At 66.0% G+C, this 111553-nt stretch carries 113 protein-coding genes, 2 tRNA genes and 1 other RNA gene (2 of these 116 running past the window's edge); 73 read left to right on the top strand and 43 right to left on the bottom strand.

Features of this window, described 5'->3' with window-relative positions; genetic code table 11:
• On the bottom strand, nucleotides 1-2437 hold the 5' portion of the coding sequence (locus V6X73_RS02640) for an AMP-binding protein (protein ID WP_367957869.1). Its footprint begins 158 nt before the window's first position; only the first 2437 of its 2595 coding nucleotides appear in the window; the start codon lies at nucleotides 2435-2437; its stop codon lies beyond the left edge, outside the window.
• Nucleotides 2438-2439: 2 nt separating this feature from the next.
• On the bottom strand, nucleotides 2440-3039 hold the full coding sequence (locus V6X73_RS02635; protein ID WP_367957870.1) for an HAD family hydrolase: 600 nt from the start codon (nucleotides 3037-3039) through the stop codon (nucleotides 2440-2442).
• A gap of 156 nt (nucleotides 3040-3195) precedes the next feature.
• Here V6X73_RS02635 and deoD point away from each other — a divergent pair, with 156 nt between their 5' ends.
• From deoD to V6X73_RS02535, 20 genes are all read left to right on the top strand, one after another.
• Entirely contained in the window at nucleotides 3196-3909 is a 714-nt protein-coding gene (gene deoD / locus V6X73_RS02630; RefSeq protein ID WP_367957871.1) for a purine-nucleoside phosphorylase, read from the top strand.
• A 20-nt stretch (nucleotides 3910-3929) separates the two neighbouring features.
• Nucleotides 3930-5282: a UDP-glucose dehydrogenase family protein gene (locus V6X73_RS02625; RefSeq protein ID WP_367957872.1), complete on the top strand. Its 1353-nt coding sequence runs from the start codon at nucleotides 3930-3932 to the stop codon at nucleotides 5280-5282.
• Complete coding sequence (locus V6X73_RS02620; protein WP_367957873.1) at nucleotides 5279-6718, top strand: mannose-1-phosphate guanylyltransferase/mannose-6-phosphate isomerase; 1440 nt, start codon at nucleotides 5279-5281, stop codon at nucleotides 6716-6718. The genes V6X73_RS02625 and V6X73_RS02620 overlap by 4 nt, the downstream gene beginning before the upstream one ends.
• A 44-nt stretch (nucleotides 6719-6762) precedes the next feature.
• The gene (gene miaB / locus V6X73_RS02615; RefSeq protein ID WP_367957874.1) at nucleotides 6763-8154 is read left to right on the top strand and encodes a tRNA (N6-isopentenyl adenosine(37)-C2)-methylthiotransferase MiaB; all 1392 of its coding nucleotides are present in this window, start codon (nucleotides 6763-6765) and stop codon (nucleotides 8152-8154) included.
• Nucleotides 8129-9157 carry a PhoH family protein gene (locus V6X73_RS02610; protein WP_367957875.1) on the top strand — a complete coding sequence of 343 codons (1029 nt, stop codon included), beginning with the start codon at nucleotides 8129-8131 and terminating at the stop codon, nucleotides 9155-9157. The genes miaB and V6X73_RS02610 overlap by 26 nt, the downstream gene beginning before the upstream one ends.
• Nucleotides 9144-9638: an rRNA maturation RNase YbeY gene (gene ybeY / locus V6X73_RS02605; RefSeq protein WP_367991046.1), complete on the top strand. Its 495-nt coding sequence runs from the start codon at nucleotides 9144-9146 to the stop codon at nucleotides 9636-9638. Before V6X73_RS02610 ends, ybeY begins: the two co-directional genes overlap by 14 nt.
• A 63-nt stretch (nucleotides 9639-9701) precedes the next feature.
• The gene (locus V6X73_RS02600) at nucleotides 9702-10580 is read left to right on the top strand and encodes an HlyC/CorC family transporter (RefSeq protein ID WP_367958376.1); all 879 of its coding nucleotides are present in this window, start codon (nucleotides 9702-9704) and stop codon (nucleotides 10578-10580) included.
• 6 nt (nucleotides 10581-10586) lie between these two features.
• Entirely contained in the window at nucleotides 10587-12077 is a 1491-nt protein-coding gene (gene lnt / locus V6X73_RS02595; RefSeq protein WP_367957877.1) for an apolipoprotein N-acyltransferase, read from the top strand.
• Between the two features lie 40 nt (nucleotides 12078-12117).
• The gene (locus V6X73_RS02590) at nucleotides 12118-12645 is read left to right on the top strand and encodes a zinc ribbon-containing protein (RefSeq protein ID WP_367957878.1); all 528 of its coding nucleotides are present in this window, start codon (nucleotides 12118-12120) and stop codon (nucleotides 12643-12645) included.
• Between the two features lie 44 nt (nucleotides 12646-12689).
• Complete coding sequence (gene leuS / locus V6X73_RS02585; protein ID WP_367958377.1) at nucleotides 12690-15284, top strand: leucine--tRNA ligase; 2595 nt, start codon at nucleotides 12690-12692, stop codon at nucleotides 15282-15284.
• Entirely contained in the window at nucleotides 15284-15796 is a 513-nt protein-coding gene (locus tag V6X73_RS02580; protein ID WP_367957879.1) for an LPS-assembly lipoprotein LptE, read from the top strand. The genes leuS and V6X73_RS02580 overlap by 1 nt, the downstream gene beginning before the upstream one ends.
• Nucleotides 15797-15801: 5 nt before the next feature.
• Entirely contained in the window at nucleotides 15802-16842 is a 1041-nt protein-coding gene (holA, locus tag V6X73_RS02575; protein ID WP_367957880.1) for a DNA polymerase III subunit delta, read from the top strand.
• Nucleotides 16839-18122 carry a glutamate-5-semialdehyde dehydrogenase gene (locus tag V6X73_RS02570; RefSeq protein ID WP_367957881.1) on the top strand — a complete coding sequence of 428 codons (1284 nt, stop codon included), beginning with the start codon at nucleotides 16839-16841 and terminating at the stop codon, nucleotides 18120-18122. The genes holA and V6X73_RS02570 overlap by 4 nt, the downstream gene beginning before the upstream one ends.
• Nucleotides 18123-18133: 11 nt before the next feature.
• Complete coding sequence (nadD, locus tag V6X73_RS02565) at nucleotides 18134-18793, top strand: nicotinate-nucleotide adenylyltransferase (RefSeq protein ID WP_367957882.1); 660 nt, start codon at nucleotides 18134-18136, stop codon at nucleotides 18791-18793.
• Between the two features lie 32 nt (nucleotides 18794-18825).
• The gene (gene rsfS, locus V6X73_RS02560) at nucleotides 18826-19176 is read left to right on the top strand and encodes a ribosome silencing factor (RefSeq protein ID WP_367957883.1); all 351 of its coding nucleotides are present in this window, start codon (nucleotides 18826-18828) and stop codon (nucleotides 19174-19176) included.
• Nucleotides 19177-19181: 5 nt separating this feature from the next.
• Nucleotides 19182-19649 (top strand): 23S rRNA (pseudouridine(1915)-N(3))-methyltransferase RlmH, encoded by a 468-nt coding sequence (gene rlmH / locus V6X73_RS02555; protein WP_367957884.1) that lies wholly within the window; start codon nucleotides 19182-19184, stop codon nucleotides 19647-19649.
• A 26-nt stretch (nucleotides 19650-19675) separates the two neighbouring features.
• Complete coding sequence (locus tag V6X73_RS02550) at nucleotides 19676-20302, top strand: Maf family protein (protein WP_367957885.1); 627 nt, start codon at nucleotides 19676-19678, stop codon at nucleotides 20300-20302.
• A complete protein-coding gene (gene rng / locus V6X73_RS02545; protein ID WP_367957886.1) occupies nucleotides 20299-21765 on the top strand; it encodes a ribonuclease G in 1467 nt (488 codons plus the stop codon). Before V6X73_RS02550 ends, rng begins: the two co-directional genes overlap by 4 nt.
• Before the next feature lie 2 nt (nucleotides 21766-21767).
• On the top strand, nucleotides 21768-25574 hold the full coding sequence (locus V6X73_RS02540) for a YhdP family protein (protein WP_367957887.1): 3807 nt from the start codon (nucleotides 21768-21770) through the stop codon (nucleotides 25572-25574).
• Nucleotides 25561-26403, top strand: a complete 843-nt coding sequence (locus V6X73_RS02535) for a carbon-nitrogen hydrolase family protein (RefSeq protein WP_367957888.1) — start codon at nucleotides 25561-25563, stop codon at nucleotides 26401-26403. The genes V6X73_RS02540 and V6X73_RS02535 overlap by 14 nt, the downstream gene beginning before the upstream one ends.
• On the opposite strand, the gene V6X73_RS02530 is transcribed toward V6X73_RS02535, so the two are convergent.
• From V6X73_RS02530 to V6X73_RS02510, 5 genes are read right to left on the bottom strand one after another with little or no spacing between them, the layout of a single operon-like run.
• Nucleotides 26366-27199: a symmetrical bis(5'-nucleosyl)-tetraphosphatase gene (locus V6X73_RS02530; RefSeq protein ID WP_367957889.1), complete on the bottom strand. Its 834-nt coding sequence runs from the start codon at nucleotides 27197-27199 to the stop codon at nucleotides 26366-26368. The two genes, V6X73_RS02535 and V6X73_RS02530, sit on opposite strands and share 38 nt — an antisense overlap.
• A 3-nt stretch (nucleotides 27200-27202) precedes the next feature.
• Nucleotides 27203-28003 (bottom strand): 16S rRNA (adenine(1518)-N(6)/adenine(1519)-N(6))-dimethyltransferase RsmA, encoded by an 801-nt coding sequence (gene rsmA / locus V6X73_RS02525; protein WP_367957890.1) that lies wholly within the window; start codon nucleotides 28001-28003, stop codon nucleotides 27203-27205.
• A 4-nt stretch (nucleotides 28004-28007) separates the two neighbouring features.
• Nucleotides 28008-28970 (bottom strand): 4-hydroxythreonine-4-phosphate dehydrogenase PdxA, encoded by a 963-nt coding sequence (gene pdxA / locus V6X73_RS02520; protein ID WP_367957891.1) that lies wholly within the window; start codon nucleotides 28968-28970, stop codon nucleotides 28008-28010.
• On the bottom strand, nucleotides 28967-30253 hold the full coding sequence (locus V6X73_RS02515) for a peptidylprolyl isomerase (protein WP_367957892.1): 1287 nt from the start codon (nucleotides 30251-30253) through the stop codon (nucleotides 28967-28969). Before V6X73_RS02515 ends, pdxA begins: the two co-directional genes overlap by 4 nt.
• Nucleotides 30254-30256: 3 nt before the next feature.
• Entirely contained in the window at nucleotides 30257-32398 is a 2142-nt protein-coding gene (locus tag V6X73_RS02510; RefSeq protein WP_367981211.1) for an LPS-assembly protein LptD, read from the bottom strand.
• 140 nt (nucleotides 32399-32538) lie between these two features.
• Between V6X73_RS02510 and V6X73_RS02505 the strand changes: the two genes are divergently transcribed.
• Both V6X73_RS02505 and murU read left to right on the top strand, forming a co-directional pair.
• Nucleotides 32539-33525, top strand: a complete 987-nt coding sequence (locus V6X73_RS02505; protein WP_367957894.1) for an aminoglycoside phosphotransferase family protein — start codon at nucleotides 32539-32541, stop codon at nucleotides 33523-33525.
• Nucleotides 33522-34190 (top strand): N-acetylmuramate alpha-1-phosphate uridylyltransferase MurU, encoded by a 669-nt coding sequence (murU, locus tag V6X73_RS02500; protein ID WP_367957895.1) that lies wholly within the window; start codon nucleotides 33522-33524, stop codon nucleotides 34188-34190. The genes V6X73_RS02505 and murU overlap by 4 nt, the downstream gene beginning before the upstream one ends.
• On the opposite strand, the gene lipB is transcribed toward murU, so the two are convergent.
• The 10 genes from lipB to V6X73_RS02450 form a co-directional block, all read right to left on the bottom strand.
• Nucleotides 34177-34794, bottom strand: coding sequence for a lipoyl(octanoyl) transferase LipB (gene lipB, locus V6X73_RS02495; RefSeq protein ID WP_367957896.1), 618 nt, complete (start codon nucleotides 34792-34794; stop codon nucleotides 34177-34179). The genes murU and lipB overlap by 14 nt on opposite strands.
• On the bottom strand, nucleotides 34794-35060 hold the full coding sequence (locus V6X73_RS02490) for a YbeD family protein (RefSeq protein WP_367957897.1): 267 nt from the start codon (nucleotides 35058-35060) through the stop codon (nucleotides 34794-34796). Before V6X73_RS02490 ends, lipB begins: the two co-directional genes overlap by 1 nt.
• Nucleotides 35057-36202 carry a D-alanyl-D-alanine carboxypeptidase family protein gene (locus V6X73_RS02485; RefSeq protein WP_367957898.1) on the bottom strand — a complete coding sequence of 382 codons (1146 nt, stop codon included), beginning with the start codon at nucleotides 36200-36202 and terminating at the stop codon, nucleotides 35057-35059. Before V6X73_RS02485 ends, V6X73_RS02490 begins: the two co-directional genes overlap by 4 nt.
• 11 nt (nucleotides 36203-36213) lie before the next feature.
• Entirely contained in the window at nucleotides 36214-37023 is an 810-nt protein-coding gene (locus V6X73_RS02480) for a septal ring lytic transglycosylase RlpA family protein (protein ID WP_367957899.1), read from the bottom strand.
• Nucleotides 37020-38024 (bottom strand): lytic murein transglycosylase B, encoded by a 1005-nt coding sequence (mltB, locus tag V6X73_RS02475; protein WP_367957900.1) that lies wholly within the window; start codon nucleotides 38022-38024, stop codon nucleotides 37020-37022. The genes V6X73_RS02480 and mltB overlap by 4 nt, the downstream gene beginning before the upstream one ends.
• Nucleotides 38021-39163, bottom strand: coding sequence for a rod shape-determining protein RodA (rodA, locus tag V6X73_RS02470; RefSeq protein WP_367981210.1), 1143 nt, complete (start codon nucleotides 39161-39163; stop codon nucleotides 38021-38023). The genes mltB and rodA overlap by 4 nt, the downstream gene beginning before the upstream one ends.
• Complete coding sequence (gene mrdA, locus V6X73_RS02465) at nucleotides 39132-40979, bottom strand: penicillin-binding protein 2 (RefSeq protein WP_367957902.1); 1848 nt, start codon at nucleotides 40977-40979, stop codon at nucleotides 39132-39134. The genes rodA and mrdA overlap by 32 nt, the downstream gene beginning before the upstream one ends.
• Before the next feature lies 1 nt (nucleotide 40980).
• Complete coding sequence (gene mreD / locus V6X73_RS02460; RefSeq protein WP_367957903.1) at nucleotides 40981-41469, bottom strand: rod shape-determining protein MreD; 489 nt, start codon at nucleotides 41467-41469, stop codon at nucleotides 40981-40983.
• Complete coding sequence (mreC, locus tag V6X73_RS02455) at nucleotides 41462-42334, bottom strand: rod shape-determining protein MreC (RefSeq protein ID WP_367958378.1); 873 nt, start codon at nucleotides 42332-42334, stop codon at nucleotides 41462-41464. Before mreC ends, mreD begins: the two co-directional genes overlap by 8 nt.
• Nucleotides 42335-42416: 82 nt before the next feature.
• Entirely contained in the window at nucleotides 42417-43460 is a 1044-nt protein-coding gene (locus V6X73_RS02450) for a rod shape-determining protein (protein ID WP_367957904.1), read from the bottom strand.
• Nucleotides 43461-43577: 117 nt separating this feature from the next.
• On the opposite strand from V6X73_RS02450, the gene gatC reads away from it, so the two are divergent.
• The 4 genes from gatC to hslO are packed head-to-tail and all read left to right on the top strand — an operon-like array spanning nucleotide 43578 to nucleotide 47683.
• Nucleotides 43578-43865 carry an Asp-tRNA(Asn)/Glu-tRNA(Gln) amidotransferase subunit GatC gene (gatC, locus tag V6X73_RS02445; protein ID WP_367957905.1) on the top strand — a complete coding sequence of 96 codons (288 nt, stop codon included), beginning with the start codon at nucleotides 43578-43580 and terminating at the stop codon, nucleotides 43863-43865.
• A 29-nt stretch (nucleotides 43866-43894) separates the two neighbouring features.
• Nucleotides 43895-45352, top strand: coding sequence for an Asp-tRNA(Asn)/Glu-tRNA(Gln) amidotransferase subunit GatA (gene gatA / locus V6X73_RS02440; protein WP_367957906.1), 1458 nt, complete (start codon nucleotides 43895-43897; stop codon nucleotides 45350-45352).
• Between the two features lie 5 nt (nucleotides 45353-45357).
• The gene (gene gatB, locus V6X73_RS02435) at nucleotides 45358-46791 is read left to right on the top strand and encodes an Asp-tRNA(Asn)/Glu-tRNA(Gln) amidotransferase subunit GatB (protein ID WP_367957907.1); all 1434 of its coding nucleotides are present in this window, start codon (nucleotides 45358-45360) and stop codon (nucleotides 46789-46791) included.
• Between the two features lie 7 nt (nucleotides 46792-46798).
• The gene (hslO, locus tag V6X73_RS02430) at nucleotides 46799-47683 is read left to right on the top strand and encodes an Hsp33 family molecular chaperone HslO (RefSeq protein WP_367972691.1); all 885 of its coding nucleotides are present in this window, start codon (nucleotides 46799-46801) and stop codon (nucleotides 47681-47683) included.
• Between the two features lie 9 nt (nucleotides 47684-47692).
• Here hslO and V6X73_RS02425 read toward each other — a convergent pair whose 3' ends face one another.
• The 3 genes from V6X73_RS02425 to V6X73_RS02415 are packed head-to-tail and all read right to left on the bottom strand — an operon-like array spanning nucleotide 47693 to nucleotide 49544.
• Nucleotides 47693-48436: a HesA/MoeB/ThiF family protein gene (locus V6X73_RS02425; RefSeq protein WP_367957909.1), complete on the bottom strand. Its 744-nt coding sequence runs from the start codon at nucleotides 48434-48436 to the stop codon at nucleotides 47693-47695.
• Entirely contained in the window at nucleotides 48433-49281 is an 849-nt protein-coding gene (gene prmC, locus V6X73_RS02420) for a peptide chain release factor N(5)-glutamine methyltransferase (protein WP_367957910.1), read from the bottom strand. The genes V6X73_RS02425 and prmC overlap by 4 nt, the downstream gene beginning before the upstream one ends.
• A complete protein-coding gene (locus V6X73_RS02415; RefSeq protein WP_367957911.1) occupies nucleotides 49278-49544 on the bottom strand; it encodes a Trm112 family protein in 267 nt (88 codons plus the stop codon). The genes prmC and V6X73_RS02415 overlap by 4 nt, the downstream gene beginning before the upstream one ends.
• Before the next feature lie 137 nt (nucleotides 49545-49681).
• Here V6X73_RS02415 and V6X73_RS02410 point away from each other — a divergent pair, with 137 nt between their 5' ends.
• On the top strand, nucleotides 49682-50755 hold the full coding sequence (locus V6X73_RS02410) for a 3-deoxy-7-phosphoheptulonate synthase (RefSeq protein WP_367957912.1): 1074 nt from the start codon (nucleotides 49682-49684) through the stop codon (nucleotides 50753-50755).
• 78 nt (nucleotides 50756-50833) lie between these two features.
• The gene (gene dksA / locus V6X73_RS02405) at nucleotides 50834-51265 is read left to right on the top strand and encodes an RNA polymerase-binding protein DksA (protein ID WP_367957913.1); all 432 of its coding nucleotides are present in this window, start codon (nucleotides 50834-50836) and stop codon (nucleotides 51263-51265) included.
• A gap of 13 nt (nucleotides 51266-51278) precedes the next feature.
• Here the strand turns inward: dksA and prfA are convergent, their stop codons facing one another.
• Entirely contained in the window at nucleotides 51279-52364 is a 1086-nt protein-coding gene (gene prfA / locus V6X73_RS02400; RefSeq protein WP_367957914.1) for a peptide chain release factor 1, read from the bottom strand.
• Nucleotides 52361-53638, bottom strand: coding sequence for a glutamyl-tRNA reductase (hemA, locus tag V6X73_RS02395; protein WP_367957915.1), 1278 nt, complete (start codon nucleotides 53636-53638; stop codon nucleotides 52361-52363). The genes prfA and hemA overlap by 4 nt, the downstream gene beginning before the upstream one ends.
• Before the next feature lie 71 nt (nucleotides 53639-53709).
• Between hemA and V6X73_RS02390 the strand changes: the two genes are divergently transcribed.
• The 10 genes from V6X73_RS02390 to V6X73_RS02345 all read left to right on the top strand — a co-directional run bounded on the left by V6X73_RS02390 (nucleotide 53710) and on the right by V6X73_RS02345 (nucleotide 60919).
• Nucleotides 53710-55167 carry a tetratricopeptide repeat protein gene (locus tag V6X73_RS02390; protein ID WP_367957916.1) on the top strand — a complete coding sequence of 486 codons (1458 nt, stop codon included), beginning with the start codon at nucleotides 53710-53712 and terminating at the stop codon, nucleotides 55165-55167.
• A gap of 5 nt (nucleotides 55168-55172) precedes the next feature.
• Complete coding sequence (gene lolB, locus V6X73_RS02385; RefSeq protein ID WP_367957917.1) at nucleotides 55173-55766, top strand: lipoprotein insertase outer membrane protein LolB; 594 nt, start codon at nucleotides 55173-55175, stop codon at nucleotides 55764-55766.
• Complete coding sequence (ispE, locus tag V6X73_RS02380) at nucleotides 55763-56620, top strand: 4-(cytidine 5'-diphospho)-2-C-methyl-D-erythritol kinase (RefSeq protein WP_367957918.1); 858 nt, start codon at nucleotides 55763-55765, stop codon at nucleotides 56618-56620. Before lolB ends, ispE begins: the two co-directional genes overlap by 4 nt.
• Before the next feature lie 4 nt (nucleotides 56621-56624).
• Nucleotides 56625-56699: transfer RNA gene (locus V6X73_RS02375), tRNA-Gln, on the top strand.
• A 30-nt stretch (nucleotides 56700-56729) separates the two neighbouring features.
• On the top strand, nucleotides 56730-57683 hold the full coding sequence (locus V6X73_RS02370; protein WP_367957919.1) for a ribose-phosphate diphosphokinase: 954 nt from the start codon (nucleotides 56730-56732) through the stop codon (nucleotides 57681-57683).
• 50 nt (nucleotides 57684-57733) lie between these two features.
• Complete coding sequence (locus tag V6X73_RS02365) at nucleotides 57734-58411, top strand: 50S ribosomal protein L25/general stress protein Ctc (RefSeq protein ID WP_367957920.1); 678 nt, start codon at nucleotides 57734-57736, stop codon at nucleotides 58409-58411.
• Between the two features lie 24 nt (nucleotides 58412-58435).
• On the top strand, nucleotides 58436-59026 hold the full coding sequence (gene pth / locus V6X73_RS02360) for an aminoacyl-tRNA hydrolase (RefSeq protein WP_367957921.1): 591 nt from the start codon (nucleotides 58436-58438) through the stop codon (nucleotides 59024-59026).
• Complete coding sequence (gene ychF, locus V6X73_RS02355) at nucleotides 59026-60117, top strand: redox-regulated ATPase YchF (protein ID WP_367957922.1); 1092 nt, start codon at nucleotides 59026-59028, stop codon at nucleotides 60115-60117. Before pth ends, ychF begins: the two co-directional genes overlap by 1 nt.
• Nucleotides 60118-60181: 64 nt before the next feature.
• Nucleotides 60182-60258, top strand: a tRNA-Met gene (locus V6X73_RS02350).
• 121 nt (nucleotides 60259-60379) lie between these two features.
• The gene (locus tag V6X73_RS02345) at nucleotides 60380-60919 is read left to right on the top strand and encodes a porin family protein (protein WP_367957923.1); all 540 of its coding nucleotides are present in this window, start codon (nucleotides 60380-60382) and stop codon (nucleotides 60917-60919) included.
• A gap of 32 nt (nucleotides 60920-60951) precedes the next feature.
• Here the strand turns inward: V6X73_RS02345 and V6X73_RS02340 are convergent, their stop codons facing one another.
• The 16 genes from V6X73_RS02340 to V6X73_RS02265 all read right to left on the bottom strand — a co-directional run bounded on the left by V6X73_RS02340 (nucleotide 60952) and on the right by V6X73_RS02265 (nucleotide 73386).
• On the bottom strand, nucleotides 60952-61362 hold the full coding sequence (locus V6X73_RS02340; protein WP_367981228.1) for a hypothetical protein: 411 nt from the start codon (nucleotides 61360-61362) through the stop codon (nucleotides 60952-60954).
• A gap of 58 nt (nucleotides 61363-61420) precedes the next feature.
• The gene (locus V6X73_RS02335) at nucleotides 61421-61879 is read right to left on the bottom strand and encodes a hypothetical protein (RefSeq protein ID WP_367957925.1); all 459 of its coding nucleotides are present in this window, start codon (nucleotides 61877-61879) and stop codon (nucleotides 61421-61423) included.
• 67 nt (nucleotides 61880-61946) lie between these two features.
• A complete protein-coding gene (locus V6X73_RS02330) occupies nucleotides 61947-62699 on the bottom strand; it encodes a hypothetical protein (RefSeq protein WP_367957926.1) in 753 nt (250 codons plus the stop codon).
• A 124-nt stretch (nucleotides 62700-62823) separates the two neighbouring features.
• Entirely contained in the window at nucleotides 62824-63660 is an 837-nt protein-coding gene (locus V6X73_RS02325) for a CsgG/HfaB family protein (RefSeq protein ID WP_367957927.1), read from the bottom strand.
• Between the two features lie 5 nt (nucleotides 63661-63665).
• A complete protein-coding gene (locus V6X73_RS02320; RefSeq protein WP_367957928.1) occupies nucleotides 63666-64088 on the bottom strand; it encodes a curli assembly protein CsgF in 423 nt (140 codons plus the stop codon).
• A 22-nt stretch (nucleotides 64089-64110) separates the two neighbouring features.
• Nucleotides 64111-64569: a CsgE family curli-type amyloid fiber assembly protein gene (locus V6X73_RS02315; RefSeq protein WP_367957929.1), complete on the bottom strand. Its 459-nt coding sequence runs from the start codon at nucleotides 64567-64569 to the stop codon at nucleotides 64111-64113.
• Nucleotides 64569-65276 carry a helix-turn-helix transcriptional regulator gene (locus V6X73_RS02310; RefSeq protein WP_367957930.1) on the bottom strand — a complete coding sequence of 236 codons (708 nt, stop codon included), beginning with the start codon at nucleotides 65274-65276 and terminating at the stop codon, nucleotides 64569-64571. Before V6X73_RS02310 ends, V6X73_RS02315 begins: the two co-directional genes overlap by 1 nt.
• Nucleotides 65277-65446: 170 nt before the next feature.
• Complete coding sequence (gene mgtE, locus V6X73_RS02305) at nucleotides 65447-66802, bottom strand: magnesium transporter (RefSeq protein WP_367957931.1); 1356 nt, start codon at nucleotides 66800-66802, stop codon at nucleotides 65447-65449.
• A gap of 49 nt (nucleotides 66803-66851) precedes the next feature.
• Entirely contained in the window at nucleotides 66852-67724 is an 873-nt protein-coding gene (gene rapZ, locus V6X73_RS02300; protein ID WP_367957932.1) for an RNase adapter RapZ, read from the bottom strand.
• A 28-nt stretch (nucleotides 67725-67752) separates the two neighbouring features.
• On the bottom strand, nucleotides 67753-68079 hold the full coding sequence (gene hpf / locus V6X73_RS02295; protein WP_367957933.1) for a ribosome hibernation-promoting factor, HPF/YfiA family: 327 nt from the start codon (nucleotides 68077-68079) through the stop codon (nucleotides 67753-67755).
• Complete coding sequence (locus V6X73_RS02290; RefSeq protein ID WP_367957934.1) at nucleotides 68076-69557, bottom strand: RNA polymerase factor sigma-54; 1482 nt, start codon at nucleotides 69555-69557, stop codon at nucleotides 68076-68078. Before V6X73_RS02290 ends, hpf begins: the two co-directional genes overlap by 4 nt.
• 60 nt (nucleotides 69558-69617) lie before the next feature.
• Nucleotides 69618-70349: an LPS export ABC transporter ATP-binding protein gene (lptB, locus tag V6X73_RS02285; protein ID WP_367957935.1), complete on the bottom strand. Its 732-nt coding sequence runs from the start codon at nucleotides 70347-70349 to the stop codon at nucleotides 69618-69620.
• Entirely contained in the window at nucleotides 70346-70804 is a 459-nt protein-coding gene (lptA, locus tag V6X73_RS02280) for a lipopolysaccharide transport periplasmic protein LptA (RefSeq protein ID WP_367957936.1), read from the bottom strand. The genes lptB and lptA overlap by 4 nt, the downstream gene beginning before the upstream one ends.
• Nucleotides 70805-70847: 43 nt before the next feature.
• Entirely contained in the window at nucleotides 70848-71429 is a 582-nt protein-coding gene (gene lptC / locus V6X73_RS02275) for an LPS export ABC transporter periplasmic protein LptC (RefSeq protein WP_367957937.1), read from the bottom strand.
• Nucleotides 71426-72400: a KpsF/GutQ family sugar-phosphate isomerase gene (locus tag V6X73_RS02270; protein WP_367957938.1), complete on the bottom strand. Its 975-nt coding sequence runs from the start codon at nucleotides 72398-72400 to the stop codon at nucleotides 71426-71428. The genes lptC and V6X73_RS02270 overlap by 4 nt, the downstream gene beginning before the upstream one ends.
• Before the next feature lie 11 nt (nucleotides 72401-72411).
• Entirely contained in the window at nucleotides 72412-73386 is a 975-nt protein-coding gene (locus V6X73_RS02265) for a calcium/sodium antiporter (protein ID WP_367957939.1), read from the bottom strand.
• Between the two features lie 112 nt (nucleotides 73387-73498).
• On the opposite strand from V6X73_RS02265, the gene V6X73_RS02260 reads away from it, so the two are divergent.
• The 8 genes from V6X73_RS02260 to hisD are packed head-to-tail and all read left to right on the top strand — an operon-like array spanning nucleotide 73499 to nucleotide 79414.
• Nucleotides 73499-74326, top strand: coding sequence for an ABC transporter ATP-binding protein (locus V6X73_RS02260; protein ID WP_367957940.1), 828 nt, complete (start codon nucleotides 73499-73501; stop codon nucleotides 74324-74326).
• Nucleotides 74323-75099, top strand: coding sequence for a lipid asymmetry maintenance ABC transporter permease subunit MlaE (gene mlaE, locus V6X73_RS02255; RefSeq protein WP_367957941.1), 777 nt, complete (start codon nucleotides 74323-74325; stop codon nucleotides 75097-75099). Before V6X73_RS02260 ends, mlaE begins: the two co-directional genes overlap by 4 nt.
• A 32-nt stretch (nucleotides 75100-75131) precedes the next feature.
• A complete protein-coding gene (gene mlaD, locus V6X73_RS02250; RefSeq protein ID WP_367957942.1) occupies nucleotides 75132-75581 on the top strand; it encodes an outer membrane lipid asymmetry maintenance protein MlaD in 450 nt (149 codons plus the stop codon).
• A 2-nt stretch (nucleotides 75582-75583) separates the two neighbouring features.
• Nucleotides 75584-75916, top strand: coding sequence for an STAS domain-containing protein (locus V6X73_RS02245; protein WP_367957943.1), 333 nt, complete (start codon nucleotides 75584-75586; stop codon nucleotides 75914-75916).
• The gene (locus tag V6X73_RS02240; protein ID WP_367957944.1) at nucleotides 75913-76158 is read left to right on the top strand and encodes a BolA family protein; all 246 of its coding nucleotides are present in this window, start codon (nucleotides 75913-75915) and stop codon (nucleotides 76156-76158) included. Before V6X73_RS02245 ends, V6X73_RS02240 begins: the two co-directional genes overlap by 4 nt.
• A gap of 4 nt (nucleotides 76159-76162) precedes the next feature.
• Nucleotides 76163-77443 carry a UDP-N-acetylglucosamine 1-carboxyvinyltransferase gene (murA, locus tag V6X73_RS02235; RefSeq protein ID WP_367957945.1) on the top strand — a complete coding sequence of 427 codons (1281 nt, stop codon included), beginning with the start codon at nucleotides 76163-76165 and terminating at the stop codon, nucleotides 77441-77443.
• The gene (gene hisG, locus V6X73_RS02230; RefSeq protein ID WP_367957946.1) at nucleotides 77430-78080 is read left to right on the top strand and encodes an ATP phosphoribosyltransferase; all 651 of its coding nucleotides are present in this window, start codon (nucleotides 77430-77432) and stop codon (nucleotides 78078-78080) included. The genes murA and hisG overlap by 14 nt, the downstream gene beginning before the upstream one ends.
• A 5-nt stretch (nucleotides 78081-78085) precedes the next feature.
• A complete protein-coding gene (gene hisD / locus V6X73_RS02225; RefSeq protein WP_367957947.1) occupies nucleotides 78086-79414 on the top strand; it encodes a histidinol dehydrogenase in 1329 nt (442 codons plus the stop codon).
• Here the strand turns inward: hisD and V6X73_RS02220 are convergent.
• Nucleotides 79411-80562: a S1C family serine protease gene (locus V6X73_RS02220; protein ID WP_367957948.1), complete on the bottom strand. Its 1152-nt coding sequence runs from the start codon at nucleotides 80560-80562 to the stop codon at nucleotides 79411-79413. The genes hisD and V6X73_RS02220 overlap by 4 nt on opposite strands.
• 37 nt (nucleotides 80563-80599) lie before the next feature.
• On the opposite strand from V6X73_RS02220, the gene V6X73_RS02215 reads away from it, so the two are divergent.
• The 6 genes from V6X73_RS02215 (at nucleotide 80600) to V6X73_RS02190 (ending at nucleotide 85172) form a co-directional block, all read left to right on the top strand.
• Entirely contained in the window at nucleotides 80600-81358 is a 759-nt protein-coding gene (locus tag V6X73_RS02215; RefSeq protein WP_367957949.1) for a Nif3-like dinuclear metal center hexameric protein, read from the top strand.
• Nucleotides 81359-81552: 194 nt separating this feature from the next.
• Complete coding sequence (gene petA / locus V6X73_RS02210; protein WP_367957950.1) at nucleotides 81553-82143, top strand: ubiquinol-cytochrome c reductase iron-sulfur subunit; 591 nt, start codon at nucleotides 81553-81555, stop codon at nucleotides 82141-82143.
• On the top strand, nucleotides 82143-83396 hold the full coding sequence (locus V6X73_RS02205; protein ID WP_367957951.1) for a cytochrome b: 1254 nt from the start codon (nucleotides 82143-82145) through the stop codon (nucleotides 83394-83396). Before petA ends, V6X73_RS02205 begins: the two co-directional genes overlap by 1 nt.
• On the top strand, nucleotides 83396-84127 hold the full coding sequence (locus V6X73_RS02200; protein WP_367957952.1) for a cytochrome c1: 732 nt from the start codon (nucleotides 83396-83398) through the stop codon (nucleotides 84125-84127). The genes V6X73_RS02205 and V6X73_RS02200 overlap by 1 nt, the downstream gene beginning before the upstream one ends.
• A 32-nt stretch (nucleotides 84128-84159) precedes the next feature.
• On the top strand, nucleotides 84160-84792 hold the full coding sequence (locus V6X73_RS02195) for a glutathione S-transferase N-terminal domain-containing protein (protein ID WP_367957953.1): 633 nt from the start codon (nucleotides 84160-84162) through the stop codon (nucleotides 84790-84792).
• Complete coding sequence (locus V6X73_RS02190) at nucleotides 84789-85172, top strand: ClpXP protease specificity-enhancing factor (RefSeq protein WP_367957954.1); 384 nt, start codon at nucleotides 84789-84791, stop codon at nucleotides 85170-85172. The genes V6X73_RS02195 and V6X73_RS02190 overlap by 4 nt, the downstream gene beginning before the upstream one ends.
• Here V6X73_RS02190 and V6X73_RS02185 read toward each other — a convergent pair.
• The 3 genes from V6X73_RS02185 to V6X73_RS02175 are packed head-to-tail and all read right to left on the bottom strand — an operon-like array spanning nucleotide 85165 to nucleotide 87982.
• Nucleotides 85165-85764, bottom strand: a complete 600-nt coding sequence (locus V6X73_RS02185; RefSeq protein WP_367957955.1) for a phosphoheptose isomerase — start codon at nucleotides 85762-85764, stop codon at nucleotides 85165-85167. The genes V6X73_RS02190 and V6X73_RS02185 overlap by 8 nt on opposite strands.
• A gap of 15 nt (nucleotides 85765-85779) precedes the next feature.
• Complete coding sequence (locus V6X73_RS02180; RefSeq protein WP_367957956.1) at nucleotides 85780-86169, bottom strand: YraN family protein; 390 nt, start codon at nucleotides 86167-86169, stop codon at nucleotides 85780-85782.
• Complete coding sequence (locus tag V6X73_RS02175) at nucleotides 86138-87982, bottom strand: penicillin-binding protein activator (protein WP_367981208.1); 1845 nt, start codon at nucleotides 87980-87982, stop codon at nucleotides 86138-86140. The genes V6X73_RS02180 and V6X73_RS02175 overlap by 32 nt, the downstream gene beginning before the upstream one ends.
• Nucleotides 87983-88120: 138 nt before the next feature.
• On the opposite strand from V6X73_RS02175, the gene rsmI reads away from it, so the two are divergent.
• The 19 genes from rsmI (at nucleotide 88121) to lpxC (ending at nucleotide 107916) form a co-directional block, all read left to right on the top strand.
• Complete coding sequence (gene rsmI / locus V6X73_RS02170; RefSeq protein ID WP_367957958.1) at nucleotides 88121-88978, top strand: 16S rRNA (cytidine(1402)-2'-O)-methyltransferase; 858 nt, start codon at nucleotides 88121-88123, stop codon at nucleotides 88976-88978.
• 22 nt (nucleotides 88979-89000) lie between these two features.
• Nucleotides 89001-89358, top strand: an RNA gene (gene rnpB, locus V6X73_RS02165) — RNase P RNA component class A.
• Nucleotides 89359-89593: 235 nt separating this feature from the next.
• Nucleotides 89594-90046 carry a division/cell wall cluster transcriptional repressor MraZ gene (gene mraZ, locus V6X73_RS02160; RefSeq protein WP_367957959.1) on the top strand — a complete coding sequence of 151 codons (453 nt, stop codon included), beginning with the start codon at nucleotides 89594-89596 and terminating at the stop codon, nucleotides 90044-90046.
• An 11-nt stretch (nucleotides 90047-90057) separates the two neighbouring features.
• Nucleotides 90058-90996 carry a 16S rRNA (cytosine(1402)-N(4))-methyltransferase RsmH gene (rsmH, locus tag V6X73_RS02155; protein WP_367957960.1) on the top strand — a complete coding sequence of 313 codons (939 nt, stop codon included), beginning with the start codon at nucleotides 90058-90060 and terminating at the stop codon, nucleotides 90994-90996.
• Entirely contained in the window at nucleotides 90993-91286 is a 294-nt protein-coding gene (ftsL, locus tag V6X73_RS02150; protein WP_367957961.1) for a cell division protein FtsL, read from the top strand. The genes rsmH and ftsL overlap by 4 nt, the downstream gene beginning before the upstream one ends.
• Nucleotides 91283-93004, top strand: a complete 1722-nt coding sequence (locus tag V6X73_RS02145) for a peptidoglycan D,D-transpeptidase FtsI family protein (RefSeq protein ID WP_367957962.1) — start codon at nucleotides 91283-91285, stop codon at nucleotides 93002-93004. Before ftsL ends, V6X73_RS02145 begins: the two co-directional genes overlap by 4 nt.
• The gene (locus V6X73_RS02140; RefSeq protein WP_367957963.1) at nucleotides 93004-94494 is read left to right on the top strand and encodes a UDP-N-acetylmuramoyl-L-alanyl-D-glutamate--2,6-diaminopimelate ligase; all 1491 of its coding nucleotides are present in this window, start codon (nucleotides 93004-93006) and stop codon (nucleotides 94492-94494) included. Before V6X73_RS02145 ends, V6X73_RS02140 begins: the two co-directional genes overlap by 1 nt.
• Entirely contained in the window at nucleotides 94491-95852 is a 1362-nt protein-coding gene (locus V6X73_RS02135) for a UDP-N-acetylmuramoyl-tripeptide--D-alanyl-D-alanine ligase (RefSeq protein WP_367957964.1), read from the top strand. Before V6X73_RS02140 ends, V6X73_RS02135 begins: the two co-directional genes overlap by 4 nt.
• Nucleotides 95843-96925: a phospho-N-acetylmuramoyl-pentapeptide-transferase gene (mraY, locus tag V6X73_RS02130; protein ID WP_367957965.1), complete on the top strand. Its 1083-nt coding sequence runs from the start codon at nucleotides 95843-95845 to the stop codon at nucleotides 96923-96925. Before V6X73_RS02135 ends, mraY begins: the two co-directional genes overlap by 10 nt.
• 14 nt (nucleotides 96926-96939) lie before the next feature.
• Complete coding sequence (murD, locus tag V6X73_RS02125) at nucleotides 96940-98289, top strand: UDP-N-acetylmuramoyl-L-alanine--D-glutamate ligase (protein ID WP_367957966.1); 1350 nt, start codon at nucleotides 96940-96942, stop codon at nucleotides 98287-98289.
• Nucleotides 98282-99481 carry a putative lipid II flippase FtsW gene (gene ftsW / locus V6X73_RS02120; RefSeq protein ID WP_367957967.1) on the top strand — a complete coding sequence of 400 codons (1200 nt, stop codon included), beginning with the start codon at nucleotides 98282-98284 and terminating at the stop codon, nucleotides 99479-99481. Before murD ends, ftsW begins: the two co-directional genes overlap by 8 nt.
• On the top strand, nucleotides 99478-100554 hold the full coding sequence (gene murG / locus V6X73_RS02115; protein WP_367957968.1) for an undecaprenyldiphospho-muramoylpentapeptide beta-N-acetylglucosaminyltransferase: 1077 nt from the start codon (nucleotides 99478-99480) through the stop codon (nucleotides 100552-100554). The genes ftsW and murG overlap by 4 nt, the downstream gene beginning before the upstream one ends.
• On the top strand, nucleotides 100551-101981 hold the full coding sequence (gene murC / locus V6X73_RS02110) for a UDP-N-acetylmuramate--L-alanine ligase (protein WP_367957969.1): 1431 nt from the start codon (nucleotides 100551-100553) through the stop codon (nucleotides 101979-101981). Before murG ends, murC begins: the two co-directional genes overlap by 4 nt.
• On the top strand, nucleotides 101978-102874 hold the full coding sequence (murB, locus tag V6X73_RS02105; RefSeq protein ID WP_367957970.1) for a UDP-N-acetylmuramate dehydrogenase: 897 nt from the start codon (nucleotides 101978-101980) through the stop codon (nucleotides 102872-102874). The genes murC and murB overlap by 4 nt, the downstream gene beginning before the upstream one ends.
• The gene (locus tag V6X73_RS02100; protein WP_367957971.1) at nucleotides 102864-103805 is read left to right on the top strand and encodes a D-alanine--D-alanine ligase; all 942 of its coding nucleotides are present in this window, start codon (nucleotides 102864-102866) and stop codon (nucleotides 103803-103805) included. Before murB ends, V6X73_RS02100 begins: the two co-directional genes overlap by 11 nt.
• The gene (locus V6X73_RS02095; RefSeq protein WP_367957972.1) at nucleotides 103802-104527 is read left to right on the top strand and encodes a cell division protein FtsQ/DivIB; all 726 of its coding nucleotides are present in this window, start codon (nucleotides 103802-103804) and stop codon (nucleotides 104525-104527) included. The genes V6X73_RS02100 and V6X73_RS02095 overlap by 4 nt, the downstream gene beginning before the upstream one ends.
• Nucleotides 104517-105755, top strand: coding sequence for a cell division protein FtsA (gene ftsA / locus V6X73_RS02090; RefSeq protein ID WP_367957973.1), 1239 nt, complete (start codon nucleotides 104517-104519; stop codon nucleotides 105753-105755). Before V6X73_RS02095 ends, ftsA begins: the two co-directional genes overlap by 11 nt.
• Nucleotides 105756-105776: 21 nt before the next feature.
• Nucleotides 105777-106919 carry a cell division protein FtsZ gene (gene ftsZ / locus V6X73_RS02085; RefSeq protein WP_367957974.1) on the top strand — a complete coding sequence of 381 codons (1143 nt, stop codon included), beginning with the start codon at nucleotides 105777-105779 and terminating at the stop codon, nucleotides 106917-106919.
• A gap of 82 nt (nucleotides 106920-107001) precedes the next feature.
• Nucleotides 107002-107916 (top strand): UDP-3-O-acyl-N-acetylglucosamine deacetylase, encoded by a 915-nt coding sequence (gene lpxC, locus V6X73_RS02080; RefSeq protein ID WP_367957975.1) that lies wholly within the window; start codon nucleotides 107002-107004, stop codon nucleotides 107914-107916.
• A 9-nt stretch (nucleotides 107917-107925) separates the two neighbouring features.
• On the opposite strand, the gene V6X73_RS02075 is transcribed toward lpxC, so the two are convergent.
• Nucleotides 107926-108378: a DciA family protein gene (locus V6X73_RS02075; protein ID WP_367957976.1), complete on the bottom strand. Its 453-nt coding sequence runs from the start codon at nucleotides 108376-108378 to the stop codon at nucleotides 107926-107928.
• A gap of 70 nt (nucleotides 108379-108448) precedes the next feature.
• On the opposite strand from V6X73_RS02075, the gene secA reads away from it, so the two are divergent.
• Nucleotides 108449-111169 carry a preprotein translocase subunit SecA gene (gene secA / locus V6X73_RS02070; protein WP_367957977.1) on the top strand — a complete coding sequence of 907 codons (2721 nt, stop codon included), beginning with the start codon at nucleotides 108449-108451 and terminating at the stop codon, nucleotides 111167-111169.
• A 12-nt stretch (nucleotides 111170-111181) separates the two neighbouring features.
• A protein-coding gene (gene argJ, locus V6X73_RS02065) for a bifunctional glutamate N-acetyltransferase/amino-acid acetyltransferase ArgJ (RefSeq protein ID WP_367957978.1) crosses the window boundary here: on the top strand, nucleotides 111182-111553 show its beginning. 840 nt of this gene lie beyond the right edge of the window; the window shows 372 of its 1212 coding nt (coding positions 1-372); the start codon lies at nucleotides 111182-111184; its stop codon lies off the right edge, out of view.

Genomic DNA, 111553 nt, shown 5'->3' with positions numbered 1-111553 from the left:
CCTGATCCGTCCCCTCGATCCAGACCGGCACCACCGGCCGCGGCTGGGCCTTGAGCAGCATCCCGATGCCCGGGCGAAGGTCACCAAGGCCCTCGCCGGTATGGCGCTCGCCTTCCGGAAACCAGACCAGCGGATGGCGGCGCTCGAGACAGGCCGCCGCCAGTGCCAGGCTGCGGCGCGGCGCCGAGCCCGGGTCGATGGGCAGGATGCGGGCAATGTCACTAAAGCGACGACGCAGCGCGGTGCTGAACAACAGCCCCGTCCACCCGGCCCAGAATAGCCCCGGCAGATGCCGGCGGGGCAGAATGGCGGTGAGCACGATCGGATCAAAGGCGCTGAGGTGCCGGGGTGTGATCAGACAGCCCGAGAGCTCCGGCCATTCTCCCTCGACCTCGATGCGGGCATAGCGACGACTGATCAAAAGGCAACCGGCGAGGACCACCCGGGCGGCCAGATGACGCAGCACCCCACGAGGGGCCAGGGCCCGTTGGTCGCGATCATCGAGCAACGACGCCGGCTGCTGGAGGGATGCCACCAGATGGGAGCCGTCGGCATCGGGCTCGACCTCCCGGGCCTGGATGACCGCCTGCAGCAGGTCACGGACCGTGGTGACTTCGGCAATGGCCTCGTCGGCCAACTCGACGCCGCTTTGCTCGCGAAGCGCAAGCGCCAGGTCAATCCAGCCCAGCGAATCGATATCCAGATCGCGATGAAGGTGGCTATCGGGTGTAAGACGCCGGTCGGCAAAGCGTGACGCGAGGTAATCCCAGGTTTTACCGGCCACCGGATCACTCAGCAGGGCCTGATCCTCGGGCATCATCGCCTCGATGGCGATGGGTTCGGCGCGCGGGGGCTGCGTGCCGGCGGCCAGCGCCTCATAGCGGCGCTTGAGATGGGGGCGTCGCAGTTTACCCAGACGGGTGCGGGGCAGGGGGTCAACGCTGACCTGTATCCGGGCGATGGCATGGTGGCCGGGTAACTGACGGGCCGCCGCGGTCACCGCCGCCTCGGCGTCGGCCGGGTCGTGGTCGGGTTCGGGCACGACAACGGCAGCGAGCCGATCGTCATCCGCCAGTACCCCGGTCTCCCGCAGGGCCGGTTGCGCATTGAGCACCCGCTCGATGCGCTCGGGATCGATGTTCTCGCCCCCGGGCAGCACGATGGTGGCGGACAACCGGCCTTGCAGATGCAAAAAGCCATCGTCGTCGATCCACCCCGCATCGCCGGTATGCAGCCAGCCATCGGCGTCGATGGGGCCATCGCCGGTCGGGCTGCCGCGGTAGCCCTCAAAGACATTGTCCCCCCGGGCGCAGACCTCGCCGTCGATGATGCGCAGCGACACACCGGGCAGGGGGCGGCCGGCGGTCTCCAGCCGGGCTTCTCCGGGCGGATTGAGGGTGAGGATGGGCGAGGTTTCGGTCAGCCCGTAGCCGGTTGCAACCTGCCAGCCCAGCGTCTGCAGCCGTCGCCCCAGCCCCGGGTCGAGCGCCGCCCCCCCGCTCACCGCCAGTCGCAGCGTGGGCGCCAGGCGCTTGATCACTGGACGGAATAGCCAGCGTCCCGGATGAAGGCCGGTCCTGCGCCGGCACCACTGGGCGCCGGTCATCAGCCATTCGAGCACACGCCCACGCCAGCGACGGCCGTCGGTGAGTCTGGCCTCGAGCCTTTGCCAGAGCGCCTCGTAGAGTCGCGGCACCCCCAGCAGGATGGTGGCCCGGCTCTGGTAGAGGGCCCCGGCAATCCGGGGGCCGACCAGCGAACGCGGCATGATGAGTGTCGCCCCCAGGCCGATGACGGTCAGCAGCCCGATGCTGAACGGATAGACATGGTGCAGGGGCAGTGGCAGCAGGATCCGATCATCCGGCCGGGCGATGCCCTCGGCGATGAGGCCCTGGACATTGCTGAGAAGGTTGGTGTGGCTCAACGGCACCCCTTTCGGGGGGCCGGTGGTGCCAGAGGTGTAGAAAATCACCGCCGTATCCGCGCCGTCGGGAAGCTGTACCGGGAGGGCAGACGACTCGACCGTGTCTGCTCCGGGGGGCGGCGCGGGCAGGGGTTGGGGCGATGGGCCCGGCCACTGGATGTCGCTGTCGATGACGGCCGGGTCGGCATAGATGCGCGCCGGTGCGGCGTCGTCGAGGACATGCTGTAGATCGGCCCCGCGCATTTGCGCGTCCACCGGGACCAGGGTGCAACCGGCCTTGAGCACCCCCAGCGCGGTGATCACCCAGGCCGGGCTGTTGGCGGCGATGATCATGATCTGATCACCCGGGCCCAGTTTTGCCGCGGTCAGTTCGCTGGCCACACGCCGAGCGGCCTCGAAGAGCTGGCGACGGGTATAGTGCTGCTCGCCGGCCTCGGTATAGGCCACCAGTGCCGGGGCCTCGGCGGGGGCCTCGGCGTTCTCGAGGAATGTGGTCAGGCTCTGGGTATCCATCGTCAGCGTAACCCCCGATAAACCGGATAATCGGCCAGGGCCAGCATGGCCGTATCGCCGTCGGTGTCCCCGTAAGCATAAACGGGGGTGTAGGCCTGCGGGTCAAGCCGCTCGGTCAGCCGCCGGACCTTTTCCTCGCCCCGGCAGTTGGGGCCGGCCAGCTGCCCGGTCAACCGTCCCTGCTGGCGCTCGGCCCGGCTTGCAATGACCTCGATGCCCAGACCCTGCGCCCAGGGCTCGATCCAGTCCTGGAGCGATGCCGATATCACGATCACCCGATGGCCCTGCTCGATGTGCCAGTGCAGGCGCGCCTCGGCCATGGGCCTGAGCAGTCGGGGCAGCCCATCGGTGGCATATTCGCGGGCCAGACCGGCAAACTCGCCCTCCGCCATGCCGCCAAAGAAGGCACGCAAAACGGCCGTTTTGGCGATATCGCGATGGACCCGACCCAGTGGCACCCCCAGCAGCGTTGGCACCAGCGGCAGGGCGCGCCGGGCCACCTGCCAGGGCCCGAAGGCGTGATAGAGCAGATCGCTTAGCGTATCGCGCCGGGTCAGCGTGCCGTCCAGATCAAAAAGCGCCAGGGGCCGTTCGTGGGTCATCCTGTCCTTCCATCGTCTCTTGATCCGCCATTCTGCCGTTGCGGGCGGCGGCTTGCACCTGCGCTGGGCCGTCGGACGCTGGTCAGGACCGGGTCGGCGCAGTAGAGTTCGCGGCTGGATTGCGACATACACAGCCGATCGATGGAGGCCAGGGCCATGGCAACGCCGCATATCAGCGCCGAACGGGGGGATTTTGCCGAGACCGTGCTCATGCCGGGGGATCCGCTGCGGGCCCGGGTGATCGCCGAGAACTACCTGGACAACGCCCGCGAGGTGACGAGCACGCGCAACATGCTCGGCTACACCGGGACCTATCGGGGCGCGCCGGTCTCGGTGATGGGCTCGGGGATGGGGATCCCCTCGATGTCCATTTACGCCTTTGAGCTCTACACCCAGTACGACGTCGAGAAGATCATCCGTGTCGGCACCTGCGGGGGGGTCAGCGATTCGGTGGCGGTCCGCGACATTATCGTTGCCATGGGGGCGTCGACGGACTCGAGCGTCAATCGCACCCGCTTTGGGGGGCACGATTTTGCCGCCATTGCCGATTTCGGCCTGCTCGAGGCGACGGTCGGTGCGGCCCGGGCGGCGGGGATCGAGGCCCGCGTGGGCAATGTCTTTTCCTCCGAGCTTTTCTACAACCCCACGCCGGATTTCTTCGCCATGATGCAGTCCCATGGCATTCTTGCCGTCGAGATGGAAGCCGCCGGCCTCTACGGCGTTGCCGCCGAGACCGGCAAGCGCGCGGTGAGCATCCTCACGGTCAGCGACCATGTCATGACCGGTGCCTCCACCAGTGCCGATGAGCGGCAGAACAGCTTCCAGGACATGATGAAGGTGGCCCTGGAGGCGGCCGCCGGCGCCAACTGAATCCACCAGGGAGGGGATCGATGCGCATTACCATTTTCGGGACCGGCTATGTGGGGCTGGTCACCGGTGCCTGCTTTGCCGAGGTCGGTAACGACGTCATCTGCGTGGACGTCGACGCTGGCAAGATCGATCGGCTCAATGCCGGTGAGATCCCCATCTACGAGCCCGGCCTCGAGGCCATGGTGGTGCGCAACCATGCCAGCGGGCGTCTGCGCTTTACCACCGATGCCGCCGAGGCGGTTGCCCATGGCGAGTTTCAGTTCATCGCCGTGGGGACGCCGCCGGATGAGGATGGGTCGGCGGATCTACGGCATGTGCTGGCGGTGGCCGACAGCATCGCGACGTCCATGCAGGATTACAAGATCATCGTCGATAAATCCACGGTGCCGGTGGGCACCGCCGACCGGGTGCGCGAGACCGTCCGCCGGCGGCTGGCCGACGAGGGCCGGGCGGTGGACTTTTCGGTGGTCTCCAACCCCGAATTCCTCAAAGAAGGCGCGGCGGTGGAGGATTTCATGAAGCCCGAGCGGGTGATTGTCGGCTGTGATGACGCCCGGGCCCGGGATGCGCTGCATGACCTTTATGCGCCGTTCAACCGCAACCACGATCGACTGATCAGCATGGATGTTCGCTCGGCCGAGCTGACCAAGTATGCCGCCAACGCCATGCTTGCGACCAAGATCAGCTTCATGAACGAGCTCGCCAACATTGCCGACCGCGTTGGCGCGGATATCGAGCGTGTCCGGGTGGGGATGGGATCGGATCCACGCATTGGCTATCACTTCATCTATCCCGGGGCCGGCTATGGTGGCTCCTGCTTTCCCAAGGATGTCCAGGCGCTTGCCCGGACCGCCAACGATGTGGGGTATATCCCGCAGTTGCTCGAGGCGGTGGAAGAGGTCAACGCCCGGCAGAAGCATTATGTGTTCAAGCGCATTCGCGAGCATTACGCGGACGGCTTGCAGGGGCGCTGTTTTGCCCTGTGGGGGCTGGCGTTCAAGCCCAACACCGATGACATGCGCGAGGCGGCCAGCCGGCGGTTGATGGAATCGCTCTGGGAGGCGGGTGCTGAGGTTCGGGCTTTTGACCCCAAGGCCATGGAAGAGACCCGCCGGATCTACCCCGGCCAGCCGGGGTTGACCCTTTGCGACCGCCCCGAAGCGACCCTCGAGGGGGCCGATGCGCTGGTGATCATGACCGAGTGGAATGTCTTTCGCAGCCCGGACTTCGACCTGATTCGCGATCGCCTGGCGGCGCCGGTGATTTTTGACGGGCGCAATCTGTTCGACCCCCACGCACTCCAGCAGCTCGGCTTTCATTACTACCCCATCGGCCGGCCGGTGGTGGCGCCCGAAGCGGGGGATGGGCCATGACGGCGGCGGATCCGGGGCCGGTGGTGCATCCGGTCATCCTCTGCGGCGGGGTGGGGTCGCGGCTGTGGCCGCTGTCGCGCGAGCACTATCCCAAGCAGTTTCTGGATGTCGGCAATAGCGGCCGGACCCTGGTGCAACAGACCCTCGAGCGCTTGCAGGGGCTGCCCTCGCTGGCGGCTCCCGTGGTGGTCGCCAACGAGGCCCATCGATTTCTGGTCGCCGAGCAGCTGCGGGGCAACCCCCTGGGACAGGCCCGGATCCTGCTCGAGCCGGTGGGCCGGAACACCGCGCCGGCACTTGCGGTTGCCGCCCTGGCGGCGCTGCAGCAAAGCGACGAGGCGGTGCTGGCGGCCTTCCCCGCGGATCACCTGGTGGCCGAGCCGGCCGCCCTGCGCGAGGCGCTGGGGGATGCGGTGGAGGCTGCTGCAAAGGGCTGGCTGGCTACTTTCGGCATCGTGCCCACCCGGGTGGAGACCGGCTATGGGTATCTGCAGGCCGGGCCATCGCTGCCCGGTCAGGATCGGGTCTATCGTGTCGAGCGTTTCGTCGAAAAACCCGATGCCGCCACCGCCGAGGCCTATGTGGCCGCCGGCGACCATTACTGGAACTCGGGGATGTTTGTCCTGCGCGCCTCGGATTATCTGGCGGCACTGCAGGCCCATGCCCCGGAGATGCTGCGTTGCTGCGAGGCGGCGATGGCAGCGGCGGTGGCCGATCTGGATTTCATCCGGCTGGATGAGACGGCGTTTGCCGACTGTCCGGCGGATTCCATCGACTATGCGGTCATGGAGAAAACCGATGCCGCGGTGACCGTGCCGCTGGAGGCCGGATGGAGCGATCTGGGATCGTGGGCGGCGCTGCTGGAGGCCGGCACGGCGGATGCCGAGGGCAATGTCCTGATGGGGGATGTCATCGCCGAGCAGAGCTCGGGCAACTACATCCGCGCCGAGAGCCGGCTGGTGGCCACGGTGGGCCTCGACAATCATGTGGTGGTGGAGACCGGCGACTCGGTGCTGGTGGCATCCCGCGAGGCGGTTCAGTCGGTCAAGGCCGTCGTCCAGCGCCTGCAGGCGGCACGACGACACGAGGCCATGGAGCACCGTCAGGTCCATCGCCCCTGGGGCAGCTATGAGGGGCTGGTTCGGGGCGATCGGTTCCAGGTCAAGCGCATCGTGGTCAACCCCGGGTGTCAGCTGTCACTGCAAAAACACCACCACCGCGCCGAACACTGGGTGGTGGTCAAGGGGACGGCGCGGGTCGTGCGGGGCGAGGAGACTTTTCTGCTCAGCGAGGATCAGTCCACCTACATCCCCCTGGGCGAGGTCCACCGCCTGGATAATCCCGGCAAGATCCCGCTGGAGCTGGTCGAGGTCCAGTCCGGGAGCTATCTGGGCGAGGACGACATCACCCGCCTGGAAGACGTCTACGGCCGCTGAACCTCGGATTGTCCGGGCCGGGTCGCGCTAGTATTCTCTGCGCCATGACGCAGAAAGTTTATGTTCGCACTCACGGCTGCCAGATGAACGAGTACGACTCGGCCCGCATGGTCGATGTGCTGGCGGCGGAGGGGGACTACGAGCGGGTTCAGAGCCCCGAAGCGGCGGATATCATCCTGCTCAATACCTGTTCGATCCGGGAGAAAGCCCAAGAGAAGGTCTTCTCGGAGCTGGGTCGGTGGCGGGCGCTGAAAGCGGACAAGCCTGATATGCTCATCGGTGTCGGTGGGTGTGTCGCCAGCCAGGAGGGCGCGGCGATCGCCGAGCGGGCCCCGTTCGTAGACATGGTATTTGGCCCCCAGACCCTTCACCGCCTGCCGGACATGGTTAATCGGGCGCGGGAGAGTCGCCGTGCGGTGGTGGATGTCAGCTTTCCCGAAATCGAGAAGTTCGACCGGCTGCCCGAGCCGCGGGCCGAAGGGCCCACGGCGTTCGTCTCGATCATGGAGGGCTGCAGCAAGTACTGCAGCTTCTGTGTGGTGCCCTACACCCGGGGTGAGGAAATCAGCCGTCCCTTCGAGGATGTGCTCGCCGAATGCGCCGAACTGGCCGAACAGGGGGTGCGCGAAGTCACCCTGCTGGGGCAGAACGTCAATGGCTATGCCGCCCACGGCCCCGAGGGCGAGGCGGCGGATCTGGCGTTGCTGATCCACTATATTGCCGCCATCGACGGCATTGACCGGATCCGGTTCACCACCTCGCATCCGCTGGATTTCACGCCCAGTCTGGTGGACGCCTACGCCCAGGTGCCGGAGCTCGTGGATCATCTGCATCTGCCGGTGCAGAGTGGCTCGGACAATGTCCTTGCGCTGATGAAGCGAAACCATGGCCGGGAGCATTTTCTTGACCTGATCGCCCGGCTGCGGGCCGCTCGCCCGGGGATCGTCATATCCTCGGATTTCATCATCGGCTTTCCCGGTGAGATGGATCGGGACTTCGAACAGACCATCGATCTGGTCGAGCAGGTGGGCTTTGATCAGTCGTTTAGCTTTATCTTCTCGCGCCGGCCCGGGACCCCCGCCGCGCAGCTGCCGGATGCCACGCCGCTCGAGAGTAAAAAGGCCCGCTTGCAGCGGCTTCAGGCGGTGCTTGATGACAACGCCCGGGGCATCAGCGAGGCCATGGTCGGCGGGGTCGAGACGGTGCTGGTTGACGGGGTCTCACGCAAGGACGAAGGCGAGCTCAAGGGCCGCACCAGCAACAACCGGGTGGTGAACTTTCCTGGCAACCCCCGGCTGATCGGCCGCTTCGTGCGGGTGCGCATCACCCTGGCGATGGCCCATTCGCTGCGCGGTGAGATGCTCGACATCGACCCGGTCCTCGAGCCGGATCTGCATGCCAGCGCGCCGGATGCCGAATCCGTGGCGGTGTCATGACACGGAAGGCGTTTTGAGCACCGGGCATCCCGAGGCAGTGGATTTTACCCTGGCACCGGCCGACAACGAGCGCCTGGCCAATCTCTGTGGCCAGTTCGACGAAAACCTGCGACAGGTGGAAAAACGACTGGGCGTGGAAATCGAAAACCGCGGCCACCGTTTTCGCATCATCGGTGAGGATGCAGCGGCATCGGTGGCGGGCGATGTGATCCGGGCACTCTATGATCACACCGCCCGTGAGGTGATCGGCGCCGAGAATGTCCATCTGCAGCTGCGCAGTGCCGAAGCCGACGCGGCCGACGCCCGTCTGGAGGCCGACACCGAGGACGAGGGCCCGGCGGTCAGCATCCGCACCCGCAAGGGCATGATTCGCGGCCGGGGGCCCAGCCAGCGTTACTATCTGGACGCCATCCAGCGCCATGATCTGAACTTCGGGATCGGGCCGGCGGGCACCGGTAAGACCTACCTGGCCGTCGCCTGCGCGGTCGAGGCGCTGCAGCAGGAGGCCGTCCAGCGGCTGGTGCTGGTCCGGCCGGCGGTGGAGGCCGGCGAGCGGCTCGGTTTTCTGCCCGGGGACCTGGCCCAGAAGGTCGATCCCTATCTGCGCCCGCTCTACGATGCGCTTTTCGAGATGCTCGGCTTCGAGCGGGTCAATAAACTCATCGAGCGCAACGTCATCGAGGTCGCCCCGCTCGCCTACATGCGGGGCCGGACGCTGAACGATGCGTTTATCATCCTCGATGAGGCGCAGAACACCACCGTCGAGCAGATGAAGATGTTCCTCACCCGCCTGGGGTTTGGCTCGACGGCGGTGGTCACCGGCGATGTCACCCAGATTGATCTGCCCGCCGGCCGGGCCTCCGGGCTGCGGGATGCCATTGATGTCCTGCGGGATGTCGACGGTGTGAGTTTTAGCTTTTTCAATGCCCGGGATGTGGTCCGTCACGACCTGGTGCAGCGCATCGTCCGCGCCTATGACGTGCGCGGCGATGACGCCGACTAGCCGCGCCATGCCCGAGTTGATACTGCACTCGGCGGTGGACGCCGTGATCCCGTCCGAAGCGGACTTCCGCAGGTGGGTGACAGCCGCGCTTGCCGATCGCCGCGGCGACTGGGAGCTGGGCATTCGGGTGGTCGACGCCGAAGAGATGCGGCGGCTCAATCGTGACTATCGCGGCAAGGATCGGCCGACCAATGTCCTTGCCTTTCCGGTCGATCTGCCGGACGGTGTCGATCTGCCCTTGCTTGGCGATCTTCTCATCTGCGCCCCGGTGGTGGCCCGGGAAGCCGCCGACCAGGGCAAGGCCGAACATCAGCACTGGGCGCATCTGACCGTCCACGGGGTGTTGCACTTGCTTGGCTTCGATCATCTGGATAGCGTGGAGGCCGAGGCAATGGAGGCCGAAGAGCGGCGGGTGCTTGCAGAGATGGATATTGCCGACCCCTATCGCAGTGATTCGGCGGCGGGTGAACCGATCGGTTAGTGCGCTGTATCCAGCGCGCTAACCCATCGACCATCCGGTCGCCAGATGAGGCCTTACGAAGGCATGAATGATGAGCAATCCGGGAGTACGGCTTCCGGTCACCCGGGGTGGCTGAAGCGACTCGGCCAGACCCTCACTCGCCACGAAATCGAAGATCGCGAGGGGGTCGTGCAGACGCTGCGCGCGGCGCATCGGCGCGGCATTCTGGATGCCGATGCGCTTTCCATGTGCGAAGGCGTGCTGCATGTGGCCGACCTGCAGGTTCGTGACGTGATGATCCCTCGCTCCCAGGTCTCGGCGCTGCGGCGCTCGGAATCGGTCTGGGATCTGCTGCCGGCAATCATCGAAAGCGGCCACTCGCGGTTTCCGGTCACCGGCGACAGCCGGGACGATGTCATCGGCATTCTCATCGCCAAAGACCTTCTGCCGTATCTCGACCCTCAGCACCAGCGCGAATTCCAGCTCCGCGAACTGCTCCGGCCGGCGCTTTTTATCCCCGAGAGCAAGCGCCTGGATGCGCTGCTCAAGCTCTTTCAGGAAAGCCGCAACCACCTGGCGGTGGTGGTGGACGAGTACGGCGGCATGGCCGGCATTGCCACCATCGAGGATGTCATCGAGCAGATCGTCGGCGAGATCGACGACGAGCATGATCAGGATGAGGCCTCGTGGATCTTGAGCCGTAACGACGACGGCCGCACCGTGGTCAAGGCCCTGACGCCCATCGATCTTTTCAACGAGCATTTCGGCAGCGACTTCAGCGATGACGAGTTCGACACCATCGGCGGGCTGGTGGCCAACGGCTTCGGCCATGTGCCGCGGCGCGGCGAGCATTTGATGCTCGATGACTTTCGCTTTGATGTGGTGCGCGCGGATAGCCGCCGGATGCATCTGCTCCTGGTGACCCCACCGGACGCGGCAACGCCCTCCGGCCAGGAGGCATAAGCGTTGATGGCCATTGGCGCCCGGCTGCTGCTGGCCCTGCTCAGCGGTCTGTTGCTGGCGGTCGGTTTTGCGCCATTCAATAGCTTCTGGATCCCGGTGCTGGCGCTCGGTGTGGTCTTCTCGCTGCTGGGCGCCAACCGTCGCGGGGGCGAGGTCTTCGCCCTTGGCTACGTCTTCGGGCTCGGTTACGCCGGTCTGGGGGTGTACTGGATTTTCCACAGCATTGCCGATTACGGCGGCGGGCCGGTGGCGGCGAGCGTGGCCACTGCGGTTCTGGTGGCCTTGTTTGCCCTGATTCCCGCCCTGGCCCTGACCCTGGGCTGGTGGGTCGGCCGGCACTGGCGTCGGGGGTTGTATCTACTGGCCCTGCCCCTTGCCTGGATCTGGGTGGAGTGGGTGCGGAGCTGGTTTTTAACCGGGGCGACGTGGTTGAGCCTGGGGTATACCCAGGTGGACACGCCGCTCGGGGCCTATGCCCCGTGGCTGGGCGTCTACGGCCCGGGGCTCGCCGTGGCGCTCATGGCCGGGGCCCTCGCCTGGTGGCTGCGACGCCCCCTGTCGAGGCGCTTGGCCGAGTCGCTGGTGGTGGTTGTGATCGTCACGACAGGCGGGCTTTTGCTGCCCTCGCAATGGGGCCAGCCGGCGGGCGAGCCACTGACCGTGGCGCTTTTGCAGGGCAATATCGAGCAGTCCCGCAAATGGGACCCGGACGAGCGCTCGGCCATTGTGGGTGAATATGCCGCGCTGACTCGCCAGCAGTTGGGCGCCGATCTGATTGTCTGGCCGGAGACGGCGCTGCCGGTGTTCTACAAAGGGGCCGAGGACTGGCTACAGTCGTTGGCCGGCGAGGCCCGGGCGGCCGGCAGCACGCTGGTGCTCGGTGCGCCGGTGGCCCGGGGCGAGCAGCGCTTCAACGCGGTGGCCGTCCCGGGCGAGACGCCGCAGTTTTACTTCAAACGACACCTGGTGCCTTTTGGCGAGTACGTGCCATTTCGCAAGGTGGCCGGCGGTATCCTCGATTTTGTCGGCACCCCCCTTGGGGATTTCAAGCCCGGCACATCGGCAGCGCCCCTGATGGCCGCCGGCCAGCCGCTTGGCGTGAGTATCTGCTATGAGGTGACGTTTGGTGCCGAGCTCGCCGATGCGCTGCCGGCGGCGCGGATCCTGCTCAATGTCAGCAATGATGCCTGGTTCGGACGCTCCAGCGCCCCCTGGCAGCATCTGCAGATGGCCCGCATGCGGTCGCTCGAGACCGGCCGGCCGATGATCCGGGCCACCAATACCGGCGTCTCGGCGATCATCGCAGCGGATGGTGAGCTCAAGGCCAATACGCCGCTTTTCCAGCGGGCGGTGCTGCGCGGTGAGGTCACACCACGCGAGGGCGCCACCCCCTATGTGCGTTGGCGGGACTGGCCGCTGGCGGGTGTTTCGACGGCGCTGCTGGTTGGGCTGCTGGTGACCGGGCGGCGGCGGTTTGCGCTCTTTCGTCAGCTTTAGTGTCGGTTACACTGGTGGCGCCACGGACAGGAGGGCAACCATGAGTGAAGATCCGGACCGCCAGTCGTCCCAGGTCCACGCCTACGAGCGCATGCTCGAGCGCCTGCGCGAGCGCCTCGAAGAGACCGGCGAGGCGGTGGAACATGGCTTTCGCGACGCCCTTGAGACCGTCCGCGAGCGCAGTATCGAGCTCGGTGAGCTCACCCGGGACGAGGCCGACCGGGTGGCGGGCTATCTTCGACGGGACCTGGAAGACGCTGCGGAGTACGTGGAAAAGGCCCGCGGGACCTATGGCGATTGGCTGTACATGGATCTACAGCTTGTCGAGCGCTGGATGTGGGATCGGTTTGCCTCGGTGGCGGATCAGACGCGGCTGCAGTGGCAGGCGTTCAATCGCGAATTGCAGGCGGCGGCGAGTTATCATACCGGCGAGATCACCGGGCCGGGGACGCTGGTCTGCGACGGCTGTGGCGAGCGCCTGCACTTCGCCCGGGCCGGTCATATCCCGCCATGCCCGAGCTGTCGCGGTACGACCTTCCAGCGGGCGGCGCGGCGGACGTCGCACTGAGCATAGATGCATTGGCCATGGCCGACGGGGTATCCTCTCGCGCCATGGAAAAGCACTACGACCCCGCAAGCATCGAGGCCGACGCCCAGGCCTACTGGACCCGTGAAGGCAGTTTCCAGGTCGAGGAACGTCCGGATCAGGAAAAATACTACTGCCTGTCCATGCTGCCCTACCCCAGTGGGCGGCTGCACATGGGCCATGTCCGCAACTACACCATCGGTGATGTCATCAGCCGTTTCCAGCGGATGCAGGGGCGGAATGTGCTCCAGCCCATGGGCTGGGATGCCTTCGGGCTGCCGGCGGAAAATGCGGCGATCAAACGGGGCGTACCGCCGGCCGAGTGGACCTATCAGAATATCGACCACATGCGCCGGCAACTCCAGCGCATGGGCTACGGCTACGACTGGCGGCGCGAGGTCACCACCTGCGATCCCGACTACTATCGCTGGGAGCAATTCATGTTCACCCGGCTGTTCGAAAAGGGCTTGGTCTATCGCGCCAGGGCGGTGGTCAACTGGGATCCGGTGGATCAAACCGTGCTTGCCAACGAACAGGTAGTGGACGGCCGCGGCTGGCGCTCGGGTGCGCTGGTCGAGCGTCGCGAGATCCCGCAGTGGTTTTTGCGCATCACCGATTATGCCGACGAATTGCTCGAGGGGCTGGATCGGCTGCCCGGCTGGCCGGACGCGGTCAAGACCATGCAACGCAACTGGATTGGCCGCTCCGAAGGGGTGGAGCTGGACTTTGCCCTGGCCGACGGGGGTGAGCCGCTGCGGGTCTACACCACCCGGCCGGATACCCTTTTCGGGGCGACGTACATGGCGGTGGCGGCCGACCATCCGCTGGCGGTCGCCGCGGCGGAACGGGATCCGCGGATTGGTGATTTTCTCGCCGAAATCCGTCGCGGTGCAGTCACCGAAGAGGCCCTGGAGAAGCTCGAGAAAAAGGGCATGCCGCTGGGTGTCGAAGCGATCAACCCGCTCTCGGGCGAGCGTATTCCGGTCTGGGTGGCCAATTTCGTGCTCATGGGCTACGGCACCGGCGCCATCATGGCGGTGCCCGCCCACGATCAACGCGATCATGAATTCGCCCGCCGCTACGGGTTGCCGATCCGTCAGGCGGTGGGGCCGGCGGATGGCAGCCCGATTGATGTGCAGGCCGAGCCCTGGGCCGCCAAGGAAGGGCTTGTCACTGTGAACGCCGGCGAGTTTACCGGGCTGGATTTTGACAAGGCCTTCGAGGCCATTGCCGATCACCTCCAGGCCCGGGGCATCGGCGAGCGGCGGGTCAACTACCGGCTCCGCGACTGGGGTGTGTCGAGACAGCGATACTGGGGCTGTCCCATCCCGATCATCCATTGCGATGATTGCGGCCCGGTCGCCGTGCCCGACGCGGATCTGCCGGTGACTCTGCCCGAGCAGGTGAGCTTCAGCGGTGTGCAATCGCCGCTCAAGACCGATGCCGACTGGCGGGCGGTGGATTGTCCGTGTTGCGGCAAGCCGGCCGAGCGCGAGACCGATACCTTCGATACCTTTGTCGAGTCATCCTGGTACTACGCCCGCTACTGCAGCGCCGATGCCGATGCCATGCTCGATGAGCGAGCCAATCACTGGTTGCCGGTGGATCAGTACATCGGCGGCATCGAACATGCGGTCATGCACCTGCTCTACTTCCGGTTCTGGCACAAGCTCATGCGCGATCTGGGCTGGGTGGACAGCGATGAGCCGGCGACCAACCTGCTCTGCCAGGGCATGGTGCTGGCGGAGGCCTATTACCGCGACAGCGACGAGCATGGCCGGGAGTGGATCGCGCCGGCCGAGGTCGCGGTCGAGCGCGACGGCAAGGGCCGTATCGTCGGGGCCACCCGGCGCAGCGACGGCGCGGCGGTAGAGGCCACCGGCTGGACAACCATGTCCAAATCCAAGAACAACGGCGAAGACCCCGAGACGCTGGTGGCGCGTTTCGGCGCCGATACGGTGCGGCTTTTCACCATGTTCGCGGCGCCGCCCGATCAGGCGCTGGAGTGGCAGGACAGCGGTGTCGAGGGGGCTTCGCGCTTTCTCAAGCGACTCTATTCACTGGTCGTCGAGCATGTTCAGGCCGGCCCTGTGCCCGCCGATGCCGACGCGGCGGCGCTGGACGACGAGGGCCTGGCGTTGCGGCGCAAACTCCACCAGAGCATTGCCAAGGTGACCGACGACGTCGGCCGGCGTTATACGTTCAATACCGCCATCGCCGCGGTCATGGAGCTTTGCAACGCGCTGGGCCGTTTTGATGCCACCACCGGGCCGGCCCGTGGGTTGCGTCAGGAGGTGCTCGAGGCGGTGGTGCTCATGCTCCAGCCCATCACGCCGCATCTCAGCCACCGCCTCTGGCAGGATCTTGGCCGGACCGGTGCCGCCGTCGACCAACCCTGGCCGCAGGTTGACGAGGCCGCGCTGGCGCAGGACGAGATCGAGCTGGTCGTCCAGGTCAACGGCAAACTGCGCAGTCGCATCCGGGTGGCCGCCGAGGCGGCGGAGGAGGCCATTCGCGAGCAGGCCCTCGCCGATGGCAACGTGCAGCGCTTCATCGCGGATCTGCAGGTGCGCAAAGTCATTGTCGTGCCGGGACGGTTGGTCAACGTGGTGGCCAACTGATGCGCCTGGCAAACCTGGCCTTGGTGCTGTTGCTGTCGATCACCATGGCCGGCTGCGGCTGGCAGCTGCGTGGGGCGGCCGGTGGCGGATTCGGTGACCTCGCCATCGCCATCGAAGGCGGGGTCAGCCAGCCGATACTCGATCAGGTCGGCCGGCAGCTGCGCGATCTCGACGCCCGGGTTGTGGCCGACCGCCAGGCAGCCGAGCGGGTGCTGGTGATCCGGGATGTCCGGGTCGATCGCCGGACCGTTGCCACCGATGCCGACGGGTTCGCCGAGGCCTATGAGTTGCGCTACCGGATCGATTTTCGTCTCGAGCCGGGCGGACGCAGCGGGGGCGATGTCGATATCGGTCAAGCGCAAACGGTTCGAGCCACCGCTGCCTATGCAGCCGCCGCCGACGACAACCGGCAGGGCATGCAGGCCGAAGACGCCGAGGCTGAGGCACTCGAGCGGGATCTGCGTGCGCAGGCCATCGACCTTTTGCTCGCCCGGGTCAGCCGGCAGTTGTAGGGGTCATGGGCGAAGTTCGCATCGAGGCATTCGCTCAGCATCTCGCCCAGGGGCTCAGCCCGGTGTACCTCATCGCCGGTGAAGAGCCACTGCTCGTCGAAGAGGCGCTGGATGCCGTGCGGCGAACGGCGCGGGCGGCCGGCCATGACGAGCGCGAAGTCCTGCATGCCGACAAACAGTTTGACTGGGCTCGGCTGACCGCAGCCAGCGATAACCTCTCGCTTTTCGGTGGACGGCGGCTGATCGAGCTGCGGCTGCCGGGGGGGCGCCCCGGCAAAGAGGGCAGTGCGGCATTGAAGGCCTTTGCCGGCGCCCCGCCACCGGATACCACGCTGGTGGTCGTCACCGATCGGCTCGAGGCCGCCCAGCGCAAAAGCGCCTGGGTCTCGGCCATTGCCGGGGCGGGCACCTATACCTATGCCTGGCCGCTGCAACGGCAGGCGGTGCCCAAATGGCTCGAGCAGCGTGCCCGATCCCGGGGCGTTCACCTGGATGCCGAGGCCGTGACGCTGCTGGCCGATCGCAACGAGGGCAACCTGCTGGCCATGGCCCAGGAGATCGATAAGCTGGCGCTGCTCGCCGGCGAGGGGTCGCTGGACGCGGCGGCGGTGGCCGAGGCGGTGACCGACAGCGCCCGCTATGCGATCTTTGATCTGCCCGAGGCGGTGCTTGCCGGGGCCGTCGGCCGCAGCCGGCGCATCGTCGAGCGCCTGCGGGCCGAGGGCGAGGAACCGGTGTTGGTGCTCTGGGCGCTGGCTCGCGACCTTCGCGCCCTGGTCGATATTCAGGCGGCGCTGGCGCGTGGTGAGCGAAGCGCGGCGGTGATGGCGCGCCACCGCATCCTCAAGCGCCGCCAGACACGGTTTGATGAGCTGGCGCGCGCCCTTCCGCAGCGTCGACTGATGGGGTTGCTCTCGCGGGCGGCCGCGGTGGATCGGGTGATCAAAGGGGCGGTCCCCGGCCGGCCCTGGGATGAATTGATAGTATTGTCCAGCCGGGCGGCACGGGTGGCCGCCCGCGGTGCAACAACGGAGGCTGGCGCATGAGCGAGGATTCCACCCAACCAATCGACGATATCCCGGCCTACATGCGAGCGCTTGGCGAGGCTGCCCGGGCCGCCGGGCGCCATCTGGCGGCCACCGACAGTGGCCCGCGCAACCAGGCGCTGCGATTGATTGCCGAATCCATCCGCGACGCCGCGCCGGCGCTGGCCGAGGCCAATCAACGCGATCTGGATGCCGGCAAGGCCGCCGGTCTGGATGCCGCACTGCTTGACCGCCTGGCGCTGACCGAAGCCCGTATCGAGGCGATGGCCGAGGGGCTTGAACAGATCGCGGCACTGCCCGATCCGGTCGGTGCAGTGACCGATCTCGATCCCATGCCTTCGGGCATTCGCGTTGGCCGGATGCGGGTCCCGCTGGGGGTGGTGGGGATTATCTACGAGTCCCGTCCCAACGTGACCGCTGATGCCGCCGGGCTTTGCCTGAAATCGGGCAACGCCTGTCTTCTTCGGGGTGGATCCGAGGCGCTGCACTCCAATCAGGCCATCGCCGAATGTATCCGCGGCGGGCTCGAGGCGGCGGGTCTGCCGTCTACCGCGGTTCAGGTGGTGGGGACCACTGACCGCGCGGCGGTGGGAGAGTTAATCACCTTGGATGATTATGTCGATGTGCTGGTGCCACGGGGCGGCAAGGGGCTGATCGAGCGGATCATGCGGGATGCCACGGTGCCGATGATCAAGCACCTCGACGGCATCTGCCATTGCTATATCGATGCCAACGCCGATGCGGACATGGCCGAGCAGGTGGTGGTCAATGCCAAGACCCAGCGATATGGCACCTGCAACACCCTCGAGACGCTGCTGATATCGGCCGCCATGGCGCCGGAGATGCTGCCGCGACTGAAGGCGCGTTTTGATGCCCATGGTGTCGAGCTTCGCGGCTGCGAACGTAGCCGCTCGCTGGTGGATGGGCTGACCGCGGCCACCGAGGCCGATTGGGATACCGAGTATCTCGCCGCCATCCTCTCGATACGGGTGGTGGATGATCTGGATGAGGCCATCCGGCATATCGCGCGCCACAGCTCGGGGCATACCGACGCCATCGTGACCAACGACTACGCCCACGCCCAGCGCTTTTTGCGCGAGGTGGACTCCAGCTCGGTCATGGTGAACGCCTCGACCCGCTTTGCCGATGGGTTTGAATACGGTCTGGGGGCCGAGATCGGGATCAGCACCGACAAGCTGCATGCCCGGGGTCCGGTGGGACTCGAAGGACTGACCACGCAGAAATACATCGTCCTTGGCGAGGGCCACGTCCGCGAATGAGCAATGCCGGCATGGCCCCGCTGGCACTGCTGGGCGGTACCTTTGACCCGGTTCACTACGGGCATCTGCGCCCGGCCATCGAGGTTCGCGAATCACTGGGGGCCGATGAGCTGCGGTTGATTCCGGGGCATGTCCCGCCCCATCGGCCGCAGCCCCGCCTGGCGGCCGCTCGGCGGGCCGATCTGCTCGACCGGGCCGTTGCGCCCATTCCGGGGCTGGTCGTGGACCGTCGCGAGTTGGTGCGGGCCGGGCCGTCCTACACGCTGGATACCCTGCGCGAGCTGCGCCGGATGATTGGCGACCGGCGGCCGCTTTGTTTTGTCATGGGCGGCGATGCCTTTGGGGGGCTCTGCAGCTGGTATCAATGGCACAAACTCACCGACTATGCCCATCTGGTGGTGACCACCCGGGCCGGCTACACCGCGACGCCGGCGACGGGGCCGCGGGGTGCGCCACCGCAATGGTTGCCGGACCGCCAGGCGGCTACGGTGCAGGCCTTGCGGGCCCGGCCCGCGGGGCTGGTGTATTTTCAACCGGTTTCAAGGCTGGAGATTTCGGCCACGGCCATTCGGCGATTGCTGGCCCAGGGCCGCTCGGCCCAGGGGTTGATGCCTGACTGTGTCTGGCAGCCCGTCGCCAGCCAGGGGCTTTACGGTTACCCACAAGTTTGACGGGCCCCGGCCCGGGAGGATGGAAGCCATTCATGACTGACGCCCAGACCGCTGCCGAGACCCTCTGCGACCAGGTGGCCGAGGCCCTCGACGATATCAAGGCCGTTGATCCGCGCATCATCGATGTCCGTGGCCAGACGGCGATCACCGACTTCATGGCATTCGCCACCGGTAATTCGCGCCGCCATGCGCGGGCCATTGCCGAGACGGTGATCGAAGCCGGCCGGGCCACCGGCCAGCCGCCGCTGGGCGTCGAAGGGATGGACGACAGCGAGTGGATCCTGGTGGATCTGGGTGATCTGGTGCTGCATGTCATGCTCGAGGATGTCCGCGACTTCTACCGATTGGAGCGGATCTGGGGCGTGGAGCAGGTAGCGGACTGAGCCCCATGCGGCTGCAGATCGTGGCAGTGGGCCGGCGTGCGCCGGACTGGATCGAGACCGGTTTTAAGACCTTTGCCCAGCGCATGCCCGCCCATCTGCCATTGTCGCTTCGGGCGGTGGACGCCGGCGCGGCCCGGCGGGGTGGCGACTGGCAGCGGGCCCGGGCCCAGGAGGGTGAGGCGCTGCTGGCCGCCACCGGCGCGGCCCGGCGCATTGCCCTCGACGAAGGCGGCCGGGCCTGGTCGACCCGGGATCTGGCAGACTATCTCGACGATGCCATGCAGCAGGGACAGGATCTGGCATTTATGATTGGGGGTGCTGACGGACTGCACAGGGACTGCCTGGCAGCGGCGGAACGTCGTTGGTCATTGTCGCCGCTCACGCTCCCCCACATGCTGGTTCGGGTGGTGGTTGCCGAACAGCTATACCGGGCCTGGACGCTGCTCTCCGGGCATCCCTACCATCGAGGTTGAGCGCGCCGTGTGCGCAGGAGATTGCAATGAGCGACTCGCCCCTTTCTTCGGAATCCCCCGATCTTTGCCTCGCCTCCGGGTCGCCGCGGCGGCAGGCGTTGTTGACCCGCATGGGGGTGCGGTTTGTCACCGTCGCCCAGGATGTCGACGAGCAGGTGCTGGCGGATGAATCACCCGAGGTGTTTGTCATCCGACTAGCGCTGGAAAAGGCCCGCGCCGGGCTCTCGGGCCGCCCCACCCCGGACACCCCGGTACTCGGCGCCGATACCGCGGTGGTGATTGATGATGAGATCCTCGGCAAGCCGCAGGATGCCGACGCCGCGCGGGCCATGCTCGAGCGCCTGGCGGGCCGGACCCATCGGGTGCTCACCGGCGTGGCGCTGGTGGATGGCGAGCAAGAGGCGACCCGGTTGTCGCTGAGCAGTGTCAGCCTGCGGATGATCGACCCGGCCGAGATCGAGGCCTATTGGGCCAGTGGCGAGCCGGCGGACAAGGCCGGCGCCTATGCCATCCAGGGACTGGGCGGGGTTTTCGTCGAGCAGCTCGAGGGCAGCTATTCCGGGGTCATGGGGTTACCGCTTTTCGAGACCCATGATCTGTTGGGCGAATTCGGCATCGCCTATCAACGCCACTGGGCGACGGAGGCCCGGTGAGCCAGGAGCTGCTGGTCAATGTCACGCCGCAGGAAACGCGGGTGGCGGTGCTGGACAATGGCAGCCTCCAGGAAGTCCATATCGAGCGCACCCGCAGTCGTGGTCTGGTCGGGAATATCTACCAGGGTCAGGTCTCGCGGGTGCTTCCGGGCATGCAGGCGGCGTTCATCGACGCCGGTCTGCAGCGCACGGCGTTTTTGCACGCCTCGGACCTGCGCGCCCGGTATGCGGCGGCCACCGGCGAGGGGGGTGATCCGCCGCCCATCCAGCAGCTGTTGCGCGAGCAGCAAAAGCTCATGGTGCAGGTGGTCAAGGATCCGATCGGCAGCAAGGGGGCTCGGCTGACCACTCAGATCGCGATCCCGGCGCGGACCATGGTCCTTTTAGCGGGCAATCCGGGGATCGGTGTCTCGGCCCGCATCGAGGCCGAGACCGAACGCGAACGGCTGCGCTCGCTGGCGCAGACGATCACCGCGGCCACCCCAGAGGATGGCTGTATCCTGCGTACCGCGGCGGAGGGCGCGGACCAGGCGGCATTGCAACGCGACTGGGACTTCCTCCAACGGCTCTGGGCCGATATCCGACGGCGCGCCGAACACGCCCAGCCCGCCACGCTTTTGCACGAGGACCTGCCCCTGGTGCTGCGCATCCTGAGGGATCTGGTGGGCGAAGAGGTCGAGCGGGTGCGGGTGGATTCGCGGGAGTGGCACGAGCGCATGATCGACTTCAGCGAGGCATTCCTGCCGGATGCCGGCTCGCGGCTCGAGCATTACCCCGGCGAGCGGCCCATCTTCGATCTCTATGGGGTCGAGGACGAGATCCAGCGCGCGCTGCAGCGCCGGGTTCAGCTCAAATCCGGGGGGTATCTGATCATCGACCAGACCGAGGCGCTCACCACCATCGATGTGAATACCGGCGGGTATGTCGGCCACCGCACCCTCGAAGAGACGATCTTCAAGACCAATCTCGAGGCCGCCCAGACGATTGTCCGGCAGCTGCGGCTGCGCAACCTGGGGGGGATCATCATTGTTGATTTCATCGACATGGAGGAGGCCGAGCATCAACGGCAGGTCCTGCGGGCGCTGAGCAAGGGACTCGAGCGGGATCACGCCCGCACCCAGGTCTCGGCCATCTCCAGTCTCGGGCTGGTGGAGATTACCCGCAAGCGCATTCGCGAGTCGCTGCAGCATCAGCTCTGCGAAGTCTGCCCGACCTGCGCCGGCCGGGGCTATCTGAAAAGCGCCGAGACGGTCTGCCACGAGGTCACCCGTGAGATTCTGCGTGAGGCCCGCCAGTTCGAGTTCTCGCGTTTGCTGGTGCTGGCCGCCCAGGACGTCGTGGACCGGGCCCTGGAAGAAGAGGGGGATGGGTTTGCCGAGCTGGAGGCTTTCATCGGCAAACCCATCGAATTCCAGGCCGAGCCGCTATACAACCCCGAGCAATTCGATGTGGTGTTGATGTAGGCATGTCGCTGCGTCGAACACTCCATCGCTGGATCTGGCCGCAGCGAGGCGAGCGGCTCAAAGCCACGATCGTCTACGGGTTGGTGGCGATCGTCATTGCCGCGGCGGTGGCACTCACCGGGGTGCGGCTGGTCTTTGCGATCGCACCATCGCTTACCCAGGTGGTCGAGACAGCGCTTGCCAAGCGCCTGGGGCGGCCGATCACCATTACCCGACTGGACGCCGAGCTCCAGGGCTGGCGCCCCGGCCTGACCCTGGAAGGCGTGGCCCTGGGCCTGCCCGCCGGCGTCGATTCGCCCCTGGAATCGCCGCTGCGGCTCGAACGCTTGACGCTGGGCATCGAGCCCTGGGAGAGCCTGCTGGCCGGCGAACTCAGGCTGCATTCGCTGGAGGCGGGTGATCTGGCCATCACGCTGCGCCGTGGCGCATCCGGTAAGTGGCGGCTCTCGGGGCTGGCCAGGGAGCCGGCAGCGGTTGGCGTCAATGCCCCGCTGGGCTTGCTGCAGCGCTTGCCGGTGGACCGGTTGTTGATCCGTGACGCCAGCGTGACCATTGCCGATGGGCGCAACGACACCCGGGTGACCTTTGCGCCCGCGGCGCTGCGCTGGCAGCGCGAGGCCGCCGGCCAGTGGCGGGTGGCGCTGGATGGCCGGGCGGGTGATCAACGCATCACCGCGAGGGCGGATGTCAACGCCGGTGACAACCTGGGTGCCCGCATCTATGTGGATTTCAGCGACCTCTCCCCGGACGGCATGGCACCGATTGCCGGCAATCTCATCCCGTCCGGGTTGCAGGGGCGTTTCTCGGGCGAGGCCTGGCTCGCGTGGGACGAGCAGGGCCTGGGCCGGGGGACGGTTGCATTGCGCGGCGATTCGCTGGGGTGGCTGGCCGGCGGGGTCGAGCGCTTTGCCGGTCGCATTGGGCTGAGTCGTCAAGCCGGCGGCTGGCAGGGCGTGGTTGTCGCTGACGAGGTCGCCGGCGATCATGGCGTGTGGTCATCGCTGCCGCCGATCGGTGTCGCCCGCAGCGATGACCAGTCCCCCTGGCGTCTTGCTGCCCCGGCCCTTGATCCCGGCGCGCCGGGTTATGCCGCGTTGCAGGCGATGACCGGTGTGGCGGTCAAACGGGGCGGCCTTCGAGATCTGTCCCTGGTCTGGGATGGGCCCCAGGACTGGCGCTTTGAAAGCCGGTTCACCCGGGTCCGTGTGAATGGCGGGCCCCCGGATGTGACGATCGAGGATGGGCAGGGTGCGCTTGCGATGGGCCCGGTCGGCGGACGCGTGGACTTTGCGGCGGCGGGGTTGAGGGTGGCCGCGCCGGCGCTGCTTCGTCAGCCGGTGGGCTTGCAGCAGATCAGCGGGGCGCTGGCCTGGGCCCATGGCGAAAGCGGCCCTCGGGTGATGGCGGTCGAAGGGCTCGAAGCCCGTTACGACGAGGCCGATCTGCAGCTCGACGCCCGGGTCTGGCCCGCGCAATCCGAGCGCTCGGCGTGGGTCGATCTGACAGCCTCGGTGGGGTCGATGCCCGTCTCGGCGGCGATGCGCCATCTGCCGGTGGGGGTGATGGATGATCGGTTGGTGGCCTGGCTCGATGGCGCCATTGGACCGGGCCGGCTGAGCGGCGGTCGGCTGCGGTTTTTGGGTCCGCTGCAGTCGTTTCCGTTCGATCGGGGTCGGGGCGTGTTCGACCTGCGGCTTGACCTTGCCGATCTGGTTTTTCGCTTCTCCCGACAGTGGCCAGCCATTGAGGCGCTCTCCGGGGTGGTGCGGTTCAACAATCGGGCGCTTGGCATTCGTGCCGATGGCGGGCGGATCGGTTCGCTCCCCGTGGTGGGCGGCAGCGCCCGGATCGAGGACCTGTGGCGCCCCCGGCTTTTGGTGAATGCCGGTTTTAACGGGCCGCTATCCGCCATGCAGTCGGTGCTGGCGCAATCACCGCTTGTGCCCTCGGCGGCGTTTCTGGACGGCCTGACCCTGGAGGGCGCGGGCGGACTCGATCTGAGGCTTGGCTTTCCCTTTGAGGGGCGTCCGGTGTCGGTGGACGGGGTCCTCGATGTGGATGGTGCCGGGCTGGCCCTCGAGCGGCCGGCTATCCGCATCGATGATTTAAGCGGTGCCATCCGCTTCGACGAGCGGGGCCCGGCCTGGGACAGCCTGCAAGGCCGTCTAGGCGATCATATCCTGGTCTCGGAGGCATCAACCACCGGGCCGCCGGATGACGGTGAGTTGCGGATCCAGGTCAATGCCCGTCTACCCATATCGGCGATCCCCGGGGGTGGGTCCTTCGCCGAGGGTGCCGAGGGCGTGGCGCCCTGGCGAATGGTCTTGCAGCGGCCGGCTTTTGGCGGCGACCCACTGCGTCTTGCGGACACCCGATTGACCCTCGAGACGGCCCTGGATGGGATCGCACTCGATTGGCCGCTGGGGCTCGACAAGCCGGCGGATGCCCGGACCCCGCTGGCGGCGGAATTCGTCTGGCAAGGGGCACAGGCGCTGCGGTTTGATATCGATTATGACGACCGGCTGCGGCTGCAGGGGCGGCATGCGGATGGTCGCCTCCAGGCCCTGGGCGGGCGTCTGGGCGCCGGCGAGGCGGTGGCGGCACCGGCCAATGGGACACGGCTGGTGGGGGCATTGCCGGTACTGGCCGCGGATGATTTGCTGGGCAGTGGCGACGGTCGGGCGGGCGGCGGTCTCAGGGATTTGCCAGAGCCACTGGATGTGGCGGTGGCGCTGGATGGATTCAGGCTGGGGCGTTGGCAGGTGGGCGAAACCCGGATCGAGGCGTTGGGCGAGGCCGATCGCTGGCGGATCGGATTGACCGGCGCGGCGCAGGGTGAAATCCGTTGGCCCGGGGAGGATGGGCGCCTGACGATACGCCTTGAACGCCTCGAGGCGACCATCCCTTCGACGCGCTCGCTGCCGCCGTCGTCGGCCGCCTCGACCGCCCCCGAGGCGGTCCGCGAGCCGGTGGGTCCGGATCTGGATATCCGCATCGGGTCGTTGATGGTGGCCGGACGGGCGGTTGGCCAGCTGGACTTCCAACGCCGGGATGCGGGCAAGGCCTCGGCGAGCGCGCAACTGAGCGTGGCCGGTGGGCCGGCCGACCTTGATGTCGAGATCCGTCGGCAGCCGGATGAAAACGCCGGTAACCGGCTCGAGTTCGATCTCTTTACCCGCGATGGTGGTGCCGTCGTGCGTGCCCTTGGGCTGCAGCGCATCCTAGATGGGGCGACCGGGTCGGTGACCGGGGATCTACGCTGGGTCGGGCCGCTGTTCCGGCCCATTGTCCCGACCCTGAGCGGCAAATTGTCGCTGGATCTGCGCAATGGGTCGTTGCCGGCGGTGGAACCCGGCGCCAGCCGTGCGCTCGGGCTTTTCAGTCTGTCCGTCCTGCCCCGGCGGCTGGATCTGGATTTCTCGGATGTGGTGGGCGAGGGGCTGCAGTTCGATTCGCTCAAAGGCGACTGGCAGGCCCGGGCCGGTACGCTCTACACCGACAATCTCTCGCTTGAGGGGCCGTCGCTCAACCTGGCCGTGACCGGCAGTACCGATCTGGTACGGCGCCGCTACAACCAGCGGGTGACCGTCACCCCACGTATTTCCTCGGCGCTGTCCTTTCTGGGCGGGTTGGCTGGCGGACCGCCGGCGGCGGTCTTTTTGTTCCTCACCCGCGGCATGCTCGAGTCCGGGGTGGAGCGGCTGGCAGAATTCCAGTACCGCATTGTCGGGCCCTGGGCGGATCCGCGTTTTGAATTGCTCACACCCATCGGACCGGATGGGGAGGAGGATAGCGATGAGCAGTCCTGAGCGGGTGGTGGCTGCGGTGCAGATGGTCTCCAATGACGATCGGCCGCAAAACCTGGCCGCCGCCGAGCGGCTGATCGCCCGCGCCTGCGACCAGGGCGCCCGGCTGGTGGTTCTGCCCGAGAATTTTGCTTTTATGGGACGCCGGGATGGCGATGTCGTCGGCCAGGGCGAGCCGGACGGCGACGGCCCCATTCAGGCCTTTCTGGCCGATCAGGCGGCCCGTCATCGCGTCACCCTGGTCGGCGGCAGCGTGCCGATCACCGGCCCCGAAGCCGGCCGGGTGCGCAGTGCCTGCCTGGTCCATGGCCCGGATGGTCAACGCCTCGGTCGCTACGACAAGTGTCACCTTTTTGATGTCACGCTGGCCAATGGCGAGGCCTACCGCGAGTCGGACAGTTTTGCCCCGGGACCGCAACCGGTCGTGGTCTCCACCCCGGCGGGACGGCTGGGACTGTCGATCTGCTATGACCTGCGCTTTCCCGAGCATTATCTCGCCCTCGCCAGGGCAGACGCCGAGATACTGCTGGCACCATCGGCTTTTACCGCGACCACCGGCGCCGCTCACTGGGCGTCACTGGTGCGTGCCCGGGCGATCGAAAACCTCTGCCCGGTGGTGGCGCCGGATCAGGGCGGCCAGCACGCCAATGGCCGGGCCACCCATGGCGAGTCCATGGTAGTGGATGCCTGGGGCGGGGTGGTGGCGGCCTGCGGGATCGGCGACGGTGAGGGCGTTGCCGTGGCCGGCCTCGACCCCGCTCAGCGGGACCAGCTGCGCCGACGGATTCCGGCGGCTACGGCTCGGATGCAGTCGGGCAATCCAGATGAGTGAACGCCGGCGCCGCGGAGTCCAGTCGCACCGCCGTTAACTGCCCACCCCACAGACAACCGGTATCCAGGGTGATCAGGCCATCGTGCCGGCGGCATCCCAGACGCGACCAATGACCGGTAATCAATGTCCGGCCCAAGGCGCCAAGATCGCGGCCGGGGGTGGCGTACCACGGGAAAAGACCCGCCGGGGCGGCTTCCGGCGGACCGTTCTCGCCCATGTCCAATCGGCCATCGGCACGGCAGAAGCGCATCCGCGTGAAGGCATTGATGATAAACCGAAGCCTCGGCCACCCCGTGAGGTCGAGCTGCCATTGGGCCGGCTCGTTGCCATAGAGGTTGGCGAACAGCGCCGGCGCCTGGCGACTGCGCAACACCGCCGTTGCCTCGCGGGCCCGATCGTGCGCCTCGGCAAGCCCCCACTGCGGCGGGATGCCGGCATGCACCACCGAGTACCGGGTGCCGGATACATCGACCAACAGCGGCCGATGCTGCAGCCACTCGAGGAGTGGCTCGCGGTCGTCGGCTTCGAGTAGCGGACCGAGCTGATCCGACGGTCGGGCGGCGCCGGTCCCATGGGCCACGGCCAGCGCGTGGAGATCGTGGTTGCCCAGCACACTCTCGGCGTTGGCCCCGAGATCGCGAATGAATCGCAGCGTCTCCACCGGCTGGGGTCCCCGGCCGATCAGGTCGCCGGTAAAGTAGAGCCGGTCGTCGGCCGGGTCGAACCGCAACCGCTCAAGCAGCCGCTCGAGCGGCTCGAGGCAGGCATGGACATCACCAATGACGTAATCGGCCATGGGTTAGCGCACCGCTGGGGTCGGGTTGCGCTGGTATTCCGCCGCGAGTCGACCGAAATCCGCCAGTGTCAGGTTTTCGGCCCGTTCTGCCGGTGCCACCTGTGCGCGCTCCAGCGCGGCGGCATCGAGGATCCGGCGAAGTGCGTTGCGCAAAGTCTTACGCCGCTGGGCGAAGGCATGGCTGACAACGGTGGCCAGTGCCTTGTCATCCACGCCGGGCAGCGGTGGCTTGTCATGGGGGATAAGGCGGACAAAGCGCGATGTCACCCGCGGTGCCGGCCGGAAGGCCTGTGCCGGGGCTTCGAACAGCGGGACGACACGGCACCGGGCCTGGATCATGACAGACAGCCGGCCGTAGGCGCGGCTACCCGCTTCGGCGCCCATCCGGTCGACCACTTCTTTTTGCAGCAGCAAATGCAAATCCGTGACCGCCGCCGGTTCGGCGGTGAGGTGAAAGAGCAGCGGCGAGGACAGGTTGTAGGGCAGGTTGCCGACGACCCGCAGCGGTTGATCGGCATCCGCCAGGCCAGAGAGCGGGTGGGCCAGGGCATCGCCTTTGATGAGGGTAAGCCGTGATGCATCGCCGCCGCATGCATCGGGCAGTGCGGCGGCCAGATCGCGGTCGAGCTCGATGGCCGTCAACCGGACACCGGCGGCGAGCAACGGGCGCGTCAGCGCACCATGGCCCGGGCCGATCTCGACAAAGGTTTCCTCCGCCCGGGGGTCGATGGCACTGATCATGGCCTGCCGCACCTGGGGGTCGTGGAGAAAGTTCTGACCAAACCGTCGCCGGGCCTGATGCATCGGATCAAGCGTCCTGGACGATCATGCGCCGGGCCTCGGCGACCGCCGCATGCAGGCTGCCCGGATCGGCGCTGCCCGTGCCCGCCAGGTCCAGCGCTGTGCCATGATCCACCGAGGTGCGGATGATCGGCAGGCCCAGGGTGACATTCACGGCCCGGCCAAACCCGGCATGCTTGAGCACGGGCAGCCCCTGGTCGTGATACATGGCGAGCACTGCGTCGGCCTGGTCCAGCTGCCGGGGGGTGAACAGCGTGTCCGCCGGCAGGGGGCCGGTGAGCTGCATCCCCTCGCGGCGCAGGGCCTCGATCACCGGCGTGATGATCTCGATTTCCTCGCCGCCCAGATGGCCCCCCTCTCCGGCGTGGGGATTGAGTCCGGCCACGAGGATCCGTGGCGCCGGAAGCAGATAGCGGGTCTGCAGATCGTGGTGGAGGATGCGCAACGTCTGCAAAAGACGGCTTCGGGTGATGGCCTCGGGGACGGCCTGCAACGGAAGATGGGTCGTCACCAGTGCCACACGCAATCCGCCTGCCACCAGCATCATGACGGGCAGATCCGCTTTGGTGAATTCCGCCAGGAACTCGGTATGCCCACTGAAACAGTAGCCGGCGTCATTGATCACGCCCTTGTGAACCGGGCCGGTCACCATGGCCTGGAATTCATCGTCCAGACAGCCCTGGGCCGCGCGTCTGAGGGTTGCCAGGACATGATCGGCGTTATGTCGGTCCAGATGCCCGGGGCTGACCGGGGCATTCGTCGGGACGGGCAGTACCTCGATCACGCCGGGATCGGCCGGCGTAGCGGGGTGATACTCGGCGGTGCGGATGCCATGGACGGTCAGCAGGGCCGGATCGGTCACCGCCACCAACCGGCAGTCGCCGAACGCTTCGGCCAGCGAGGCGATCAGTTCCGGACCGACGCCCGCGGGTTCTCCCGGGGTCAGGGCGATGCAGGGGCGATCACTCATCGCAGGCCGTCGAGACGAATCTCCACATAGGCTTCCTCTCGCAGCTCGCGCAGCCACAGCTCGGTTTCTTCCTCGGCCTTTCGTTGACGCACCGCCTCGGCGGCTTCTTCGCGGGCCAATTGCTCACTGACGGCCTGCTCGCGCCACGCCATGACTTCGGCGATATGCCAGCCGCCCCGGCTGCGGAAGGGCTGGCTGATCGCCCCGGCCTCGAGGCGACGGACCACCTCGGCAAAGCTGGGCGGCAGGTTGGCGGGGTTCACCCAGCCCAGCTCGCCGCCGGCCGTGGCACTGGTGGGGTCATCGGAGTTGGCGCGGGCGAGGGTCGAGAAATCGCTGCCGGATAGGATGCGTTCGCGCAGTGTCTGCAGCCGCAGCCGGGCGTCCGCATCGGTGACGACTTCGTTGGTCTCGATGAGGATATGACGCAGCTGGGCCTGTCGGACGGTCTGCTGTTCGCTGCCGCGTTGATCATCCAGTCGGTAGATCTGAAAGCCCGCCGGTGTGCGGACCGGATCGGTGATTTCCCCGGCCGCCAGGGTTTCGACCGCCTCACGAGCCGAGGCCGGCAGCTGCGAAGCGGGGCGCCAGCCCAGGTCGCCGCCTTCGAGCGCATTACGCGCATCGGAGGCTGTGGCGGCCAGCCTTGCAAAGGCCTCGCCGTCGCGTAGTTGCTGGACGATCTGCTGCGCCTCATCGCGGGCGGCTTCAATGGACGCCGGCGAGGCCGCCTCGGGGACGCCGATGAGGATTCGCGAGAGGCGGTATTCGCGTCCGGGCGCCTGGTTGCGGGCGATGAACTGATCGATCTCCTGCTCGCTGACATCCACCCGGCGGTTCATCTCTTGCTGGCGCAGCCGATTAAGCACAATGTCGCGACGGATCTGTTCGCGGAAACGGGCCATGTTCAGCCCCTCGGCGCTGAGCGCGTCGCGCAGCCCGGCCAGGCTCAGGCCATTGCGCTCGGCGACCTGCCGGACGGCGGCGTCCACGGTGGCGTTGTCGACCCGGATGCCGCGGCGCTCGGCGACGTTCATCTGCAGTGTCTGCATGATCAGTCGCTCGAGAACCTGGCGACGCAGCTGCTGCGGTTGCGGCATGCGGACATTGCGTCGCTCGAGCTCGCGGCGCACCGTGGTGATTTCGGCTTCGAGTTCCGACGCCAGCACGACGTCATCATTGACCAGCGCGACGATACGCTCGAGCGAGACCGCCTCGGCGGCAGCCGGCGGTATGCCGGTGACGAACAACAGAAAAAGGCAGGCAAGGAGCTTTCGCGTCATGGTCTAGAATCCCGGGTCGTAGCCGTCGATTTCGTCGCGCAGGAACGGCCGGATTCTATCACCGATCCCCCCCAGCCCACGCAATTCGAGCTCGATCATGAATGTCCGCTCCACCTGTGGGGTATCGGCGGTGGCCCGCTGCAGCCGGTCCTCCATCACGATCCGCCAGGCGTGGCAGCAGCCGCTCTGCTCCAGGCCAATGAATTCCTGACGATTGCGATGCGTGTCCAGGTCTTCGAGCCAGCCGGCAAACACCCGCAGGTCCGGGCGCAGCTGCAGCGCCAGCGAGAGCTCTGCCTGGTTGAGCGTGGTCTGGCCGTCCACCTCGCGTTGTCGAAGGCCCAGATTGAGGACCTGATCTGCCGATCCCTGCCAGCGCAGTCGACTGCGTAGCTCGCTGTTGCCGCTCTGCTCGGGGTCCCAGCGGTAGTCGAGCTCTGCGGTATAACCGCTAGGCAGTGACAGGCGCAGCTCGGTGACATAATCCGAGCGATCGCGCGGGGCATCGTCGTGGAGATAGAAGACCTGACCTGCAGCGGCCCGCAGATAGGTCCGGCCGCTGGCCTGATCGCGATAGCGGGTGGTCAGGCCCAGGCTGACCTGCTCGGTGTGGTCGATGCCGAATGCGGTGCTGCGAAAAAGCCGCGAAAAGGTGCCATCGCTGCTGCTGGTGCTAAAGCTTGGCAACTCATCCTGGTCCCGGTCCGGGACGTTTCGATAGAACACCCGTGGCTCGAGGGTCTGATAGACACCGTCAAACAACGTCTCGGGCCGCTCCAGATAAAGGCGGGCATCGGCGGTGACAATCGGCACCGAGACCGACGGCTCGGGATCGCTGCGATCGCTGTTCTCAAGGTCATACCCGGTGTGCTGCCAGGCGATCGCTGGCTCGAACCGATAGGCCAGTGTCCGCAGCGGCAGACTCAGTCGCGGGCTGAAATGGTATTCAACGCCCTGCTCGGTGGCCGGGTCGTCTTTGTAGAAATCGGTCCATTCGGCGGCCGCATCGAAGGCGAGCGGCCCCAGCCGCCGGGTCGGTTGGTAGCCAAGCTGCAGCCGCGGCCGCCGGGCGTAGGGCGACCGGGCGTCGGCTTCAACCCGCTGCCAGGACTGGGCGTCCACCGAAGCCAGCCAGCCATTCTCTGCCCACGACAGCGCGGCCTGGCTTTCGAGAAACGAGGCGGATCGATAGTCGAACTCGTCGCCGAAATGATCGCTGAAGGCGGTGTCGCTGGTGCGCTGCTGGATCAGTCGACCCCGCCAGGCGTTGCCGATATGCAGCCGGTGATCCTGGTTGATCGCCCATCGGTCGTCGCCGAACCGATCGTCATCGGGCAGGTAGCTACCCGAGACCTCGCCGGAGAGCGCCGGCTCGAGGTAGCGGAACTCGGCGTCGGCCAGCAGACCGCGCTTCCAGTACGAAGTGGGCGTGAATGTCGCGTCGTAGTTGGGGGCGATGTTCCAGTACCAAGGCAGTGCGATGGTCGAGCCATTGCGCTGTGACTGCTCAATGGTCGGGGAAAGAAAGCCGGTGAGGCGCTCATCGCCCAGCGGAAACTGCAGGTAGGGCGTGTAGAAAACCGGCAGCGAACCCAGCGACAGGACCGCGTGTCGGGCTTTGCCCTGACGGGTCCGGGTGTTGAGCCGCGCCTCGCGCGCCTGCAGGGTCCAGAACGCGTTGCCCGGCATGCAGGTGCTCAGGCTGACGCGATGAAAACGGCTTCTGACCCGGTCGGTTCGTTCGATGCTTGCCGCCGACCCCTGGAGATGGCCGGTGGCGAGTCGATATTCACCCACCCCCTCGAACCGGCCACGGTCGTTGTCGAGCCAGTAACGGGCGCGCTCGGCGCTGATCAGCAGATCTTGTTCGCGCAGCTCGATGCCGCCCTCAGCGTCCAGACGCTGTGTGGCGGTGTCATAGCGGATCCGCTCACTGCGGAAGGTCTGATCCGCACGACGGATCACCACGTCGCCCTCAAAGCGGTAAACCGGTGGGTCACCCCGGGTCTGGCTGCGCCCGGCGTCGATTTCGACCGGTCTGTCCGGGTCATCGCGCAGTGCCGGGTCGCCCTCGGCCGGTGGCAATAGCGGGGCCCCGCAGAGGGCCCATTGGCCGGCGGGCTGGGCGGTGGCGGTCGCTGTCAAAAGCGCAAATGCAACACTGGTAACGGGGGCAAGACGCATGGGTTGGGGTGCCGGCTTGTTCGGGTGGATTGTACGGGTCATTGAAAGGGCAAAAGGGTACCCTATGGGCTGCGATGGGGCACGCACGGAGTCAACTGGATATGACCGCCACCGATAACCGGGAATGTCGCCGGGCCCTGGCCACGTGGCTGCAGGGGATGGGGCTGTCAGCGTCGGGGCTGACAGGCATTGCCGGAGATGCCGGGGGACGGCGGTATTATCGCCTTGCCACAGCGCAAGGCACCCGCGTGGTCATGGACGCCAGCGATGATCCCGGCTCGGTTGCGCCTTTCGTACGCGTTCGCGCCTTGATGGATGCCGCTGGACTGCATGTCCCGGCGATCCACGCCGCCGATCCCGAACGGGGATTTTGCTTGCTCGAGGACCTGGGCGAGGAGAGCTTTTTGCAGGTCTTTCGGCAAAAAGGCGCGGATACGGCCATGGAAGCGGCCATCCAGGCACTGGTTCGCTGGCAGTCATTCGAGTTGGCCGATGCGCTGCCGCCGTACAACGGCGAGCGGCTCTATGCCGAGCTCGATCTCTTTGCCGTCTGGTATGTGCAGCGGCACCTGGGGGTGCAACCGACGCCGGGTTGGTGGCAGTGCTGGCGCGAGGGCTGCGAGCGGCTGGTCCACTCGGCACTGGCGCAGCCCCGGGTCGGTGTCCACCGCGATTTCATGGCTCGCAATCTGATCAAAAGCCGGCCCTCGCCGGGAGTGATCGATTTCCAGGACGCGCTCATCGGGCCGGTGACCTACGACCTGGCCAGTCTGTTACGCGACGCCTTTTTCTCGTGGCCCGAGCGCCAGGAGCAATACTGGATCCAGCGGTATCGGGCGCGGGCAGCAGCCGCGGGCATCCCGCTGCCCGATGGTTTTACCCAGGCCCTGGACTGGATGGCCGCCCAGCGGCATCTCAAAGTCCTGGGCATCTTCGCCCGGTTGGCCCACCGTGATGGCAAGCCGGCGTACATTGCCGATGCGCCGCGTTTTCTGGATTACCTCGCCACCGAGCTGGCCGGCTATGACGCGCTCAAGCCGCTGGCCGGGCTGATTGCGGCGCTGCCCTCGCCAGCGGGGGCGCGATGAATGCCATGATCCTGGCCGCCGGGCGCGGTGAGCGCATGCGGCCGCTGACGGATCATTGCCCCAAGCCACTGCTGACCGTCGGCGGCCAGAGCCTGCTGGATTGGCATCTCCACCGGCTGGCCGGGGCGGGGTTTGAGCGGGTGGTGATCAATACCGCCTGGCTGGGGGCGCGGATACGCGATCATGTCGGCGTCCACGCACCGACCGGAGTGGATATCGCGATCAGTGACGAGGGCGCAACACCGCTTGAGACCGCCGGTGGCATCAAAAAAGCGCTGCCGTTGCTGGGAGATGCCCCGTTTGTGGTGATCAACGGCGATATCTGGAGCGATTTCGATCTTGCCCGGCTGCCGATGGCGCCGGAAGGGCTGGGCCATCTCGTGCTGGTGGACAATCCGGATTACCATCCCCGGGGCGATTTTGCCCTGCATCGGGATCGATTGACGGTGGAGGGGCCAGGCAAGCGCCTGACCTTCGCCGGTATCGGTGTCTACCGACCCGAGCTTTTTGTCGGCCAGTCGTCGGGGCCGGCGCCGTTGGGGCCGCTGCTGCACCGGGCCTGTGCGCGTTGCCAGCTCACCGGTGAGCATCACACCGGGATCTGGGTGGATGTCGGCACACCCGGCCGGCTTGCCGCACTGGATGCCCGGCTCAGTGCGCGCTGAGCTGGTGGCGTAGATGATCCTCCAGTGCTTGCCAGGCCTCGGCCATGGATAACCGCACACCCAGCCTCGCCAGATCGGTCACCGGCATGCCGGCATGGCCACAGGGGTTGATGCGCTGGTAGGGGGTCAGGTCCATATCGATGTTCACCGCGACGCCATGATAGCTGCAGCCCCGTCGCACCCGCAGCCCCAGCGCCGCGATCTTGGCATCGCCCACGTACACCCCGGGGGCATCGGTGCGGGCCGTGGCATGGATGCGGTGGGTGGCAAGCCAGGCGATGACCGTTTGCTCCAGGAGGGTGACCAGTCCGCGGATGCCCAACCGCCGGCGGCGCAGATCGAGCAACGGATAGAGGATTGCCTGGCCGGGCCCGTGATAGGTCACCTGACCGCCACGGTCGGTCTCGATCAGAGGGATGTCGCCCGCATCGAGCACATGCTCGGGTCGGCCGGCCTGACCCAGGGTGAACACCGGGGGGTGTTCGACCCGCCAGATTTCGTCGGTCGTGCGGGTTTCGCGCTGGTCGGTGAACCGTCGCATGGCTTGCCAGACGGCCGAATAATCGACCCGCCCCCAGTCGCGGCTGACCGGTTCGATGTCCATTACAGCGTGGCGAGGACTTCGTCGTGGCCCTGCAGGTCGGCATAGATGGCGTTGAGCTGGTCCAGGCTTTTGGCGGTCACGGTGACGGTGACCGACAGATAGCTGCCATTGCGGCTTGGCTGGGTGTTGACCCGCTCACGACTGGCATCCGGCGCATGGGTCTGGACGACGGCCAGCACCGCGCTCACCAGCGTCTCGCTGTGGCGGCCCATGGCCTTGATGGGAAATTCGCAGGGAAAAGTCAGTCCCTCGGCTTGTGCTTTCATTCCAGCCACAGCAGCAGTTCGTCGATCACCCGGCTGATGATGCCCCCTTCGGCGATCGTCTCAAGGGCAACGATGTCCTGTTCGGTGACGGTCTCATCACCGATGGTGACCGCCAGACGGCCGACGGGTTCGCCGGCGTCCACCGGTGCCTCGATCTGGCCATCCAGTGCCAGCCGGGCATCGAGGCGGTCGTAGGCGCGTGCGGGGATGGTCACGAAAAGGTCCTGCGTGACCCCGACGGGCAGGTTGTCGGCCTGACCTTTCCAGATGCGGGGTGTCTCGATGGCCTCGCCGGCGGCGTAGAGGCGGTGGGTTTCAAAGAAGCGGTAACCGTAGTTGAGCAAGGCCTTGGACTGCTCGACCCGTGCCCCGGGGTTGTCGGCGCCCATCACCACCGAGATCAGCCGCATGCCATCGCGATCGGCCGAGGTGGCCAGACAATAACCGGCTGTCTCGGTATAGCCGGTTTTGACACCATCCACGGTCTCGTCCTGCCAGAGCATCCGGTTGCGGTTGAACTGCTCGATGTCGTTCCAGGTGAATGCCCGCTGCGAGTAATAATCGTAGTAATCGGGGAAGCGCTCGATCAGCGCCTGGACAAGCCGTGCGGTATCGGCGGCGGTGGAGTAATGCTCGGGGTCGGGCAGACCCGCCGCGTTGGTGTAATGGGTATCTGCCATGCCCAGTTCCCGGGCGTACTGGTTCATGAGCTCGGCGAAGGTCGCCTCGGTGCCGGCGATGTGCTCGGCCAGCGCCACGCTGGCGTCATTGCCCGATTGGATGATCATCCCGCGGAGCAGGTTCTCGACGCTCACCCGGTCGCCGACTTCGATGAACATCCGCGACCCCGGCGCCCGCCATGCCCGTTCACTCACTCGGACCTGTTCGTTCAGCGTCATGTTGCCGGCCTTCAGCTCGCTGAAGGTGACAAAAGCGGTCATGACCTTGGTCAGACTGGCGGGATCCCGTCGCAGGTCGCTTTGCTCATCAACCAGGACACGACCGCTGTGGAAGTCCATCAGGATGTAGCTCTCGGCGCCCAGTGCCGGCGGCGCCGGTGTCGGGATCGGCTGCGTCTGGGCGGCGGCCGGATGGGCCAACGCAAAACTTAGCAGTAACAACAGGGCAAACAATCTGGGCATGGTCGGTTATCTCAGTCAAAGGTCGGTGCGTCAGAGGGAATAATGACATGCCCCGGTTCAAAATTGGTACGCTGGAGCTCATCACTCAAACGATCGACGGCGGCAATGTCCGGCAAGGGGCCGAGTCGCACCCGGTGCAGCCCATCATCCCCTTGATGGATTGCCGGCGCCGCCGAAATGGCCGAGGCCACCAGTCGGTCGGCCAGACGCCGGGCGTTGTCCACGGCATCGAACGCCGCCATCTGGATCCAGTAGCCCGGCGCGGCCGACGAGGGCGTGCTGGCGACCCGCGGCGAGCGGCTCGGTGCCGGTGCCTCGGGTGTGACCACCTGGATCTCGACCGGTGCGGTGCCGGTGTCGAGCATGCCCAGCTTGGCCGCGGCGGCGTAGGACAGGTCAATGATGCGGTTGGCCGCAAAGGGGCCACGGTCGTTGACCTTGACCACGATCTCGCGGTTGTTGCCGAGATGGCGCACCGCCACCCAGGTGGGCAGCGGCAGGTGCTTGTGGGCCGCGGTCATGGCGTACATGTCGTAGGGCTCGCCGCTGGAGGTCCGCCGGCCGTGGAACTTGCTGCCATACCATGAGGCGATGCCGCGCTCGCGAAAGCCATCGGCGCTTTCCATGACCCGATAGCGCTGACCGAAGACCTCGTACTCGTCCGGGTTGCCGTAACGGCTGTGGGGGACGTCCCGGGGCACGGCGTCCGGAATGGCCGCGGGGTTGTCGATGACCCGCCCGGGGCCGTCACCGGGCTCGGGCAGCATCGTGCCACAACCCCCCAGCAGCAACGCCAGTCCCAGGACGACGGCAAGCCTCACTGTCGCGCCTCCCGGATTGCCTCGGCGAGCTGCCAGACCGCCATCGCATACAGCGGGCTGTGGTTGTAGCGGGTGATGACATAAAAGTTCTCGAGGGTCACCCAGTGCTCGACACCGTCTTCGAGCCCGAGCTCGAGCAGCCGAGCCGGCTGTCCGCCGGCCAGATTCGCCGTCGTCTCAACCCCGGCGGCCCGCAGTTCGGCAACCCGATCCCGGGGTTTGAGATCATCGCGACGGTATGCTCGCCACGCATCGCCACGCGTTTGTGCCCGCACGGCGACCGGTGCGCCCGGTTGCCAGCCATGGTCGGCGAAATAGCGCCCGACACTGCCGATGGCATCGGCGGGCTGGTTGAAAAGATCGCGCCGGCCATCGCCGTTGAAATCCACGGCGTAGGCCCGATAGCTGCTGCTGATGAATTGCGGCACACCCATGGCCCCGGCGTACGAACCCAGGGGGGCGGTCGGGTCGATCGATTCCTCGCGGGTGAGCTGGAGGAACGCCTCGAGCTCGCTGCGGAAGAAATCCGCCCGCGGGGGGTAGGCGAACGCCAGGGTGCGCAGCGCATCCAGCACCCGGTGACGGCCTCGATAGCGTCCGTAATAGGTCTCGATACCGATAATGGCAACGACCATATGCGGCGGCACACCGTAGCGAGCCTCGACCTTTGCAAGCCACTGGCTATGTTCGTCCCAGTAGGCGACCCCGCCGTCGATGCGCTCGCGGGTCAGGAAGATGCCCCGGTAGCGGTGCCAGGGCAGGGCCTCGGCGGGGTTGCTGATGGCATCGATGATATCGGGCTGGTGGCTGGCCTCTTCTATCAGCAGGGTCCGGAGTTGTTGGGCGTTCATGCCATGACGCTCGGCCATTTCATCGGCGAACGCGCGGATGGCCGCCGGATCCGCCGGATCCTGGGTTGTGGTCGAGGCCGCACAGCCGCTGGTCAGGGCGGCCGCCAGGGCGAGTACGACAAGCGCAGCGGAGCGAATGGCTGGTTTCACGATGACCACATGCGGCGATGGGTATGGATGGCCATGAGAATACCGAAGCCGGCGAGAAGCGTCACCATGGACGAGCCGCCATAGCTGATCAGCGGCAGCGGCAGGCCCACCACCGGCAACAGCCCTGAGACCATGCCAATGTTGACAAAGCAGTAGACAAAAAAGGTCAGCGTGATGCCGCCGGCGAGCAGACGCGAGAAGTTGTCCTGGGCCTCGTGGGCGATCCAGAGCCCCCGAGCGATGATGGCCAGATAGACCCCGAACACCAGCAGCACGCCAAGGAAGCCGAACTCCTCGGCCATGACGGCAAAGACAAAGTCCGTGTGGCGCTCGGGGATGAACTCCAGATGGGCCTGGGTGCCATCCATCCATCCCTTGCCGTACAGACCGCCCGAGCCGATGGCAATCTGCGACTGGATGATGTTGTAGCCCGCGCCTAGTGGATCGCGTTCCGGATCCAGGAAGGTCAGCACCCGGTCTTTCTGGTAATCCTGCATCCCGAACATCCACAAAACCGGGGCGGCGGCGGCGATTAGGCATGCCCCGAGGGCCAGCAAGCGCCATCCCAGGCCGGCCAGAAAGAGGACCGCCACGCCGGCGGCGGCCACTAGGATAGCGGTCCCCAGGTCCGGTTGGATGCCAATCATGGCCACCGGAACGGCGATCATCGCCAGGGCCTGCAATGATCCACCCAGTGTGACCGGTAGGGTGTCCCGGGCCACCAGCCAGGCAACCATCATCGGCAGGGCGAGTTTCATGAACTCCGAGGGCTGCAGGTTGAAAAACCCAAGATCCAGCCACCGCCGGGCGCCGCCACCCATCTGACCGATGACCAGCACGGCGATCAAAAGCAGCGTGACCCCGGCAAAGATCCACGGCGCCATGCGATAGAGCCGGGATGGGGGGATTTGCGCAAGCACGGCCATGGCGCCCAGACCGATCGCCAGGCGCAGCCAGTGCCCCTGAACGGGTTCGATGCGCCCGCCAAAGGCGCTGTAGAGGACAACCAAGCCGATGCCCGATAACAAAAGGATCAGCGCCAGCAGCACGCCATCCAAATGCAGGATGCGCTGTAGCAGACTGCCGGTTGCCCGGCGTGCGGTCTGATCAAGGCCTTCCGGTGACCAGCTCACCTTCATCCTCCAGTTGTCGGATCCATGCATCGATCACGGTCCGGGCCATGGGGGCGGCGGTCTGACTGCCGCTGCCGCCGTTCTCGACGACCACCGCCACGCTGATCCGCGGATCCGCCACCGGCGCGAAGGCCGTGAACAGGGCGTGGTCGTGGAAGCGCTCATCGAGCGCGTCTTCGTCGTACTCTTCGTCCTGACCGATGCCAATGACCTGGGCGGTGCCGGTCTTGCCGGCGATTTGATAAGGCAGTTCCCGGCCGATGGCCCGGGCCGTGCCTTGCCGGCCATGGACGGTCTCGACCATCGAGTCGATGGTGACCTGCCAGAGCGACTCATCATCGAGTCGTAGCGGTTCGATGGGGCTTGCTTGGTCGTTGTCACCCAGCAGCAGGCTCGGCCGGACCGCCTCGCCACGGTTGGCGAGTATCGCGGTCGAGGCGGCCATCTGGATGGGGGTGGCAAGGGTGAACCCCTGGCCGATTCCCGTGTTCACCGTCTCGCCGTGATACCACGGCTCGTCCAGGTTGCGTCGTTTCCAGGCCCTGGATGGCATGACACCCTGCCGCTCGCCGGGCAGGTCGATGCCGGTCAGACGCCCGAAGCCAAAACGCGTCATCCACTCGTGCATGGCATCGATGCCCATGCGATAGGCAAGGTCGTAGAAATAGATGTCGCAGGACTGGGCCACCGCCTGGATAAAGTCGACCCGGCCGTGTCCCTCGGGCTTCCAGTCCCGCCAGGTCCGCTCCACATTCGGCAAATGGTAGCGGCCGTTGCAGAACATCGTCTCGTCCGGGTCGATGACGCCGGCAGCCGCCGCGGCCAGGGCCAGGAAAGGCTTGACCACCGAGCCGGGCGGGTAGCGTCCGCGCAAGGCGCGGTTGAAAAGCGGCTGGTCGGGATCGGCGCGCAGGGCCTCGAAGCTTGACGGCTCGAGCCCGTCCGCCAGGGCATTGGGGTCGAAACCCGGCCGGCTGGTGAGCGCGAGGATTTCTCCGCTGCGGGGGTCCATGGCCACAATCGCGCCGCGGTGGTCGCCCAGCGCATCGGCCGCAACCGACTGGAGTTCGATATCCAGGGACAGCTGCAGGTCTTCGCCCGGTTGGGGCGCCTGGCGTTCGAGGGTCTCCAGCGAGCGGCCCAACGCGTTGGTCTCGATGCGCGCGAGCCCCATCTCGCCCCGCAGGCGGTCCTCATACCAGCGCTCCACGCCGGATTTGCCGATCACGCTGGTGCCTCGGTACCGGCGTGGGTCGCGCTCGCGCAGTTCGGACTCGCTGATCCGCCCGACATAGCCGACCACATGGCTGCCGATCGGGCCATGAGGGTAGTGCCGAGCCAGGTGGGGGCGGACTTCTACCCCGGGAAAGCGGTGTCGGTTGACCGACAGGGCGGCGACCTCGGCCTGGCTCAGCCGGGCTTTCAGAGGCACTTCCTGGAAGCTGCGGGCGCGTCGCAGGGTGTCGCGGAAGGTCGCCACGGTCTTTGGGTCGAGCTCGACGACCTCACCCAACGCCGAGAGCAATCCTGGCATGTCATCGACCTGCTCGGGGATGACGGTCAGGCGAAAGGCGGGACGATTCTCGGCCAGGATGCGGCCGTCGCGGTCGCGGATCAGCCCACGGGTCGGGGTCAATGGGGCAAGGCGGACACGATTGTCCTGTGAGCGGGCCGCGAAGTGATCGTACTCGATGACCTGCAGATAGCTGATGCGGGCGGCCAGGGCGAAGAATGCCGCGGCGACGAGCACCGCCACCACCCCGATCCGGCCGCGGACAATGCGTTTTTCGCCGGTCTTGTCCCGCAGCAGTTCGAGACTCATGTCAGCTGACCCGGTAGTAGCGACGCAGAAACCGCAACACGGCAAACACCAACGGCCAGATCAGCGTACCGGTCACCGCCGGCAACCAGAACCGCCAGTCGTTGACCGGTTCGGCCAGCAATCCACGGCTGACAAGCAGTATCAGCCGGATCAGCAGCATCAGCACCAACACCGTCAGCGCCTGCTGCCAGATGGGCACGTTGCGGATCCGCTGATAGAGCTGGATGGTGAGATATGCCGCGACGGCGTAGGCCAGGGCGTGGGCTCCGAGGGGGGTGGCCTGGAGGACATCTTGTAGGAGCCCCACCGTCCAGGCGACGCCAACGCCGACCCGCTCGGGCAAGGCAAGCGCCCAGTAGATCAGCACCAGGGCGCTCCACTCGGGGCGCCATACCTGCCAACCCGCCGGCAGGGGGAGGATGCTCAGCACCAGGGCAAGACCAATGGTGACGAGGATGATCCACAGACCCTGACGGCGCGCGCTATTCATCGTCCGCTCCGGGGGTCGCCTCGGCCGGGTTGTCTGGCCCGCGGCCAGGCCGCTCGAGGATCAGCAGCACCTCCTGGACCCGCCCCAACGCCCCCAGGGGGTCGACTTCGATGCGCGAGAAAGGCTCGCCCGGATCGGTGACCACCTGACGGACCTCGCCGACCGGGTAGCCGGCGGGAAAGCGGCCGCCCAGACCCGAGGTGACCAACAGATCACCGGCACGGATATCGGCATTGTTGGGCAGGCTGGTGATGCTCAGCGTGTTGATACGGCCGGTGCCCAAGGCGACGGTCCGCAGCCCGTTGCGATTGACCTGGACCGGCAGCCCATGACTCGGGTCGCTGATCAAGCGCACCGTGGCGCTGAGCCGTGAGACCCGTTCCACCTGGCCGATCACACCGGTGCTATCGATAACCGGCTGGCCGACATGGACACCGGCGGCGCTGCCCTTGTCGATCTGCAGCAGGTGGCTGAACGGATCCAGATCCACCTGCATTAGCTCGGCGATCAGCACCGGTCGTTCGAGTTCGTAGGACGAGTCGAGCAGGCGGCGCAGGCGGATGTTCTCGACTTCCAGGGCATCCAGCCGCTGCAGTCTTGCCTCGTAGATTTTCTGGCGATCGCGCAGGCGCTGGTTTTCGGCAATCAGTTCGCGCCGGCTGCGAAGTGACTCGCCGGTCAGATCGATCAGATTGCCGGGCAGCTCGGCGGCCATCTTGATCGGGTGGGTCAGGGTCGAGAGGTGGCGGCGCAGTGGGTCGGTCAGGCCCTGGCGATGATCCAGGGTCAGCAAAAGGACCGACAGCATGACCAGCAGAATCAGGCGTGCCGTTGTTGATGGTCCCTGCGAGAAAAGCGGTTTAATAGCGGCCTACCCTCCGTCCAGTTCAGCCGGAAAGACTAGCGGCGGGTCGGTGGCGGCTCAACACGCCCGGCTTGGCGAGGCGCTATTCACTGGTGAACAGATCGGCGCCTTTTTCGTCCATCAGCTCCAGGGCGCGGCCGCCGCCGCGGGCGACGCAGGTGAGCGGGTCTTCGGCGATCACCACCGGCAGGCCGGTTTCTTCCATGAGCAGCCGGTCGATGTTGCGCAAAAGCGCCCCACCGCCGGTCAGCACGATGCCGCGCTCGGCCACGTCGGCACCAAGCTCCGGCGGGGTCTGCTCCAGGGCCGTTTTTACGGCCCCGACGATCCCCGACAAGGGCTCTTGCAGGGCCTCGAGCATTTCGTTGCTGTTTAGGGTAAAGCTGCGGGGGATGCCCTGCGCCAGGTTGCGGCCCTTGATTTCGAGTTCGCGCACCTCGTTGCCCGGGAAGGCCTGGCCGATTTCGTGCTTGATCCGCTCGGCGGTCGCCTCGCCGATGAGGATGCCGTAGTTGCGACGCACATAGTTGACGATGGCCTCGTCGAACCGATCGCCGCCGATGCGCACCGAGGCCGAGTAGACGATGCCATTGAGTGACAGCACGGCCACCTCCGAGGTTCCCCCGCCAATGTCCAGAACCATCGACCCGCGGGCCTCACCCACGGGCATGCTCGCACCGATTGCCGCCGCCATCGGCTCTTCGATCAAATAGACCTCGCGGGCACCGGCGCCGGCAGCGGACTCGCGGATTGCGCGGCGCTCGACCTGTGTCGAGCCGCAGGGCACGCATACCAGCACCCGCGGGCTGGGGCGGAAAAACCGCGCCTCGTGGACCTTTTTGATGAAGTACTGCAGCATCTTTTCGGTGACCGTGAAATCGGCGATGACCCCGTCTTTCAGCGGCCGGATGGCGCGGATGGTGCCGGGGGTGCGGCCGAGCATGAGCTTGGCTTCGTGGCCGACCGCTGCAATGGTCTTGGGACCACCGTCGCGATCCTGACGGATGGCCACCACCGACGGTTCGTCCAGCAGAATGGACTGCCCGCGCGAGTAGATCAGCGTATTGGCGGTGCCCAGATCGATGGAGAGATCGTTGGAGAAGATGCCCCGAATGCCCTTGAACATGCGTTTTCCAGCCGGTGAAGACAATCCGTTAATCTATCAACGGGTAGGGGTTTGGGCAAGTTATCGGCTGTGGTAACTTGAACGGCTGATCCCAGCGACGATCGGGGAAGCACTACCATGTCCATTGATGCGGCAGAAGTCGGGCAGATTGCCCATCTGGCGCGGCTCGACATCGGCCCGGAAGATGCCGAATCCCATGCCCATAATCTCTCCGGGATTCTCGCGTTTGTCGAGCAGCTCAGCGCGGTGGATACCGAGGGCGTCCAGCCGCTCGCCCATCCGCTGGAGATGACCCAGCGGCTGCGGCCTGATGAGGTCAACGAAACCAATCAGCGCGAGGCGTTCCAGTCTCTGGCGCCCGCGACCCGTGATGGCCATTACCTGGTGCCCCGCGTTATCGAGTGATCGCCGCCGAGCGGCAGGACTGAAACCCTATGCATAATCGAACGATCGCCGAACTCGCCGATGCCATGGCGCGGGGCGAATGCTCCAGTGTCGAGCTGACCGAGTCCGCACTGGCCGCCATCGACTCGGCAAACGACTTGAACGCCTTTGTCACGGTGACCCCCGAAAGCGCCCTGGCGCAGGCCCGGGCGGCGGATGATGCCCGCCGCCGTGGCGAGGCGGGGGCGCTGACCGGTGTCCCCATCGCGCACAAGGATATCTTCTGCACCGCCGGGGTCCGCACCAGTTGCGGCAGTCGCATGCTGGATAACTTTGTCCCGCCCTACGATGCCTTTGTGGTGGAGAAGCTCCGGCGGGCGGGGGCCGTGATGGTGGGCAAAACCAATATGGATGAGTTCGCCATGGGCTCGTCCAACGAGACCAGCTGGTACGGCCCGGTCCGCAACCCATGGTCAAAAGACACCGTCCCCGGCGGGTCATCCGGTGGCTCGGCGGCGGCGGTGGCGGCCGGCCTGGTGCCGGCCACCACCGGCACCGATACCGGCGGGTCGATTCGTCAGCCGGCGGCGCTCACCGGCATCAGCGGGCTCAAGCCCACCTACGGCCGGGTATCGCGCTACGGAATGATCGCCTTTGCCTCGAGTCTGGATCAGGCCGGCCCCATGGCCGCCACGGCCGAGGATCTTTCGATCATGTTAACGGCGATGGCCGGGTTCGACCGCCGTGATTCGACCTGTGCCGACGAGCCGGTCACCGATTATCGGGCCGCCCTTGAAAAACACACCCTTAAGGGCCTGCGGGTGGGCCTGCCCCGGGAGTACTTCAATGCCGAAGGCATGGATGCCGGAGTGGCCATGGCCGTTCAGCAGGCCATCGAAGCCCTGCGGGCGGCCGGGGCCGAGCCGCGTGAGATCTCGCTGCCCAATAGCGGTCTGGCGGTGCCGGTCTACTATGTCATCGCCCCGGCCGAGGCATCCTCGAACCTGTCCCGCTTCGACGGGGTGCGCTACGGCCATCGCTGCGCCGAGCCCCGGGATCTGGAAGATCTCTACAAACGCAGCCGGGGCGAAGGATTTGGCGAAGAGGTCAAGCGACGCATCATGGTCGGGACCTATGCGCTGTCGGCGGGTTATTACGACGCCTACTACCTCAAGGCGCAGCAAGTCAGACGCATGATCCGCGACGATTTTGCCCGGGCCTTCGAACAGGTGGATGTGATCGCCGGGCCCACGGCGCCGTCGGTGGCCTTCGCGATTGGCGAGAAGGCCGATGATCCGGTGCAGATGTATCTATCGGATATCTTTACCATTGCGGTAAACCTCGCCGGGCTGCCGGCTGTGTCGATTCCGGCCGGCCAGAGCGGTGGTCTGCCGGTCGGGATGCAGCTCATCGGCAATCACTTTGATGAGGCCCGTCTGCTGGGCGCCGCCCATGGCTTTCAACAGCTCACCGACTGGCACAAGCAACGGCCGTCGCCGGAGGCATAGCAACGATGGAGTGGGAAGCAGTCATCGGGCTCGAGTTGCACGCGCAGCTGGCCACCAACACCAAGATTTTCTCCGCGGCCTCGACGGCCTACGGCGCCGAGGCCAACACCCAGGCCTGCGCCGTGGATCTTGGCATGCCGGGGGTGTTGCCGGTGCTCAACGAAAAAGCCGTGCGCTACGCCGTGCGGCTGGGGCTGGCACTGGATGCCCAAGTGGCGGGCCGGTCGGTGTTTGCGCGCAAGAATTACTTCTATCCCGATCTGCCCAAGGGCTATCAGATCTCGCAGTACGAAATCCCCGTGGTCGGCCCGGGGCATCTGGATATTGATTTGGATGATGGCAGCCGCAAGCGCATCGGGGTGACCCGGGCCCATCTCGAGGAGGATGCCGGCAAGAGCCTGCATGACGGATTCGGGACAATGAGCGGTATCGACCTTAACCGGGCTGGGACGCCGCTGCTCGAGATCGTCTCGGAACCGGATCTGCGCTCGGCCCGCGAGGCGGTCGCCTACATGAAAAAGATGCACTCGCTGGTGCGCTATCTCGGTATCTGTGATGGCAACATGCAGGAGGGCAGCTTTCGGTGTGATGCCAATGTCTCGGTCCGGCCGGTCGGGCAGAGCGAGTTCGGCACCCGGTCCGAGCTCAAGAATCTCAACTCGTTCCGTTTTGTCGAGCGGGCCATCAACTTTGAGATCGAGCGCCAGATCGAGCTCATCGAGGAGGGGGGCGCGGTCATCCAGGAGACCCGGCTGTTCGACCCCGACCGTGGCGAGACACGGTCGATGCGCGGCAAAGAGGCGGCCAACGATTATCGCTACTTCCCCGACCCGGATCTGCTGCCGCTGGAGATCACCCCGGCACTGATCGACCAGGTGCGCGAAGAACTACCGGAGCTGCCCGATGCCCGCCGCGGCCGGTTTGTCACCGACTATGGCCTGCCCGACTATGACGCCGGTGTGGTGACCGCCAGTCGAGAGATGGCGGATTATTTCGAGGCGGTGGTCAGTGGCTGCGGCGACGCCAAGCTGGCGGCCAACTGGGTGATGGGCGAGCTGGCCGGCGCCCTCAACCGGGCCGGTCTGGATATTGCCGACAGCCCGGTCAGCGCCGAGACCCTGGCCGGGCTGCTGCGGCGTATCAGTGACGAGACCATCTCGGGGAAGATCGCCAAGGAGGTCTTCGAGGCCATCTGGGCGGGTGAGGGTGATGCCGACGCCATCATCGAGGCCCGCGGGCTCAAGCAGGTCACAGACAGCAGCGCCATCGAGGCCATGGTGGATGAGGTGATCGCCGCCAACCCCGAGCAGCTCGAGCAGTACCGTGCCGGCAAGACTAAGCTCATGGGCTTTTTTGTTGGCCAGGTGATGAAGGCATCCGCGGGCAAGGCCAATCCACAGCAGGTCAACCAGATCCTCAAACAGCGTCTGGATGGCTGACCCCCGCATGGCGGATCAGATTCAGCGGTTCATCTTTGACCGGGCCGATGTCCGTGGCGAAATCGCCCAGCTCGATGCGGCCTATCGGCAGATCATCGGCCGCAGCGAGCAGAGTCCGGCGGTCCAGCAGTTAATGGGTGAGGGGTTGGTGGCGGCCGCGCTGCTGGCGGCCACGCTCAAATACCCTAGTGCCTTGACACTGCAGCTGCAATCCACAGGACCTCTGTCGCTGCTGCTCATCCAGGTCGGCAGCGACGGCACCATGCGGGCGATGGCCCGAACCCGTGGCGAAGTCCCTGCCAATGCGCGGCTGGATGAGCAAGCGAGTCAGGGCACATTGGCGATCACCATCGAGCCCGAGGACGGCGGCGAGCGTTACCAGGGGATTGTCGATCTGTCGGGCGGGAGCCTGGCGGCGGCGCTGGAGCATTACTTTGCCGAATCCGAGCAGCTGCCGACCCACGTCTGGCTGTCCGCTGACCCCGAGCGGGCCGCCGGTCTGCTGCTGCAGCGCCTGCCCGGGCCCGACGGCGGCCCGGCGCGGGATGAGGACGCCTGGGAGCGGGCCGGTCAGCTGGCCGCCACAGTCACCGGCGCCGAGCTTCGCGAACTCAGCGCCGATGCGGTGCTCCACCGCCTTTTCCACGAAGAGGACATCCGTCTTTTCGAGCCATCGCCGCTGCGCTTTGGCTGTCGCTGCTCGCGACAGCGGGTGGCCGATATGCTTCGCAGTCTCGGCGCCGACGAGCTGCGCGAAACCCTGGCGGAACAGGGCCAGATCCAGGTTCACTGCGACTTTTGCAACGAACCCTATCGCTTTGACGCGGTGGATGTGGAAGCCCTCTGCGTCGACCCGACGACTCGGGCCGCGCCAAGCGATACCTCCCACTGACCCGCCGGGTCAGCTTCGGCCGCAGACCGGGCAGTTCGGATCACGGGCAAGGGTCAGCCGCCGCCAGTTCTGACCCAGGGCATCCACCACCAGGAGTTGGCCGGCCAACGGCTGCCCCAGGCCGGAGAGGACCTTCACCGCCTCGACCGCCTGCAGACTGCCGATCACGCCGGTCAGCGGCCCGAGGACGCCGGTCTCGCTGCAGCTTTGCGCCTCTTCGCCGGTATCCGGATAGAGGCAGTGGTAACAGGGGCCGCCCTGATCCGGCCGAAACACGGCAATCTGGCCGTCCATGCCGATGACGGCCCCGGAGACCAGCGGCCGACCGGCGGCAACGCAGGCGGCGTTGGCCGCGAAGCGGGTGGCAAAGTTGTCGCTGCCGTCCACCACCAGGTCAACCGTGGCGACCAGCTCGGCAAGGCTTGCCGCATCCAGTCGAGCCTCGACGGTGGTGATGTCCACATCCGGGTTGATGGCCGCCAGGCGCTCTCGAGCCGAATCGGTCTTTGTCCGGCCGATGTCCGGTGTGCCATGGATGATCTGACGCTGCAGGTTGGTGAGCTCGACGTGGTCAAAATCCGCCAGGGTCAGATGGCCAATGCCGGCGGCGGCCAGATAGAGCGCGGCGGGCGAGCCCAGCCCTCCCAGGCCGATGATGAGGACCCGACTGTTGAGCAAGGCCTCCTGGCCGTGCAGATCGAACCCCGGCACCATGATCTGCCGGCTGTAGCGCATCAGTTGTTCGTCGTTCACCGCTCCTCTCCTTGCAGGCGGCCGCCGGTGACCCGCTCCCGGCCGGCCAGATCACGCCGGGTCTCGATGGCGTCGAAGCCATGGATCTGCAACAGGCCCCTGACCGCCTCGCCCTGACGGTGGCCATGCTCGAGCCACAGCCAGCCGCCGCGGGTCAAATGGGCCGGTGCACCGCTGATCAGCGCTTGCAGTGCCGCCAGGCCGTCGGCGTCGGCGATCAACGCTTCGCGGGGCTCGTAACGCAGGTCGCCCTGGTGGATTTCTGGCTCGTCGGCGCCGATGTAGGGCGGGTTGGCGACAATGACGTCATAGCGGCGGGCGCCGAGTGGGGTGTACCAGTCGCCGATCAAAAACCGAATCCATGGGGTGCCGAGCCGCTCGGCATTGGCCCGGGCCAGGCTGATGGCATCGGCGGACCGGTCGACGGCGTCGATGGCCGCATCGGGCCGCGCCCGTGCAAGGGCAATGGCGATACAGCCCGAGCCGGTGCCGGCGTCCAGGATCCGCTGGCCACGCACGGCTCGGGCGGCTTCGACCAGATGCTCGGTCTCGGGTCGGGGGATGAGTGCGCGGCGATCGATGGCGAGCTCCAGATCCATAAAGCCCCACTCACCGAGGATGTAGGCCACGGGTTCTCCCTGTCGACGCCGGCCAATCCATGCTTGGAACTGCTGCTGTGCCGCGGCTGCGGGGATTCGCTCGGGAAAGGCCCGAAGCGCGGCTGCATCCGCGCCGGTCGCGGTGGTCAGCAGACGGTCCGCATCGGCGAGCGGGCTCGGGCTGACGTCGGTCAGTGTTGCGATGGCCCACTGGCGCAGGTCGCCCAGAGTGGCTGTGGACTTCACTTCAGCCCGGCAGCGCGCAGATTAATGGCCCTTTCCTCGAGCATGACCGGGACGCCGTCGTCAACGCGATAGACCCGCTCTTCGTTGAGGGTGATCAGGCCCTCATCGAGGGGGATGTCGACCGGGGTGTCGTCCTGATAGGCCACGTCGCCGTCGCGGATTTTGCCGTTGAGGGCGTCACGCTCTTCACCGCTTAACTGGCGTACCGGTTGCTTGGTCACCGGGCAGCAGATGACATCGAGCAGTTTGCGGTCAATGGCCATGATGCGATCCTCCGGACGATTCGAAGCACAGGATATCAGACGGGCGGGGCGCGGAAGCAGCCGCCGGCATGGCGATTTGCCCTGTCGAAGGCTACTATTGGGTTTTGTGCGGCGATAACGAAAAGTTGGACCGGATCATGAGTGATGCACCCATCGACAACCTGAATGTGTTGGCCCAGGCGCCCCTGCCGACCCCGGCGGAGATCAAGGCCCGGCAGCCGCTGTCGCCGGCCGGTCGCGAGACAGTCGAGCAGGGTCGTGCGGCGGTCGAGGCCATCCTGGATGGCCGTGACCCGCGGCTGCTCACCGTGGTGGGGCCGTGTTCGATTCACGATGTCGAGGCCGCCAAGGACTACGCCCGCCGCCTGAAAGCGCTGCATGATGAACTCTCGGATTCGCTTTTCATCGTCATGCGGGTGTATTTCGAAAAGCCCCGGACCACGGTGGGCTGGAAAGGGCTGATCAACGATCCGCGCATGGATGACAGCTTCGACATCGAGGCGGGCCTGGGCCGGGCCCGGGAGCTGTTGCTGTTCCTCGCCGAGCTCGGCCTGCCCGCCGGCACCGAGGCGCTGGATCCCATCACCCCGCAGTATCTGGGCGATTTGATCAGCTGGACGGCGATCGGGGCACGGACCACCGAGTCCCAGACCCATCGCGAGATGGCCAGTGGGCTGTCCACGGCGGTGGGCTTTAAAAACGGTACCGACGGCAGTCTGGATGTCGCCATTAACGCCATGCGCTCGGCGGCCAACCCGCACAGCTTTCTGGGAATCACCCAGCAGGAGGGGCGCTCGGCCATCATCCGCACCGCCGGTAATCGCTATGGCCACGTGGTGCTGCGCGGCGGCGATCAGCCCAATTACGATTCGGTGAGCATCGCCCTCTGCGAGAAAGCCCTGGCCGACGCCGGGCTGTCGACGCGGCTGATGGTCGACTGCAGCCACGCCAACTCCAGCAAGGACCCGGGGCTGCAGCCGCTGGTCATGGAAAACCTGGTCAACCAGGTGCTCGAGGGCAACCAGTCAATCGTTGCGGTGATGATCGAGAGCAATATCGGTTGGGGTAACCAGAAGCTGGGCGACGACCCGAACCAGCTGGCGTATGGCGTGTCCATCACCGACGGTTGCATTGACTGGCCAACCACCGAATCCATGCTCAAGGACGCGGCGGAGAAGTTGCAGCACGCCCTTCGGGCGCGTGTCGCCTGACCGCCGGAGCGCTTACAAGGGGTTGACCAAGCCCGCCGCGGCGGGTTGAATCAGCCCTCGATCAAATGGAGGTAGACCATGACCGAGAAGGCTTCGCTGCCCGTTCGGGGGATAGAGCCCTACCAGCCCGCCGAGGGTGAAGAGTACATGAGCGAGGCGCAGTTGGCGCATTTCCAGGCCATTCTCGAGGCCTGGAAAAAGCAGCTGCAGGAAGAGGTGGAGCGCACGGTCAGCCACATGCGCGACGACGCCAACCACTATGCCGACCCGGCCGACCGGGCCACCCAGGAAGAGGAATTCGCCCTCGAGTTGCGCACCCGCGACCGCGAACGCAAGCTCATCCGCAAGATCGACAAGACCATGGAGCGCATCCGCAAGGATGACTACGGATTCTGCGATCAGTGCGGGGTAGAGATTGGTCTGCGGCGTCTGGAAGCCCGCCCCACGGCGACGCTGTGCGTCGACTGCAAAACCCTTGAGGAGATCCGCGAAAAGCAGCGGGTCGCCTGACGGGGACGACGGGCTACGCCTCGGCGAGGGCCGCGAGCTGGTCGGCCTGGTATTCGCTGACCAGTGGGTCGACAATCGGGTCGAGATGGCCCATCAGTGTCTCTTCGAGCTTGTAGAGCGTCAGGTTGATGCGGTGGTCGGTGACCCGGCCCTGCGGAAAGTTATAGGTCCGGATCCGCTCTGACCGGTCGCCACTGCCCACCAGTAAACGGCGTGTCTCGCTGCGCTCGGTCGCCGCGGCATCGCGCTGCTGATCCATCAAACGGGCTTGCAGCAGCGAGAGCGCCTTGGCCCGGTTCTTGTGCTGGGAGCGCTCCTCCTGGCATTCCACCACCACACCGGTGGGCAGATGGGTCACCCGAACCGCTGAGTCGGTTTTGTTGACATGCTGGCCACCCGCGCCGGATGCGCGGAATGTATCCACCTTGATATCGGCTGGATTGATGGTGATCTCATCCACTGCATCGGCTTCGGGCAGGACCGCGACGGTGCAGGCCGACGTGTGGATCCGCCCCTGGGATTCGGTGGCCGGAACGCGTTGGACGCGGTGGGCGCCGGATTCGAACTTAAGACGTGAGTAGACATCCTGCCCGGCGACCCGGGCGACGACTTCGCGGTAGCCGCCCTGCTCGCCGGGGCTCTCGCTGATGATCTCGGTCTGCCAGCCGCGTTGCTCGGCGTAGCGCAGATACATGCGCAGCAGATCACCGGCAAACAACGCCGCTTCATCCCCGCCGGTCCCGGCGCGAATCTCCAAAAAGATATTGCGCTCATCGTTGGGGTCACGGGGCAGCATCAGCTGCTTGAGGGTCAGCTCGAGTGCTTCGAGCTGTTGGCGCGCCTGATCGGCCTCTTCGGTGGCGAGTGTGCGCATCTCCTCGTCCGCTTCGGCGAGCATCTCCTCGGCGGCCTGCAGGTCGTCTTCGGTCTGTTCAAACTCGGCAACATGCCGCGCCACCGGTTCGAGGCGGGCGTATTCCTGCGAGAGCTTCATGAAACGGCCGGCGTCGGCAATCACATCGGGGTCGGCGAGCAGGCCTTCGATTTCCTCATGCCGCTCGAGCAGTTGTTGCAGCTTGCGTCGCAGGGTGGCGTTCATGAGCCGCTCCGGTCATCTTCGTTGTCCAGCCCCAGCGTCTGCCGGGCCTTCTCCAGCGTGTCGGGTTCGCCATCGCGGGCCGCGTCCCGCAGACCGATGGTCGGGGCATGCAGCAGCTTGCGGGTGAGGCGCCGGGCGAGTGCATCGAGCACCGCCTCGGGCGGTTGGCCGCTGGCCAGTTCGCGGTTGGCCCGGGCCAGCTCCATATCGCGCAGGCGCTCGCCGCGATGGCGAAAGTGCCGAATGCTCTCGACCGCCGCCAGCGTGTGGATCCAGTCCATGAAGCGGGCCGACTGCTCGGCTACCAGCGCTTCGCCCTCGGCCGCCGCCGCGGCCCGCGAGCGGATGTTGCGATCGATGACATCGCGCAGGTCATCCACAGTGTACAGATAGACATCCCGCAGTTGCTCGGTGCGTGGCTCGATATCCCGGGGGACCGCCAGATCGACCATGAACATCGGCTGATAGCGGCGATCCCGCAGCGCACGGGCGACGATGTCGTGACTGACGATCGGGGTGTCGCTGCCGGTGCAGGCGACAACGATATCCGCCTGCGGCAGGTGATCGGCGATGGCCTCAAGGGGGATGGCCTGACCATGGCATTCCGCGGCGATGGTCCGGGCCGGCGCGGCGCTTCGATTGGCAATGGTGATCTGGCGCATGCCCTGTTCGTGGAAATGACGCGCGACCAGCTCGATCATCTCGCCGGCGCCGATCAACAGCGTCCGCAGCGTCGAAAGATCGCCGAAGATCTGACGCGCCAGGGTGACCGCGGCGTAGGGGACCGAGACGGGATGGGCGCCGATGGCGGTCTCGTGGCGAATCCGTTTGGACACGGCAAAGGCATGCTGGAAGAGTCGATCGAGGATCTGGCCCAGGAGCCCTGCCTGGGCCGCCGAGCGATAGGCCAGTTTGGCCTGGCCGAGGATCTGTGGCTCGCCCAGTACCAGCGAGTCCAGACCCGCCGCCACCCGCAGGAGATGCTGAACGGCATCCGGCCCCGAGAGTCGATACAGATGCGGGGTCATCCATCCTGTTGGCAGATCGCGCTCTTGCTCCAGCCATTGCTGGATGGCATCGCCCTGCTGGGCGTCGTCGACGACGGCATACACCTCGAGGCGGTTGCAGGTCGACAACACCGCGGCCTCGTGGAGCGATGGCAGCGCCGCCAGACGGGCCATGGCCGCCTCGAGGTCATCGGCGGGTATGACCGCCCGTTCCCGGATATCCAGGGGGGCAGATTGGTGGTTGAGGCCCAGAGCGATGACAGGCATGGAGATCCGGTTGACTGGAACGGGGCAGATTGTAGGGCAGCACTGTTGTAAGGCAAGTATAGTAGGCGTTGATGGGCATCACGGCTAATTCGCACCGCAGTCATTGCGACCCCGGGTCCGGCGCGCTGTCGGCGGTGTTGTTGGTTCTGCTGTTTCTCGCCGGCTGCGCCACCCCCGGCGAGGCGCCGGTGCCGGTGGACCGCCGCGCCGATACCCGGCTTGTGCCCGCACCGGCCACGGCCGCGGATGACCAGCATCCTACCCTGGTCACCGTTCTGGCTGCCGAGATGGCGGCCGCTGGCGGTCGTCAACAACTCGCCGCGCAGCGCTACGCCCGCGCCGCGGCGGCCATCAAGGCCCCGGCCGTGCTGGCCCGGGGGGCAGAGCTCGCCATGGCCGCCGGCGATACGGCTGCCACTCAGACGCTGGTGCAGCGTTGGGTGGCCGTTGCCCCCGAAAGCGGGCCCGCCAATCGCCTGGCCGGCTTGCTGGCGGTTCGGGCCGGCAAGGCAGAGCGGGCTTTTGAAGCGTTTCGGCGCAGTCTGCCCAGCCGCTCGGCCGATCGCGAAGCCGCCATGGGCCGGATCGGCGGCCTGTTGCTCGACCAGCAATTGCCGCCCGCGGCCCTTGACGTCGCCCAGCGGCTTGCCGATGCCTACCCGCAAAGCGATGCCGCCCGACTGGGGCTGGCCCGTGTAGCCCTGGCCCAGGGGCAGCCCCGGCGGGCTTTGGCTACGGTGGAGCAAACCCTGGCAGCGCGCGGCGATTGGCTGCCGGCCAGGCTTTTGCGGCTGGATGCGTTGCTGGCGCTGGGGCGGGATGAGGCGGCGCTTGCTGCCTACCGAAGCCTTTTTGATGCCGGGATCGAGGATCCGGGGTTTTTGCTGCGGGCGGCGGCCTTTGCCATGGAAGCCGGCGACCGGGACCTGGTCCTCTCATCACTCAACCGGTTGCAGAAGCAGTCCCCCGCCCTGCGGCGGCGCGGCCTGCTGCTCGAGGGTGAGTATTTGCGTCGCCAGGGCCAGATGCAGCGGAGTATCGCGGTCCTCGACCGCGCGGTCGCCGATTATCCCCGGGATACCGATTTGCGGTATGGCCGCGCCATCACCCGGATCAGCATGGACCGGCTCGCCGATGCCGAGGCCGATCTGCGGTTCATTATTCGCCAGAATCCGGAAGACGCCCGGGCGCTGAATGCACTGGGATATACCCTGGTGGATGAGACCGATCGGATCGAGGAGGGACGGGCGCTGATTGAAAAGGCCTACGCTCTGGCGCCAGATGACCCGGCCATTATCGACAGCATGGGGTGGGCGGCGTTTCGCGCCGGGCAGCCGGAACAGGCGCTGCCGTACCTGCGCCGGGCCCACGAGCGGACGGGGGGTGATGCCGAGATCGCCGCCCATCTGGGCGAAGTGCTGTGGGTGCTGGGACAGCGTGACAAGGCCCGTGCCGTGTGGCAGGACGCCATCGAGCGCCAACCCGACCACCCGGTGCTCACCGAGACCATCCAGCGGCTGGATGACTGACGATCATGAAGCCTGCGTTGCTGGTGCTGATGGTCGTGGCCCTGAGCGGATGTGCCATTGCGCCGCCGGCCCCGCCGGATGCCGGTCGAGCGCAGTCGCTGAGTGACTTTCCAACGCCCGACGCGCCCGACGAATGGGCCTTGTCGGCGCGGGCGGCGCTGGCGGTGGATGGCGAAGGGGCGAGCGCTGCGGTCAGCTGGCGGCATAGTCCACAGCGCTGGCGCTTGTTGCTGCGCGGGGCGCTGGGCGCCGGCGCCACCCGCCTGGAGGGGGCGGCCGGTGGCGTGCGCCTGACCCTTGCCGATGGCCGCACCTACCGCGGTGAAGACCCCCGCGTTCTGCTGGCGCGCCTGACCGGCTTCGATCTGCCCTTGCGCCATCTGCGGTGGTGGATCGTTGGCCGGCCCGTGCCCGGGATCGGCGGGCGGGTCACGGTTGCACCCGAGGGGGATCCCCTGGCTTACCGACAAGCCGATTGGGCGGTCACCCTGGGCGACTACCGGAACGTGGACGCCTATCGGCTGCCTCATCGGCTGTCGGTGATCGGCGATGGGCTGCGGCTGCGGGTTCGCATCCGCGAATGGCAGGTCCCGCCATGACGGCGTGGTCAAAACACTGGCCCGCCCCGGCGAAGATCAACCGGTTTTTGCATATCACCGGGCAGCGACCCGATGGCTATCACCAGCTGCAGACGCTTTTTCAGTTCATCGAGCCCGTTGATCAACTCGACTTCCGGGTCACGGCCGACGGCAACATTGCGCGCACCGGCGGCCTGGCGGGGCTGCCGGCGGCGGATGATCTGGTGGTCAAGGCCGCCCGCGCCCTCCAGCGCGAGGCTCGGGTGACCGCCGGGGCGCGTATTCATCTGCAAAAGCGCATCCCGACCGGAGGTGGCCTGGGCGGGGGATCGTCAGATGCAGCGACCACGCTGGTGGCGCTGGATCATCTCTGGGGGACGCATCTGGGTGAGGCGCGGTTGCAGGCACTGGCCATCGGCCTGGGTGCCGATGTGCCGGTGTTCATCCGCGGGCACGCGGCCTGGGCTGAGGGCGTGGGTGATGTCCTGACACCCGTTGCCGTCGACCGCCCGTGGCTGGTGGTCGTTGACCCGGGGGTGCCGGTGTCGACCCGGGCGGTTTTTACCGACGCCAAATTGACACGCCACGGTGCCCATATAACAATACGCGGCTTCGAATCCGGCCTTGGTCGAAATGACTGTGAGTCGGTGGTCAGGCGGCGCTTCCCCCAGATTGGGGCGGCGCTCGACAGCCTGGGGGCGTATTCGCCAGGCATGCTGACCGGCACCGGCGGCTGTCTTTTTGCCGGATTCGAGACGCAGGAGGCCGCGCAGCGGGCGGCGGCGGGTGTCGAGGCATTGGGAGATGTCTGGGTGTGCCGGCCATGGAATCAATCGCCCCTGCTCGATCGACTGCAGGCCGAAAAAGGGCACTGACGACTGGGGCGTAGCCAAGCGGTAAGGCACGGGGTTTTGATCCCCGGATTCGCAGGTTCGAATCCTGCCGCCCCAGCCATTTCCACAGCCACCACAGAGTGTCGGCGTCATGGAAAACGGAAGCATGATGGTGTTCTCCGGGAACGCCAACCCCGCATTGGCCCGGGCAGTGGCTTCGCATCTGAAAATCCGTCTGGGGGACGCGCTGGTTAGCGGCTTCAGCGATGGCGAGGTTCAGGTCGAGATCAACGAGCATGTCCGCGGCCACGACGTTTTTATCATCCAGCCCACCTGTGCCCCGACCAACGACAACTTGATGGAGCTGCTAGTGATCGCCGATGCGCTGCGGCGCTCCTCGGCGGCACGGATCACCGCTGTGGTGCCCTACTACGGCTATGCTCGGCAGGACCGCCGGCAGCGCTCTCAGCGGGTGCCGATCACCGCCAAGCTGGCGGCGGACATGATCACCACGGCGGGGATTAACCGGGTAATCACCGTCGACTTGCATGCCGACCAGATCCAGGGCTTTTTCAATATTCCCGTGGACAATGTCTATGCCTCGCCGGTGCTGCTTGGCGATATCTGGCGGCAAACCCATCCGGACAAGATCGTCGTCTCGCCGGATGTGGGCGGCGTGCTGCGCGCCCGGGCGGTCGCCCGGCGGCTGGACAACGCCGATCTGGCCATCATCGACAAGCGCCGGCCCCGGGCCAACGAGCTTGAAGTGATGAACATCATCGGTGATGTCGAGGACAAGACCTGCATTATCGTCGATGACATCATCGATACCGCCGGCACACTGTGCCAGGCCGCCATGGCACTCAAGGAGCGGGGAGCCGGCAAGGTGATCGCCTATATCACCCACCCGGTGCTCTCCGGGCCCGCCATCGAGCGGGTGTCGAACAGTCATCTGGACGAGCTGGTGGTCACCGACAGTATCCCGCTGTCGGAGCCGGCTTGTGCCTGCGCTAAGATTCGTCAGCTCTCGCTGGCGGAAATGCTCGCCGAGACCATGCGGCGGGTGAACAACGATGAATCGGTCAGCGAGCTGTTCGTCGACTGATCCAACCACAGCCCCTGGTCGCGGGGGCCTGACAACAGGAACGATTGCAAATGAGTGTGGAACTGAAACTGGATGCACTGCCTCGCGAGGACCAGGGCAAGGGTGCGAGCCGCCGCCTGCGTCGTGCGAAGCAGATTCCCGGCATCCTCTATGGCGCCGGCAAAAAGCCGGTCAGTCTGGCTTTTGACGAAGAGCAGGTGCTGCGCCTGATGCGCGAAGAGGCCTTCTTTTCGCAGATCCTCGATGTCAAGGTCAAGGGCAAGCGCGCTGAAAAGGCGATCCTCAAGGACCTGCAGCGTCACCCCTTCAAACCGCTGGTTAGCCATATGGATCTGCTGCGGATCAAGGCGGGCGAGAAGATGCGCCAGAGCGTGCCGCTGCATTTCCTCAATCAGGAGGATGCGGTCGGGGTCAAGCTCGGCGGCGGGGTCGTTCATCACGACCTCATCGAGGTCGAGGTCGAATGCATGCCCGAAGACCTGCCCACGGCCATTGATGTGGATATCGCCGAGCTGGAACTGGGTGCATCGCTGCATCTGTCGGACATCACGCCACCCGAGGGCGTTGTCTTTCCGGGGCTCGACCCCGAGACCGATCACGACCCGGTACTGGTCAGCATCAATGCGCCCCGCAAGGCGGTGGAAGAGTCGGATGAAGCCGCCGAAGGTGGCGAGGCGGCCGAAGGGGGCGAAGCCGGTGGCGAGGAGGCGGCCGGCGACGAGGGCTAGGCCCTGGGCGGCGGTGCACGCGAGATGGCAACGCCGTTCCACCTGATCGTGGGCCTGGGCAATCCCGGGCCCAATTACGCCGCCACCCGTCACAATGCCGGTTTCTGGCTGGTTGAGGCCCTGGCTGACCGCGAGGGTCTTGGGTTATCGGCCGATCGCAAATGTCATGGCAAAACGGCCCGCTGGCGCCGTGAGGGCGTCGATGTTCACCTGCTCTGCCCGACTACCTATATAAATCACAGCGGCCGGGCGGTCTCCGCCTGTGCCCGGTTTCACCGGATCGACCCGGGCGCCATTCTGGTGGTACATGATGAGATCGATCTGCCGGCGGGGTCGGTCCGGCTCAAGCGTGGCGGCGGCCACGGCGGGCATAATGGGCTTCGCGACATCATCGCGGCGCTGGGCAGTCGGGATTTTGCCCGGATCCGGATTGGCGTGGGGCACCCGGGGGCGAGTCGCGAGGTGATCCGCTATGTGCTCAACGGGCCATCGAAGGCCGAGCGGGCCGCCATCGATGCGGGCATCGATGAACTGCTGGGCCTTTTACCGGCGCTTGCCAGTGGGGACTGGGATCGCGCCCAGCAACTTCTGCATACACAACCGCGAGGCGACTGATGGGATTTAAATGCGGCATTGTCGGGCTGCCCAACGTGGGCAAGTCCACGCTCTTCAACGCCCTGACCCGCAACGAGATTCCCGCCGAGAACTACCCGTTCTGCACGATCGACCCCAATGTGGGGATTGTTCCCGTGCCGGACACCCGTTTGGCAAAGCTCGCCTCACTGGTCAAGCCCGAGAATACGGTGCCCACCACCATGGAGTTCGTTGACATTGCCGGTCTGGTGGCCGGCGCCTCGCGTGGGGAAGGGCTGGGTAATCAGTTTCTGGCCAATATCCGCGAGACCGATGCCATCGCCCATGTGGTGCGTTGCTTTGAAAGCGACGACGTCCACCATGTCGAAGGCCGGGTCGACCCGCTGGGCGATATCGAGACCATCAATACCGAGCTGCTTCTGGCCGATCTGGATGCTGTCGAGCGGGCGGTGGAGCGCTACGAAAAGCGCAGCAAATCCGGCGACAAGGCGGCGATCGCGGCCCGTGACGCCCTGCGAGCCATGGCCGGGGCGCTGGACGAGGGCATTCCGGTGCGGGCCCAGACGCTGTCAGAGGCGGCGGCTGAGGTGGTGCGCGAGCTGCATCTGCTGACCGCCAAACCGGTGCTCTATGTCGCCAATGTCGATGAGGACGGGTTTGAGGATAATCCGCATCTTGCCGCGGTCGAGTCGCTGGCGGCCAGAGAGAACGCGCTGGTGGTGGCCCTGTGCGCCGGCATCGAGGCGGAACTCTCGCAGCTCGACGAGGCCGAGCTCGACGAGATGCTCAGCGCCTACGAGCTGGAGGAGCCGGGATTGAACCGTCTCATCCGCCGCGGCTATCAGCTGCTTGATCTGCTGACCTTTTTTACCGCCGGCCGCAAAGAGGTGCGCGCCTGGACGGTCAGTCGCGGGGCCACAGCGCCCCAGGCGGCGGGGCGTATCCATACCGATTTCGAGCGCGGCTTCATTCGCGCCGAGGTGATCGGCTATGACGACTACCTCGACGCCGGCAGTGAGCAAGCGGCCAAGGAGCGGGGGCTGATGCGCCTCGAAGGGAAGGATTACGTCATGCAGGAAGCGGACGTCTGTCACTTCCGGTTCAACGTCTAGTCGCGGGGCAGGGCTATTTGACAGCCACCCCGCGGCTCTGGATACTTCTGCCTCCCCTGCGCATGGCTACGTAGCTCAGCTGGTTAGAGCACATCACTCATAATGATGGGGTCGGTGGTTCGAATCCACCCGTAGCCACCATATCTTTGCCACTTACTTCCAATGCTTCTCGGCACTTCGATGGAATCGGCGACGTAAAACGGCACTCCCCCGGGGCAGTCCGGTCCTAACCGTGGATAACCACCAACCACGGAAGGAAGCCATGCTGGAAAATGGAAAGCTGCAGGCGCTCGTGCTTGCCACCGCGCTGGGTGTGTCGGCCGTTTCGGAGGCGCAGTTAATCGAAGATGCCTATATTGGCGGCGGGTTGATGCCCTGGCAGTACGAGGGTGCCGGTGAGTCGGAGGGGGCGCGCGGCGGCCGGTTGATGGCCGGCGTCATGCTCAACGACCACCTTGGCTTTGAGGCGCATTTTGGCTGGATGGGTGAGGAAGACTCGGGCAACGACCGGACGGTGGAGCTCGATTCGGTCGATAGCGCTTTGGTGAGACTCAACCGGCCGGTCAATCCGCGAGCCGATCTCTATGCGCTTTTGGGCTTTGCCTCAGTGCGCATGGTGCTGCGCCCCTTTACCATTGCCGGTACCGATGAGGCACCTTCGGCCTCGGGGGTCGCGTTTGGCGCCGGGGCGGCCTATCGGATCGCCGATGACTGGTCGGTATCGGTGGACTTGATGCGCTACCTAAGCGAACCGGATTTCGATTTTGAGGCGGTCACCGGCTCGGTGCGCTGGCACTTTTGACGACTCAAAGCGGCAGATGAACCGGGGCGCTGTTAGCGCCCCACTTCGACCTTTAATCGCAGCCCGTCGCCATGCTGGAGGACATCCACACCGGTGCGGGTGCCCGGGCCCTGTCGGATCAAGGTGTCATTTTCGTCTCCGCGCTGTTCAATCGCTGCGCGCTGCGGGTGCCAGCCGAACTGGTCGATGCGCGCCCGATTACCTGCACCGATCTGCAATATATCGGCCTCGTGGCCGAGGCCACGCTGCCGGATGAGGGCCTCGTTATCCTCACCGCGCTGGGTGATGGCCGCGTCATGGTGGACACCGGTCTGGTCAATGGCCGCTCGATTCGCAAAGGCGTCACCGGCATGGGTGACGATCTCGATGGGGGCAAGATCCCCCCGCGCACTCAGCGTGTCGTCGAGGGGCGCGGCGGACAGGGATGCCGGCAGCGCGAGCATCGCCATCAACAGGATCTCTCTCAGGCGCCGATGGCGAGTCCGGTGCGGGGTGGTTGATTCAGACATGGCGATAACCCTCCGTTGATCGGGGGACGGGTTGATGCACCCATATGTGGTGGAGCGGATGTTGCTGTCGGACGTGAATCGGCTGCCCATTCAGTGGCTGCACCACAAGGGCCGCCTCAATGCGGGCGGCTTCCGGGACGCTCAGTTTCAGGCGGGCGATCACCCTGGGGCTCGGGTCGAGCCGCATATCGATGGACTGGCGGGTTCTGGTCGTGCCTGCGGTGTGATGGGCCGCAATGGTCAAAACGCCGGTGGCACGGGTGGGGACAGCGGCTGCGGCGTGGCCGCGCACGACAAGCTGCCCGGCCTCGCGGGTGATGGTGACCCAGGCTTCGACCGGATCCTTTTCGCTGGCATGCGCAGGGCCTGCCGGCAGCAGCGGTAGCAGCAGCCAAAAGCCCATGGCCAGTCCGCGGGCAAGGGCGGCATAGGGAGAGTGCTTGAATGACATGGTAGGCCTCGTGTGCCGGGCGACCGGGCGCGGGCCCATCCGCTGGATGGGCCCGGCCGAACCCGTCCTAGCGGGCGGACTGGTTGATGGAAGCGTCATGACCGACGCCGCTCTGGGCGACCATGGCGATATTGCCGCGGTCACGCTGGGTCACGCTGGCTTCGTGGTAAGCGCCGGTCTGCTCGACCATGGCCATGTTTTCGCGGCCCCGCTGGTCGACATACACCTCGGACTGCCAGGCGTCGTCCTGGGCCACATCCATGACGTTGTCGCGGCCGCGCTGCTCGAGCCATGCCGCGTTGTCGCCCCAGCCGGACTGGTACAGCGCGAGCTCGTTACCCCGACCCCGCTGGTCGATGTTGGCATAGTTGGACCAGTCCTCCTGGGTCACCTCGATGCTGCCATTGCGACCGCGCTGGCGGATATCGGCGGTGTTTTCCCAGTCCTCCTGGGTGATGGTGATGGTCCCGTTGCGGCCACGCCGGTCGACATTGACCTCGTTCCAGCCACCGGTCTGTTCGATGACCGTCGAGCCACCGCGGCCGCGCTGCTCGATGTCGGCCTCCTGCATGTAGCCCGACTGCTCGATGCTGGCCATCAGCTCGCGGCCATCCTGCTCGATGCTGGCATCATGACGGGTGCCGCTCTGGTCAATGGTGGCCATGTTCTCGCCATAGCCACCCTGGCCATAGCCTGGCCCCATGCCGCCATGGCCGTTGTCACCGTGGCCATTGCCGCCATGCTCCTGCGCGATCGCCGCACCGCTACCCAGTAGAACGGCCAGCGACAGTGCCGAGAGAGTCTTCAGTGATGTCTTCATGACAAACTCCTGTCTGGAATGCTGTGTGGTTCATGTCCCCCACCGAGCGGTGGGGGACATCTCCAGCCTAGGCGGCCCGGGGGGTGGTCTGAATACGGAATGCGGCGTAAAACGCCGGGGCGGGTCAGGAATTTTGCGCTGACCGCTGTCGGTCGTCGGCGGCCCGCCGGTAGGACTGGATGAGCGGTGTATCCCAGGCCTCATCGCTGGCCGGACGCCAGTGGTTCTGTCCGACTCCGCGTACGATCAAATGGATCACGGCCGCCCGGATGGCATCCTGCGTGGCCAGGAATCGCGGCTCGTTGTAGGTATAGCCGCCCTCGACCTCCAGCAGGCGCTGATTGCGCACGAACCGGAACAGGCCGCCCGCGAGTTCGTACGAGTAGATGGTCTTGGTGGTCGTCACCGCCGAGAGGACCTGGCCATTGGTGACGTTGACCGCCCGCAGACTCACTGTCACCCGGTCAATGATGTAGGTCTCGCTGCCGGCGAGTCCGAAGTAGCTGGCACCGAAACCACCGGTTGCAAGATTACGGTCATAGCCGGTGATTCCCCCTTCGAGGATGATCCGGGCGTCCACCAGCCCCGGCATATCGTTACGGAGCTGACGCGCGACACGGCGCTCGGTAAGGAGATCCTGAAGCCCCTCGCGCTCCACCGGCTGGAACCAGCCGGATTGCAGCAGCGCCTCGATCAGCATGCTGCCGCCGCCCTGGCTGACCGCGGTGGAGAGGTTGCTGTTAGGAGACTCTCGATACTGTCCGGTGAGGTCCCGAAAACCGTACACCGCCGCCGGGATCACCCCCGCCGGCGGTGGCAGGTTAAGCAGATCCCGCTCGGTGGCGGTGACCACGTCGAGGCCGGGCCGCTCCATGTTTGCCCAGTCCGGCGCCTTGTCCGCCTGCAGCGTGGTGCAGCCCGACAAAAGGATCACGGCGGCCGCAATCATGAGCCTGCGCATCGTCATCACTCCTGATTGTTGATGTTGATCTGTGTGAATTCGCTGCTGCCGGCATCCCGGGCAAAAATGGTCAGCTCGCCGTCGGTCTCGGTGAAGCGAAGCTCAAAGTCACCGATCTGCAAAAGTCGTGTCCCGTCGAACTCGATCAATTGGCCCTCGTCATCCAGCAGCCCCAGGTTGCTGGTCGTCGCCCGCGAGACATCCCTGAGCAAGGCTTCCTGCAGCTCCTCTTCGAAACGCTCGATCGATGTGCGCGCCGGCCGTCGGGCCGCGGCCATGGGACTGCGGCTGGTGTCCTCGACGGTGGCCCGCTGAAAGCGCTGGGATAAAAGTCCCGGGTCATTGCCCTGGGCGGGGCGATAGGTCAGCTCGGCCTGGGCGAGCGATACAACGGCCAGAAGGCCGCTGATTGCCAATGCGGTTTTCATAGCCAAATCTCCTCGTGGGCGGTCAATCCGGCGCCGGGCGCAGTCGCGTCTGGTAGCGATCGATGATGCGACTGACCTCGCGCACCGCGGTGGCGGCCCGCTCCTCCGGGCCGGGGTTACGGGGCCACACGCGGATGCGGTAGATCACCTCGCGACGAAACCGGATGATGATTTCGGTGCCTTCGCTCATCCACGGCGACTCCTCAACGCCGATCACGCCGCGGGCGATCACGGACTGATTGCGCCAGTGATTGGCGAAGGCATCGTAGAAGCGATCACCCAGGGCGGTGACCGTGCGCTGGATGACCATGTTGTTGAGGCCATCGTTTTCCAGGCCACCCTCACGGGGCGGTGGAGCCTCGAGGGGGGTCGGGTCTTCCAGGCCATCGGCCTGCCTTCCCTGGCCGATGGCCTGCCACAGCGGCCACAGACCCACCAACCCCGCGCCGGCCAGCAGCGCACAGCACCGCCGCCGTCTCATCACAGGCGCTTGGGCCGGAGGCTGCGCTGTGCCCACATCGCCGCGGCGACGCGATTGGTGCAGCCGATCTTGCGATAGGCGTTATACAGATGGGTCTTCACCGTATGGGGGCTGACCGAGAGTTTGTCGGCGATATGGTCGTTGCTCAGTCCCTGGGCGAGCGCCTGCAGTACCGTCATCTCCTTGCGGGTCAGTGCCTCGACGGGCGCCTCGCGCTGGCGCCGGCGTCCCGCGGCCTCGCCTGGTGCGAGCAGTTGACGGATCTTGCTCAGCAGGTTTTCGAACGGCTCATTATCGTGGAAGGCCCCAACGATTTCGCGTCGGGCGAGAAACTGCTCGGCATCCACGCTGGCGGGCAGATTGATCAGGATGGTTGGCGGCAGACCGGCGGCGCCGGTGGCTGCACCGGCATGATCCTCGAGGATGGTCGCCACGCCCCGATCGGCGCTGCGGATATCAAGGATGATCAGTGCCGGACGCTCACACTGGAGCAGGGCACCGAGTTGGGACGGTGCGCCCATATGGGAGCGGCAGATCCCGTAGTCGAGCAGATATTGCCCGAGCAGCCGGTTCTGGATGGAGGCGTCTCCGAGCAGAAGGCTGACCGGCAGATCGCGGCTGGCGGGTTGTTCGCCGGCGGCGAGGGGGCTGGTCTGATTGGCCAGCCGGGATGATTCGATGGATGTATAAGGCGTGTTCCTTTCCATGGTCTACCTCGGTGTTATGGGGCGATGTGTGCAGTTGCAGGATATTGCTCGCCCGTCATTCCGTTCCACGGAACATCGGGTCACGGGGATGGTAAGTTGTTATGGCGTCAGGCGGGGATCGATTCAGTAGGGTTTTGTAAGGTCGGACGGACTACCCCGTAAGGGGTAGTTCAGATAAGGAAAATGGTGGCCAGCCCCAGGAAGGCCATGAAGCCGACCACATCGGTGACGGTGGTCAGGACAACGCCCCCGGCCAGCGCCGGGTCCACGCCCAGTCTTTTGAGCATCAGCGGCACCCCCACCCCCGAGAGACCGGCGACGAACAGGTTGATGACCATGGCCGCGGCGATGATGGCACCGATGGCCGGCTCGCCAAACCAGATAACGGCGATGCCCGCCAGGATGGCCGCCCACATCAACCCGTTAAGGATGCCGATGCCCAGCTCCTTGACCAGAAGGGCCCGGGTGTTGCGAGAGGCGACCTGTCCCAGTGCCAGGGCGCGGGTCACCAGGGTCAGGGTCTGGGTTCCGGCGATGCCCCCCATGCTGGCGACGACCGGCATTAAGACCGCCAGTGCGACCACCTGCTGAATGGTGCCCTCGAAAAGGCCAATGACATAGGCGGCGAGCAGCGCGGTCAGCAGATTGATGCCAAGCCACAGCGCCCGTCGCCGGGTGCTTGACCAGATCGGGGCAAATAGATCGGCTTCATCGCCGAGCCCGGCCATGGTCAGGATCGAGCGCTCTGCTTCATCGCGGATGACATCCACCACATCGTCAACGGTGATGCGGCCAATCAAGCGGCCCCGCTCGTCGAGCACCGGTGCCGAGATCAGGTCACGGTCCTCGAACATCTTGGCCACCTCGCGGGCGGGTTTGTCCGCGGCAATGGCGACCGCTTCGGTATCCAGCACATCGGCCACCGGACTGGCCGGATCGCGGGTCAGTAGGTCGCTGACCCTGAGTACGCCAAGGAAGTGATCGAAGCGGCTGACCACGAACAGGTGATCGGTGAGTTCGGGGACACTGCCACGCATGCGCAGATAGCGCATCACCACATCCAGGCTGAGATCGGGCCGGACGGTGACCGTGTCGGTATTCATCAGCCCGCCGGCGCTGTCCTCGGGGTAGGCGAGCACCGCCTCGAGCCGCTGGCGGTTTTGATTATCCATCGACCGAAGAATGGCGCCGGTCAGTGTCTTGGGCAGGTCCTGCATGAAGTCGGCCAGATCGTCCACGTCCATGCCCGAGGTGGCGGCCAGCAGTTCGGCCTCATCCATCTCTTCGATCAGCCCGCTGCGGACCTCGTCATTGACCTGCAACAGCACTTCACCGCCGTTTTCTTCCTCGACCAGCTCCCAGAGCAGCTTGCGCTCGGCCACCGGAAATGATTCGAGCAGATCGGCGATTTCTGCCGGGTGGAGGGCGTTGAGCATGCGCCGGGCCTCCGGGACGGTGCCGCCCTGGAGCAGACCGGAGACGGTGTCCGCAACCCGACCCTGTTTTTGTTCGCGCTCGTCGCTCATGCATCACCCCGCCCGACGGATACCGGGAGATGATCCGGCAGTCCGGGCATCAAGGCAATTCCCGATGCCGGATGGTGACGGTCAGATCCGTCCGTCGCAGGTGGTTGGCGAGGGCCTCGATGAGGTAGACCGAGCGGTGCTGGCCACCGGTACAGCCCACTGCCACGGTGAGGTAGCTGCGGTTCTCACGCTCGAAAACCGGCAGCCAGTCATCCATGAACTCGGCGAGTTGCCGACTGTATCGCTCAACGAGCGGGCTTTCGGCGAGAAATCGACGCACTGGCTCGTCCCTTCCGGTGTGCGGCCGCAGCTCGGGCTGCCAGTGCGGATTGGGCAGGCAGCGGCTGTCAAAGACGAAGTCGGCATCCGTCGGGGTACCGTGCTTGTAGCCGAACGACATGAGCTGCACCGACAACTGCGTGGGCGTGTGGGTGAGCCGATCACGGATCAGCGTCCTTAGCTCGTGCAGCGTGGTATGGGTGGTGTTGATGGTCATGTCGGCGCGCGCCTGCACCGGCATGAGCAGTTTGCGCTCGCCGATGATGGCTTCGGCCAGCGGGGTGTCGCCATTGCTCAGCGGATGACGCCGGCGGGTCTCGGAGAAGCGTTTCAGCAGCGTGGCGTCTTCGGCATCAAGGAAGACGATCTCCGCGGCCAGGCCCTGTTGCCCCAGGCCCTCGAGGATATCCGGGATCCGCTCGAGGGCCTCGAGCCGGTTGCGGGCATCGATGCCGACGGCGTACTGCATCTCGCCGCCGGTCGCCGCGATATGCCCGCCAAAGGCCTCGAGCAGGGCAACCGGCAGGTTGTCGATGCAATAGAATCCGCTGTCCTCGAGCGTTGCCAGGGCGACACTCTTGCCCGAGCCGGACAGTCCACTGACGATAATCAGCCGCCGGGGCGAGCCCTCGGGGGTCACCACGGGGTTCGCTCGAGGTCAGACATGTCGATCACGACTCCAGGTTGGGGCCCAACCGGCCGTCTTCGCGGTGGTGGTCGCTGCGCTTTTCCTTGTGCTTAACCACCTGGCGGTCGAGTTTGTCGATCAGCGCATCGATGGCGGCGTACATTTCGTCCTCGGTGGCTTCGGCAAACAGACGGGCACCACTGAGCGCCAGCGTGGCTTCGGCCTGGTGGCGGTTTTTCTCGACCCGGAGCATGACATGGGCATCCACGACATTGTCGAAATGCCGCTCGAGGCGCTGGAATTTTTCCTCCACATAGCCCCGCAGCGCATCGGTGATATCCAGATGTTGTCCGGTGATATCGATTTTCATGATTTCTCCTTTTGGGGTCGCGCCGGTCGCCGGCGATCGGTGGATGAAGCGATGCCCATGACCTCGCGGTATTTCGCAACGGTACGCCGGGCAACGTGGATACCCTCGTCCTGCAGGGTCTGTGTCAAACGTGCGTCGCTCAGCGGCCGCGTCGGGTCTTCCGCCGCGACCAGGCGGCGTATCCGCGCACGAATCGCCGTCGCCGAGCACTCGCCGCCATCGGCGGTCGGGACATGACTGGAGAAGAAGTGCTTGAACTCGAGCGTGCCCATGGGGGTGTGCATGTACTTGTGGGTGGTGATGCGGGAGATGGTCGATTCGTGCATCTCCACCGCCTCGGCCACGTCGCGCAGCACCAGCGGCTGCATGGCCTCTTCGCCCTGCTCGAGGAAGGCTTGCTGACGCTCGACGATGGTCTGCGCCACCCGCTGTAGTGTGTCGGCCCGCGAACGCAGGCTTTTGATCAGCCATCGCGCTTCTTGCAGGTGCTGTCGAAGCAGGCTGTTATCGGCGCTGCTGTCGCCCCGTCGGACCAGGCTTGCGTAGTAGCTGTTCACCCGCAGTGCCGGTGAGGCCTCGGGGTTGATCTCGACCTCCCAGCGGCCGTTGACCCGTCGGACGAAGCAGTCCGGCACGATGTACTCGGTGCGGGGCTGCGAGAACGCCGAGCCCGGGTGGGGGTCGAGTTGCTGGATCAGCGTGATGGCCTGCTCGAGAGCGGCCTCGTCCAGCCCCAGGCGTTTCTCTAGCGTGCAATACTGCCCCTCGGCTAGCCAGCCGAGCCCTTGTTGGATCACCCGCCGGGCGGCTTCCCGGCCCGGGGTGTCGGCCGGCAGTGCGTCCACCTGAATGGTCAGTGCCTCGGTGGCATCCTGTGCCCCGATGCCCACCGGATCCAGGTGCTGGATGAAGGCGAGCACCGCGCGGACCTCGTCGACATCCGCCTGCAGCTCGCTGGCCAGGGTCTGTTGAAGCGACTCGAGTGGTTCGCTCAGATGGCCGCGCTCGTCGATGGCATCCACCAGAGTGTCGGCGATCTGCCGATCCCGGGCGCTGAGCTTGGAAATGGCGAGCTGCCAGTCAAGGTGGGCCTGCAGAGTGCGCTCGTCGCCAGCGCGATTCTCCAGAGGATCGGGGCCGCCGGTCGGTTCGGTGGCGTTGACCGCGGCCGAGGTGACGGGCTCGTCCCAGCGTTCGTCCACGGGCAGCGATTCGCCCAGTCGCGCGGCATCGGTGGCGTTGCTCCCCAGTGGCATCTCGGAGGGGTCGGTGACCGCGGGCTCGGACGTCGTCGCCTCGGACGGAGCGGGATCGCCATCGCTCTCGTCCTCGAGCTCGAGCATCATGTTGGATTCGAGCGCCTCGCGGATTTCGAGGTTGAGCTCCGCTGCCGGCAGCTGCAGAAGCCGGATCGCCTGCTGGAGCTGGGGCGTCATGGCCAGCTGCTGACTTGTGCGAAGCTGAAGGGCGTGTTTCATCGTCTTCCCGAATCCGATTGCCTGATCAGACTAACGTCAGCGCGCCGTTGATCGCCACCACTACAGCGTGAAGTCTTCGCCCAGATAGACTGCCCGGACCTGTTCGTCGGCAAGAATCGTAGTGGCATCGCCTTCGACGATGACCTGTCCTTCATTGAGGATGGTGGCCCGGTCCACCAGCGCCAGGGTCTCGCGGACGTTGTGATCGGTGATCAGCACGCCGATCCCACGTTCGGAGAGGTGACGGACGATCGCCTTGATATCCCCCACCGAGATCGGGTCCACACCGGCGAAGGGTTCATCCAGCAGGATAAAGCGTGGTTCCGCGGCCAGCGCCCGGGCGATCTCGACGCGCCGTCGCTCACCGCCGGAGAGGCTAACCCCGGACTGGTCGGCCAGGTGGCCGACGCCGAACTCGGCCATCAGCGAATCGGCCTGTTCGTGCTGTCGGGCCCGGCTGAGATCGGCACGGGTCTCCAGCACGGCCAGCAGGTTGTCGCGCACGGATAACCGCCGGAACACCGAGGCCTCCTGGGGCAGATAGCCGACACCGGCACGGGCGCGCTCGTGCATCGCCGCCCGGGTGATGTCCCGTCCGTCGAGGTGGATTCGGCCCCGGTCCGGCCGCACCAGGCCGACCATCATGTAAAAGCTGGTGGTCTTGCCGGCGCCGTTGGGGCCGAGCAGGCCAACGATCTCACCGTTGCGCAGCCCAATGGAGACATCGTCGACCACGCTGCGTCCCCGATAGCGCTTGCACAGGCCATGGGCCTGGAGTTGGCCGGTGCTCATTGCGACGCCCCCGCCTCAGGGAATACGCGGACCTTGACCCGTCCCTGGTCTTCGCCGTCGGCGACGGTGCGCTGGCTGTCCGGGTAATGGGTGATGACCTCGCCGGTCACCGAGTTCTCGCCCTCCCAGACGCGGCCGCCGCCGAGCAGCACAAGCCGCTCCGGTGCGGCGGCATAGTACTCCATCCGGGGGGCTTCGGCCCGGCGCGGTGGCCCCTCTGGCTGCAACGCGCGGTAGCGCGCCGGCGAGCCCTCGATCTCGACGCGCTGCAGCCGTCGCGCCTCGTCGGTGAAGGTGCGCATCACCGAGCCGGTCAAGCGGGTCTGCCCGCGGATGAGTACGACGTTGCCCCGATAGACCCCGGTGCCCTGCTGGTCATTGATTTCGGCGCGATCGGCGCTGAGATCGATGGGCACGGGTTGCTGGGCAGGGCTCGCGGCTGCAATGAGCAGCATCGCGAGTCCCGGAATCAGCCAACCCGCCCGCCATCGGGACAGCCTAGCGTGCGGGTTGGTAGTGACCTGCCACATCATCGAGCAACTCCAGTCTTTCCTCATCCAGCCACAGCCGGGCCCCGATCGCATCGACATCATACCCGGGGCCGTGCAGCGACACCGCCGCCGGCGTGCGGGCCTGGGACCGGCCAGGGCGCACCTTGAGGTATGCCGTCTCCAGCCGGGTCACCCCGGCTGGTTGCATCCGCTGCATGATGACATCGCCAATGACTTCCACCCGGTCGGTATCGAGCATGCTGCGGGCGAGCCGTGACCGCCCACGCCAGGGTGGGCCATCGGCGGTTGCCAGTACCCAGCGCGGGGTATCCAGCGCCCAGCGCGCGGGGCGCTCGAAGTATCGCGCTGTGGGTGCCTCGACCTGCCAGGTGACCGCTCCGTTCTCGTCGCTGGCCTGCAGCCGGACTTCGCGGGCATAGGCCTCGAGCTGGTCGCTGTCCGGTGCCCGGGCGGGGGCCGGCGACGGGCGATCCTGCCATTGCCAGAGGGCGATCGCAGCAATGGCAAAAACCGCCAGAAGACCCGCCCAGTGGCCAGGCTCGGGGCGCAACCATGGCGAATGTCTCACACCACCCCCGCCCGCAGGAGGTCGTGCATGTTCAACGCCCCGACAAGGCGGGCGTGCTCATCCACCACCAACAAAGCATTGATCCGGTCGCGCTCCATGGTGGCGAGGGCCTCGGCGGCCAGCAGGCCGCGGCGGATGCACCGCGGTGCCGCGGTCATGACCGCTTCGGCCGTGGTCGTATGGACATCCACTGCTTTATCCAGCGCCCGACGCAGGTCGCCATCGGTGAAAATACCGATGACCTCACCCTCCGGGCCGGTCACCGCCGTCATCCCCAGCCCTTTGCGACTCATCTCGACGAGGGTTTCGGAGAGCGGCGTATCGGCGGTGACGCGTGGGATGGCATCACCCTGGTGCATCAGATCATCGATGCGCAGCAACAGCCGTCGGCCCAGCCGGCCGCCGGGGTGGGAGTGGGCGAAATCCTCGGCGGTAAAGCCGCGGGCATCGAGAAGGGCGATGGCCAGCGCATCACCCATGGCCAGGCTGGCGGTGGTGCTGGCGGTCGGTGCAAGGCCGAGGGGGCAGGCCTCACGATCGACCCCGGTCTCCAGATGCGCATCGGCGGCCCGGGCGAGCGTCGATGACGGATTGCCGGTCAGGGCAATCAAGCCCAGCGAGCGGCGCTTGATCACCGGAAGCAATTGATTGATCTCGGCGGTCTCACCCGAGTTGGACAAAGCAACGACGACATCGTCGGCGGTCATCATGCCCAGATCGCCGTGGCTCGCCTCGCCGGGGTGGACGAAAAACGCCGGCGTGCCGGTGCTGGCGAGCGTCGCGGCAATCTTGCCACCGATATGCCCGGACTTGCCCATGCCCAGCACCACCACCCGGCCGCTGCAGGCGAGGATCAGGCGACAAGCGGTGGCAAAGGCCGCATTGATGCGTGATTTGAGTGCCGCGACCGCGCTCGCTTCGGTGTCGATCACCGCCTGGCCCAGTCGGCAGAAGTCCTTGTCAGTCAGCATGTCCGTCTCACTCACGAACCACCCAGAAAAAGCATGACCTGATAGGCGATAAACGCGGCCAACAGGATGGCCCCCTCGCCCCGGTCCAGATGGCCCCACCGCCCGGGACCATAACCCATCGCCACAATGGCGACCATAAAGCCGCTCATGATGGCGTAGTCCCGGGCCAGGCTCGCGCCATCGGTGGCGAAGGGTGCAATGGCGCCGGCGATCCCCAGAACGGCCAGTAAGTTGAAGATATTCGAGCCCAGGATATTGCCGATGGCGAGATCATCCTCACCCCGCCGGACACTGCTGATCGCCGCGGCCAGCTCGGGCAGACTGGTGCCCACCGCCACGATGGTCAGCCCGATCACCAGGTCGCTGACCCCCAGCGCCTGGGCCAGCGCCACGGCGCTGATGACCAGAAGCCGGGCGCTGATCAGCAGCACCACAAGCCCGACAACCAGCCACACCACGGCCTGCCGCAATGGCATGGGCGCCGGCAAGGCCTGCCGGATCTCCCGGGTCATGATGTCGGCGTCGTCGTCGGCCCGGCGGGCGGTCCGGCCCATCCAGATCAGTACCCCGGCCATCGCCGCGAGCAGCACCAGCCCGTCGACCCGAGTGATGCGGGCATCCGCCAGTAACAGCGCAGTCAGCCCGACCACCCCCAACAACAATGGATACTCGCGCCGCAGCACCGCCGAGCGCATCGCAATCGGCATGACCAGGGCCGTTATCCCGAGGATCAGCCCCACATTGGCGATGTTCGAGCCCAGCGCATTGCCCAGCGCCACGCCGGGTGTGCCATCCAGCGCCGCAATGGTGGAGACCAGCATCTCCGGCAAAGAGGTGCCAATCCCCACCACCGTCAGCCCGATGAGCACCGGGGAGACACCCAGCTGACGGGCCACCGCCGAGGCACCGGCGACAAACCGGTCGGCGCTCCAGGCAAGGGCAACAAACCCGGTCACGATCACGATCGCGGGTAGCAGAAACTCCATCCAGCAGGATCCCGAATCATCCACAAAGGCAGCAACATACCGTATTTGACCGCCCCCCTGCCTTGGCGGATACTCGCGCCATCCAATCCTTGCAACCGGTCAACCTTGCTCCATGCCCGAACCACAGCCGATCCCGGCCGCACCGCCGCTGGTGGAAATCAGTGATCTGAGATTCCGGCGCGGTGGACGGTGGGTTTTCGATGGCATCGATCTGAGCGTACATCGTGGCGAGGTTGTTGCCGTCATGGGGCCGAGCGGCACCGGCAAGACCACCTTGTTGCGACTCATCGGGGGCCAGTTGCGCGCCCACAGCGGCAGCGTGCAGGTCATCGGTGAACCCGTGGGCAGCCTGGGGCGGCGGTCACTCTATGCGCTGCGCCGGCGGATGGGCGTGTTGTTCCAAAGCGGGGCGCTGTTTACCGACCTGGATTGCTTTGACAACGTGGCTTTCCCGCTGCGCGAGCACACCGCGCTCCCCGAGCCGCTGATCCGCCACATTGTATTGATGAAGCTCGAGGCCGTTGGGCTTCGGGGGGCCCGGGGGCTCTACCCCGCCGAGCTCTCCGGCGGCATGGCCCGTCGGGTCTCGCTGGCGCGCGCGCTGGCGCTTGATCCGGAGCTGATCCTCTACGACGAACCCTTCGCCGGTCAGGATCCCATCTCGATGGGTGCATTGATGAAGCTGATCCGCCAGCTCAATGATGCGCTTGGCCTGACCAGCATTGTCGTCTCCCATGATGTCGAGGAGACCCTCGAAATCGCCGACCGGGTCTATGTGATCTCGCAGGGACAGGTAATGGGTGTTGGTACCCCCGATGAATTGCGGCGCCGGGGATCGGAGTGGGTGCAGCAGTTTCTGGGGGGGCTGGCCGATGGGCCGGTCCCGTTCCACTATCCGGCGCCGTCGCTGAGCGAGGACTTTGGAGGCGGGGCGTCATGATCGTCCGGCTGCGGCAGCTTGGTGCCGGCACCCTGAGCGCCACCACAACCCTTGGTCGGGCGGTCCTGTTTTTGCTGCGTGTCGTGCGCGGCAGTGGCGAGCTGATCCACCGGCCCGGTCTGTTGCTTCGCGAACTCTACTCGGTGGGTGTGCTCACTTTGGTGATCATCATCGTCTCGGGGCTTTTCGTGGGCATGGTGCTGGGCCTGCAGGGTTACTACACGCTGGTGGATTTTGGCGCGGAGCAGTCGCTGGGGGTGTTGGTCGCGCTGTCACTGACCCGCGAGCTCGGCCCGGTGGTCACCGCGCTGCTGTTCGCCGGGCGGGCCGGATCGGCGCTGACCGCCGAGATCGGGCTGATGAAAGCCACCGAGCAGCTCGCCGGCATGGAGATGATGGCAGTGGACCCGGAGCGGCGGGTGGTTGCCCCCCGGCTTGTGGCGGCACTGCTGGCACTGCCGTTGCTGGCGATGATTTTTACACTGCTGGGCATCGTGGGCGCCTATCTGGTCGGTACCAGTCTGTTGGGTGTCGACGGCGGCGCGTTCTGGTCGCAGATGCAGGCCCAGGTCAGTTTCGAGGATGATGTGCTCAATGGTCTTATCAAGAGCATGCTTTTTGGCGTCGCCGCCGGTTGGATTGCGGTTTTCAACGGCTACGACTGCCAGCCCACCTCGCGGGGCGTGAGTCGGGCCACGACCCGGACCGTAGTGGTGACATCACTGGTGGTATTGGGGCTCGACTTTGTGCTCACCGCCCTGATGTTCGATTAACGGAGGATCAGCCGTTGGATAATGCACGCAGCATGGAACTTGCCGTTGGCGCCTTTGTCGCCGCGGGCCTGGCGGCCCTGTTTGTCCTGGCGATGCAGGTGAGCAATATCACCGCGTTCCAGCAGTCCGAGGGCTACACCGTCGAGGCCTATTTTCAGAACGTGGGCGGGCTGCGCGAGCGGGCACCGGTGCGGATGGGGGGCGTCCAGATCGGCCGGGTAAGTGCCATCACCCTGGATGCCCAGCGCTTTGAAGCCCGTGTCGCCCTGACCATCGACCAGCGCTATGACGATCTGCCCAGCGACACCGCGGCGAGCATTCGCACATCCGGGCTGCTCGGCGAGCAGTACGTCTCGCTCGAGCCCGGCGGGATGCCGGATGCCCTGGCAGAGGGCGACGAGATCACGCTCACCCGCTCGGCGCTGGTGCTCGAGGATATCGTCGGGCAGTTTCTCTACAACCAGTCGGGCGAGGGTGAATAGGCATGGCCGATGACACCCGAGCGGGCGGTCGGCTTGAAGACAACGGTGGCGGGACGCTGATGATCCACGGCAGTCTGAGAAGCGACGACGTCGTGCGGCTGTATGACGCGCTGCCCATCGATGCCCGCACGTTGCGGCTGGAGCTCACCGGGGTGAGCGCCGTGGACAGCGCGGCGGTGGCCATGCTGCTGGACTGGCGTTGGCGGCAGCAGGCGATCGGCGGCGCGTTGCAGATCGAGCATGCGCCGGATTCATTGCGACGGCTCGCGGCCATTGGTGGGGTTGATAGACTATTGGGGATTGAGGGAATCACGACGGGGGCAACAGCCAAATGATGGAACCCGATGCCATACGGGCCCTGCTGCAGGCGGGGCTTCGGGATGCGGATGTCGAGGTCGCCGGCGACGGTCGGCACTTTCAGGCGCGAATCGTCAGCGCCGACTTCGAGGGGTTGCCCCTGCTGCGACGCCACCGGATGGTCTACGATCTGCTGCAATCGCATATCGACAGTGATGTGTTGCATGCCATTTCGATGCGGACCCTGACACCGGCCCAGGCCGCGGCCGAGCAGGGCTGATCGCGTGGAAAGATTGCTCATCCGCGGGGGGCGGACCCTCGATGGCGATATCCGGATTTCGGGCGCCAAGAACGCCGCGCTGCCGATCATGGCGGCGACCCTTCTGGGGGATACGCCATCGGTGATCGGCAACATCCCTGATTTGCACGACATCACCACGACCATGGAGTTGCTCGGCCGCATGGGCGTGCAGTTGACCGTGGATGAGCGCATGCGCGTCGAGATCGACCCCCGCAGCATCAGCAACTGTCATGCGCCCTATGAGCTGGTCAAGACCATGCGCGCCTCCATCCTGGTGCTCGGCCCGCTGCTCGCGCGCTACGGCGAGGCGGATGTCTCGCTGCCGGGTGGCTGCGCCATCGGCACCCGACCGGTCAATCTGCACGTCGAGGGGCTGCGGGCCCTCGGTGCAGAGATCAGCGTCGAGGGCGGCTACATCCGGGCACGCTGCCAGCGGCTGAAAGGCGCGCGATTGGTCATGGATCTGGTCACGGTGACCGGTACCGAAAACCTGATGATGGCCGCCACCCTGGCCGAAGGACGGACCGTCATCGAAAACGCCGCCCGCGAGCCTGAGGTGGTGGATCTGGCCAACTGCCTGAATGCCATGGGGGCGCGCATCGCCGGGGCAGGCACCGACACCCTGACCATCGACGGCGTCGAGCGCCTCGAGGGGGCGCGCTACGACGTGTTGCCCGATCGCATCGAGACCGGCACTTTCCTGATTGCTGCGGCCATGACCGGCGGGCGGGTGCGGTTGAAGAACACCGCTCCCCATCTGCTGGATTCGGTGCTCGCCAAGCTGCGTGAGGGGGGCGCCGAGGTGGATGTGGGCGAGGACTGGATCAGTCTGGACATGCACGGCGCCCGGCCGCGGGCGGTGCAGGTCCGCACCGCCCCCTATCCGGCCTACCCGACGGACATGCAGGCCCAGATCTGTGCCATGAACGCCGTCGCCGAGGGTGTTGGCATGGTCACTGAAACGGTCTTTGAAAACCGTTTCATGCATGTCCAGGAGATCCAGCGCATGGGCGCGGATGTCCGGCTGGAGGGGCATACCGCGATCAGCAACGGCGTGGCCCGCCTGACCGGGGCGCCGGTCATGGCAACCGACCTGCGCGCCTCGGCCAGTCTGGTCCTCGCCGGCCTGGTCAGTGAGGGAGATACCGTGGTCGATCGGATCTACCACATCGACCGTGGTTACGAATGCATCGAAGAAAAGCTTGCGCAACTGGGTGCCGACATTCGTCGAGTACCCGGGGAGACCACCCGTGAGTCGGCCTGAGCAGATTACCCTGGCGCTTTCCAAGGGCCGGATCCTCGAGCAGACACTGCCATTGCTCAAACCGTTGGGCATCGAGCCGTTGGAGGATCCATCCAGCAGCCGCAACCTAGTGCTGCCGACCAGTGACGAGCGGGTGCGCCTGATCATCGTGCGCGCCACCGATGTGCCGACCTATGTGGCCCACGGCGGTGCCGACCTGGGGGTGGCGGGCAAGGACGTGCTCATGGAGCAGGGCGGTCACGGGCTCTACGAGCCCCTCGACCTGGGCATTGCGCGTTGCCGTTTGATGGTCGCAGGCCCGGCGGACGCCCGGCTGGATGGCCAACGGGTCAGCGTGGCCACCAAGTTCGTCAATATCACCCGGCGCCATTTTGCCGCCCAGGGCCGTCAGGTCGATCTGATCAAGCTGTACGGATCGATGGAACTGGCCCCGTTGGTGGGGCTTGCCGACTTTATCGTTGATCTGGTGGATACCGGTAACACGCTGCGGGCCAATGGCCTGGCGCCGCTCGAGCATATCGCGGATATCAGCTCGCGGCTTGTGGTCAACAAAGCATCAATGAAACTGCGACATGACGAACTCCAGCCGATGCTCGATCGCATCGCGGCGGCGGTGGGTCATGGCGGTAACGGATAGAGGCCATGCTGGACATACAACGGCTCAGTACAACGCAACCGGATTTTGATCAGCGGCTCGCCGCGCTCACCGACTGGGATGACGGGGCCACCCATGCGGTCGAAGCGGCGGTCGGTGAGATCCTCAAAGCCGTCCGACAGCGGGGTGACGCCGCCTTGCTGGACTACAGCGAGCGCTTCGATGGCTGGCGTGTCGGTCATGTCACCGAGCTCGAGGTGGGGGCAGCCCGCTGTGGTGAGGCGCTCGAGGGCCTTCCGGCCGACGATCGTCAGGCCCTCGAGACCGCCGCGGCCCGGATTCGCGAATATCACCTGCATCAGCGCCAGGCCGGCTGGGAGCGCACCGAAGCGGATGGCACCCGTCTGGGCCAGCAGATCCGTCCCATCGAGCGGGTCGGCATCTATGTGCCCGGCGGCAAGGCCGCCTACCCGTCGTCGGTGCTGATGAATGCGATCCCGGCGCGGGTGGCCGGCGTGGGCGAGATCGTCATGGTGGCGCCGGCACCCGGCGGCGAGATCGCGCCCATGGTGCTGGCCGCCGCCGCGGTGGCCGGGGTGGACCGGGTCTTTCTGCTCGGCGGCGCCCAGGCCGTTGCCGCATTGGCCTACGGCACCGACACGGTACCGGCGGTGGACAAGATCGTTGGGCCGGGGAATGCCTTTGTGGCCGAGGCCAAACGGCGGGTGTTCGGTCATGTGGGCATCGATATGGTGGCCGGTCCATCCGAGATCCTGATCATCTGCGATGGCCAGACGGATCCGGCGTGGACGGCCATGGATCTGTTCTCGCAGGCCGAACATGATGAGGATGCCCGGGCCATTCTGGTCTGCCCCGAGGCACGCTATCTGGATGAGGTCCAGGCCGCGATGGAGCGGCTTTTGCCCGACATGAGCCGCTCAGAGATCATCCGGGCGTCGCTGTTGCGGCGCGGCGCGCTGATCTGTGTGCGCGATCTTGGTGAGGCCGCCCGCGTGGCCAATGCCATTGCCCCGGAGCATCTTGAGCTATCGGTCGTCGAGCCGGAGCGGCTCGCGGCGGCCATCCATCACGCCGGTGCCATATTCCTGGGCCGCTACACCCCCGAGGCGCTGGGGGACTACTGCGCCGGACCCAGCCATGTGCTGCCCACTTCGCGCACGGCGCGGTTCGCATCGCCCCTGGGGGTGATGGATTTTTGCAAAAGCACCAGCATGGTGTACTGCACGCCGTCGGGCGCGGCCGAACTGGCGCCGGTGGCCTCGCGCCTGGCCCATGCCGAGGGGCTGACCGCCCACGCCCGATCGGCCGAGTACCGTCTGGCGGCGGCCAGTGGAGAGGGCGACGGGCAGGACTAACGGCCCGGCGGCTGCTGGGGCCGGCGTTGGCCCATGGCGGGGGGACGCTCGGCGATGCGCACGGTCCACTCCACCGATTGGTCCTGTCGACGGCCCGTCAGCCGGACCTCCGAGCCCGGATCGCGCTCGGTGATGCGATTGAGCAGATCGGTCACGCCGGCTACCGGCGTGCCCTCAAGTTGGCTAATGATATCACCGATCTGCAAACCGGCCTGATCCGATGGGCCGCCAGGCAGTATGCCGGCGACCCGGACACCCTTCTGGATGGGACTGTCCTGGATTTGAATGCCGATCCAGCCGCGGATCACCCGGCCGTGGTCGATGATGTCATTGAAAACGGCCCGGGCCAGCGCCGCAGGGATAGCGAATCCGATGCCCATCGATCCCCCCGAGCGGCTGAAGATCGCGGTATTGATGCCGATGATCTCGCCGTCGGTATTCACCAGCGCACCGCCGGAGTTGCCCGGGTTGATAGCGGCGTCGGTCTGGATGAAGTTCTCGAATGTCGTCAGCCCCAGCTCGCTGCGTCCCAGCGCACTGATGATGCCCTGGGTGACGGTCTGGCCAACGCCGAAGGGGTTGCCGATGGCGAAGACCACGTCGCCGACGCGCATCTGCTCGGCGGGTGCCAGCCGGCTGAAGGGCAGGTCATCGGCTTCGATGCGCAGCACCGCCAGATCCGACTCCGGATCATTGCCCACCAGCTGTGCCGGTGTCCGTCGGCCATCGGCGAGCAGGACCTGGATTTCGGCCGCCCCCTGGATGACATGATTATTGGTCAGGACATGGCCATCGGCGCTGACCACCACGCCCGAGCCCAGCGAGGTGTCCAGGGGTGGCCCGCCATCGGCGGGGAGATCATCAAACAGCCCCTGCAGTTGCGGCGTCTCGAGAAACGCATTGCGCGGGTCCGGCTGCCGAGTCGCGGTATAGATATTCACCACCGCCGGCGCGGCGCTGGCGACCGCGTCGGCGTAGGAGGCCACGCCCAGGCCATCGCCGGATAGCATCAGCTGTTGTTCCACCGGACGGGGCGCGGTGGTCCCATGGTTCAATACATCCGGTGCCAGCCAGACCACGGCCCCGGCCACGACAACGCCCACCAGGGCGTAGCTGAGGATAAAGCGGGTTATTCGCTGCAGTGACATCTTCTATACTCGGCACCGATCAATAGGGAATCGCACTATGGTACACCGTCGCGAACTGCAGGATTATCTCGCCGAGCGGCTGGATGTGGCCGGCCTGGGCGATTACTGCCCCAACGGTCTTCAGGTCGAGGGGCGCCACCGGATCGAGCGTCTTGTCACCGGTGTGACCGCCTCGGCGCGGTTTCTCAAGGCAGCGCTGGAGGCCGAGGCGGATGCCGTGCTGGTGCATCATGGCTTTTTCTGGAAGGGCGAGCCGGCGGTGGTCACCGGGATGAAGGCCGAACGACTGCGCTTGCTGCTGCGTCACGATGTCAATCTGTTCGCCTATCATCTGCCGCTGGATGTGGATCGACACTGCGGCAATAACGCCTGTCTGGCGGAAAAGCTTGGCGTTGCGTCGTGCGAGACGGTGGCCGCCGGCGGGGTTCCGGGGCTGCTCTGGTACGGTCAGCTTGACTCGTCTGTCGGTCCCGAGGGGATGGTCGACCGGCTCCGGGCGGGCCTCCAGCGGGAACCTATGTGGGTGGATGGCGGTCTAGAGACCATCCAGCGCGTGGCCTGGTGTTCCGGGGGCGGTCAGCGGTTTTTGACCGAGGCGGCCGCACTGGGCGCAGATGCCTATGTCAGCGGTGAAATCTCCGAGCCCACCGCCCACGAGGCCCGCGAGCTGGGGCTGCATTATTTCGCCGCCGGGCATCACGCGACCGAGCGGGACGGCGTCCAGGCGCTTGGGGCCGAGCTCGCCGACCGGTTCGGGATCAGGCATCGGTTCATCGACGATCCGAACCCGGCCTGACAGCCCCTTGATCAGGGCCAAGACGGGGCCGGATGGACGCCCGCCAGGCCGCGCTGCAGCTTGACGATTGCAGGCGAATGTTGGATTCTTCTCCCCTGAAAATACCGCGGGTTTGCGGTGGCAGGTGGTGATTGGCCCTTCCTGGAGACTCGGCCGGTCATCTGGACTGAAATGATCCATGCGGGGGAACCCGAATGTCCCAGGATGGCGCGAACAAGAGCCGACGCCGATTCCTCACCGGTGCCGTGACAGCGGCCGGCGGCGTGGGTGTTGCCTACACGGCGGTGCCTTTTCTTGCCTATTGGAATCCCAGCGCGACGACACGGGCGGCGGGTGCGCCGGTCGAAGTCGATACATCCACCCTCAAACCGGGCCAGAAGATGGACATCAGCTGGCGGGGCCAGCCGGTCTGGGTCATCCGCCGCTCCGAGTCGGCCATCGAGCGACTCGCCGAGGTGGAAGACCGACTCAGTGATCCGGCCTCGGCGGTGGCCTCGCAGCAACCCGCCTATGCCCAGAATGCGCACCGGTCGCTCGATCCAGAGTTGCTGGTGCTGATTCCGATCTGCACCCACCTTGGGTGCATCCCGTCCTACATGCCGCAACCGGGCTCGCTGGATGCGGACTGGCGGGGCGGTTTCTTCTGTCCGTGTCACGGCTCCAAGTTTGATATGGCCGGACGGGTCTATGCCGGCGTCCCCGCGCCAACCAATCTTCAAGTGCCTCCGCACCGCATCGCTGACAATGGTGTGCTTGTGGTCGGAGAGGATCAGGAGGCTGCCTGATGAGTGATGCCACGAAAGCCCAGGGCGGGTTGCTGGGGTGGGTGGATGCCCGCTTTCCGCTCACCCGGATGTGGAACGAGCACATCGGTGAGTACTACGCGCCCAAGAACTTCAACCTCTGGTACTACTTCGGGTCGCTGGCGCTGTTCGTGCTCGTCAACCAGCTGCTGACCGGCATCTGGCTGACCATGAACTACAACCCCTCCGCCGACGGGGCGTTCGCGTCGGTGGAGTACATCATGCGCGATGTCGAGTGGGGGTGGCTGATCCGCTATATGCATTCCACCGGCGCATCGGCTTTCTTTGTGGTGGTGTATCTGCACATGTTCCGGGCGCTGCTCTACGGGTCGTATCAAAAGCCCCGGGAGCTGATCTGGGTCTTTGGCATGATCATCTACGTGCTGCTCATGGCCGAGGCGTTCATGGGCTACCTGCTGCCCTGGGGGCAGATGTCCTACTGGGGGGCACAGGTGATCATCTCGCTTTTCGGGGCCATCCCGGGCATCGGCGAAGAGCTGGCGCTCTGGATCCGGGGTGACTACAACATCTCCGGCGTGACCTTGAACCGCTTCTTTGCCCTGCATGTGGTCGCACTGCCGTTGGCCCTGGTGGGGCTGGTGGTCTTCCATATCCTGGCGCTGCATGAGGTCGGCTCCAACAATCCAGACGGGGTGGACATCAAGAAGAACAAGGACAGCACCGGCAAGCCGAAGGACGGGATTCCCTTCCATCCGTACTACACGGTCAAGGATACGTTCGGGCTCGGGGTGTTTTTGATCTTCTTCAGTGCCGTGGTCTTCTTTGCTCCCGAGATGGGTGGTTATTTCCTCGAGCCGCCCAACTTCGAGCCGGCCAACCCGCTGCAGACGCCCGAGCATATTGCACCGGTGTGGTATTTCACCGCGTTCTACTCGGTGCTGCGGGCAATCCCGGACAAATTCGGTGGGGTGCTGGCCATGGGGTTGGCCATCTTTCTGCTGTTCCTGCTGCCCTGGATTGATCGCGGCAAAGTCCGTTCGATCCGTTACCGCGGGTTGGGCCACAAGATGGCCCTGGGGCTGTTCGCGGTGGCCTTCGTCTGCCTGAGCTACCTCGGGCTGCAGGCCCCATCGGATGTCTATTTTGGCCTGACGGTGACCCTGTGGGCGCAGATCTGGACGGCGGTGTATTTCGGGTTCTTCATCTTCTTGTTCACCTACACGGCGTTCGGGTTCGAAAAACCCAAGCCGGTGCCAGAGAGGGTGACCGACTGATGAAGACAATCGCATTCGCAATCATGCTGGCGCTTTTCTCGGGCACGGCCGTCGCCGCCGGGGGCGGGGGCGACCTGATGGATGCCAAGGTGGATGTCTCCAACGAGGCGTCCCTGCAGCGTGGCGCCAAGCTTTTCGCCAACAACTGCATGGGTTGCCACTCCGCCAAGTTTGTCCGGTGGAACGCGTTGCCCGAGGCCCTCGGGGTGTCGATGGAGACCATCGAGGAGAATCTCATCTATGGCAGCTACGAGGCCGGGGACACCATCAACGCAGCGATGCGCCCGGCGGATGGCTCTGAGTGGTTCGGCGCCGCCCCGCCCGACCTCTCGCTGACGGCACGGGCGCGCGGCGAAGACTGGGTCTATACCTACCTCAACAGCTTCTACCGCGATCCGGACGCAAGCATCGGCTGGAACAACAAGCTGCTGAAGAACTCGTCTATGCCCCACGTGCTCTGGCGGTTGCAAGGCGTACCCGAGCCGGTCTACGAGGGCAGCGGCGACAGCATCCAGGTGGCATCGCTGGAGATTCCGGAAGGCCAGGGGGGCACGCTCACCGAGGCGGAATACCATCAGGCCACCCGGGATATCACCAATTTCATGGCCTTCATGGCCGAGCCGGTGCGTGCCAAGCGTCAGGAGATCGGCGTCTGGGTGATCGGCTTTCTGGTGGTATTCACCATCCTTGCCTACTTCCTCAAGCGCGAATACTGGAGGGACGTCCACTGAGTCGTCAGGCCGAAGACCTCGAGCCCGGCACTGTGGCGCTGAGCCAGCGCTCGAGTATCGGGTTGTACAGCGATCCGTCCGCGCTCGACAGCCACCGCGTCCGGCTGGTTCTGGCCGAAAAGGGGATCGCGGTTGAGATTGTCGAGGTGGCGCCGGGCGGTGCCCAGCCCGAGGACCTGGCCGATCTCAACCCCTATGCCGAGACGCCGACGCTGGTGGATCGGGATCTGGCGCTGTACGACGCTCGGGTGATCTGCGAATACCTGGATGAGCGGTTTCCACACCCGCCGCTGATGCCCATCGATCCGGTGTCGCGGGCCAAGGCAAAGCTGGTGATATCGCGGATCGATCGCGACTGGTGTCGGCTGATCCAGCGGCTCGAGGATGGCGAGAAAAAGGGCGTGGCCAAGCTCAAGCGCGATCTGGGCGAGAGCCTTGCGGCAAGCGCCGATGTCTTTGCCACCGGCACGCGGTTTTTCTTGAGTGACGAACTCACCATGATGGATTGTGTGCTTGCCCCGGTGCTCTGGCGTCTGCCGCTCCACGGCGTCGAGCTGCCGACCGAGGCGTCCGCCGTCACCGAATATGCCGACCGGCTCTTCCAGCGCGAGACCTTCCAGGCAAGCCTCACAGAAAGTGAGCAGGCCATGCGCGGGGGACGATGACCCCGTCCCGTCCGTATCTGCTTCGTGCCATCAACGAGTGGGTCGTGGACAACGGCATGACCCCGCATCTGCTCGTCGATGCCGAGCATCCCGACCTGGATGCGCCGATCGAGTTTGCCGAGGAAGGCCGCCTGGTCCTCAATATCTCAGCCAGTGCGGTTCGCGGACTGGATCTCGGCGACCACGGAGTCGCTTTCAATGCCCGGTTTGCGGGTCAGCCGCGCACCGTTTTCGTCCCCATGGCTGCGATCATGGGCATCTACGCCCGTGAAAACGGCCGCGGCATGCTGTTCACCCCCGAAGATGGGGATGGTGACCCACCGCCCACGGGCACGGATGACACCAAGCCCGAGCGGCCGGGGCTGCGCGTCGTCAAGTAGGGCGTTGATCGCCGAACAGCTGCTGGTCGATCAGATCGCACAGGCAGTGGATCACTAGCAGGTGGACTTCCTGGATGCGTGCCGTGGCCTGGGCAGGGACCCGGATCTCGATGTCCCGCTCATCCAGTACCCCGGCCAGCTGGCCGCCTTCCCGGCCTGACAGGGCGATCACCCTAATGCCTCGGTCATGGGCGGCCGAGACCGCCTCGACCACATTGGGGCTGCCACCGCTGGTGCTGATCGCCAGCAGCATGTCGCCGGGCGTGGCCAGCGCCCGGATCTGCCGGGCGAAGACCTGCTCGTAGGCGTAGTCATTGGCAATGGAGGTCAGCGTCGAGCTGTCCGTGGTCAACGCCACGGCGGGCAACCCGGGCCGCTCCATCTCGAAGCGGTTGAGCAGTTCCGAAGAAAAGTGTTGGGCATCGCCGGCCGATCCGCCATTGCCGCAGCTCAAGATCTTGCCATCGCGCCGCAGACACTCGGCCATGGCCAGGCCGGCCTGGCTGATGGCCGGTCGCAGATGGTTGAGTGCGGCCTGTTTGGCCTGAATGCTTTCGTGGAACTGTTGCGCGATGCGCTCGCTCGGATCCATTCGGTTGAACTCCTGTTAATCGTCGGCGCGGAAGGCATCCCGCTGCCACTGGATCGTGCCATTGGGGTCGATGGCGATCACGTCAAACCGGGTCGCCGGTTCCTGCCCGCGGCGCTGTAGCCACCCGGCGGCCGCAGCCACCAGGCGCTGCCGTTTGCCACGGGTAATGCTCTCGAGTCCGCCGCCGTGGATGCCGGCGCGGCGCACGCGAACCTCGACGAATACCACCTCGGTCTGATCCTGCATGATCAGGTCAATCTCTCCCCGGCGCAGACGGAAGTTGCGCTCGATAAGCGACAGCCCCCGGGCCTGCAGATAATCGAGCGCCAAATCCTCACCGGCCATACCCATCGTCTGCCGCGGGCGGGCATGCTCAGCGGCCTTCGCGGTTTGTCGATTGACCATCCTCCACCTCGGTTTTCTCGGGCAGGTTCACCGGGCGCAGGCCATCGGGGGTGATCTCCATGACCGGCGTCGTCCGCCGAATGCGCTGCCGGGTATCCACGGCAAGGGTGCCTGTCGCCCCGGCGGTGCGCAGTGATGGATATCTCAAAAGCGCATCGATCCGGCTCAGCAGGTTGTAGGCGTCGACACCCAGCGCAAGCAGCCGGTGCTGGCTCTCCAGCCCAGCGGCATCGAGCTGCTGCCGGGCCCGCTGCGACCCGGGATCCGGGTTGCGCCCCATCAACCACGGCAAGCGCGGCAGCATGAGTCCCTCGAGGTCGTTGTTGACCTCGGCGGCCGGCTGTTCATCGTGGGCATCGGCCACCCCCAGTACCGGCAGTCCGATGCCACGATGAAAACGGATCTGAGGCAGCACCAGGCGCGCATCGGGCTGCCGGGCTGCGACGAACACCCCATCGATGTCCATCCGCCGGCGGGCTTCGAAGCGAAGCCTCGTGCCGGTGATCGACTGGATCCGCTCGTGCCGGCCATCGCTGGCATCCAGGTTGAGAAGCTGTCGGATCGGGACCGCCAGATCCTGCGCCTCGGGTGAGTAGCTCACCACCTCGGCGATCCGGCCATCCCGATCGGTTAAGGCATCGCGAAAGGCCTGTCCAACCCGACGGCCCCAGTCATCGGCCCGGCGCAGCACGGCGAGCCTCTGGTAGCCGAGCCGACGGGCCGCCTCGGCCATGGTGCGGGCATCGTCCTCCGGCGCCAGGCCGAATTGGTAAAAGCCCGGTAGCCGATCCGCCGGCGGCCTGGTCTCAAGCCGATTGAGTGCAATGGTGGGGCGTGAGCGGTCCAGGTTCCGGGCCAGCTCCCGGACCGCCGCTTTGCGCAGGGGGCCGATTACCTGGCCCGCGCCCTGGTTGAGGGCACGCTGATAGGCAAAACGCGGCGGTAGACCCGCCTCACCGGTGTCGATGAAATCGAGTCGGCGAGGCCGACGCTGTGAATCGCTGGCGTGATAGGCCGCGAGGATACCCCGCTGGATGAGCGCGCCGGCGTTCGCCAGTTCGCCGGAGAGCGGCAACAGCACGGCCACCCGGCGGGCGGGGGAGAGATCCGCCCGCTGCATCAGCCGGATGCGGGTAAGCAGCATGCCGGTGGCGGGGTGCTGCGGATGACGCCGCCGCCATTGCCGCAGAAAGCGCCGGGTTGCATCGGGATTGAGGGCGTGCCGGGCGACACCGTCGGCCAGTTCTTTCCAGCCGCCGAGATCGGTATTTGCGGTGGCCGGCGCCGGCCAGTCATCCGCTTGGGTGCCATCCAGGGCGATGAGCGCACGCCAAAGCACCGATTCGGCGGTCAAGCGGTGGGTGGCCGATGCCTGGGGGGCGTCGTCAATTCCGGTAAGGACCGTCACCGCCTTTGCATATTCCCCGGCGGCCATCCGTGACTGGCCTTCCCAGAGGCGTCGCAGTGGTTCGATGCGAGCCGAGACTTGTCCCTCGAGCCGGGCCAGGCTACGGGCCTTATCAGGATCGGATCGGTCTGCCGCCTGCCGGATCGCGAGCATCTCGCGCAATGCCTGGGTGGCCGGCGACGCCGCCCGGCCCGGTGGATCGGGGGCATCCATGTCATCGGCGAGCTGGGTGGCGAGCACCGCCGCCTCGAGCCGCAACCGAGTCCGCGTGGGTGCCGGTGCCTGGTCGGCGGCCATATGCAACAGGGTGATGGCGCTGGTGGTATCGCCCAGCCGTTGGGCGGCCTCGGCATCGTCCAGCTGGGGAGAGTCGAATGGCCGTTCTTCGGTTGCCGGCGGTGGCATGGTCGCGCACCCGGCAAGCACAGCCAGTGCGGCGAGTACGACAAACAAGGGGCGGATGGCAGTCAAAAAATGGCCTCGCAGCGGTCCGTGCAGCCCTTTACACTGCAGCGACCAGAGTATCGAGTCCGGAAAACTGACATGTCAAACGACGCCGGTCGCCTCCATGTCGTCGCGACACCCATTGGCAATCTCGAGGACATATCGCCCCGGGCGGTGCGGGTGCTCGGTGAGGTGGCACTGGTGGCCGCCGAGGACACGCGACACAGCGGTGGCTTGCTCAACCATCTGGGACTGAAAACGCCGCTGGTCAGTCTTCATGAGCACAATGAGGCGCAACGCATCGACACTGTGCTGGCGCGACTCCAGGCCGGTGATGACATTGCTCTGGTTAGTGATGCGGGGACACCCCTGATCAGTGACCCGGGCTACCGGCTGGTACGAATGGCCCAGCAGGCGGGCATCGAGGTGGTGGCCGTGCCAGGGGCCAGCAGCGTGACGGCGGCGCTATCGGTCGCTGGTCTGCCCACGGACCGGTTTGTCTTCGAGGGTTTTCTGCCGGCCCGGGCCAGTGCCCGGCGTCAGCGCATCAAGGCGCTTGCCTCGTTGTCCTCGACGCTGGTGCTCTTCGAGGCGGCCCGGCGCCTGCCGGCAGCCCTGGCTGACCTGCAGGTCGTCATGGGCGGTGAACGTGAGATCGCCCTTTGTCGTGAGCTCACCAAGCGTTTCGAGACGGCGCGGCTGCTGCCCCTCGAGCAGATGCGTGAGTGGGTCGAGTCGGATGCCGATTGCCGGCGCGGTGAAGTGGTGCTGGTCATCGGGCCGCCGGCAGAGGCACAGGCCCCGCCGCCGGTGCTGCCGGCCCCGGAGGTTCTGGCATTGCTTCGGGCCGAGGGCCTCGGTGCCCGGAGCGCGGCACGAGTGGCGTCCAGGCTCACCGGTCAATCGGTCAATGCGCTCTACGATATGGCCAGTGGTCAACCACGCACGCCGGGTTGAGCCGGTGTACAATCGGTGTCGGGAAGTCGGCCGGGCAGTCGCGGCACACCATATGGTGGCGCGGAGGAAAGTCCGGGCTCCGACGGGCAGGGTGCCAGGTAACGCCTGGGCGGCGTGAGCCGACGGAAAGTGCCGCAGAAAACATACCGCCGATGGCCGCCGCGGGTGGCACAGGTAAGGTTGAAATGGTGCGGTAAGAGCGCACCGCATGCGTGGTAACACGGCATGGCAGGGCAAACCCCACCCGGAGCAAGACCAAATAGGGGAGCATACGCGTGGCCCGCGCGGCTCCCGGGTAGGTCGCTAGAGATGCGCGGTGACGCGTATCCCAGATGAATGTCTGTCCTCGACAGAACCCGGCTTACAGGCCGGCTTCCCACTTTCTTTTCATGCGAATTCTCGCATTTTCCCTTAAATCAATGTTTTCAAACCGTATTTTTGGGCGCTGATCGCCGGGCTTGACCGGCGCTCGGCAAGTTTCTGTAAGTATCTGTCCTGTTGGGAAAAATCCGATGTCTGTCGGGTTGACGTCGTGATATTTGCTGTCTAAAGTGTGGTTCAAAGTGGGAAGAAGTGGTGGAAAATGGTTTCCACGGGTCGAACAGGGGATAATGCGTGTTTCGTGGTGTCACCCACATCAACCTGGATGCAAAAGGCCGCATAGCATTCCCCAGCCGTTATCGTGAACGGCTGACGGGGCTTTGCGACGGGCAGCTGGTTGTGACCGTCGACCGGGATCACTGTCTTCTTGTCTATCCCTTGCCCGAATGGGAGCACATCGAGCAAAAGCTGGTGCGGCTGCCCAGTCTGAATCGCGCCGCGCGCCGGCTGCAGCGTCTGCTGATCGGTCATGCCACCGAGTGTCAGCTCGATGGCAATGGCCGGATCCTGCTACCCGCCCCGCTGCGCGAATTTGCCGGTCTGGATAAACACACCGTACTGATCGGGCAGGGCAACAAATTTGAGCTCTGGGACGAGGCGTCCTGGACCGATCGCAGAGATGAATGGCTGGAGGAGGCGGCCGGCTCGGAAGAGCTGCCCGCCGATCTTGAGTCGTTGTCATTGTAAGGGGTCGGTATATGCAGGCATCCGCAGCCCATCATCCAGTCATGCTGGAGCAGGCCGTGCAGGCAATGGCACCCGAGCGGGGCGGTGTCTTTATCGATGGCACCTACGGCCGCGGCGGCCACGCCATGGCCCTGATCTCGCGTCTGGATGAGACGGCCTGCATCTGGCTGGTCGATCGCGACCCCGAGGCCATTGCCGTTGCCAGGCAGCGGCATGGCAGCGACCCCCGCTGCCACATCCTGCAGTCGAGTTTCGCCCATCTGGGCAGCCATCTGCGCGCAGCGGGCCTGGCCGGTCAGGTTTCGGGGATCCTGCTCGATCTGGGGGTGTCCTCGCCGCAGCTGGATGACGCGGCCCGCGGATTCAGTTTTCTGCGCGACGGCCCCCTGGATATGCGGATGGACAATAGCCACGGGCCAACCGCTGCCGAGTGGTTGAGCGGGGTCGGCGAGCAGGCGCTGGTGTCGGTGATTCGTCGCTATGGCGAGGAGCGCTTCGCCCGTCGGATCGCCGCGGCCATCGTCAAAGCCCGTGATGCCGGTGAGTTGCCCGGCACAACCACCGGGCTGGCAACCTTGATAGCCAACGCGGTGCCGCGGGCCGAGCCGGGCCGTCACCCGGCCACCCGGACCTTCCAGGCGTTGCGTATCCATCTCAACGGCGAGCTCGAGGCACTCGATGCCCTGCTCGCCGAGGTCTGTGACCTGCTTGGGCCGGGCGGGCGATTGGTGGTGATCAGTTTTCACTCGCTCGAAGACCGGCGGGTCAAGCGCTTTATCAACACCCACAGCCAGGTTGGCGATCTGCCCCCGGGGGCCGGGGCGGTGCCCCGGGAGAAGCAGCCCAGACTACGGCGGCTCGGGCGGGCCCATCGACCGGATGATGATGAGATTGCGGCCAACCCGCGGGCGCGGAGTGCGGTGATGCGGATCGCGGAGCGTCTGCCATGAGCCGGCAATGGGTCTGGCTGGTCACATTGGGGGCGCTGGTGCTGAGCTCGGCGGTTGCGGTGGTGTCGGTCAAGCACCAGAGCCGCGGGTTGTTCGTCAAACTCGAAACCCTGCGGGACGAGCGGGATGCCCTCAACACCGAGTGGTCTCGCCTGCGTCTGGAACAGGGCGCATTGGCCACCAATGCTCGGGTCGAGCGGCTGGCCCGGGAAGCCCTGGGGCTGCGGCAACCCGATGCCACGACCCTGGTTTTGCTCGAACCCGATTCAACAGCGGGTGAGCGCCCATGAGCGGCGAGAATCGCACGCCTCTGGTACCGCCCTGGCGGCGGGCTGTCGTGATGCTGGCGCTGCTTGCACTGCCCGTGGCGTTGCTCGCCCGGGCGGTGTCATTGCAGGTGTTGGAGGGCGATTTTCTACAAGGCCAGGGGGATCAGCGTCATCTGCGCGTCGAGCAGCTCTCTGCCCATCGGGGCGGCATTTATGATCGCCATGGCCGGCCACTCGCCATCAGTGCGCCGGTGGAATCCATCTGGGTCGACCCCGGCATGTTGCTGAATGCCCCGGGCGAGGGCGCGATTGATCGCATTGCCGAGGTCCTGGGGCGCGATCCGGCGGCGCTCACCCAACAAATCGAGGCCCGGACGGCGCGAGAGTTTCATTACCTGCGCCGCCACGTCGACCCGGCAGTGGCCGAGCGGGTGGCCGCGCTGGATTTGCCGGGTGTCTACCTGCAGCGCGAGTATCGGCGGTTCTACCCCGCCGGCGAGGTCACCGGGCATGTGCTCGGTTTTACCAATATCGACGATCGCGGCCAGGAGGGTCTGGAGCTGGCCTATGACGACTGGCTGGCGGGCCAGCCCGGGGCCAAGCGCGTCCTGCGCGATCGGCTGGGGCGCAACATCGAGGATGTCGAGCGACTGCGTGAGCCGCAACCTGGCCGGGATCTGACGCTGACCCTCGACAAGCGCCTGCAGTACATCGCTTACCGCGAACTCAAGGCCGCGGTCGAGCGTTTCGATGCGGCGGGCGGTTCGGTGGTGCTGCTGGATCCGGACAGCGGCGAGATCCTGGCGATGGTCAATCAGCCGGCGTTCAATCCCAACCGCCGCTCGGATATTACCGGTGGCCGCTACCGCAACCGGGCGGTCACCGATGTCTACGAGCCGGGCTCGGTTATTAAGCCCTTCACCATTGCTGCGGCGCTGGCGGCCGGGGCGGTGACGCCCGAGACCAAGATCCAGACCTCGCCGGGTGTCACTCGGGTGGCCGGTGAGCAGGTCGAGGATATTCGGGATTTCGGCGAACTCACCGTCACCGGGGTCTTGAAAAAGTCCAGCAATGTCGGCGCCGTGGACATCGCCATGGGCCTCGAGCCCGGCACCCTCTGGCGCCAGCTCAATGAATTGGCCTTCGGCCGGCCCACCGGTGTGGCCTTTCCTGGCGAGGCCGCCGGGCATCTATCGGCGATGCCCTCGAGGCGTCCATTCGAGCGAGCCACGCTTGCCTTTGGCTATGGGCTCTCGGCGACCACCCTGCAGCTGGCCCGGGGCTATGCGGCGATTGCCGCCGATGGTCGGTTGCCGATGCCCCGGCTGATCCAGGACCAGCCCGCCGAGCCGCCCCAGCAGGCCATGCCCGCAGAGCTGGCCGCCACACTGCGCGAGATGCTGGTGTCGGTCACCCGTCCGGGGGGCACCGCCACAAACGCCGCGATCCCGGGCTATGCGGTGGCCGGCAAGACTGGCACCAGCCGCAAGGCCGTTGCCGGGGGCTATGCCGCAGGTCGCTACGTCTCGACGTTTGCCGGGATGGCACCGGCCGACGATCCCCGCTTTGTCGCCGTGGTCACCATTGATGAGCCAGGCGGCGGGGATTACTACGCGGGCATTGTGGCGGCGCCGGTATTCCAGTCGCTGGTGAGCAGCGCCTTGCGGCTGCACAACATCCCACCGGATGCCGCGCCGGACGATCAGGCGCTGACCATTGCCCGGGGAGGCGACCGGTGATGACCGAGAGGCCGCTCAATCAGTTGCTATCGGCGGCGGGCCTCGCCGGGGCGGCGGCGGAAACCGTCTCGGGGGTGAGCATCGACTCGCGCGATGTCACACCGGGCGGGCTTTTCATGGCCCTGGCCGGCGCCCGGGCGCATGGTCTGGATTATCTGCAATCGGCGCTGGATGGTGGTGCCCAGGTGGTGCTCTGGGAGCCCGCCGAGTCCATCACCGAGTCACAGGTAGACGAGCAATGCCGGCGAACGGGTGCCCGGGCCATCCGGGTGCCGGGGCTGCGCCAGCTAGCCGGCGAGATTGCCGCCGCCTTTTACGATGACCCCGGGCGAGCGCTTGCTCCCATTGCGGTGACGGGGACCGATGGAAAAACCTCGGTGACCTGCTACGCCGCCCAGCTGCTCGAGGCCGCGAACGGGCCAACGGCGGTCATCGGCACGCTGGGTTGGGGACGGCCCACGGCGCTGGCCGAGGCCGGGTTGACCACACCCGATGCGGTGACGTTGCAGCGACAGTTGGCCGAGTTGCGGCGATCGGGCTTCCAGCGGGTGGTCATGGAAGCCTCGTCCCACGCCCTGGATCAATATCGCCTGGATGCCGCGGCCATCGAGACGGCGGTCCTCACCCATGTCGGACGGGATCACCTGGATTATCACGGATCGCAGGCCGCCTATCGCCAGGCCAAGGCGCGGCTTTTCGGCCTGCCGACGCTGCGCCGACGCGTCCTCAATCTCGACGACTCCACCGGACGCCGTCTGGCCCGGATGACCGATGCACCGGGGGTCTGTCTGACCTACGGCAGCGATGCCGAGGCCGATCTGCGGTTGCTGGATGTTGTGGCCCGGCCGGATGGACTGTCGTGCCGGATCCAGGGCAGGCAAGCGGCGTTTGAGGTCGATCTGCCGCTGCTGGGTCGATTCAATGCGATGAATGTACTCGCGGCGCTGACGGCGGTGGCCGGTGCGGACATCGATGCCAGCTGGCGTGATGCGCTCTCGCGGCTCGAGCCCGTCCCCGGACGGATGGAGCGGTTTGTGGCGGGCGACGGGCCGTTGGTGGTTGTCGACTATGCCCATACACCGGGGGCACTGGCCGGTGCCCTGCAGACCCTGGCCGAGCACACCACGGGTCGGCTCATCTGCGTATTTGGCTGTGGCGGTGATCGTGACCCGGGCAAACGTCCGCTGATGGGGACGGTGGCGGCACGTTTTGCCGATGGCCTGGTCCTGACCAATGACAATCCACGCACCGAGTCACCCCAGGCCATTGTGGCCGGCATCCGCGAGGGGGTTCCGGCGGACAAGCCCTGCCGGGTGATGCTCGACCGTGCCGAGGCCATCGCCTCGGCGCTGGAGGAAGCCAGCCGCGACGATGTGGTGCTGGTGGCCGGCAAGGGGCATGAATCGATCCAGCAGGTGGGTGACCAGGCGCTGCCATTCAGCGATCGGGATGAAGTCCGGCGTCGGCTGACGGGGAGGGCCTGCGCATGAGGGAGACGCGTTTGCGCAGCCTGATCACCGAGCTTGGCGGTGAGCTCCGCGGCGAGGACGTGCGGATCACCGGGCTCGCCATTGATGGTCGCTGTGTTGGCCCCGGTGAGCTTTTCATTGCGCTGCCCGGCGAGCGGGTTGACGGCCATGGGTTTGTCGCCCAGGCCGCCGAGGCGGGTGCGGCAGCCGCGCTGGTCAGTCGCTACGTCGATCATCCGCTGCCCCAGTGGCGGGTGGATGATCCGCGCCGGCTGATGATTGAACTCGCCTGTCGGAGCCGCAGCCAGAGCCCGGCCCGGGTCATCGGTGTGACCGGCAGCAATGGCAAAACCACGGTCAAGGAAATGCTGGCAGCCATCATGGGCCGTGTCGGCCGGACGCTGGCGACCGAGGGCAACCGCAACAACGAATTGGGGGTACCGCTGACCCTGTCCCGGCTCGACCCGGCGCATCGTTATGCGGTCATTGAAATGGGCTGCGGCCACCCGGGCGATATCGGGCTGCTCGCCAGTTGGGCCCGCCCCGTGGTGGGGCTGGTCAACAATGCCGGGCCCGCGCATTTGAGTGGCTTTGGCAGTGTCGAGGCGGTCGCCCGGTGCAAGGGTGAACTCTTCGAGGCGTTGCCCGAGGCCGGCACGGCGGTGATCAATGTCGACGACCCGCATGCGGCGCGCTGGGAACAGCAGGCGGCCCACTGTCATGTGATTCGATTCGGCCTGGAGTCGGCGAAAGCGGATATCCATGGACGCCCGCTCGGCGACGGGGGGCTTCAAATCGCACTGCCCGATCAGACCATCGAGCTGCAGCTGCCGCTGCCGGGGCGTCACAACCTGGCTAACGCCGTCGCCGCGGCCGCCTCCGCCCATGCCGCCGGCGCCGACCCCGAGGCCATTGCCACCGGCCTGGCCGCGGTCAAGCCGGTGGCGGGGCGGTTGCAACGCCGGCCCGGCCGGTCGGGCAGTACCTTGCTCGATGACAGCTACAACGCCAATCCGGCGTCGCTGACTGCAGCGCTGTCGGTGCTGATCGCCATGCCCGGGGCCGCCTGGGTGGTGCTTGGCGATATGGCCGAGCTTGGCGACGAGGCCGCGGCCATGCATCGGGACGCCGGCGAGCAGGCACGGCGGATGGGGGTCGAGCGGCTTTTCTGCGTCGGGCCGTACGCCGCGGCGTCGGCCGAGGCATTCGGCGCGGGGGCCGAGCACTTTGCCGAGGTGGATTCGCTGATCGCCGCTGTCCAGGGGCAGCTAGAACGCGACGTCAACCTGCTGATCAAAGGCTCCCGCGCCGCCGGCATGGATCGCGTCGCCGCGGCACTGGCCGCGGGCGAAGCCCGGAGGGATGCGACATGCTGTTGATGCTCGCCGAATGGCTGGTGCAGTTCGATACGGCCTTTAATGTTTTCCAGTACCTGACATTCCGGGCCATCCTCGGGACGCTGACCGCATTGGGCATCGGGTTGCTTGTCGGGCCGTGGCTGATCCGTCGGCTTCAACACCATCAGGTCGGCCAACAGGTCCGATCGGACGGGCCTGTCACGCATTACGCCAAATCCGGCACCCCCACCATGGGCGGTGCGCTCATGCTCGTGGGCATTGCCGTCGGCACGCTGCTGTGGGGCGATCTGGCCAACCGACATGTGTGGCTGGTGCTGATCACCACGCTGGTCTTCGGACTGATCGGCGGGGTCGATGACTGGCTCAAGCTCACCCGCGGCAGCAGCGAGGGGCTGCGGGCGCGGACTAAGTTTTTCTGGCAGACCATCGCCGGTTTGCTGGCGGGCGCGGCCCTCTATGTCACCGCCAGCTCGGCGGTTGAGACCAGTCTGATCGTGCCGCTGCTCAAGGATGTCGCCCTGCCGTTGGGGGGGTTGATGGTGCCGCTCACCTGGTTGGTGGTGGTCGGCGCCTCCAACGCCGTCAACCTCACCGACGGGCTGGATGGCCTGGCGATCATGCCCACGGTGCTGGTCGGTGGCGCCCTGGGCGTATTCGCCTACGCCAGCGGCAACGTCAATTTTGCCGACTACCTGGGCATCCCCTATGTGGCCGGCACCGGTGAACTGGCGGTGTTCATCGGCGCGCTGGTGGGCGCTGGGCTGGCCTTTCTGTGGTTCAACACCTATCCCGCCCAGGTGTTCATGGGCGATGTCGGGGCATTGGCCCTGGGCGCCGCGTTGGGGATGGTGGCCATGGTGGTCCGCCAGGAGATCGTGCTTTTTGTCATGGGCGGCGTTTTCGTGGCCGAGACGCTCTCGGTGATGATGCAGGTGCTCTGGTACAAGCGCACCGGGCGTCGGCTTTTTCGCATGGCGCCTTTGCATCATCACTTCGAACTCAAGGGATGGCCGGAGCCGCGGGTGATCGTGCGGTTCTGGATTGTTTCTGTCGTTCTGGTCCTGGTGGGCCTGGCCACGTTGAAGCTGCGATGAACGAGGCGTCCATCATGCAGGCACAGCGGTACGAGGCGGTTGTCGTGGGGCTTGGAGCCTCCGGGCTCGCCTGCGTGCGTCAACTCATCGCTGCCCGGCGTCAGGTGGCGGTGCTGGATACCCGGGACCATCCGCCCATGGCCGAGGCCTTGCAGAGGGACTATCCGCAGGTGCCGTTGATCACCGGGCCGCTGGATGATGCGTGGCTGGCGCGCGCCGATGAGGTGGTGGTGAGCCCGGGCGTCGACCGGCGCGAGCCTGGCCTGCGCGCTGCAGTCGATCGGGGGCAGCCGGTCATCGGCGAGGTGGAACTTTTCGCCCGACAGGTTTCGGCACCGGTGATTGCGATTACCGGGACCAATGGCAAGAGCACGGTGACTCGCATGATCGCCGCCATGGCACAGGCCGATGGCTGCGATGCCGTCGCCGGCGGCAATCTGGGCCCGGCGGCTCTGGATCTGCTGGCCGCCCGGCCGGATGCCGGACTTTATGTCCTTGAGCTATCGAGTTTTCAGCTCGAGAGCACCGAGACACTCACCCCGGTGGTCGGTGCGGTACTCAACCTCAGCGCCGATCATCTCGATCGTTACGATTCGATGGCCGACTACGCCGCGGCCAAGGCGCGGATCCTGAATGGCGCGTCCACGGCCGTGCTCAATGCCGACGACCCGTGGGTCAGCGCCATGGCGCCGTCAGCGGCGGCGGTGCGCTGGTTTGGACACACGGCCGGCGCCCGTGACGGCGCCGATCACTGGCGACTGGCGATGCACAAGGGCATGCCCTGGTTTTGCCATGGCGATGTGCCGGTCATGCCGCGTCGGGATCTGCCGCTCATCGGTGGGCATAACAGCGAGAATGCCCTCGCCGCGTTGACCATCGGCGAAGCCGCCGGGTTGGGTACCGGGGCCATGGTGCAGGCGCTGCGCGCATTCGCCGGGCTGGGGCATCGCATGGAATCGCTGGGTGAGCATTGTGGCCGGCTGTGGATCAACGATTCGAAGGCCACCAACGAATCAGCCGCCGTAGCTGCGGTCGCTGGCCTCGAACGCTCGCTGGTGCTCATCGCCGGTGGCGATGCCAAGGGACAGCGGTTCGATGGGCTTGCCAGCGTGCTCGCGGATCGGGCCCGTGGCGTTGTGGTGTACGGACGCGATGCGCCGGTCCTCGAGCAGGTCCTTGCCGGGCAGGTGCCATTGCGCGTGGTGGACGATCTGCCGAGCGCAGTGGTTGAAGCGCTGCATCTGTCCTGCCCGGGGGATGCCATTCTGCTCTCGCCGGCTTGTGCGAGTCTTGATCAGTTCCGGGATTACCGCGCCCGTGGCGAGTGCTTTCGGCAACAGGTGGAGGGACTGGCCGATGGCTGACATGGCCCTTCATCCACGCCTCGAAGCCCTGCTCGGCCAGCGTGCGGGCTGGCGCGATGATCTTGATCGTCCCTTGATGGTCAGCGTCCTGATGATCCTGGGCATTGGTCTGGTCATGGTGGCATCGGCGTCGGTGGCGGTCTCCGGCGCGGATGGCGGCGGTTCGCTGGATCTGCTGTGGCGTCAGACCCTGTATCTGTTGCCCGCGGGGGTTGCCTTGCTGGTGGCGCTTCGCATGCCATTGGATGTGCTCGAGGCGCTGTCCCCGCTGCTGCTGCTTTTCGGGTTCTTTCTGCTGTTGCTGGTGCTGGTCCCCGGCGTGGGACGCGAGGTCAATGGCGCCACGCGCTGGATCCCGGTGGGCCCGGTGAATGTGCAGGCCGCCGAGGTGGCCCGGTTGTGTCTTCTGGTCTACTTCGCGGCCTTTCTCCAGCGGCACGCCACGGTGCTCAAGGGGTCGCTCCGTCCGTTGCTGCCCGCCGGGCTGGTCTTTGCCGCCACCGCCGGATTGCTGCTGGCGCAGCCGGATTTTGGCGCATTGGTGGTGCTCACCATCACGCTGGCGACGATCTTTTTCATTGCCGGGATGCCGTTGCTGCCATTCCTCGGCATCGCCGCCGCCGGGGCGGGTCTATTGACCTATCTGATCGTCTCCAAACCCTATCGACTCGAGCGCATGACCGCTTTCCGCGATCCATGGTCGGATCCATTTGACACCGGCTTTCAGCTCACCCAGTCCCTGATCGCGGTCGGTCGGGGCGAGTGGACCGGCGTCGGGCTGGGCAACAGCGTCCAGAAGCTTTTCTACCTGCCCGAGGCGCATACCGATTTCCTCTTCGCGGTGCTGGCTGAGGAACTGGGTGTCATGGGCATGACGGTGGTGATCGGCCTTTTCAGCGTTCTGGTCTGGCGGGCCTGCCGGATTGGATCGGCCAGCATTCGCGACGGCAATCTGTTTGGCGGGCTGTTGGCCTTTGGCATCGGCGTGGCGATTGCCCTGCAGGCGTTCGTCAACATGGGGGTCAATCTGGGCCTGTTGCCGACCAAGGGCCTGACCCTGCCGTTGATGAGCTATGGCGGCAGCAGCCTGGTGATGACCCTGGCCGCCATTGGTGTTTTGTTGCGTGTCGAGCTCGAACGCCGTCAGGCGGCCCGATCGGCGACAGTGCGCCATGCCGGGGGTTGGTCATGAGCGGGCAGACGGTGTTCATCGCTGCCGGCGGCACCGGCGGGCATGTGTTTCCGGCCCTCGCGGTGGCGCAGGCCCTCACCCGCCGTGGGGTCGAGGTGGTCTGGCTGGGCACGGCCCACGGGTTGGAGGCCCGCATCGTGCCCGAGGCCGGGTTGACCTTCGCGCGGCTGCCGGTCCGCGGTCTGCGCGGCAACGGACCGGTTGGCTGGCTGAAGGCGCCGCTGAGCATCCTGCGTGCCATGGTGATGACCATGGGACTGATCCGTCGCCATGGCACCGGCGTGATGCTGGGTATGGGCGGGTATGTCACCGGTCCGGCAGGTGTGGCGGCCTGGTTGTGCCGTTGCCCGCTGGTCATCCACGAGCAGAATGCCATCTCAGGCATGACCAACCGTTGGCTTGCCCGCATCGCCCGGCGGGTGTTGACCGGCCTGGGTGCGACGTTCGAGGGCAAGCCGGGCGAGTTTGTCGGCAACCCGGTTCGCCCGGATATCGCGGCGCTCGACCCACCCGGCGAGCGCTACCCACAGCACCCGCAGCCCCCGTGCGTGCTGGTGCTGGGCGGCAGCCTGGGTGCGCTGACCCTCAATCGGGTTGTGCCGGCGGCACTGGCGCGGCTGCCGGAAGCGCAGCGCCCGGTGGTGATGCATCAGGCCGGTGAACGGACCATCGATGACGCCCGCCAGGCCTACGACCAGGCCGGCGTCGAAGCGGATCTGCGCGTTTTTATCGATGATGTGGCGACAGTTTATGAACGCGCGGATCTGGTCATCTGCCGGGCCGGAGCGCTGACCGTCTCAGAGCTGGCCGCTGCGGGCCTCGCGGCCATCCTGGTGCCGTTCCCCCATGCCGTGGATGACCATCAGACCGCCAACGGCCAATGGCTTGTCGACGCCGGTGCGGCGGAGATGATCGCCAACCATCAACTCACCCCCGAGGCCCTGGCGCAGCGGCTCTCGGTGCTGTTGCCGGATCGCGAGGCACTGACCCGACGCGCCGAGGCAGCGCGTGCGCTGGGCCGTCCCCGCGCCGCCGAGCAGGTGGCGGATATCTGCCTGGAGGTGGCGGCATGAAGCAGGTCACCGCACCGATCACTGGCGCCCCGGGCGACATGGGCCAGGTGCAGCACTTGCATTTTGTGGGCATCGGCGGCGCCGGGATGGGGGGTATCGCCGAGGTCATGCTCAATCTCGGCTACCGGGTGTCCGGATCGGACCTGCGCGAGAACGCGGTGGTCGCGCATCTGCGAGGGCTGGGGGCGGACATCGCCATTGGCCATGATGCAACGCGGATCGATGCGGCGGATGCCATCGTCACTTCTACCGCGGTCACCGGGGACAACCCCGAGGTCGCAGCGGCCCGTCGCCGTCGAATCCCGATCGTGCCCAGGGCCGAGATGCTGGCCGAGTTGATGCGTTTTCGCTTTGGGATTGCCGTCGCCGGCACCCATGGCAAGACCACCACGACCAGTCTGGTGGCGAGCATTCTGGCAGAGGCCGATCTTGACCCCACCTTCGTGATCGGCGGCCGGCTCAACAGCGCCGCGAGTCACGCCCGCCTCGGGGCCGGACGCTACCTGGTGGCCGAGGCGGATGAGAGCGATGCCTCGTTTTTGTATCTCAACCCCATGATGGCGGTGGTCACTAATATCGATGCCGATCACCTGGATACCTATGGCGGCGATTTCCAGCGCCTGCGCGCGACGTTTGTCGAGTTCCTCCACCATCTGCCGTTCTATGGCCGGGCGGTGCTTTGCGACGACGACGCCGAGCTCAAGGCCATGGCCGCCGATATCGGCCGACCGGTGCTAACCTACGGGTTCGCCGACAGCGCCGATCTGCAGGCCACCGATGTCCGCGCCGACGCCGGTCGTAGTCATTTCATCCTCCGCGCCGCCGATCGCGAACCGCTTGCCGTGACGCTCAATCTGCCCGGTCGCCACAACGTGCTCAATGCCCTCGGCGCGATCGCCGTTGCCCGCTCGCTGTCAGTGCCCGACGAGGCGATCGTGCGGGCCCTCGCGGGATTTGCCGGGATCGGGCGACGTTTTCAGACCATTGGCCGGCTGCCGGTCGCCGGGGGAGAAGCGCTGCTCATGGATGACTATGGTCATCATCCCCGCGAGATCGAAGCGGTGATCGAGGCATTGCGTAGCAACTGGCCGGGCCGCCGGCTGGTGGTGGCCTTCCAGCCCCATCGCTACAGCCGTACCCGCGATCTTTTCGAGGATTTCGTCCGGGTGTTGAGCGCCGCGGATGTGCTGCTGATCAGCGAGGTCTATCCCGCCGGCGAGGCGCCGATCAACGGGGCCGATGGCCGTAGCCTCTGCCGGGCCATCCGCAATCGCGGCCAGGTTGATCCGGTCTTTGTCGAGGACATCGAAGAGCTCCAGGGACTGCTGCCCGACCGACTGTGCGCCGATGATGTGGTGATCACCCTGGGGGCGGGCAGCATTGGCTCGGTTCTGCCGTCGCTTGTCAGCGACAGGGGGGCGCCATGAACATGCTGCGGGGCCGTTTGCGGCAGGGTGTTGCGATGGCGCGCTACACGACCTGGCGGGTCGGTGGGCCGGCCGATCAGCTCTATGAACCCGCCGACGCCAGCGATCTGGGCGCTTTCATGGGCAGTGACCAGCGCCTCGAACCGCTCTTCTGGCTGGGCCTTGGCAGCAACCTGCTGGTTCGCGACGGGGGTGTCCGCGGCACGGTGATCCGGCTGCAAAAGGGGCTGGGCGCCATCCACGACCTGGGTGCCGGACGGGTCCTGGCCGAGGCCGGTGTGCCCTGCGCCAAGCTGGCGAGATGGTGCGCCCGCCAGGGCTATACCGGGGCCGGCTATCTGATCGGGATCCCCGGCACCATCGGCGGCGCACTGGCCATGAACGCGGGTGCCTGGGGGGGCGAGACCTGGCGGATAATCGAGGCGGTGGACACGGTGGATGCCACCGGTGCCAGCCGCCGACGCCCGGCAGCGGATTATCAGGCGGGGTATCGAAGCCTGCGCGGCCCGGACGATGAATGGTTTACCGCGGCGTTGTTCGCCTTTGGCACCGGGGGCGATCCGGCGGCGCTCGAATCGGAGATCCGCTCGCTTCTCGCCGAGCGGGCCGAGCGTCAGCCCACCGGCATGGCCAGTGGCGGGTCGGTGTTTCGCAATCCGCCGGGCGATCATGCGGCCCGGCTGATCGAGCGCGCGGGGCTCAAGGGGGCTCGCGAAGGCGGGGCCCGGGTCTCGGTAAAGCATGCCAACTTCATCGTCCACGAGGGCTCGGCCAGTGCCGCGGATATCGAGGCGCTCATCCAGCGGATCAGACAGACGGTCCGACAGACCCATGGCGTTGACCTGGAGCCGGAAGTGCGGATCGTCGGGGAGGCTTTGCACCATGGTCACTGAGCCGATGCCCACGGCAGCCGACATGGGACGTGTCGCGGTGATGATGGGCGGCGCATCCGCCGAGCGCGCCATCTCTCTGGCCAGTGGACAGACATGTCTCGATGCTCTGGTTGCGCTGGGGGTCGATGCCGAGGCGTTTGACCCATTGCCCCGCCCCCTGGCGGATCTGACCGCCTTTGATCGGGCCTTCATTGCGCTGCATGGGCCCGGTGGCGAGGACGGCACCATGCAGGGGGCGTTGGAGAGCCTCGATATCCCCTACACCGGCAGCGGCGTGCTGGGCTCGGCGCTGGGGATGGATAAATTGCGCAGCAAACAGATCTGGCAGGCGCTGGGACTGCCGACACCGGCCTATCGCGTGGTCACCTCCGCCGACTCGTCGGCCGCGGTGGCCCAAGCGCTGGGGTTCCCGGTTTTTGTCAAACCGCTGCGCGAGGGCTCCAGCCTGGGGACGACGCCGGTGGACCACGAGGACGATCTGGCTGCGGCGGTGGCGGCGGCCCGGCAATACGGCGAGGCCGCCCTGGTCGAGCGCTGCATTGTCGGCACCGAATACACGGTGGCGGTGCTGGGCGACGAGATCCTGCCGCCCATCCGCATCGACGTCGCCGAGCCGTTCTATGACTTCGAGGCCAAATACCGCTCCGAGGCGACACGCATGACCATCCCCTGTGGCCTGTCAGCCGAGCGTGAATCGGCCCTGCAGGGGCTCGCCCGTGACGCCTTTGCCGCCATCGACGCCCGGGGCTGGGGACGGGTGGATGTCATGGCCGACGAGCGGGGCGATTTCTGGCTGCTCGAGGTCAACACCATCCCCGGCATGACCGATCACTCGCTGGTCCCTGCGGCGGCGGCGGCCCACGGTCTGGATATGGCCACGCTGGTCTGGCGGATTCTGCTGACGAGCTGGAGGCACGGTGAAGCAACGTGAGATCGCAGTTCCGGCAAGCCCGATGGATTCTGCTGCTGCTGGCCCTGGGGCTGGGCGCATCGGGGCTGGCTTCGTGGTTGGGCGAACACTGGCAGATGCCACGCGTGTTGCCCCTGGATACGGTGCGCTTCGACGGCGAACTGGCCCGGGTGCGCGAGTCCCGACTGCGCGAGGCCCTGCGGGGGCGGCTGGATGGTGGCTTTCTGGGCGTGGAGGTGGCCGCGGTCCGGCGCGGTGTGGAGTCCCTGCCATGGGTGGCCACCGCCAGTGTCCGCCGCATTTGGCCCGATGCGCTGCAGGTGACGGTGCGCGAGCAAAAGCCCGTAGCCCGCTGGGGTGGTGTGGCGTTGATGAATACCGCCGGCCAGGTGTTCCAGCCCCGGACGCTGCCCGAGCAGCCATTGCCCGCCCTGGCGGGGCCACCCGGAAGCGCATCCAGGGTGCTGGCGCGATTTCGCGAGTTCGAGGCACTGCTCTCGCCGCTGGGTCTGCAGCCGAGCGGATTGACCCTGGACGAACGACGGGCCTGGACGCTGGAGCTAGCCGGCGGCGGGCTCATCCGCCTGGGCCGGGAGGCGGTAACCGAGCGGCTGAAGCGCTTTGTTGCCGCCTGGCCGGCCCTATCCGACGCGCAGCAAAAGCGGCTGGCACGGGCCGATCTGCGCTATCCCAATGGCTTTGCCCTGCGCTGGCAGGACGAGGACGCAGTTGATGACACGTAAACAGGAACGGAATCTATTGGTCGGACTCGACATCGGCACCTCCAAAGTGGTCGCCATTGTGGGCGAGATGCAGCCCGATGGCGCGCTGGAGGTGATCGGGATCGGCTCTCATCCCTCCCGGGGGCTGAAAAAGGGCGTGGTCGTCAATATCGAGTCCACGGTCCAGTCGATCCAGCGGGCGGTGGAGGAGGCCGAGCTCATGGCCGGCTGCCAGATCCACTCGGTGTATGTCGGCATCGCCGGCAGCCATGTCCGATCCCTGAACTCGCACGGCATCGTCGCCATCAAGGACAAGGAAGTCACCACCGGGGATGTCGAGCGGGTGCTGGATGCCGCGCGGGCGGTGGCCATTCCCGCCGATCAGGAAATCCTCCATACCCTGCCCCAGGAATACATCATCGACAGCCAGGAAGGGGTCCGCGAGCCGATCGGCATGTCGGGGGTCCGGCTCGAGGCCAAGGTCCACATGGTCACCGGCGCGGTGAGTGCTGCCCAGAACATCGTCAAATGCATCCGCCGCTGTGGCCTGGAGGTGGATGACATCGTCCTGGAGCAGCTCGCCTCCAGCTACGCGGTGCTCACCGAGGACGAAAAGGAGCTTGGCGTATGCCTAGTGGACATCGGCGGGGGCACGGCCGATATCGCCGTGTTCACCGATGGCGCCATCCGTCATACCGCGGTGATCCCCATTGCCGGCGATCAGGTCACCAATGACATTGCCGTGGCCCTGCGCACGCCGACCCAGCATGCCGAGGAGATCAAGATGCGCTATGCCTGCGCACTCTCGCAGCTGGCCGGCACCGAGGAGACCATCGAAGTGCCCTCGGTGGGTGATCGGCCGCCGCGGCGGCTGTCCCGCCAGACGCTGGCCGAGGTGGTGGAGCCCCGTTACGAAGAGTTGATTACGCTCATCCAGGCCGAGCTGCGGCGCAGCGGCTTTGAGGACCTGATTGCCGCCGGCGTCGTGTTGACCGGCGGCAGCGCCAAGATGGAAGGCGTGGTCGAGCTGGCCGAGGAGGTGTTCCACACCCCGGTGCGGCTTGGCCAGCCACAACACATGACCGGACTCACCGACGTGGTCCGCAATCCGATCTATGCAACCGGGGTGGGGCTGCTGCATTGCGGCTACCGCCACCGCAGCGAATCGCGTCCGGATCTGGGCGGCGGAACCCCCGGGTTTCGCAGCGTCTGGAACCGGATGCGGGACTGGTTCAAGGGTAATTTCTGATGCTTGATGGAGGGTGTGAAGATGTTTGAATTAATGGATGCCTACAATCAGAACGCGGTGATCAAGGTCATCGGTGTCGGTGGCGGCGGCGGCAACGCCGTTCAGCACATGGTCTCGGCGGATGTCGACGGCGTGGACTTTGTCTGCGCCAATACCGATGCCCAGGCGCTGCGCAACAGCACCGCCCGGACGACGTTGCAGCTTGGCCAGGGTATTACCAAGGGGCTGGGCGCCGGTGCCAACCCGCAGGTCGGCCGGGAGGCGGCCGAGGGTGATCGCGAGCGGATTGCCGAGGTCCTGGACGGCGCCGATATGGTGTTCATCACCGCCGGCATGGGCGGTGGCACGGGCACCGGGGCGGCGCCGGTTGTCGCCCAGGTGGCCCGCGAAATGGGCGTACTCACCGTTGCGGTGGTGACCAAGCCCTTCCCCTTCGAGGGCAACAAGCGCATGGGGGTGGCCGAAGAGGGCATCCGTGAGCTCGAGCGCGAGGTGGATTCGCTGATCACCATTCCCAACGAAAAACTGCTCTCGGTGCTGGGCAAGGAGCTGACGCTGCTCAATGCCTTTAAATCGGCCAATGACGTCTTGCTTGGCGCGGTCAAGGGCATTGCCGAGCTCATTACCCGCCCGGGGCTGATCAACGTCGACTTTGCCGACGTGCGGACCGTGATGTCCGAAATGGGCATGGCCGTAATGGGCTCGGGCGAGGCGAATGGCGAGGGTCGCGCCCGCGAGGCCGCCGAACGGGCCATTGCCTGTCCGCTGCTCGAGGATGCCAACATCGCCGGCGCCCACGGCATCCTGGTCAATGTCACCGCCGGGCTGGATCTATCCATTGGCGAATTCGACGAGGTGGGCAATGCCGTGAAGGAATTCGCCTCAGAGGATGCCACCGTGGTGGTCGGCACGGTGATCGACCCCGAGCTGGAAGGCGAGCTGCGGGTGACCGTGGTGGCTACCGGCCTGGCCCCGAGTCAGCCGGCGGCCGAGGCCGTCCCCACCCCCCGGTTGGTGGCGCGGACCAGCAACGGCGATGTCGATTACAACGAGCTGGAGCGCCCGGCCGTTGCGCGCAAGGCCGCGGCGGCCGGTGGCAACAATGCCGAGGCCGACATGGAGTACCTGGATATACCGGCATTCCTGCGCCGGCAGGCGGACTGAGCCGTGGTTACGACGACTGGCTGAGGTTTTTGTTATACTGCCGCAATATTTTTGCGGCACCAATCAGGCGAGTAGCGCCACAATGATTCGACAACGTACGCTGAAAAACAGCATCCGGGCAACCGGCGTCGGCCTCCATACCGGTGAGAAGGTCTACCTGACCCTCCGCCCGGCACCGGCCAACAGTGGCATCCGGTTCTGCCGGGTCGACCTGGATCCGGTGGTGGAAATCGCCGCCCATCCCGAGAACGTTGGCGATACGGTGCTCTCTACCTGTCTCAGCCGCGATGAGGTGCGGGTGGCCACCGTCGAGCATCTGCTCTCGGCGATGGCCGGCCTGGGGATCGACAACGCCTATGTGGATCTCTCCGCCCCGGAGGTGCCCATTATGGATGGCAGCGCCGGGCCATTCGTGTTTTTGATCCGTTCGGCGGGCACCCTCGAGCAGGATGCGCCCAAGCGGTTTGTCCGCATCACCCGGCCGTTGAGTCTCGAAGACCCGGATGGCAAGCGTGTCAGCTTCGAGCCCTATAACGGCTTCAAGGTCGGCTATTCGCTGGACTTCGACCATCCGGTGTTCAAAAGCGGTGAGCGCACCGCGGAGGTGGATTTTTCATCCACCTCGTTCGTCAAGGAAGTCAGTCGGGCGCGGACCTTCGGCTTCATGCGCGATATCGAGCATCTCAGGCAGAACAACCTCGCCCTCGGCGGGAGTCTGGATAACGCCATCGTCGTCGACGATTATCGGGTCCTCAACGAGGACGGGCTTCGGTATCACGACGAGTTCGCCAAGCACAAGATTCTCGATGCCATTGGCGATCTGTATCAGCTCAACCGCAGCCTCATCGGTGCCTTTCATGGCTACAAGTCGGGCCACGAGATGAACAACCGCCTGCTGCGCGAGTTGCTGCACCAGCGTGATGCCTGGGAAGAGGTGACCTTCGAGGATGAGACAACGGTCCCCATTGCCTACGACCAGCCCCTGCCGGTGACCTGACCGCGCGACCTATCCCCCGCGCCGTCTTGATGCCAGACGTCGCAACCCATCGGCCAGCCGCGGGTCCACCATCCCTTCGGCGGCGTTTTCCAGATAACGGACTGCCTCGTGGCTCAGCGCGGGCGAGGCGGCCCTCGGGCGGCGGTTGACCGGTTTGGCCAGACGAACCCGTAGTGCCGCCGGTCGGTGGCCGATGATCTCGCCGGCGGCGTCCAGCAAAGCCTGCTGATAACCACGAAGGGGCGTGGCCCAGACCGGGCTTTCGGCGACCAGCACCAGCGCGTCGGCGTCGATCGCAGCCAGCTGCCAGTGGCCCTGCAGACGCTCGGGGAGTACCGATTGCAGACGGTTGCCGGTCTGCACCAGCCAGCGCGTGTGGCGTTCGATATCGCGGATATCACCGCCGGTCGCTTTCATCACGCCGTTGATCCGTCGGGGCGATCCGGGTCGGTTGCCGGCCATGCCTGCTCCTGCTCATCCCCTGGTTGATGCGCTATAGTAGCGCGTCATTCACCTCTGCGATCGGGTCCTCATGATCAGCGGAATTGCAAAAAAGATATTCGGTAGTCGCAACGATCGACTGATCAAGCGGCTGAGTCGCCAAGTCGAGCGGATCAATCAGCACGAGTCCCATCTCGAGGGACTGGATGATCAGCAGCTGGCAGCCATGACCCCGGCACTGCGCGAACGCCTGGCGGCGGGGGAGCGGCTGGATGATCTGCTGCCCGAGGCGTTTGCCGTGGTCCGGGAGGCCGCCCGTCGCACCCTGGGGCTGCGTCACTTCGACGTCCAGCTCATTGGCGGGATGATTCTCCACCAGGGGCGGATCGCCGAGATGAAAACCGGCGAAGGCAAGACACTGGTGGCCACACTGCCGGCCTATCTCAACGCCTTATCCGGCGAGGGTGTCCATATCGTCACGGTCAACGACTACCTGGCCCGTCGCGACGCGGAATGGATGGGACGCGTCTTCCGGGCGCTGGGCATGGAGGTTGGCGTGGTGGTGCCGGGCATGGAGCCGACGGATAAAAAGGCGGCCTATCAGGCGGATATCACCTACGGGACCAACAACGAGTTCGGCTTTGATTATCTGCGCGACAACATGGCCCTGCGTGCCGAGGATCAGATGCAGCGCGGCCAGCATTTCGCCATCGTCGACGAGGTGGATTCGATCCTTATCGACGAGGCGCGCACGCCGCTGATCATCTCCGGAAAGGCCGAGCAGGCGGGCGATCTCTACGAGCAGATGAATCGACTGGTCCCCCGGCTCGAACCCCAGGAAGAAGAGGACGGCCCGGGCGATTACTACCTCGATGAGAAATCCCGGCAGGCCTTTCTGACCGAATCAGGCCAGGAGCGCGCCGAGGTCCTGTTGCAGGAGGCCGGCCTGCTCGCCGAGGGCGAGAGTCTTTACGACGCGCGCAACATCGTCATGGTCCATCATCTCAATGCGGCCCTGCGCGCCCACACCCTGTATCAGCGCGACGTCCACTATCTGGTGCAGAACGGGCAGATTGTCATTGTCGATGAATTCACCGGCCGTGCCATGCCCGGGCGACGCTGGTCGGAGGGGCTGCACCAGGCGGTCGAGGCCAAGGAAGGGGTGGAGATCCAGGCCGAGAACCAGACACTGGCATCGATCACCTTTCAGAATTACTTCCGGCTCTACGACAAGCTCGCCGGGATGACCGGCACCGCCGATACCGAGGCCTACGAGTTCCAGCACATCTATGGCCTGGAAGTGGCGGTGGTGCCCACCCATCGGCCGATGATCCGCGCCGACCATCATGATCTGGTCTTTCTCAATCAGGAAGACAAATACAACGCCATTATCGAGGACATCAAAGACTGTAATGGCCGCGGGCAGCCGGTGCTGGTGGGGACCACCTCCATCGAGAGCTCCGAGCGCATCTCGCAGGCGTTGCGTGAGGCAGGCATCAACCATGAGGTGCTGAACGCCAAACAGCACGAGCGCGAGGCCGGCATTGTTGCCCAGGCCGGGCGGCCGGGGGCGGTGACCATTGCCACCAACATGGCCGGACGGGGCACCGACATCGTGCTGGGCGGCAACTTCGATGTCGAGCTGGCCGCCCTGGGTGAGTCGGCCGATGAGGCCAGTCAGGCGGCGCTGCGCGAGGACTGGCAATCCCGTCATGATGCGGTCCTGGAAGCCGGTGGGCTGCATGTCATCGGCACCGAGCGCCATGAGTCGCGACGTATCGACAATCAGCTGCGGGGGCGTTCGGGCCGTCAGGGCGATCCGGGCTCGACACGCTTTTTCCTCTCGCTCGATGACAGCCTGTTGCGCATCTTTGCCTCCGAGCGGGTCTCGGGAATGATGCAGCGTCTGGGCATGCAAGAGGGCGAGGCCATCGAAAGCGGCATGGTCTCGCGGGTGATCGAGAACGCCCAGCGCAAGGTCGAGGCCCATAACTTCGATATGCGAAAGCATCTGCTGGATTTTGACGATGTGGCCAACGACCAGCGTCGGGTGGTGTACGCCCAGCGCAACGAGCTGCTCGTCTCGGAGGATATCTCCGGGACCATCGTTGATATGCAGGACGACGTCCTCGGCGAACTGATGAACGAGCACATGCCGCCGGGTACCATCGAGGATCAGTGGGACATCCCGGGACTGGAAGAGGCCCTGCGGGGGCAGTTCGGGGTCGACGCACCCGTGGGCGAATGGCTGGAGGCCGATGCCGAACTCGATCGCGAAGGCGTCCTCGCGCGTGTTAACGAGCAGATTGCCACGCACTACCGGGCCAAGGAACAGGAGGTCCAGGCCATCGGCGTGGATATGCGCGAGGTCGAGAAAAGCTTTCTGCTGCAGGTGCTGGACAATCAGTGGAAAGAGCATCTCGCGGCCATGGATTACATGCGCCAGGGCATCAGTCTGCGGGGGATGGCACAGCGCGATCCCAAGCAGGAGTTCAAAAAAGAAGCCTTCGCGATGTTCCAGGAGATGCTCGGGGCGATTAAGCGCGAGGCAATCCGCATTCTGTTCAACGTCAATGTGCGCAGTCAGGAGGATGCCCAGGCGGCCGAGCAACGCCGCGAGGCCGAGCGGGCCCGCGCCATGCAGTTCCAGCATGCCGAGGCCAACGCCCTCGCCGGTGACCAGGGCGCGTCAACCCAGGCGGCCGAGGGCGAGCGCCAGCCGTTTGTCCGGGGTCAACGCAAGGTCGGGCGCAACGAGCCTTGCCCCTGCGGCTCGGGCAAGAAATACAAACACTGTCACGGCCAACTCTAGGCGGCGGGCGGCGTGGCTGTTGGCAATGATCGCCTGCCGCGGCTCCATCCGGTCGACGGGGTCCGGGTGGCCACCGTCAGCGCCGGTGTCCGCAAGGCCGACGAACTCGACCTGGTGGTCTTCTCGCTGGCGCCCGGCAGTGAGGTCGCGGCGGTATTCACCCGCAACCGGTTCCGTGCCGCGCCGGTGCGGACCGCCGAGGCCCATCTGGCGGCCCTGTCGCCACGCTACTGGTTGATCAATACCGGGAATGCCAACGCCGGGACCGGCGAACATGGCGAACGGGCCGTGGCCCAGAACTGCCAGGCCCTGGCCGATTTGACCGGGTGTCAGGCCAGCGAAGTCCTGCCGTTTTCGACCGGGGTCATCGGTGAACCGCTCGCC

The organism is Spiribacter pallidus, from assembly GCF_040838495.1.
Taxonomy (GTDB): domain Bacteria; phylum Pseudomonadota; class Gammaproteobacteria; order Nitrococcales; family Nitrococcaceae; genus Spiribacter; species Spiribacter pallidus.
Note: the sequence above shows the minus strand (reverse complement) of the source record. Positions and strands in the feature narration are given on the sequence as shown.

Excerpts from the sequence above, each read along its gene's own strand:
- V6X73_RS02635 (WP_367957870.1), bottom strand. The coding sequence starts at position 3,039 with ATGACCCACGAACGGCCCCTGGCGCTTTTTGATCTGGACGGCACGCTG.
- deoD (WP_367957871.1), top strand. The coding sequence starts at position 3,196 with ATGGCAACGCCGCATATCAGCGCCGAACGGGGGGATTTTGCCGAGACC.
- V6X73_RS02625 (WP_367957872.1), top strand. The coding sequence starts at position 3,930 with ATGCGCATTACCATTTTCGGGACCGGCTATGTGGGGCTGGTCACCGGT.
- V6X73_RS02620 (WP_367957873.1), top strand. The coding sequence starts at position 5,279 with ATGACGGCGGCGGATCCGGGGCCGGTGGTGCATCCGGTCATCCTCTGC.
- miaB (WP_367957874.1), top strand. The coding sequence starts at position 6,763 with ATGACGCAGAAAGTTTATGTTCGCACTCACGGCTGCCAGATGAACGAG.
- V6X73_RS02610 (WP_367957875.1), top strand. The coding sequence starts at position 8,129 with ATGCCGAATCCGTGGCGGTGTCATGACACGGAAGGCGTTTTGAGCACC.
- ybeY (WP_367991046.1), top strand. The coding sequence starts at position 9,144 with ATGACGCCGACTAGCCGCGCCATGCCCGAGTTGATACTGCACTCGGCG.
- V6X73_RS02600 (WP_367958376.1), top strand. The coding sequence starts at position 9,702 with ATGAATGATGAGCAATCCGGGAGTACGGCTTCCGGTCACCCGGGGTGG.
- lnt (WP_367957877.1), top strand. The coding sequence starts at position 10,587 with ATGGCCATTGGCGCCCGGCTGCTGCTGGCCCTGCTCAGCGGTCTGTTG.
- V6X73_RS02590 (WP_367957878.1), top strand. The coding sequence starts at position 12,118 with ATGAGTGAAGATCCGGACCGCCAGTCGTCCCAGGTCCACGCCTACGAG.
- leuS (WP_367958377.1), top strand. The coding sequence starts at position 12,690 with ATGGAAAAGCACTACGACCCCGCAAGCATCGAGGCCGACGCCCAGGCC.
- V6X73_RS02580 (WP_367957879.1), top strand. The coding sequence starts at position 15,284 with ATGCGCCTGGCAAACCTGGCCTTGGTGCTGTTGCTGTCGATCACCATG.
- holA (WP_367957880.1), top strand. The coding sequence starts at position 15,802 with ATGGGCGAAGTTCGCATCGAGGCATTCGCTCAGCATCTCGCCCAGGGG.
- V6X73_RS02570 (WP_367957881.1), top strand. The coding sequence starts at position 16,839 with ATGAGCGAGGATTCCACCCAACCAATCGACGATATCCCGGCCTACATG.
- nadD (WP_367957882.1), top strand. The coding sequence starts at position 18,134 with ATGGCCCCGCTGGCACTGCTGGGCGGTACCTTTGACCCGGTTCACTAC.
- rsfS (WP_367957883.1), top strand. The coding sequence starts at position 18,826 with ATGACTGACGCCCAGACCGCTGCCGAGACCCTCTGCGACCAGGTGGCC.
- rlmH (WP_367957884.1), top strand. The coding sequence starts at position 19,182 with ATGCGGCTGCAGATCGTGGCAGTGGGCCGGCGTGCGCCGGACTGGATC.
- V6X73_RS02550 (WP_367957885.1), top strand. The coding sequence starts at position 19,676 with ATGAGCGACTCGCCCCTTTCTTCGGAATCCCCCGATCTTTGCCTCGCC.
- V6X73_RS02540 (WP_367957887.1), top strand. The coding sequence starts at position 21,768 with ATGTCGCTGCGTCGAACACTCCATCGCTGGATCTGGCCGCAGCGAGGC.
- V6X73_RS02535 (WP_367957888.1), top strand. The coding sequence starts at position 25,561 with ATGAGCAGTCCTGAGCGGGTGGTGGCTGCGGTGCAGATGGTCTCCAAT.
- V6X73_RS02530 (WP_367957889.1), bottom strand. The coding sequence starts at position 27,199 with ATGGCCGATTACGTCATTGGTGATGTCCATGCCTGCCTCGAGCCGCTC.
- rsmA (WP_367957890.1), bottom strand. The coding sequence starts at position 28,003 with ATGCATCAGGCCCGGCGACGGTTTGGTCAGAACTTTCTCCACGACCCC.
- pdxA (WP_367957891.1), bottom strand. The coding sequence starts at position 28,970 with ATGAGTGATCGCCCCTGCATCGCCCTGACCCCGGGAGAACCCGCGGGC.
- V6X73_RS02515 (WP_367957892.1), bottom strand. The coding sequence starts at position 30,253 with ATGACGCGAAAGCTCCTTGCCTGCCTTTTTCTGTTGTTCGTCACCGGC.
- V6X73_RS02505 (WP_367957894.1), top strand. The coding sequence starts at position 32,539 with ATGACCGCCACCGATAACCGGGAATGTCGCCGGGCCCTGGCCACGTGG.
- murU (WP_367957895.1), top strand. The coding sequence starts at position 33,522 with ATGAATGCCATGATCCTGGCCGCCGGGCGCGGTGAGCGCATGCGGCCG.
- lipB (WP_367957896.1), bottom strand. The coding sequence starts at position 34,794 with ATGGACATCGAACCGGTCAGCCGCGACTGGGGGCGGGTCGATTATTCG.
- V6X73_RS02490 (WP_367957897.1), bottom strand. The coding sequence starts at position 35,060 with ATGAAAGCACAAGCCGAGGGACTGACTTTTCCCTGCGAATTTCCCATC.
- V6X73_RS02485 (WP_367957898.1), bottom strand. The coding sequence starts at position 36,202 with ATGCCCAGATTGTTTGCCCTGTTGTTACTGCTAAGTTTTGCGTTGGCC.
- rodA (WP_367981210.1), bottom strand. The coding sequence starts at position 39,163 with ATGAAGGTGAGCTGGTCACCGGAAGGCCTTGATCAGACCGCACGCCGG.
- mrdA (WP_367957902.1), bottom strand. The coding sequence starts at position 40,979 with ATGAGTCTCGAACTGCTGCGGGACAAGACCGGCGAAAAACGCATTGTC.
- mreD (WP_367957903.1), bottom strand. The coding sequence starts at position 41,469 with ATGAATAGCGCGCGCCGTCAGGGTCTGTGGATCATCCTCGTCACCATT.
- V6X73_RS02450 (WP_367957904.1), bottom strand. The coding sequence starts at position 43,460 with ATGTTCAAGGGCATTCGGGGCATCTTCTCCAACGATCTCTCCATCGAT.
- gatC (WP_367957905.1), top strand. The coding sequence starts at position 43,578 with ATGTCCATTGATGCGGCAGAAGTCGGGCAGATTGCCCATCTGGCGCGG.
- gatA (WP_367957906.1), top strand. The coding sequence starts at position 43,895 with ATGCATAATCGAACGATCGCCGAACTCGCCGATGCCATGGCGCGGGGC.
- gatB (WP_367957907.1), top strand. The coding sequence starts at position 45,358 with ATGGAGTGGGAAGCAGTCATCGGGCTCGAGTTGCACGCGCAGCTGGCC.
- hslO (WP_367972691.1), top strand. The coding sequence starts at position 46,799 with ATGGCGGATCAGATTCAGCGGTTCATCTTTGACCGGGCCGATGTCCGT.
- V6X73_RS02415 (WP_367957911.1), bottom strand. The coding sequence starts at position 49,544 with ATGGCCATTGACCGCAAACTGCTCGATGTCATCTGCTGCCCGGTGACC.
- V6X73_RS02410 (WP_367957912.1), top strand. The coding sequence starts at position 49,682 with ATGAGTGATGCACCCATCGACAACCTGAATGTGTTGGCCCAGGCGCCC.
- dksA (WP_367957913.1), top strand. The coding sequence starts at position 50,834 with ATGACCGAGAAGGCTTCGCTGCCCGTTCGGGGGATAGAGCCCTACCAG.
- prfA (WP_367957914.1), bottom strand. The coding sequence starts at position 52,364 with ATGAACGCCACCCTGCGACGCAAGCTGCAACAACTGCTCGAGCGGCAT.
- hemA (WP_367957915.1), bottom strand. The coding sequence starts at position 53,638 with ATGCCTGTCATCGCTCTGGGCCTCAACCACCAATCTGCCCCCCTGGAT.
- V6X73_RS02390 (WP_367957916.1), top strand. The coding sequence starts at position 53,710 with ATGGGCATCACGGCTAATTCGCACCGCAGTCATTGCGACCCCGGGTCC.
- lolB (WP_367957917.1), top strand. The coding sequence starts at position 55,173 with ATGAAGCCTGCGTTGCTGGTGCTGATGGTCGTGGCCCTGAGCGGATGT.
- ispE (WP_367957918.1), top strand. The coding sequence starts at position 55,763 with ATGACGGCGTGGTCAAAACACTGGCCCGCCCCGGCGAAGATCAACCGG.
- V6X73_RS02370 (WP_367957919.1), top strand. The coding sequence starts at position 56,730 with ATGGAAAACGGAAGCATGATGGTGTTCTCCGGGAACGCCAACCCCGCA.
- V6X73_RS02365 (WP_367957920.1), top strand. The coding sequence starts at position 57,734 with ATGAGTGTGGAACTGAAACTGGATGCACTGCCTCGCGAGGACCAGGGC.
- pth (WP_367957921.1), top strand. The coding sequence starts at position 58,436 with ATGGCAACGCCGTTCCACCTGATCGTGGGCCTGGGCAATCCCGGGCCC.
- ychF (WP_367957922.1), top strand. The coding sequence starts at position 59,026 with ATGGGATTTAAATGCGGCATTGTCGGGCTGCCCAACGTGGGCAAGTCC.
- V6X73_RS02345 (WP_367957923.1), top strand. The coding sequence starts at position 60,380 with ATGCTGGAAAATGGAAAGCTGCAGGCGCTCGTGCTTGCCACCGCGCTG.
- V6X73_RS02340 (WP_367981228.1), bottom strand. The coding sequence starts at position 61,362 with ATGCTCGCGCTGCCGGCATCCCTGTCCGCCGCGCCCCTCGACGACACG.
- V6X73_RS02335 (WP_367957925.1), bottom strand. The coding sequence starts at position 61,879 with ATGTCATTCAAGCACTCTCCCTATGCCGCCCTTGCCCGCGGACTGGCC.
- V6X73_RS02330 (WP_367957926.1), bottom strand. The coding sequence starts at position 62,699 with ATGAAGACATCACTGAAGACTCTCTCGGCACTGTCGCTGGCCGTTCTA.
- V6X73_RS02325 (WP_367957927.1), bottom strand. The coding sequence starts at position 63,660 with ATGCGCAGGCTCATGATTGCGGCCGCCGTGATCCTTTTGTCGGGCTGC.
- V6X73_RS02320 (WP_367957928.1), bottom strand. The coding sequence starts at position 64,088 with ATGAAAACCGCATTGGCAATCAGCGGCCTTCTGGCCGTTGTATCGCTC.
- V6X73_RS02315 (WP_367957929.1), bottom strand. The coding sequence starts at position 64,569 with ATGAGACGGCGGCGGTGCTGTGCGCTGCTGGCCGGCGCGGGGTTGGTG.
- V6X73_RS02310 (WP_367957930.1), bottom strand. The coding sequence starts at position 65,276 with ATGGAAAGGAACACGCCTTATACATCCATCGAATCATCCCGGCTGGCC.
- mgtE (WP_367957931.1), bottom strand. The coding sequence starts at position 66,802 with ATGAGCGACGAGCGCGAACAAAAACAGGGTCGGGTTGCGGACACCGTC.
- hpf (WP_367957933.1), bottom strand. The coding sequence starts at position 68,079 with ATGAAAATCGATATCACCGGACAACATCTGGATATCACCGATGCGCTG.
- V6X73_RS02290 (WP_367957934.1), bottom strand. The coding sequence starts at position 69,557 with ATGAAACACGCCCTTCAGCTTCGCACAAGTCAGCAGCTGGCCATGACG.
- lptB (WP_367957935.1), bottom strand. The coding sequence starts at position 70,349 with ATGAGCACCGGCCAACTCCAGGCCCATGGCCTGTGCAAGCGCTATCGG.
- lptA (WP_367957936.1), bottom strand. The coding sequence starts at position 70,804 with ATGCTGCTCATTGCAGCCGCGAGCCCTGCCCAGCAACCCGTGCCCATC.
- V6X73_RS02270 (WP_367957938.1), bottom strand. The coding sequence starts at position 72,400 with ATGCTGACTGACAAGGACTTCTGCCGACTGGGCCAGGCGGTGATCGAC.
- V6X73_RS02265 (WP_367957939.1), bottom strand. The coding sequence starts at position 73,386 with ATGGAGTTTCTGCTACCCGCGATCGTGATCGTGACCGGGTTTGTTGCC.
- V6X73_RS02260 (WP_367957940.1), top strand. The coding sequence starts at position 73,499 with ATGCCCGAACCACAGCCGATCCCGGCCGCACCGCCGCTGGTGGAAATC.
- mlaE (WP_367957941.1), top strand. The coding sequence starts at position 74,323 with ATGATCGTCCGGCTGCGGCAGCTTGGTGCCGGCACCCTGAGCGCCACC.
- mlaD (WP_367957942.1), top strand. The coding sequence starts at position 75,132 with ATGGAACTTGCCGTTGGCGCCTTTGTCGCCGCGGGCCTGGCGGCCCTG.
- V6X73_RS02245 (WP_367957943.1), top strand. The coding sequence starts at position 75,584 with ATGGCCGATGACACCCGAGCGGGCGGTCGGCTTGAAGACAACGGTGGC.
- V6X73_RS02240 (WP_367957944.1), top strand. The coding sequence starts at position 75,913 with ATGATGGAACCCGATGCCATACGGGCCCTGCTGCAGGCGGGGCTTCGG.
- hisD (WP_367957947.1), top strand. The coding sequence starts at position 78,086 with ATGCTGGACATACAACGGCTCAGTACAACGCAACCGGATTTTGATCAG.
- V6X73_RS02220 (WP_367957948.1), bottom strand. The coding sequence starts at position 80,562 with ATGTCACTGCAGCGAATAACCCGCTTTATCCTCAGCTACGCCCTGGTG.
- V6X73_RS02215 (WP_367957949.1), top strand. The coding sequence starts at position 80,600 with ATGGTACACCGTCGCGAACTGCAGGATTATCTCGCCGAGCGGCTGGAT.
- petA (WP_367957950.1), top strand. The coding sequence starts at position 81,553 with ATGTCCCAGGATGGCGCGAACAAGAGCCGACGCCGATTCCTCACCGGT.
- V6X73_RS02205 (WP_367957951.1), top strand. The coding sequence starts at position 82,143 with ATGAGTGATGCCACGAAAGCCCAGGGCGGGTTGCTGGGGTGGGTGGAT.
- V6X73_RS02200 (WP_367957952.1), top strand. The coding sequence starts at position 83,396 with ATGAAGACAATCGCATTCGCAATCATGCTGGCGCTTTTCTCGGGCACG.
- V6X73_RS02190 (WP_367957954.1), top strand. The coding sequence starts at position 84,789 with ATGACCCCGTCCCGTCCGTATCTGCTTCGTGCCATCAACGAGTGGGTC.
- V6X73_RS02185 (WP_367957955.1), bottom strand. The coding sequence starts at position 85,764 with ATGGATCCGAGCGAGCGCATCGCGCAACAGTTCCACGAAAGCATTCAG.
- V6X73_RS02180 (WP_367957956.1), bottom strand. The coding sequence starts at position 86,169 with ATGGTCAATCGACAAACCGCGAAGGCCGCTGAGCATGCCCGCCCGCGG.
- V6X73_RS02175 (WP_367981208.1), bottom strand. The coding sequence starts at position 87,982 with ATGCCACCGCCGGCAACCGAAGAACGGCCATTCGACTCTCCCCAGCTG.
- rsmI (WP_367957958.1), top strand. The coding sequence starts at position 88,121 with ATGTCAAACGACGCCGGTCGCCTCCATGTCGTCGCGACACCCATTGGC.
- rsmH (WP_367957960.1), top strand. The coding sequence starts at position 90,058 with ATGCAGGCATCCGCAGCCCATCATCCAGTCATGCTGGAGCAGGCCGTG.
- ftsL (WP_367957961.1), top strand. The coding sequence starts at position 90,993 with ATGAGCCGGCAATGGGTCTGGCTGGTCACATTGGGGGCGCTGGTGCTG.
- V6X73_RS02145 (WP_367957962.1), top strand. The coding sequence starts at position 91,283 with ATGAGCGGCGAGAATCGCACGCCTCTGGTACCGCCCTGGCGGCGGGCT.
- V6X73_RS02140 (WP_367957963.1), top strand. The coding sequence starts at position 93,004 with ATGACCGAGAGGCCGCTCAATCAGTTGCTATCGGCGGCGGGCCTCGCC.
- V6X73_RS02135 (WP_367957964.1), top strand. The coding sequence starts at position 94,491 with ATGAGGGAGACGCGTTTGCGCAGCCTGATCACCGAGCTTGGCGGTGAG.
- mraY (WP_367957965.1), top strand. The coding sequence starts at position 95,843 with ATGCTGTTGATGCTCGCCGAATGGCTGGTGCAGTTCGATACGGCCTTT.
- murD (WP_367957966.1), top strand. The coding sequence starts at position 96,940 with ATGCAGGCACAGCGGTACGAGGCGGTTGTCGTGGGGCTTGGAGCCTCC.
- ftsW (WP_367957967.1), top strand. The coding sequence starts at position 98,282 with ATGGCTGACATGGCCCTTCATCCACGCCTCGAAGCCCTGCTCGGCCAG.
- murG (WP_367957968.1), top strand. The coding sequence starts at position 99,478 with ATGAGCGGGCAGACGGTGTTCATCGCTGCCGGCGGCACCGGCGGGCAT.
- murC (WP_367957969.1), top strand. The coding sequence starts at position 100,551 with ATGAAGCAGGTCACCGCACCGATCACTGGCGCCCCGGGCGACATGGGC.
- murB (WP_367957970.1), top strand. The coding sequence starts at position 101,978 with ATGAACATGCTGCGGGGCCGTTTGCGGCAGGGTGTTGCGATGGCGCGC.
- V6X73_RS02100 (WP_367957971.1), top strand. The coding sequence starts at position 102,864 with ATGGTCACTGAGCCGATGCCCACGGCAGCCGACATGGGACGTGTCGCG.
- ftsA (WP_367957973.1), top strand. The coding sequence starts at position 104,517 with ATGACACGTAAACAGGAACGGAATCTATTGGTCGGACTCGACATCGGC.
- ftsZ (WP_367957974.1), top strand. The coding sequence starts at position 105,777 with ATGTTTGAATTAATGGATGCCTACAATCAGAACGCGGTGATCAAGGTC.
- lpxC (WP_367957975.1), top strand. The coding sequence starts at position 107,002 with ATGATTCGACAACGTACGCTGAAAAACAGCATCCGGGCAACCGGCGTC.
- V6X73_RS02075 (WP_367957976.1), bottom strand. The coding sequence starts at position 108,378 with ATGGCCGGCAACCGACCCGGATCGCCCCGACGGATCAACGGCGTGATG.
- secA (WP_367957977.1), top strand. The coding sequence starts at position 108,449 with ATGATCAGCGGAATTGCAAAAAAGATATTCGGTAGTCGCAACGATCGA.